The organism is Mycolicibacterium gadium (assembly GCF_010728925.1).
GTDB lineage: Bacteria > Actinomycetota > Actinomycetes > Mycobacteriales > Mycobacteriaceae > Mycobacterium > Mycobacterium gadium.
The window spans coordinates 4731595-4846937 of record NZ_AP022608.1 but is presented as its reverse complement, the minus strand read 5'-3'; the positions used below and the strand labels follow the sequence as shown (position 1 = coordinate 4846937).

105 protein-coding genes, 1 tRNA gene and 2 pseudogenes (2 of these 108 only partly in view) are annotated in these 115343 nt (G+C 65.9%); 55 read left to right on the top strand and 53 right to left on the bottom strand.

The annotated features are described in order from the left end of the window. Positions 1–507, bottom strand: the 5' end (the start) of a protein-coding gene (gene pta, locus G6N36_RS23905) for a phosphate acetyltransferase (RefSeq protein WP_163689262.1). It extends 1566 nt beyond the left edge of the window; only the first 507 of its 2073 coding nucleotides appear in the window; its start codon is at positions 505–507; its stop codon lies off the left edge, out of view. Positions 508–824: 317 nt separating this feature from the next. Between pta and G6N36_RS23900 the strand changes: the two genes are divergently transcribed. From G6N36_RS23900 to G6N36_RS23885, 4 genes are all read left to right on the top strand, one after another. Next, a complete protein-coding gene (locus G6N36_RS23900) occupies positions 825–2288 on the top strand; it encodes a hypothetical protein (RefSeq protein WP_163689261.1) in 1464 nt (487 codons plus the stop codon). A gap of 74 nt (positions 2289–2362) precedes the next feature. Then, positions 2363–3709 (top strand): glycosyltransferase, encoded by a 1347-nt coding sequence (locus G6N36_RS23895; protein WP_163690860.1) that lies wholly within the window; start codon positions 2363–2365, stop codon positions 3707–3709. Next, positions 3709–5646 carry a hypothetical protein gene (locus G6N36_RS23890; RefSeq protein ID WP_163689260.1) on the top strand — a complete coding sequence of 646 codons (1938 nt, stop codon included), beginning with the start codon at positions 3709–3711 and terminating at the stop codon, positions 5644–5646. The genes G6N36_RS23895 and G6N36_RS23890 overlap by 1 nt, the downstream gene beginning before the upstream one ends. Before the next feature lie 7 nt (positions 5647–5653). Further along, entirely contained in the window at positions 5654–7369 is a 1716-nt protein-coding gene (locus G6N36_RS23885; protein ID WP_163689259.1) for a glycosyltransferase family protein, read from the top strand. Here G6N36_RS23885 and G6N36_RS23880 read toward each other — a convergent pair. Further along, complete coding sequence (locus G6N36_RS23880; protein WP_163689258.1) at positions 7366–8340, bottom strand: endonuclease/exonuclease/phosphatase family protein; 975 nt, start codon at positions 8338–8340, stop codon at positions 7366–7368. The genes G6N36_RS23885 and G6N36_RS23880 overlap by 4 nt on opposite strands. Positions 8341–8363: 23 nt before the next feature. Beyond that, a complete protein-coding gene (fgd, locus tag G6N36_RS23875) occupies positions 8364–9374 on the bottom strand; it encodes a glucose-6-phosphate dehydrogenase (coenzyme-F420) (protein ID WP_163689257.1) in 1011 nt (336 codons plus the stop codon). 34 nt (positions 9375–9408) lie between these two features. On the opposite strand from fgd, the gene G6N36_RS23870 reads away from it, so the two are divergent. After that, positions 9409–10149, top strand: a complete 741-nt coding sequence (locus G6N36_RS23870) for an MBL fold metallo-hydrolase (RefSeq protein ID WP_163689256.1) — start codon at positions 9409–9411, stop codon at positions 10147–10149. A gap of 8 nt (positions 10150–10157) precedes the next feature. On the opposite strand, the gene G6N36_RS23865 is transcribed toward G6N36_RS23870, so the two are convergent. Both G6N36_RS23865 and G6N36_RS23860 read right to left on the bottom strand, forming a co-directional pair. Continuing rightward, on the bottom strand, positions 10158–10454 hold the full coding sequence (locus G6N36_RS23865) for a hypothetical protein (RefSeq protein WP_179964964.1): 297 nt from the start codon (positions 10452–10454) through the stop codon (positions 10158–10160). A 135-nt stretch (positions 10455–10589) separates the two neighbouring features. Beyond that, positions 10590–11087, bottom strand: a complete 498-nt coding sequence (locus G6N36_RS23860; RefSeq protein WP_163689255.1) for a GNAT family N-acetyltransferase — start codon at positions 11085–11087, stop codon at positions 10590–10592. A 55-nt stretch (positions 11088–11142) separates the two neighbouring features. Between G6N36_RS23860 and G6N36_RS23855 the strand changes: the two genes are divergently transcribed. Continuing rightward, complete coding sequence (locus G6N36_RS23855) at positions 11143–11991, top strand: SDR family NAD(P)-dependent oxidoreductase (RefSeq protein WP_163689254.1); 849 nt, start codon at positions 11143–11145, stop codon at positions 11989–11991. On the opposite strand, the gene G6N36_RS23850 is transcribed toward G6N36_RS23855, so the two are convergent. Beyond that, positions 11988–13442, bottom strand: a complete 1455-nt coding sequence (locus G6N36_RS23850; protein WP_163689253.1) for an HNH endonuclease signature motif containing protein — start codon at positions 13440–13442, stop codon at positions 11988–11990. The two genes, G6N36_RS23855 and G6N36_RS23850, sit on opposite strands and share 4 nt — an antisense overlap. Before the next feature lie 90 nt (positions 13443–13532). Here G6N36_RS23850 and G6N36_RS23845 point away from each other — a divergent pair, with 90 nt between their 5' ends. Further along, positions 13533–14396 carry an SDR family oxidoreductase gene (locus tag G6N36_RS23845; protein WP_163689252.1) on the top strand — a complete coding sequence of 288 codons (864 nt, stop codon included), beginning with the start codon at positions 13533–13535 and terminating at the stop codon, positions 14394–14396. Here G6N36_RS23845 and G6N36_RS23840 read toward each other — a convergent pair. From G6N36_RS23840 to G6N36_RS23815, 6 genes are read right to left on the bottom strand one after another with little or no spacing between them, the layout of a single operon-like run. After that, positions 14393–14806, bottom strand: coding sequence for a hypothetical protein (locus tag G6N36_RS23840; RefSeq protein ID WP_163689251.1), 414 nt, complete (start codon positions 14804–14806; stop codon positions 14393–14395). The genes G6N36_RS23845 and G6N36_RS23840 overlap by 4 nt on opposite strands. Positions 14807–14814: 8 nt before the next feature. Further along, positions 14815–16029 carry an O-succinylhomoserine sulfhydrylase gene (locus tag G6N36_RS23835; protein WP_163689250.1) on the bottom strand — a complete coding sequence of 405 codons (1215 nt, stop codon included), beginning with the start codon at positions 16027–16029 and terminating at the stop codon, positions 14815–14817. Next, complete coding sequence (locus G6N36_RS23830) at positions 16026–16439, bottom strand: rhodanese-like domain-containing protein (RefSeq protein WP_163689249.1); 414 nt, start codon at positions 16437–16439, stop codon at positions 16026–16028. Before G6N36_RS23830 ends, G6N36_RS23835 begins: the two co-directional genes overlap by 4 nt. Positions 16440–16458: 19 nt before the next feature. Beyond that, positions 16459–16920 (bottom strand): Rv0361 family membrane protein, encoded by a 462-nt coding sequence (locus tag G6N36_RS23825; protein ID WP_163689248.1) that lies wholly within the window; start codon positions 16918–16920, stop codon positions 16459–16461. 2 nt (positions 16921–16922) lie between these two features. Continuing rightward, entirely contained in the window at positions 16923–18191 is a 1269-nt protein-coding gene (gene purT / locus G6N36_RS23820) for a formate-dependent phosphoribosylglycinamide formyltransferase (protein WP_163689247.1), read from the bottom strand. Positions 18192–18236: 45 nt separating this feature from the next. Next, entirely contained in the window at positions 18237–18686 is a 450-nt protein-coding gene (locus tag G6N36_RS23815) for a MarR family winged helix-turn-helix transcriptional regulator (RefSeq protein ID WP_163690858.1), read from the bottom strand. Positions 18687–18779: 93 nt separating this feature from the next. On the opposite strand from G6N36_RS23815, the gene G6N36_RS23810 reads away from it, so the two are divergent. The 4 genes from G6N36_RS23810 to G6N36_RS23795 are packed head-to-tail and all read left to right on the top strand — an operon-like array spanning position 18780 to position 23006. Next, positions 18780–20825 (top strand): MMPL family transporter, encoded by a 2046-nt coding sequence (locus G6N36_RS23810; RefSeq protein WP_163689246.1) that lies wholly within the window; start codon positions 18780–18782, stop codon positions 20823–20825. A 19-nt stretch (positions 20826–20844) separates the two neighbouring features. Further along, a complete protein-coding gene (locus tag G6N36_RS23805; RefSeq protein WP_163690857.1) occupies positions 20845–21579 on the top strand; it encodes an alpha/beta fold hydrolase in 735 nt (244 codons plus the stop codon). 9 nt (positions 21580–21588) lie between these two features. Beyond that, entirely contained in the window at positions 21589–22818 is a 1230-nt protein-coding gene (locus G6N36_RS23800) for a cytochrome P450 (protein WP_163689245.1), read from the top strand. Then, positions 22815–23006, top strand: a complete 192-nt coding sequence (locus G6N36_RS23795) for a ferredoxin (protein WP_163689244.1) — start codon at positions 22815–22817, stop codon at positions 23004–23006. Before G6N36_RS23800 ends, G6N36_RS23795 begins: the two co-directional genes overlap by 4 nt. Here G6N36_RS23795 and G6N36_RS23790 read toward each other — a convergent pair. Genes G6N36_RS23790 through G6N36_RS23780 form a run of 3 tightly spaced genes read right to left on the bottom strand, consistent with a single transcriptional unit; the run spans position 23003 to position 25605 of the window. Continuing rightward, a complete protein-coding gene (locus G6N36_RS23790; protein WP_372512342.1) occupies positions 23003–23659 on the bottom strand; it encodes a hypothetical protein in 657 nt (218 codons plus the stop codon). The genes G6N36_RS23795 and G6N36_RS23790 overlap by 4 nt on opposite strands. A gap of 18 nt (positions 23660–23677) precedes the next feature. Beyond that, a complete protein-coding gene (locus tag G6N36_RS23785) occupies positions 23678–24313 on the bottom strand; it encodes a PaaI family thioesterase (RefSeq protein WP_163689243.1) in 636 nt (211 codons plus the stop codon). Continuing rightward, positions 24310–25605: an adenylosuccinate synthase gene (locus G6N36_RS23780; protein WP_163689242.1), complete on the bottom strand. Its 1296-nt coding sequence runs from the start codon at positions 25603–25605 to the stop codon at positions 24310–24312. The genes G6N36_RS23785 and G6N36_RS23780 overlap by 4 nt, the downstream gene beginning before the upstream one ends. Positions 25606–25732: 127 nt before the next feature. On the opposite strand from G6N36_RS23780, the gene G6N36_RS23775 reads away from it, so the two are divergent. Genes G6N36_RS23775 through G6N36_RS23765 form a run of 3 tightly spaced genes read left to right on the top strand, consistent with a single transcriptional unit; the run spans position 25733 to position 28015 of the window. Then, entirely contained in the window at positions 25733–26278 is a 546-nt protein-coding gene (locus G6N36_RS23775) for a peptidase M50 (protein WP_372512343.1), read from the top strand. A gap of 9 nt (positions 26279–26287) precedes the next feature. Further along, complete coding sequence (locus G6N36_RS23770) at positions 26288–27076, top strand: site-2 protease family protein (protein ID WP_163689240.1); 789 nt, start codon at positions 26288–26290, stop codon at positions 27074–27076. Between the two features lie 45 nt (positions 27077–27121). Further along, positions 27122–28015, top strand: coding sequence for a cation diffusion facilitator family transporter (locus G6N36_RS23765; RefSeq protein WP_163689239.1), 894 nt, complete (start codon positions 27122–27124; stop codon positions 28013–28015). 6 nt (positions 28016–28021) lie between these two features. Here the strand turns inward: G6N36_RS23765 and G6N36_RS23760 are convergent, their stop codons facing one another. Then, on the bottom strand, positions 28022–28438 hold the full coding sequence (locus tag G6N36_RS23760) for a DUF3151 domain-containing protein (RefSeq protein ID WP_163689238.1): 417 nt from the start codon (positions 28436–28438) through the stop codon (positions 28022–28024). A gap of 92 nt (positions 28439–28530) precedes the next feature. Between G6N36_RS23760 and G6N36_RS23755 the strand changes: the two genes are divergently transcribed. Continuing rightward, positions 28531–29319 (top strand): Rv0361 family membrane protein, encoded by a 789-nt coding sequence (locus tag G6N36_RS23755; RefSeq protein ID WP_163689237.1) that lies wholly within the window; start codon positions 28531–28533, stop codon positions 29317–29319. Here G6N36_RS23755 and fbaA read toward each other — a convergent pair. After that, on the bottom strand, positions 29316–30356 hold the full coding sequence (gene fbaA / locus G6N36_RS23750; RefSeq protein WP_163689236.1) for a class II fructose-bisphosphate aldolase: 1041 nt from the start codon (positions 30354–30356) through the stop codon (positions 29316–29318). The genes G6N36_RS23755 and fbaA overlap by 4 nt on opposite strands. Positions 30357–30511: 155 nt before the next feature. On the opposite strand from fbaA, the gene G6N36_RS23745 reads away from it, so the two are divergent. Beyond that, positions 30512–31168 (top strand): VTT domain-containing protein, encoded by a 657-nt coding sequence (locus tag G6N36_RS23745; RefSeq protein WP_163690855.1) that lies wholly within the window; start codon positions 30512–30514, stop codon positions 31166–31168. Between the two features lie 4 nt (positions 31169–31172). Here the strand turns inward: G6N36_RS23745 and nhaA are convergent, their stop codons facing one another. Continuing rightward, a complete protein-coding gene (gene nhaA / locus G6N36_RS23740) occupies positions 31173–32951 on the bottom strand; it encodes a Na+/H+ antiporter NhaA (protein WP_235690149.1) in 1779 nt (592 codons plus the stop codon). A 65-nt stretch (positions 32952–33016) separates the two neighbouring features. Then, positions 33017–34117 carry a glycoside hydrolase family 76 protein gene (locus tag G6N36_RS23735; RefSeq protein WP_163689234.1) on the bottom strand — a complete coding sequence of 367 codons (1101 nt, stop codon included), beginning with the start codon at positions 34115–34117 and terminating at the stop codon, positions 33017–33019. A 103-nt stretch (positions 34118–34220) separates the two neighbouring features. On the opposite strand from G6N36_RS23735, the gene G6N36_RS23730 reads away from it, so the two are divergent. Next, positions 34221–34763 carry a TetR/AcrR family transcriptional regulator gene (locus tag G6N36_RS23730; RefSeq protein ID WP_163689233.1) on the top strand — a complete coding sequence of 181 codons (543 nt, stop codon included), beginning with the start codon at positions 34221–34223 and terminating at the stop codon, positions 34761–34763. Then, positions 34760–36340, top strand: a pseudogene (locus G6N36_RS23725) (MFS transporter); the annotation flags it as partial. The gene G6N36_RS23730 and the pseudogene G6N36_RS23725, both read left to right, overlap by 4 nt. On the opposite strand, the gene G6N36_RS23720 reads toward G6N36_RS23725, so the two are convergent. The 6 genes from G6N36_RS23720 to clpB are packed head-to-tail and all read right to left on the bottom strand — an operon-like array spanning position 36230 to position 43352. Beyond that, positions 36230–36871 carry a TrmH family RNA methyltransferase gene (locus G6N36_RS23720; RefSeq protein WP_163689232.1) on the bottom strand — a complete coding sequence of 214 codons (642 nt, stop codon included), beginning with the start codon at positions 36869–36871 and terminating at the stop codon, positions 36230–36232. The pseudogene G6N36_RS23725 and the gene G6N36_RS23720 sit on opposite strands and share 111 nt — an antisense overlap. After that, positions 36864–37763 (bottom strand): hypothetical protein, encoded by a 900-nt coding sequence (locus G6N36_RS23715; RefSeq protein WP_163689231.1) that lies wholly within the window; start codon positions 37761–37763, stop codon positions 36864–36866. Before G6N36_RS23715 ends, G6N36_RS23720 begins: the two co-directional genes overlap by 8 nt. Before the next feature lie 10 nt (positions 37764–37773). Further along, positions 37774–38550, bottom strand: a complete 777-nt coding sequence (locus G6N36_RS23710; RefSeq protein ID WP_163689230.1) for an SDR family NAD(P)-dependent oxidoreductase — start codon at positions 38548–38550, stop codon at positions 37774–37776. A 25-nt stretch (positions 38551–38575) separates the two neighbouring features. Beyond that, a complete protein-coding gene (gene ttfA, locus G6N36_RS23705) occupies positions 38576–39406 on the bottom strand; it encodes a trehalose monomycolate transport factor TtfA (protein WP_163689229.1) in 831 nt (276 codons plus the stop codon). 49 nt (positions 39407–39455) lie between these two features. Then, positions 39456–40787 carry an alpha/beta hydrolase domain-containing protein gene (locus tag G6N36_RS23700; protein WP_163689228.1) on the bottom strand — a complete coding sequence of 444 codons (1332 nt, stop codon included), beginning with the start codon at positions 40785–40787 and terminating at the stop codon, positions 39456–39458. Positions 40788–40805: 18 nt separating this feature from the next. Beyond that, positions 40806–43352, bottom strand: a complete 2547-nt coding sequence (gene clpB, locus G6N36_RS23695; RefSeq protein ID WP_163689227.1) for an ATP-dependent chaperone ClpB — start codon at positions 43350–43352, stop codon at positions 40806–40808. A 218-nt stretch (positions 43353–43570) separates the two neighbouring features. Here clpB and G6N36_RS23690 point away from each other — a divergent pair, with 218 nt between their 5' ends. The 3 genes from G6N36_RS23690 to G6N36_RS23680 are packed head-to-tail and all read left to right on the top strand — an operon-like array spanning position 43571 to position 48085. Further along, the gene (locus G6N36_RS23690) at positions 43571–44389 is read left to right on the top strand and encodes an FAD binding domain-containing protein (protein WP_163689226.1); all 819 of its coding nucleotides are present in this window, start codon (positions 43571–43573) and stop codon (positions 44387–44389) included. Next, positions 44386–47103, top strand: coding sequence for a molybdopterin-dependent oxidoreductase (locus G6N36_RS23685; protein WP_163689225.1), 2718 nt, complete (start codon positions 44386–44388; stop codon positions 47101–47103). Before G6N36_RS23690 ends, G6N36_RS23685 begins: the two co-directional genes overlap by 4 nt. A gap of 10 nt (positions 47104–47113) precedes the next feature. Continuing rightward, positions 47114–48085: an antibiotic biosynthesis monooxygenase gene (locus tag G6N36_RS23680; protein ID WP_163689224.1), complete on the top strand. Its 972-nt coding sequence runs from the start codon at positions 47114–47116 to the stop codon at positions 48083–48085. Here G6N36_RS23680 and G6N36_RS23675 read toward each other — a convergent pair. After that, a complete protein-coding gene (locus tag G6N36_RS23675; protein WP_163689223.1) occupies positions 48082–51243 on the bottom strand; it encodes a multicopper oxidase family protein in 3162 nt (1053 codons plus the stop codon). The genes G6N36_RS23680 and G6N36_RS23675 overlap by 4 nt on opposite strands. A 114-nt stretch (positions 51244–51357) precedes the next feature. On the opposite strand from G6N36_RS23675, the gene G6N36_RS23670 reads away from it, so the two are divergent. Further along, on the top strand, positions 51358–52035 hold the full coding sequence (locus G6N36_RS23670) for a GAP family protein (protein ID WP_163689222.1): 678 nt from the start codon (positions 51358–51360) through the stop codon (positions 52033–52035). A 3-nt stretch (positions 52036–52038) separates the two neighbouring features. Here G6N36_RS23670 and G6N36_RS23665 read toward each other — a convergent pair whose 3' ends face one another. After that, positions 52039–52671, bottom strand: a complete 633-nt coding sequence (locus G6N36_RS23665; RefSeq protein WP_179964854.1) for a TetR/AcrR family transcriptional regulator — start codon at positions 52669–52671, stop codon at positions 52039–52041. A 99-nt stretch (positions 52672–52770) separates the two neighbouring features. Here G6N36_RS23665 and G6N36_RS23660 point away from each other — a divergent pair, with 99 nt between their 5' ends. The 3 genes from G6N36_RS23660 (at position 52771) to G6N36_RS23650 (ending at position 55949) form a co-directional block, all read left to right on the top strand. Continuing rightward, complete coding sequence (locus tag G6N36_RS23660; RefSeq protein WP_163689221.1) at positions 52771–53784, top strand: ABC transporter permease; 1014 nt, start codon at positions 52771–52773, stop codon at positions 53782–53784. Then, positions 53765–54931, top strand: coding sequence for an FAD-binding oxidoreductase (locus G6N36_RS23655; protein ID WP_163689220.1), 1167 nt, complete (start codon positions 53765–53767; stop codon positions 54929–54931). Before G6N36_RS23660 ends, G6N36_RS23655 begins: the two co-directional genes overlap by 20 nt. Positions 54932–55046: 115 nt before the next feature. Continuing rightward, positions 55047–55949: an aldose 1-epimerase gene (locus G6N36_RS23650; RefSeq protein WP_163689219.1), complete on the top strand. Its 903-nt coding sequence runs from the start codon at positions 55047–55049 to the stop codon at positions 55947–55949. Here G6N36_RS23650 and G6N36_RS23645 read toward each other — a convergent pair. Genes G6N36_RS23645 through dnaK form a run of 4 tightly spaced genes read right to left on the bottom strand, consistent with a single transcriptional unit; the run spans position 55946 to position 59992 of the window. Further along, entirely contained in the window at positions 55946–56311 is a 366-nt protein-coding gene (locus tag G6N36_RS23645) for a heat shock protein transcriptional repressor HspR (protein ID WP_174262290.1), read from the bottom strand. The genes G6N36_RS23650 and G6N36_RS23645 overlap by 4 nt on opposite strands. Then, positions 56311–57492, bottom strand: coding sequence for a molecular chaperone DnaJ (dnaJ, locus tag G6N36_RS23640; protein ID WP_163689217.1), 1182 nt, complete (start codon positions 57490–57492; stop codon positions 56311–56313). Before dnaJ ends, G6N36_RS23645 begins: the two co-directional genes overlap by 1 nt. 23 nt (positions 57493–57515) lie before the next feature. Then, positions 57516–58130, bottom strand: coding sequence for a nucleotide exchange factor GrpE (gene grpE / locus G6N36_RS23635; protein ID WP_163689216.1), 615 nt, complete (start codon positions 58128–58130; stop codon positions 57516–57518). Next, a complete protein-coding gene (gene dnaK, locus G6N36_RS23630; protein WP_163689215.1) occupies positions 58127–59992 on the bottom strand; it encodes a molecular chaperone DnaK in 1866 nt (621 codons plus the stop codon). Before dnaK ends, grpE begins: the two co-directional genes overlap by 4 nt. A gap of 254 nt (positions 59993–60246) precedes the next feature. On the opposite strand from dnaK, the pseudogene G6N36_RS23625 reads away from it, so the two are divergent. Further along, positions 60247–62615 (top strand): annotated as a pseudogene (locus tag G6N36_RS23625) (heavy metal translocating P-type ATPase). Next, positions 62599–64035, top strand: a complete 1437-nt coding sequence (locus G6N36_RS23620; protein ID WP_235690148.1) for a phenylacetate--CoA ligase family protein — start codon at positions 62599–62601, stop codon at positions 64033–64035. The pseudogene G6N36_RS23625 and the gene G6N36_RS23620 overlap by 17 nt, the downstream one beginning before the upstream one ends. On the opposite strand, the gene G6N36_RS23615 is transcribed toward G6N36_RS23620, so the two are convergent. Next, the gene (locus tag G6N36_RS23615) at positions 63981–64682 is read right to left on the bottom strand and encodes a hypothetical protein (RefSeq protein ID WP_163689214.1); all 702 of its coding nucleotides are present in this window, start codon (positions 64680–64682) and stop codon (positions 63981–63983) included. The genes G6N36_RS23620 and G6N36_RS23615 overlap by 55 nt on opposite strands. After that, positions 64679–65173: an immunoglobulin domain-containing protein gene (locus G6N36_RS23610; RefSeq protein WP_197746614.1), complete on the bottom strand. Its 495-nt coding sequence runs from the start codon at positions 65171–65173 to the stop codon at positions 64679–64681. The genes G6N36_RS23615 and G6N36_RS23610 overlap by 4 nt, the downstream gene beginning before the upstream one ends. A gap of 178 nt (positions 65174–65351) precedes the next feature. Here G6N36_RS23610 and G6N36_RS23605 point away from each other — a divergent pair, with 178 nt between their 5' ends. The 7 genes from G6N36_RS23605 (at position 65352) to G6N36_RS23575 (ending at position 69352) form a co-directional block, all read left to right on the top strand. Then, positions 65352–65627, top strand: coding sequence for a hypothetical protein (locus tag G6N36_RS23605; RefSeq protein WP_163689213.1), 276 nt, complete (start codon positions 65352–65354; stop codon positions 65625–65627). A gap of 193 nt (positions 65628–65820) precedes the next feature. Continuing rightward, entirely contained in the window at positions 65821–66183 is a 363-nt protein-coding gene (locus G6N36_RS23600) for a hypothetical protein (RefSeq protein ID WP_163689212.1), read from the top strand. Positions 66184–66244: 61 nt separating this feature from the next. After that, positions 66245–66865: a TIGR03085 family metal-binding protein gene (locus tag G6N36_RS23595; RefSeq protein WP_163689211.1), complete on the top strand. Its 621-nt coding sequence runs from the start codon at positions 66245–66247 to the stop codon at positions 66863–66865. Further along, positions 66862–67413, top strand: coding sequence for a hypothetical protein (locus tag G6N36_RS23590; protein ID WP_163689210.1), 552 nt, complete (start codon positions 66862–66864; stop codon positions 67411–67413). The genes G6N36_RS23595 and G6N36_RS23590 overlap by 4 nt, the downstream gene beginning before the upstream one ends. Positions 67414–67449: 36 nt before the next feature. Then, positions 67450–68382, top strand: a complete 933-nt coding sequence (locus tag G6N36_RS23585; RefSeq protein ID WP_163690851.1) for an LLM class F420-dependent oxidoreductase — start codon at positions 67450–67452, stop codon at positions 68380–68382. Between the two features lie 39 nt (positions 68383–68421). Continuing rightward, positions 68422–68859 carry a hypothetical protein gene (locus G6N36_RS23580; RefSeq protein WP_163689209.1) on the top strand — a complete coding sequence of 146 codons (438 nt, stop codon included), beginning with the start codon at positions 68422–68424 and terminating at the stop codon, positions 68857–68859. Between the two features lie 19 nt (positions 68860–68878). Continuing rightward, positions 68879–69352, top strand: a complete 474-nt coding sequence (locus tag G6N36_RS23575; protein WP_163689208.1) for a hypothetical protein — start codon at positions 68879–68881, stop codon at positions 69350–69352. Here the strand turns inward: G6N36_RS23575 and G6N36_RS23570 are convergent. From G6N36_RS23570 to G6N36_RS23555, 4 genes are all read right to left on the bottom strand, one after another. Continuing rightward, the gene (locus G6N36_RS23570; protein ID WP_163689207.1) at positions 69349–70842 is read right to left on the bottom strand and encodes a dynamin family protein; all 1494 of its coding nucleotides are present in this window, start codon (positions 70840–70842) and stop codon (positions 69349–69351) included. The two genes, G6N36_RS23575 and G6N36_RS23570, sit on opposite strands and share 4 nt — an antisense overlap. A gap of 22 nt (positions 70843–70864) precedes the next feature. Beyond that, the gene (locus tag G6N36_RS23565; RefSeq protein WP_163689206.1) at positions 70865–72706 is read right to left on the bottom strand and encodes a dynamin-like GTPase family protein; all 1842 of its coding nucleotides are present in this window, start codon (positions 72704–72706) and stop codon (positions 70865–70867) included. 101 nt (positions 72707–72807) lie between these two features. Beyond that, positions 72808–73728 carry an IniB N-terminal domain-containing protein gene (locus tag G6N36_RS23560; RefSeq protein ID WP_163689205.1) on the bottom strand — a complete coding sequence of 307 codons (921 nt, stop codon included), beginning with the start codon at positions 73726–73728 and terminating at the stop codon, positions 72808–72810. A 257-nt stretch (positions 73729–73985) separates the two neighbouring features. After that, entirely contained in the window at positions 73986–74531 is a 546-nt protein-coding gene (locus G6N36_RS23555) for an Rv0340 family IniB-related protein (RefSeq protein ID WP_163689204.1), read from the bottom strand. A 231-nt stretch (positions 74532–74762) separates the two neighbouring features. Here G6N36_RS23555 and G6N36_RS23550 point away from each other — a divergent pair, with 231 nt between their 5' ends. The 5 genes from G6N36_RS23550 to G6N36_RS23530 all read left to right on the top strand — a co-directional run bounded on the left by G6N36_RS23550 (position 74763) and on the right by G6N36_RS23530 (position 84943). After that, on the top strand, positions 74763–76574 hold the full coding sequence (locus G6N36_RS23550; RefSeq protein WP_163689203.1) for an Hsp70 family protein: 1812 nt from the start codon (positions 74763–74765) through the stop codon (positions 76572–76574). A gap of 3 nt (positions 76575–76577) precedes the next feature. Then, complete coding sequence (gene iniR, locus G6N36_RS23545) at positions 76578–79115, top strand: isoniazid response ATPase/transcriptional regulator IniR (protein ID WP_163689202.1); 2538 nt, start codon at positions 76578–76580, stop codon at positions 79113–79115. A gap of 215 nt (positions 79116–79330) precedes the next feature. Beyond that, positions 79331–82339 carry a (Fe-S)-binding protein gene (locus G6N36_RS23540; protein ID WP_163689201.1) on the top strand — a complete coding sequence of 1003 codons (3009 nt, stop codon included), beginning with the start codon at positions 79331–79333 and terminating at the stop codon, positions 82337–82339. A 38-nt stretch (positions 82340–82377) separates the two neighbouring features. After that, positions 82378–83652, top strand: a complete 1275-nt coding sequence (locus G6N36_RS23535) for a pyridoxal phosphate-dependent aminotransferase (RefSeq protein ID WP_163690850.1) — start codon at positions 82378–82380, stop codon at positions 83650–83652. A 31-nt stretch (positions 83653–83683) separates the two neighbouring features. Continuing rightward, a complete protein-coding gene (locus tag G6N36_RS23530; RefSeq protein ID WP_179964853.1) occupies positions 83684–84943 on the top strand; it encodes a YibE/F family protein in 1260 nt (419 codons plus the stop codon). Here the strand turns inward: G6N36_RS23530 and rfbA are convergent. Genes rfbA through G6N36_RS23510 form a run of 4 tightly spaced genes read right to left on the bottom strand, consistent with a single transcriptional unit; the run spans position 84897 to position 88203 of the window. Further along, positions 84897–85760: a glucose-1-phosphate thymidylyltransferase RfbA gene (rfbA, locus tag G6N36_RS23525; protein WP_163689199.1), complete on the bottom strand. Its 864-nt coding sequence runs from the start codon at positions 85758–85760 to the stop codon at positions 84897–84899. The two genes, G6N36_RS23530 and rfbA, sit on opposite strands and share 47 nt — an antisense overlap. After that, entirely contained in the window at positions 85760–86107 is a 348-nt protein-coding gene (locus G6N36_RS23520; protein ID WP_163689198.1) for a nuclear transport factor 2 family protein, read from the bottom strand. The genes rfbA and G6N36_RS23520 overlap by 1 nt, the downstream gene beginning before the upstream one ends. Positions 86108–86126: 19 nt before the next feature. Continuing rightward, positions 86127–86876 (bottom strand): maleylpyruvate isomerase family mycothiol-dependent enzyme, encoded by a 750-nt coding sequence (locus tag G6N36_RS23515; RefSeq protein WP_163689197.1) that lies wholly within the window; start codon positions 86874–86876, stop codon positions 86127–86129. Position 86877: 1 nt separating this feature from the next. Continuing rightward, the gene (locus G6N36_RS23510) at positions 86878–88203 is read right to left on the bottom strand and encodes a cytochrome P450 (protein ID WP_163689196.1); all 1326 of its coding nucleotides are present in this window, start codon (positions 88201–88203) and stop codon (positions 86878–86880) included. A gap of 85 nt (positions 88204–88288) precedes the next feature. On the opposite strand from G6N36_RS23510, the gene G6N36_RS23505 reads away from it, so the two are divergent. Further along, positions 88289–88909, top strand: coding sequence for a TetR/AcrR family transcriptional regulator (locus G6N36_RS23505; RefSeq protein ID WP_163689195.1), 621 nt, complete (start codon positions 88289–88291; stop codon positions 88907–88909). Here the strand turns inward: G6N36_RS23505 and G6N36_RS23500 are convergent. The 4 genes from G6N36_RS23500 to dcd all read right to left on the bottom strand — a co-directional run bounded on the left by G6N36_RS23500 (position 88887) and on the right by dcd (position 94158). Then, on the bottom strand, positions 88887–90236 hold the full coding sequence (locus G6N36_RS23500) for a UDP-glucose dehydrogenase family protein (protein WP_163689194.1): 1350 nt from the start codon (positions 90234–90236) through the stop codon (positions 88887–88889). The genes G6N36_RS23505 and G6N36_RS23500 overlap by 23 nt on opposite strands. 89 nt (positions 90237–90325) lie before the next feature. Then, complete coding sequence (locus G6N36_RS23495; protein WP_163689193.1) at positions 90326–91897, bottom strand: DUF7159 family protein; 1572 nt, start codon at positions 91895–91897, stop codon at positions 90326–90328. Between the two features lie 257 nt (positions 91898–92154). After that, positions 92155–93471 carry an ammonium transporter gene (locus G6N36_RS23490; protein ID WP_163689192.1) on the bottom strand — a complete coding sequence of 439 codons (1317 nt, stop codon included), beginning with the start codon at positions 93469–93471 and terminating at the stop codon, positions 92155–92157. 114 nt (positions 93472–93585) lie between these two features. Beyond that, complete coding sequence (gene dcd / locus G6N36_RS23485; RefSeq protein WP_163689191.1) at positions 93586–94158, bottom strand: dCTP deaminase; 573 nt, start codon at positions 94156–94158, stop codon at positions 93586–93588. A 70-nt stretch (positions 94159–94228) separates the two neighbouring features. On the opposite strand from dcd, the gene G6N36_RS23480 reads away from it, so the two are divergent. Both G6N36_RS23480 and G6N36_RS23475 read left to right on the top strand, forming a co-directional pair. Next, positions 94229–94302, top strand: a tRNA-Gly gene (locus G6N36_RS23480). Between the two features lie 145 nt (positions 94303–94447). Continuing rightward, on the top strand, positions 94448–94702 hold the full coding sequence (locus tag G6N36_RS23475; protein WP_163689190.1) for a hypothetical protein: 255 nt from the start codon (positions 94448–94450) through the stop codon (positions 94700–94702). Positions 94703–94714: 12 nt separating this feature from the next. Here G6N36_RS23475 and G6N36_RS23470 read toward each other — a convergent pair whose 3' ends face one another. After that, entirely contained in the window at positions 94715–95710 is a 996-nt protein-coding gene (locus tag G6N36_RS23470; RefSeq protein WP_163689189.1) for a TauD/TfdA family dioxygenase, read from the bottom strand. 129 nt (positions 95711–95839) lie between these two features. On the opposite strand from G6N36_RS23470, the gene G6N36_RS23465 reads away from it, so the two are divergent. Further along, positions 95840–96922, top strand: coding sequence for an AbrB family protein (locus G6N36_RS23465; protein ID WP_163689188.1), 1083 nt, complete (start codon positions 95840–95842; stop codon positions 96920–96922). A 5-nt stretch (positions 96923–96927) separates the two neighbouring features. Then, positions 96928–97347, top strand: a complete 420-nt coding sequence (locus G6N36_RS23460; protein WP_163689187.1) for a hypothetical protein — start codon at positions 96928–96930, stop codon at positions 97345–97347. Positions 97348–97357: 10 nt separating this feature from the next. On the opposite strand, the gene G6N36_RS23455 is transcribed toward G6N36_RS23460, so the two are convergent. Continuing rightward, a complete protein-coding gene (locus G6N36_RS23455; RefSeq protein ID WP_163689186.1) occupies positions 97358–98056 on the bottom strand; it encodes a DUF427 domain-containing protein in 699 nt (232 codons plus the stop codon). 183 nt (positions 98057–98239) lie between these two features. Here G6N36_RS23455 and G6N36_RS23450 point away from each other — a divergent pair, with 183 nt between their 5' ends. Continuing rightward, entirely contained in the window at positions 98240–98572 is a 333-nt protein-coding gene (locus tag G6N36_RS23450; protein WP_163689185.1) for a CD225/dispanin family protein, read from the top strand. Positions 98573–98592: 20 nt separating this feature from the next. Continuing rightward, positions 98593–98997: a DUF2752 domain-containing protein gene (locus tag G6N36_RS23445; RefSeq protein ID WP_372512340.1), complete on the top strand. Its 405-nt coding sequence runs from the start codon at positions 98593–98595 to the stop codon at positions 98995–98997. A gap of 15 nt (positions 98998–99012) precedes the next feature. Here G6N36_RS23445 and G6N36_RS23440 read toward each other — a convergent pair whose 3' ends face one another. Continuing rightward, positions 99013–101049: a serine/threonine-protein kinase gene (locus tag G6N36_RS23440; protein ID WP_163689184.1), complete on the bottom strand. Its 2037-nt coding sequence runs from the start codon at positions 101047–101049 to the stop codon at positions 99013–99015. A gap of 104 nt (positions 101050–101153) precedes the next feature. Here G6N36_RS23440 and G6N36_RS23435 point away from each other — a divergent pair, with 104 nt between their 5' ends. Then, positions 101154–101927, top strand: a complete 774-nt coding sequence (locus G6N36_RS23435; protein WP_163689183.1) for an SDR family NAD(P)-dependent oxidoreductase — start codon at positions 101154–101156, stop codon at positions 101925–101927. Positions 101928–101951: 24 nt separating this feature from the next. On the opposite strand, the gene G6N36_RS23430 is transcribed toward G6N36_RS23435, so the two are convergent. Further along, positions 101952–102614, bottom strand: coding sequence for a VldE C-terminal domain-containing protein (locus G6N36_RS23430; protein ID WP_179964852.1), 663 nt, complete (start codon positions 102612–102614; stop codon positions 101952–101954). 153 nt (positions 102615–102767) lie between these two features. Here G6N36_RS23430 and G6N36_RS23425 point away from each other — a divergent pair, with 153 nt between their 5' ends. The 6 genes from G6N36_RS23425 to G6N36_RS23400 all read left to right on the top strand — a co-directional run bounded on the left by G6N36_RS23425 (position 102768) and on the right by G6N36_RS23400 (position 110878). Then, positions 102768–103553: a FadR/GntR family transcriptional regulator gene (locus tag G6N36_RS23425; protein WP_163689182.1), complete on the top strand. Its 786-nt coding sequence runs from the start codon at positions 102768–102770 to the stop codon at positions 103551–103553. A gap of 30 nt (positions 103554–103583) precedes the next feature. Further along, positions 103584–105173 (top strand): class I adenylate-forming enzyme family protein, encoded by a 1590-nt coding sequence (locus G6N36_RS23420; RefSeq protein ID WP_163689181.1) that lies wholly within the window; start codon positions 103584–103586, stop codon positions 105171–105173. Then, complete coding sequence (locus tag G6N36_RS23415; RefSeq protein ID WP_163689180.1) at positions 105170–105943, top strand: class II aldolase/adducin family protein; 774 nt, start codon at positions 105170–105172, stop codon at positions 105941–105943. Before G6N36_RS23420 ends, G6N36_RS23415 begins: the two co-directional genes overlap by 4 nt. A gap of 34 nt (positions 105944–105977) precedes the next feature. Continuing rightward, positions 105978–107246, top strand: a complete 1269-nt coding sequence (locus G6N36_RS23410) for an amidohydrolase family protein (RefSeq protein WP_163689179.1) — start codon at positions 105978–105980, stop codon at positions 107244–107246. Positions 107247–107434: 188 nt separating this feature from the next. Then, positions 107435–109657 carry a glycoside hydrolase family 183 protein gene (locus G6N36_RS23405; protein WP_163689178.1) on the top strand — a complete coding sequence of 741 codons (2223 nt, stop codon included), beginning with the start codon at positions 107435–107437 and terminating at the stop codon, positions 109655–109657. Positions 109658–109756: 99 nt separating this feature from the next. Next, the gene (locus tag G6N36_RS23400) at positions 109757–110878 is read left to right on the top strand and encodes a DUF7159 family protein (protein ID WP_163689177.1); all 1122 of its coding nucleotides are present in this window, start codon (positions 109757–109759) and stop codon (positions 110876–110878) included. Between the two features lie 3 nt (positions 110879–110881). Here the strand turns inward: G6N36_RS23400 and G6N36_RS23395 are convergent, their stop codons facing one another. Then, positions 110882–112612 carry an Hsp70 family protein gene (locus G6N36_RS23395; protein ID WP_163689176.1) on the bottom strand — a complete coding sequence of 577 codons (1731 nt, stop codon included), beginning with the start codon at positions 112610–112612 and terminating at the stop codon, positions 110882–110884. A 117-nt stretch (positions 112613–112729) separates the two neighbouring features. On the opposite strand from G6N36_RS23395, the gene G6N36_RS23390 reads away from it, so the two are divergent. Beyond that, the gene (locus G6N36_RS23390) at positions 112730–113188 is read left to right on the top strand and encodes a nuclear transport factor 2 family protein (protein WP_170311139.1); all 459 of its coding nucleotides are present in this window, start codon (positions 112730–112732) and stop codon (positions 113186–113188) included. A gap of 3 nt (positions 113189–113191) precedes the next feature. Here G6N36_RS23390 and G6N36_RS23385 read toward each other — a convergent pair whose 3' ends face one another. From G6N36_RS23385 to G6N36_RS23375, 3 genes are read right to left on the bottom strand one after another with little or no spacing between them, the layout of a single operon-like run. Then, complete coding sequence (locus G6N36_RS23385; RefSeq protein WP_163689174.1) at positions 113192–113836, bottom strand: L,D-transpeptidase family protein; 645 nt, start codon at positions 113834–113836, stop codon at positions 113192–113194. 9 nt (positions 113837–113845) lie between these two features. Beyond that, on the bottom strand, positions 113846–114673 hold the full coding sequence (locus G6N36_RS23380) for an SRPBCC family protein (protein ID WP_179964851.1): 828 nt from the start codon (positions 114671–114673) through the stop codon (positions 113846–113848). Beyond that, complete coding sequence (locus G6N36_RS23375) at positions 114673–115260, bottom strand: ArsR/SmtB family transcription factor (RefSeq protein WP_163689173.1); 588 nt, start codon at positions 115258–115260, stop codon at positions 114673–114675. The genes G6N36_RS23380 and G6N36_RS23375 overlap by 1 nt, the downstream gene beginning before the upstream one ends. Before the next feature lie 57 nt (positions 115261–115317). On the opposite strand from G6N36_RS23375, the gene G6N36_RS23370 reads away from it, so the two are divergent. Next, a protein-coding gene (locus G6N36_RS23370) for a bifunctional phosphatase PAP2/diacylglycerol kinase family protein (RefSeq protein WP_163689172.1) crosses the window boundary here: on the top strand, positions 115318–115343 show its beginning. It continues 1465 nt past the right edge of the window; only the first 26 of its 1491 coding nucleotides appear in the window; its start codon is at positions 115318–115320; its stop codon lies off the right edge, out of view.

Sequence of the window (115343 nt, the reverse complement as noted above, 5' to 3'; positions counted from 1 at the left end):
CACCGCAGCGGTGTGTGCGTGCTGGGCGCTGATCTCGGCCAGGCACACGTCGACGATCTGGGCGACCTGTTCGGGACTGCGGTCTTTTGCCTTCACTGCGAGGACGACGGGCGCGCCGAGGTTTGCCGCGATGCGGGCATTCGTGGACAACTCGCTGGGGGCGGCGACGTCGGTGTAGTCACTGCCGACGATCAGCACGGCGTCGCACTGGTCGGCCACCCGGTGATAGCGGTCGACGATGTCGCCGATCGCTGCGTCGGGGTCCTCGTGCAGCTGTTGATAGCTGACACCCACGCAATCCTCATAGGGCAGTCCCGCGGTCGCCTGCGACAGCAACAGCTCGAGGATGTAGTCGCGCTCCTCGCCGAGGCGGGTGATGGGGCGGAAGACGCCAACCTTCGCGACGTTGGTGGCGAGCCGATGAAGGATGCCAAGGGCGATTGTCGACTTGCCCGTGTCGCCTTCCGGTGAAGCGATGTAGATCCCCGAAGTTGGCTCAGCGGGCACGTGGACAAGCCTAGGGCACGGGCGAGGCCGAGTGTGCGGCGTGCGGGCCGAACCGCTATTGACGTGCCCGTCATCAAGATCGCGTACGATTGCGGAGACGACATCGGGGGGCCGGTGATACAGCTCGCACTGCGTGGAGTACCCGCTGTGAGCCTTTGCCAGATATTGACGGCTGTGTGATTTTGTTCATATGTCACACCCAGTTACGGAATTTGCTGATACCGTGCCAAATGGCGCAAACGCGTCATCAGTCCTGTGCTTGCCTTAGCAAATCTCATAACTGCGCGTCCCCTTCCCGGGCGTCATAGAGGTGAATCTTGGAAACGTCGCTCGTCACTCCGGTGCGCCCGCTCTCGCTAGCCGAGGCGCCGTCGCCGGGTTCGATTGCGGTCGCTCGGCGATATTGGCCCCGTCTTGCGGTTTTCGCGATACTGTCCTTTGCCGCTTACGCGTTCGCGATCGCCGACATCCTCGGCGATGCGCTGGCCGGATCCCGCGTCGTCGTCTTGCTCGTCCTGCCGATCCTGATCGGCGTCATCGCCTCGGGCTACCGACAGGCGCCTCGCGGCGTCAGCGATACCGAGTCCGACTGGATCGTCGCCGGCGTCGCGGGCATCGGCGGCTTCACCGGCATCTACCTGTTGCGCAATCGCATGCCGACGTTGGCCGTGCAATGGCAATTGGACCTGTGGGGCGTGCTGCTCTGGATTGCGTGCCTGGTGGCGGTCATGTTCGGGGTCCGGTATGTCGTGCGGATGTGGCAGCTGTGGTTGTTCGCGGTGTGTTGCATCAGCCCACTGCCCTTTCTACTGACGGCCGCCGCGTTCGGGGGTTCGGACACCGTGGTCGCGCTGCTGACCGCCGTTCTCGGCGCGACGGCGGTGTTTCTCGCCGGACGCTGCGCGTCTTGGGGGCGGCGCCTGTCCGCCACCCTCGTGTGCGTGGCGAGCGGGAGCGCGCTGACCGTGTTGGTGGGCGATCACCTGAGTCTCGCCGCCACCGTCCTCCTGGTCGCGGGCATCGTGCCCGTCGTCGTCACCGTGGTCATGCTGCTGCGTGACGCACACTTGGTGAGCACCGCGAGCAGCGCGTGGTCAGACATGTTGCACCGCTCGCCGCTGTCCATGCTGATGTTGATCCTGGTCGCGGTGACGCTGCTGCTGATCAACCCGCCACACGCGCGCAGCCAATATGCCGCCGCGGTCGCGGCAGACTGGGAGCAGCGCGCGGGACTCGTTGCAGACGCTGACTTTCCATTCATCACGAGGTATATCGGCGCCGACGCCACGTTCGTCCGCTATCGCGTGCCCGCCGAAGACGGAATGCCCACGGCAGCCATCGACGTCATCACCACTGAGCGATTGCCCGCGCTCACCGACTTCGACGATTCGATCTGGTACCCAAGCAGTCGGCCGATCGAATACCAGTCGGTCAAACGCGAATCGATGCCCGCCGGAGCCAGGGTCATCCACAGCAATGCCGACGCCACCACCGACGCAGCGGACACCGACTGGTACGCCGTCACCTGGATGTGGAAGTCCGGCGACAATTACCAACGTGTCACCGTGATCGTCAACCAGGCACCCAAGAGCGAGGCACCGCCACCGAATCCCGCGGCACTGTCGTTTCTCGATACTTCGATCAAGCCGGCGCTGTGGCTGGCCCGCCAGCAGCCAAATGCGGCCGGACACGTCGACCCGCTGGTCGTGGCGCGCGCGGACGCATTGGTCAAGCGGCTGATGAACGCTTCAAAAGTCGACCCCGGGGGCGCCGACCGGTGACTGAAACCCGCGAAGCAGTTGTGCTGCCTGCGCACCTGTCGGCGCGCACAATCCTTGGCCGCGCTTCACTGATCATGCTGGCGTGCGCGGTGTTGCTCTTTGCGGGCACCGTTCTTGCGCTGCCGCACCACGTGCCACCACTGATCACCCTGGTGATAGCAATGCTGTATCTGTGGTCGACTATCGACCGAAACTTTCTGGTGCTCAAGGGTTTGAAGTCGTCCGCGCTGATACGCGTGAGTGATGACGAGGCCCTGAGTCTGACCTCCGATGAGCTCCCCGTCTACACAGTGCTGTTGCCCGTCTACGACGAACCTTCCATCGTGTCCAACCTCATCAATGGTGTCGGCAGGCTCGATTACCCGAGCGACAAGCTCGAGATCCTGTTACTTGTGGAGGAAGACGACATCGCCACGCAGAGAGCGCTCTTCGACGCCGACCTGCGGTCCGTGCGGATCGTTCTGGTTCCCCACAGTATGCCCCGCACGAAGCCAAAGGCTTGCAACTACGGCATGTCGCTGCCCGATCTCAAGGGCGAGATGGTGACCATCTATGACGCCGAGGACATTCCAGATCCGCTCCAGCTCCGCCGCGCAGTCGTCGCATTCCGTCGTGTCCCACCTGAAATCGGTTGTCTACAAGCGCGCCTCGCGTACTTCAACGAGCGGCAGAATCTGCTCACCCGGTGGTTCTCGCTGGAATACGACCAGTGGTTCGGCATTGTACTGCCCGCGGTCGACGAGTTGCGAGGCGTCGTTCCGCTGGGCGGCACGTCCAACCATATGAGAACCAGAGTGTGGCGTGAGGTCGGCGGCTGGGACGAGTACAACGTCACCGAAGACGCCGACCTGGGCGTGCGTCTGGCGCGACACGGCTACCGGACACTCATTCTCGACTCGATAACGTTGGAGGAAGCCAACTCTGACGTGGTCAACTGGATTCGGCAACGGTCGCGCTGGTACAAGGGCTACCTGCAGACGATGCTGGTCCACCTTCGTAGCCCGGTTAAGCTGCGCAATACGATCGGCATCAAGTCGACGTTGCGCCTGATCAACATGACCGGCGGCGTGCCGGTGACCGCCGCCATCAACTTGATCTTCTGGTTCACGATGTTGATATGGGTACTCGGTAGACCCGCATTCGTGGCGGAAGTATTCCCTCCGTTGACCTACTACATCTGCTTGGTGCTGTTCATCGTCGGCGCGCCGTTGTCGATCTTCGTGGGACTGGTCGCCACCCAAGCGCTCGGCAAACCCTACCTATGGTGGGCGGCGCTGTTGGCGCCGCTGTACTGGCTCCTGCAGTCAGTCGCCGCATTAAAGGCACTGTACCAGTTGGTATTCCGGCCGTTCTTCTGGGAAAAGACGGTGCACGGACTCACCCACCCCACAGCCCCGACCCCTACCAATGGAGGAAACTAATGCGCGCCATCGCGCGGGCGCTCATCGTGCCACTTGCCGTCATCGGCGTCGCGGCTCAGGCCATGCTGCCTACGAGTCCCGTCGCATCTGCGCAGCCCTACGAAACCGCTGCCGCCGAACCCAACGTGACACCGGCGATCAGCCTGAGGCAGTTGGGACTTCCCGATAAGCTGGAGATAATCGGCTCCAACCAGGCCTTCGATACCTCGATCCCCGTACCCGAAGGCATCGGTCCGTCGATGTTGACCGGACAGATCGGATCGGTGGTCAACGTGATCGATGGCCGTGTCGACGTCCTGGACGCCCGCGGTATCGTGCTCGGCAGCATCGTCGTACCCATGGGAGTCTCGGCTGTGCCGTTCACTGTGGACATCTCAGGCGCGATGGTGAATGAAGGACGAGCACCACTGAGTTTCATTCTGCGAGACCAAAATCCGCCTTCAACCAGCTGCACTGAGCTTCCTTCGCTCAGCTTGAGTCAGCTCATGACCACATTCTCTGGTCCCACCCCCGACCCAACAACAGTCGCGGGTTTCCTTCCTCGTTATCTTGACCAGATCACGATCGGTGTGGGCCCTAACCCGAGTCGTGACCAGCAGCAGGCGGCACTCGCGCTCGTAGCCAAGCTCACCCAACTGAGTCGGCCCATCCCTGTTCGAATCGATGTCGACACTTCCTCGTCACCGGTTTGGCGGAGCGGCGGACCGACGCGGCGATCGATTGAGATCCGCGAAAGCGACAACCCCGGGATTGCCGTCGAGAATCCGGGAACGCAAGGAGCGGTTCTGGCGATCACCGGAAAGGGTGAGGAACTCCTCCGCCAGGTGGATCTCTTCGCCGACCGACGGTACGAACTCGCCCAAACAACCACTGCCTCAGTCAACTCGATGAAGAACTCCGTCCCAACCGCGGCATATACCCGCAGTTTCGGCGAACTCGATATGACCGCCGAGTCAGAGATATTGGGGGTTGAGACGCTCTATATCGGCTTCGATGCTTCAGAATTCGCCGTTGGCTCAATCGACCACGCACAGGTGCATTTGATCTCCAACTACACCCCCGTGACATCTGGGAATGCATCTATCTTGATTCGCTCGGGAAGCACCGTCCTCGCAACTCACAAACTCGACGAGTCAGGTCTCGTCGACTTGTACTTTGATCTTCCTCCCGAAACCATTGCCTCGAATGTCGGACTCTCACTGGAGATTCGGTACAATCCCGAAAGGGATTGTGCGCCGCTCACCGACAGAATCACGTTCGCTGTCGACCCTCGGTCGACCGTCACCGTCACCCCCGGCAGTCACAATCGCGGTGGATTTCCGGTTCTACCAATGGCATTTGCGCCTGAGTTTGATGTCGCGATCGACCAACCGGAGCACATTCGCTATGCCGCGCAGGCAATCAACCTGATGGGGCAGCACTCGGTGGTCGCACTGCGGCCCCGTCTTGCAACCCTCGACGAAGCCGCAGGACGTGGCTCCGGGCTGGTGGTCGTGGCGAGTGGTGAGGAGCTTGCGCGCGCAGGTATGCAGCCTCCGATGCTTACCACTGGCGCGACCGTCGTCGATGTCAACGGTGCTCCGATCACAGACATAGACATACATGGTCCACTTGGCGTGGTCCAGGCGTTCTCACACAACGGACGGATGGTGCTCGCGCTGAACAGCACGGGCGACTGGGGCCTCGTGGACCGAAGTTTCGACTACATCCGGGGACTAGAGAATCGGTGGGCGTCATTGATCGGCGACACCGTTGCCACTGGCCCAGCCGGCGACACCGCGAACATGGCGGTCCGCGCCGGCGATGCAATGACACCGCAACCGGATCTTGCCAACGGTTGGAGATGGTGGGTCTGGGCAACCATCGCAGCGGGCGTCATCGCCGTGCTGGCCGCCATCTCGATCGTCGTCCTTCGAAAGCGACGCGCCAATCCATGAGGCGGCGATGAGCGTCGATGTCGCCGAGAACGTCCAGGCGTCTCCGGAGGAGGTGTCGCCACCGCAGCGACGAATCTCATGGCCGCCGGTCGCGCTGTTCCTCGTTCTGGTAGCGGGGTATGTCGTAATCAACGCGATTCTGATCACTCGCTATAACCTTTTCGACGGAGACGGTCCAAGCCGGGTCGCGCACGCCGGCTTCGCCTTGATGAGCAGAGATCCTCACCTATCCGCGATCGGGTTCGTCTGGAATCCGTTGCCCAGCCTGATCGAAATCCCGCTGCTGCCACTGCACCAATGGTGGCCGGAACTAAAGAAATATGGTCTGGCTGGCGCAATACAAAGCGCAGCATTCATGGCGGGCTCGGCGCTACTGGTCCGGAGGATCGCGTTGGATCGTGGCGTCGGTCGCGTGTGGCGCTACACCGCAGTAGCTGCATTCGCTCTCCACCCAATGGTCGTCACATACGGTGGCTCCGGGTTGAGTGAGGCCGCTGAGATCTTCTTCGTCCTGTGGTGCATCCGTCACCTACTCAAGTGGGTCGAGTCGCTGGCCGTCGGGGATCTCGCCTTGGCCGGAATCGCCTTGGGGTTAGGCTATCTCGCCCGCTATGAGGTCATAGTCGCTGCCGTCGGCGCAGCTGTACTTGTTGCTGGCGTTACTCTGATCCGTTACCGGTCGCAGTCACCCATGTCGTCAGTGGTGCTCAACATGCTGATCGTAATCTTTCCTCTAGGCGTGGCTTTCCTAGCGTGGGCCGCCACAGGATGGATCCTGACCGGTGAGCTGTTCGCAACCCTAACCTCCCAATACGGCAACACCAGCCAGGTTGCGACGTCGCTGGCCCGCGACTCCGGCATGCTCGACGTGCCGCACGAATGGATGCTGCTGGCGATCAGAACACTGGCTATGCAGCCCTTCACAGGGTTCGCGGTAGCCATCGCCGTGGTGGTCATCGTGTCGACCAGGAGAATCGACGGCCTGATACCGATCGTCACGTTCGGATCGATCTTGGCTTTCTCTCTGTGGGGCGCCTACACCGACACGACCTTCGGATGGTTTCGCTATTACATGCCGGCAATTCCGATGGTGATTGTCCTCGCGTTGATTTGGTGGACCCCGACTGACGCGCCGATAAGTCGCTGGCGAATGAACACCATCCCGAGCAGGTTTGGCGCGGCAGTTCTCAGCCTCTCGCTCCTCGTTTGCGTCCCGGTGTCGGCGATTTCGATGCTCGACAAGGACATCGGCAATCACCACCTTCAGTTCGGGCTCAACTCGCTCCTCGATCCCGATACATATCCGCCCCACGAACAGTGGTACCGGCGAGTTGGCGTGGACGACCGCATTCTCGCCGCTTATCTAGATCGACAGAATCTCCCCGACGGGTCGGTGTTGATGGACACCTTCATGAACTGGGGAGTTTGGCTGGCATCCAACGATCCCAAGCAGTTCATTATCGACACCGACTTCGACTACGCCGCAGCCTTGAACCGTCCGTGGGACTTTGGAGTCCGGTACCTGCTCGTCACCAACCCTGAGTACAACGCTGCGCCCGATACCGTCCTCACTCGCTACCCGACGATGTGGGATGACGGCGCAGGAATCGGTGTGCTTGTCCACTCCGCCCAGGGTGCCTTCGGACAGGAGCAATGGCGTCTGTACCGAGTTGTCAAACCAGAGGTGGACGAGGACCTGTTAAAGAACTCATCCCGCCCCTAGACGGGATAACTGGCGGTCGGGTCGACCGGAATCTCGACCGTGGTGGCCAGGCCGCGGTGGTCGGAGCCGGGCAACGGCACCGTCCGCACGGAAGACGCGACGCAGTTGTAGACGAGCACATGATCGATGCCGATCATCGGCTTACGCCACGGCTCGCTCGGATACGTACGGGTCAGGCCCGCGCCGACCTGTTCACCCGCGTCGCGGTAACCCTCGTCCAGGAACTTGCGGAACGGCTGCATATCGATGGTGGAGTTGAGATCGCCGGCGACGATCACCGCACCCGATCCCGCTTCGCCCGCGATGTCGCGCAGGGTCGCCGGGAACCTGGCCATGTCGTCACCGAAGATGTGCAGCGGCTGCACCCACGGTGCGGCGAGGTGCACGGCCAGCAGCGTCGGCGGGAACCGTACGCCCGGAAGCTGGACGCGGGCGCGCAGCATCGGCATCTGGTAGCCCTCGATGTGCCCGGTGTCGACGAGCGGGTACCTGCTCCAGATCCCGATTCCGAATGCCTGCTCTGCGGGATCGAGCATGCGGTGCGGAAACGTCTCGTCCAACCCTTCCAGCCCGGCGGCAGCCTGGGGCGTCAGCTCCTGGATCACCAGCACATCGGCCGATGAGCGCGCCAGGTCCGCGACAGTTCCCGAATCCGCCTGTCCAAAGCCAAGATTGGCGGTGACCACCCGTACTGCGACGCTCGGCACATCCGTGCTCTCGGAGCCGATGAACCGCGGCAGCTGGACACCGATCATCACCACGCACAACAGGGCGGCGGCGATGGTCAGCACCCAACGCCGCGCCAGCGCGAACAGGATCAGAGCGATGAGGGCTGCGGCCGTCAGATACGGCGATGCCGCGGCGACGACGAGGATGGCCTCGTTGGCTATCGGTAGGTAGCGCGACGCCAATCCGACCGCGCCGACCACGAACGCGAGCACGCCGAGTACGGTCGCGAACAGCCGAATCATGCTGTGCTCGTTGCGCTTTCCGCTCAGCCGAGTCGGCGCAGCCGCGGCTCCAGATCTTTTTGGAACAGCTCGAGGAAACGGCGCTGATCGTGGCGGGGATCGTGGAACACCAGGTGGTTCAGACCCCACTTGACGTACTGACCGACCATTTCGACCGCTTCGTCGGGATCCGACGCGACAATCCAGCGCTTGGCGACCTGCTCGATCGGCAGCTCGTCGGCGGCCTTCTCCATCTCCATGGGGTCGTTGATGCTGTGCTTCTGCTCTGCCGTCAGCGACAGCGGAGCCCAGAAGCGGGTGTTCTCCAGCGCCAGCTTCGGATCCGGATCGTAGGAGATCTTGATCTCGATCATCCGGTCGATGCTGTCGGGGTCGCGGTCGGCGGCCTCTGCGCCCTCTTTCACCGCGGGAATCAGCTTGTCCTTGTACAGCTCCTCGCCCTTGCCGGACGTGCAGATGAACCCGTCGCCCGCGCGGCCCGCGTACTTGGCGACCTGGGGTCCGCCCGCGGCGATGTAGATCGGGATGCCGCCCTCTGGAACGTCGTAGATCGACGCGCCCTTGGTCTTGTAATACTCGCCCTCGAAGTCGACGCGGTCGCCGAGCCACAGCTCACGCATGAGCCGGATGGATTCGCGCAGGCGGGCGTAGCGCTCCTTGAATTCGGGCCACTCGCCCTCGTAGCCCGTCGCGATCTCGTTGAGCGCCTCACCGGTGCCGACACCGAGGAAGATGCGGTCCGGGTAGAGGCAGCCCATGGTGGCGAAGGCCTGGGCGATGACGGCGGGGTTGTATCTGAACGTCGGCGTCATCACCGACGTGCCGAGGAACAGGCGCTCGGTGCGCTCACCCACCGCGGTCATCCAGGCCAGCGAGAACGGCGCATGACCACCTTCGTGGCGCCACGGCTGAAAGTGGTCGCTGACGGTGGCGCTGTCCATACCGTGCGCTTCGGCGGCGACGCCGAGCTCGACGAGTTCACGCGGGGCGAATTGCTCCGCCGACGCCTTATATCCGAGTTTCAGTTCAGGCACACTTTCTTTCTACCCTGCTGCCTAAACTCGCTGCATGGCAGCAGCCCTGGACGCCATCACAGACCGCGTCCACTTCGCCTACACCGACCTCGTCAACTGGACTCTGGTCGCCGACGATGCCGGCGTGATCCTGATCGACACCGGCTTCCCGGGCAATCGCGACGACGTGCTGGACTCGCTCCGCCGGCTCGGATTCGGCATCGGGGATCTGCGCGCGATCCTGTTGACGCACGCCCACGTCGACCACTTCGGTTCGGCCATCTGGTTCGCAAGAACCCATGGAACACCGGTGTATTGCCACGCCACGGAGGTCGCCCACTCCAGGCGGGAGTACCTGGAGCAGGCATCGCCCGTCGACATCGTCAAACACATCTGGCAGCCGCGTTACGTGAAGTGGTCCGTGGCGATCGCCCGTAAAGGCGCGTTGACTCGCGACGGCATCCCGACCACCCAGGCGCTGACCGAAGGCGTTGCCGCAGGGCTTCCCGGTGCGCCGGTGGCGATTCCGACGCCGGGGCACACCGGCGGGCACTGTTCCTTCGTGGTCGACGGCGTGCTGGTCTCGGGCGACGCCCTGGTCACCGGCCACCCGCTGGCTTCGCGCACCGGGCCGCAGCTGCTGCCGACGCTGTTCAACCATGACGAGCAGGGCTGTCTGCGCAGCCTGTCCGCGCTCGGGCTGCTGGACACCGAGATACTGCTGCCCGGTCACGGTCCGGTGTGGCGGGGTTCGATCCGGGAGGCGGCGGCTCAGGCTCAGGCCAACGCCGGCTGAGCCGGCAATCAGGCCAACGTGTTGTAGCCGAGCAGGAACAACGCAGTGAGGCAGAGTCCGCAGGCCACCACGACGGTAGGCATCAGGATCATGCTGTCGAGTTCGTCGTCGTCGAGCACGTCGCTGTCGAAGCGGCCGAAAAGCAGCCGGGCGATGCCGGTCTTGCGAAAGGTCCTGACCATGGCCTGTACCGGTTTGGTCCGGCGCCTGCGGCCGATGTAGACACGCGAAGCCAGGCCGAGAATCGCCGTCAGCACGGCCGCGGCGAGGAGCAGAAACCCCACCGCCGGCTGTGTCAAGGCCATCTCCACCTCCGGTGTCACCGCGGCACCTCGGGTCAGCCTATAGGCCGAGATGTTCCGCAGGGTGTGCCCGGGCGACGAAGTCAAGTGTGGCAATCACTTTGGACATGTGGAACGGTTCGGTGTTCAGGTGCCCGGTCATCGCAACCTCTTCTCGAAGGTGATCGGATAGCCCTCGCTCGCGGCGGGCAAGGGCCCGGCAAGCCGGGTGTAGCCGGATGACAGGTAGAGCGCTTCGGCCTCGGGCTGACGGTCGCCGGTCGTGAGGTAGACACCCTGGTAGCCCCGGGCCGCGATCTCGCGCTCGAGTTCGGCGAGCATCGCCTTCGCGTAGCCCCGCTGTCGGTGCTCGCTGTCGGTCCACATGCGCTTGAGTTCAGCCCTGGTGTCGTCGAATCGCCTGAACCCGCCGCCGGTGACGGGAACGCCGTCGAGCAGCCCGACCAGCAGCGCGCCGTCCGGCGGCGTGAAATCTTCCGCGGGGTACTCCTCGAGCAACCACTTCATGACGCGCTGTTCGGTGCCGCCGTACCGGCCGGCGTACTCGACGGCGAGCTCGGCCAGCAGCGGTGCGGCCAACCGGTCATGCTGGCTCACCGCCACGAAGCGAAGTCCGTCGACTGCCCGCACACCCATCACCTAACTGTCCAACGTCTGCCCGGCGTCTGCATTCCGGACCTATCCTTTCGCCATGGCCTCGGGCGTGTCAGGAAAGGTCGCGTTCGTCACGGGCGGCGCGTCGGGCATCGGCGCCGCGCTCACGACCGAGCTGGTGCGCGGAGGCGCTCAGGTCTGGATTGCCGACCGCCAGATCGGCCTGGCCCAGGAGTTGGCTCAGGGCCTGAGCCATGGCGGCGCGAAGGTTCGTGCGATCGAACTCGATGTGCGCGACGCCGCCGCGTTCGAACGTGCGGCGGCAGAGGCGGAGCGGGAGTCGGGTCGGATCGACTATTTGTTCAACAATGCGGGCATCGGGGTCTCCGGCGAGGTCGACACATACACGCTCGCGGACTGGAACGACGTCTTCGACGTGAACCTGCACGGCGTGGTGCATGGCATCCAGGCGGTCTACCCGATCATGATCCGTCAGGGTTCCGGCCACATCGTGAATACGGCGTCCATGGCCGGGCTGACGGCCACGGTGGGCCAGACGAGCTACAGCGCTTCCAAACATGCCGTTGTGGCGATCTCGAGGTCGATGCGGGTGGAGGCCGAGCGTCACAATGTGCGTGTCTCCGCTTTGTGCCCGGGCGTGATTCGCACGCCGATCCTCAGCGGCGGCGAGTACGGACGGATCGGCCACCCGGGCGTCTCCGCCGATGAGTTCCTCGAAGCGTGGGAACGGTTGCGGCCCATGGACGCCGACGAGTTCGCCAAGCGTGCCCTGAAGGCCGTCCTGCGAAATGACGCGATCATCATCGTGCCTGCGTGGTGGAAGACGTTGTGGTACTTGGACCGACTTGCGCCTGCTGTGACGTTGCGCCTGTTGAAAGTGGCGCTCAAGCGCCAACGTGAGATGGAGGCGACCTCCGCCAGCTAGAAGGGTGGCGGGTCTGAGTTGTTTTGTGCGCGTTGGGCTTTGATGCGGGCTTCGCGGTCTTGGGTGCGGGTGCGTTTTCGTCGGGGCATCATCACGGCCCGGTCGGTGTCGAAGGTCTGCGGCTTCAGTGGGGGTGGCAGGTCTCCGGTGTTGGTGTCCCAGTCCGGGAAGTACGCCCGTGATCCCGGGTATGTCGTATAGGTGTGCCCGGTCGGCGATGTCCACACCGCCGCGCCATCGGGCCGCAGTCTCAGCTCCCAATCCCCGGTCCAAAACGTTTTGAGCAAGTGATGTTTTCGGCATAAACACACCAGATTCGACGGATGCGTGGATCCCAGCGGGTAGGGGATCACATGATCGATATCGCAGAACTCCGCCGAAGCAGTGCAGCCGGGGAAGCGGCACGTCAGATCCCGGGCCCTAATGAACCGGGCCAGCTTCGATGACGGCCGATACCCCGGCTCGGGTTCCTCGGCCGGGGTGCACAACGGACGTAGCTTGGCGCCATCACGCAACAGTTCGGCCAACAACGGCGTGGGCATCACCTCGGTCCCCGACAACAACGCCGTGCCCGCCGAGACAGGAGCCGAGGGGGCAGAGGACTCTGACGGGGCTGCTTGCGCTGCGGATCTCTGCACGTTGTCGACGGTCGCTTGGTCGGTGTACACATTGACGACCACCGAGGACTTCGGTGCCGGGTGATTGGCTCGGGCTGGGCAGGACGGGCTCTCACACGCACACGGCAGGTGATCGTTGCCCTGGCTCCACGCCCCCACCGCCGCCGCGCGCCGCTCACCGGCGGTGCGGGGATCGCGCTCACACACCGTGGCCACCATCGCGGCGATCTTCTTCTTCAACACCGCCGCATCCGCCGCCGACAACCGCCCCCACACCGAGGTCGTCCCGTTCTCGTCCTCCAGATCCCCGACCACAAAATCGCGGGCGCGCGCCACAGCCTTGGCCACGATCACCGCCGACTCGTCGAACTCCAACACCAACGCATCGACGGCCGCGACGAGTTTGTCCTCGCCCAGCGGACCCCACCGGCCCGCCCGCTTCGCGATGGCTTGATCGATTTGCGCCCACACCGACGCCTCGGTGATGAACTGGGTCCGCCAGGTGATCGCACCGACCACCCGCGCACTCACCTCGCCTCGGGCGAACATCGCCGCCACCGCCGGCAGATGATCGCGCAACGCCACCGCGATCCGCATCTGCCCCGACGCCCTACGGCCACTGATGTTCATCGCCGCGGCCACCGCCGCGGCCGCGCAATCCCACCAATCGCACGCCCACCGCGCACGCTCGTCATCGTCGAGAACCCGACGACGCGTCAATTCAGCGATCGCCGCCAACCGCCGCGCCGCGCTCGCAGCCTCCGCCCGGGTCAGGTCCGCGATGGCCGCCACGACAGCGGCGTCCTCGACACCCACGAACTCCGACTCGAACATGTGTTCGACACTACATCACCCGGCCGACAAGAAATCTGCGTCCGAAACGCACCTTTTCACCAAAACTTGACACGTGTAAAGTTTGGCCGCATGGACAACATCCACGGCAAGACCATCGCGATCACCGGCGCCGCCCGCGGCATCGGATACGCGACCGCCAAGGCGCTGCTGCAGCGTGGCGCCCGCGTGGTCATCGGCGACCGTGACGTCGCCCTACAGGAGTCGGCAGTCGTGCAGCTCACCAAGCTCGGCCAGGTCTCGGGCTATCCGCTCGACGTCACCGACCGCGAATCCTTCGCGACGTTCCTCGACAAGGCGCGCACCGACGGCGGCGGCCATATCGATGTGCTGATCAACAACGCCGGCGTGATGCCGATCGGCCCGTTCCTCGAACAGTCCGAGCAGGCCATCCGCTCCTCGATCGAGGTCAACTTGTACGGCGTCATCGCCGGCTGCCAGCTGGTGTTGCCCGAGATGGTCGCGCGGCGCAGTGGCCACATCATCAATATCGCCTCCCTTGCCGGGATGCTGGCCGTACCTGGGCAGGTCGTCTACGCAGGCACCAAATTCGGGGTGGTCGGCTTGTCGAGCGGACTGTCGGACGAATTCGCTCCGCAGGGTGTCGAGGTGAGCTGTGTGATGCCTACGTTCACCAACACTGAATTGATCACCGGCACTCACACCTCGGCCGCCCAGAAGCCGGTGGAGCCCGAGGACATCGCGGCCGCCGTGGTCAAGGTGCTGGACAAGCCCATCACGCTGACCTCTGTACCACCGTGGGGCCGGTTCTTCGCCGCGATCACCCCGGTGATGTCAGCGAAACGTCGCCGGTGGCTTTCGCGCAAGATGGGCAACGACACGGTCTTCATGTCCTTTGACACCAAGGCGCGGCAGGCATACGAACAGCGGGCACAGTATGCGCAGGGCGTCATCGAAGGCACCGAGAAGAGCTAACCGAACTGCGGGATCGGGTTCCCCATGCGGTATCCCTCGATCGCGTCCAGGTTCTCGAATAACTCCTCGAGTCCGAACTGGTAGTCATCGGCGGTGCCGACGAACACGACGTGCACGACCTCGACGTCGTCGGACGTCATCGCGATCGTGGTCACGGGCACCACGTCCCCGTCGTCAGGGACCTCCGCCGTCGACGGGATGAAATACCAGAGCGCCGACTCATCATCGGAGAGCTCTTCGTCGAAAACCCAGCCGCGCTCCGTGATTCGCTCGTCGAGCCGCTCCAGCACCGCAGCAACTTCGATGTCGTCGGTGAGCCCTTCGAGCACGGTGTCGGGAATCCATCGCGAGTTCTGGGCCGCCTGCCGCTTCTTGCGGCGAGCCTGTTTCGCTTGGGACTTGCGAGACACCGTTGAACCTACGACAGCGCCTGGTCGAGATCGCCGATGAGGTCCTCGGTTCCCTCCAGCCCCACCGAGATGCGCACCACTCCGTCGCCGAGACCGATCGCGGCGCGACCCTCCGGCCCCATCGAGCGGTGCGTGGTGGTGGCCGGGTGGGTGATCAGCGACTTGGAGTCGCCGAGGTTGTTCGAGATGTCGACAATCCGCAGTTTGTCGAGCACCTCGAACGCTCGTTCCTTATCGCCGCCCTTGAGCTCGAACGTGACAACGGTTCCGCCACCGGTCATCTGGCGCTTCGCCAGGTCGTACTGCGGATGCGACTCCAGGAAGGGGTACCGCACCCAACTGACGGCCGGATGGTTCTCCAGGAACTCGGCGACGCGGTGCGCCGACGCGTTCTGGTGCTCGACGCGCACCGAAAGCGTCTCCAGACCCTTCAGCAGGGTCCACGCGTTGAACGGGCTCAGCGCGGGGCCGGTGTGCCGCATCAGCTTCTGCACGGGCTCGTCGATGTACTGCTTGTCGCCGAGAATCGCGCCGCCGAGCACCCTGCCCTGCCCGTCGATGTGCTTGGTGCCCGAATACACGACTACATCGGCGCCCAGCGGCATGCCCTGCTGCAGAATAGGCGTGGCGAAAACGTTGTCCAGCACCACTTTCGCGCCGACCGCATGGGCCATCTCACATACCGCGGCGATGTCCACGAGCTGCTGCATCGGGTTCGACGGCGTCTCGAAGAACACCGCCTTCGTGGGCACCGACAGCGCCTCCTCCCACTGCGAGAGGTCGTCGCCGTCGACGAACACCGTCTCCACACCCCAGCGCGGCAGGATCTCGCTGCAGACCACGAAGCACGAACCGAAGAGACTGCGCGCGGCGACCAAACGGTCACCCGCGGCGAGCAGCGCACCCAGCGACGTGAACACCGCGGCCATGCCCGTAGCAGTCGCGAAACACGCCGGCGCGCCTTCGATCAGCCGCAGCCGCTCCTCGAACATCGAGATCGTCGGATTTCCGTAGCGCGAGTAGACGTAGCGGTCGATGTCGCCCGTGAACGCCTTCTCCGCCTCTGCCGCAGAGGAATACACGTACCCCGACGTGAGGTACATCGCCTCGGCGGTTTCCTGAAAGCCTGACCGCAGCAGGCCGCCGCGCACTCCGATGGTCGCCTGGCTCACGCCCTCGGGCAGTTCGGCCGGCCGACGGACGGAATCAGGCCCTGGGCTCATGACTGTCTCCACGGCAGGCCGACGGCCTTCCATCCGGTGCGGCCACGGTGCTTATTGTCGTCGAGATCGCCTTCGAACCCGTCGAGGATGTTGTAGGACGGTGCAATGCCCGCTGCGGTCGCGGCCTCGGCGGCGCCGATCGAGCGGTTGCCGGAGCGACACAGGAACACCACCGCCCGGTCACCCGGCGTGACGCCCGCGGTCTTGAGATCGTCGACGAAGTCGTCATTGTGTTTACCGTCGGAACTGTTCCATTCGACGTAGACAACGTCGCGATCGAGGCTCGACAGATCGGCCACCCCGACGAACCGCCACTCGGCCTCGGTTCGACAGTCGACCAACACAGCCTCGGGGTCGTCGACCAGCAGCTTCCATGCCTCCTCGGGCGTGATGTCTCCGGCGTAGCTCACGATCGTGAGTGTCCCACAGCTAGCTGGCGGCCTGTGTACAGACCTTCCATGCCCCGTCCTCGAGCACGAACGTCGTTTCGACGTCGGTGGTGACGTCCGACGACTTGTCGAACTGGTAGGTCACCTTGGCCGTGGCGCGATCGCCGTCGACCACCACGTCGGTGACGTCGGCGATGCGTCGCGTGCCCTGCCTTTCCTTCGAATCGCGTTGTTCGGCAAGCACTTCAGCCTCGGTGCCCTGCTCCGAACGGCACATGTTGCTGCGGAAGTCGGCGTAATTCTCCTTCTGTAGCGCATCGTTCTGCGCCACCGCCGCACGCACGATCTGCTGCTCCGGCGACAACTCGTCACCCTGGAAGAAGTTCACCAGCGCAATTGCGATCACGACGATCGAAATGATTGCCAGCGCACCCAGGAAAGGTGCCGCAGAGGGCCGGTCCGCGCTGGGCTCCGGTTCGGGATCGGACTCGGGCTCGTTCATGGCTACCAGAGTCTGCGCAGCGCCGCGGAAACCCGGCGGGCCCGGTCCCTGGCGATGATGGGGTCCGGGGCGGTCGCGAGCGCCACCCCAAGGCGGCGCCGCCCCTCGGTCTCGTCGGGCCTGCCGAACAGTCGGACATCGCTTTCCGCCACGGCCAGCGCCTCGGTCAGCACCGCGTTCAGCGCAGCGCCACTGCTCTCGGTCGCGTCGGCCCCGGCATAACTGACCTCCGCGGCCGCCGGCGAGATCATGATGGTGTCCACCGACAAGCCGAGGATGGCGCGCGCATGCAGCTCGAACTGCGAAAGTCGTTGCGAGCGAAGCGTCACCAGCCCGCTGTCATACGGTCGCGGCCGCACGTTGTCGAAGTAGACCTCGTCACCGCGCACCAGCACCTCGACACCGAACACCCCGCGGCCACCCAGCGAGTTGACGATCCGGGCCCCGATCGACTTCGCGGCATCCAGCGCGGCGGGTGACAGCTGCTGAGGCTGCCAGGACTCGAGCATGTCGCCGCCGAGCTGCCGGTGCCCGATCGGTTCACAGAAGTGCACCACGGGCCCGGTCGACCCGATAGTGCGGATGGTGAGCAGTGTCACCTCGAAATCGACCTCGACGACGGCCTCGGCCATCACCCGGTTGTGCGGTATCCGGCCCGCGGCGACGGCGCGATGCCACGCCGGCTCGACGTCTTCGGGACGCACCAGCACCGACTCGCCCGCCCCGGGAGCCGCCGCGATCGGCTTGACGACCAGCGGAAAGCCGGCGTGCCGCGCTACCGCGCTCAGTTCCTCCGAAGAACCCGCGAACCAGAACGGCGCGGTCGGCAGGCCGAGTTCGTCGGCGGCGAGCCGCCGCAGCCCCTCGCGATCGAGGGACAGCCGGGTGCTGCGCGGCGTCGGGAACACCTCGATGTCGCCGCGTTCGGCCACCGCGATCAGCGCGTCCGCGGCGACCAGGGCCGCCTCGGCCACGACGTACCTCGGCTGCTCCTTCTCGATCACCGCCGTCACCGCATCGGCGTCGTTCAGCTTGACGACGGCCGATCGGTCGGCGACGCCGTGCGCCGGCGCATCGGCATAGCGGTCCACCGCGATGACGGTGGCGCCGAGCCGCTGAAACGCGAGCGTCAGCTCCCGGCTCAATTCGCCCGATCCGAGCAGCATGACCGTGGTCTGGGGGGCGGGTTCGGGACTGGGCTCGGGCGCCGTCTCGACCTCGTCGGAGTCGATCTGCGCCACTAACTCGTCACTGTCGGTCGTTTCACTCATCGCGGGTCCAGCCTGCCAGATGCGCGGATCACGAGGGGGTGAACCTCAACCGGACGTCGCGTCGAGCTGGTTGCGGAACGCATCCATCGCAGCGATGAGCGCCGTGAAGGTGCGGTGTGCGGCGCGTAGATCGTCGTCGGACACGCCTGCCAGCGCGATGCGGGTCTGCTCGGCCAACGGGGTGAAAAAGCCGCGTGCGACGTGCATTCCGTGGTCGGCGACGCGCAGGATGACCTTACGACGGTCGGTGGGATCGGACTCGCGCAGCAGGTGGTCCGATGCGATCATCCGCTCGACCAGGTACGTGATCGCCGCGCCGGACATGCCCATCCGTTTGCGGAGTTCGCCCGCGGTCAGTGGGGTTCCTGCGGTCTCGGCGACCATGATGTGCAGCAACGCACGAAAGTCGTTGGCCCCGACATCGTGTTGCCCGGCGAAGTGACGGCCGATCTGGTCGGACTCCGCGTTCATAGCCCGCACATCGGCCGCGATCATCGCCTCGAGTGCGTCGCGGTCGTCGTTCACAGGGGAAGCATAAGCCGAAAACTTTCATTTGATTAATATTTAAGTATCTGAAATATTGTAGGCATGTCGCGTCGCTTGTCATGGCTCCTGGCAGTGCTGGTGGTGGTCGTCTCCGGTGCGTTGATGGCGCTTGTCGCCGGTGACGACTCCGCCGAACGTTCCCCGGTCGCGGTACCCGAGGCCGCCGAATCCGCGCGCGCGGACGCGGTCCGCTCACAGTTCCCCGGGGGTGACGAAGTCCCGGTGATCATCGTGATCACGCGCAACGACGGCGCCCGACTGGGCGCTGCCGACCTCGCCGCCATCCAGCAGAAATGGCAGGCCCAGGTGTCCGAAGACGGTGCGGCCGCATTGACCGTCGTGCCGTTGGACGCCGACCTCACCGGATTCGCACTCAGCGACGCGGTCGAGGAGCTTCGGCGATCGGCGGCCGACGGGCTTCCCGGCGATCTGCGGACCGAGGTCACCGGTGGGCCCGCATTCGGCGCCGACATCGCGAACTCCTTCTCGGGGGCCAACTTCACGCTGCTCGCGGTCACCGCGGCGGTCGTGGCGCTGCTGCTCATCGTCACCTACCGATCTCCGGTGCTCTGGCTGGTACCGCTGCTGGTGATCGGCTTCGCCGACCGGGTGGCCGCCGTGGTGGGCACCGCGGTCGCCAGCGGGCTCGGGATGAATCCCGACGGTTCGACATCGGGCATCACCAGTGTGCTGGTATTCGGTGCCGGCACCAACTACGCGCTGCTGCTCATCTCTCGCTATCGAGAGGAGTTGGGCCGCAACAACGATCACCACGGCGCCCTCGATATCGCGGTGCGGCGCGCGGGCCCGGCGATCATCGCGAGCAACGCGACGGTGGTGCTGGCGCTGCTGACGCTGCTGTTCGCGTCGTCTCCGAGCGTGCGCAGCCTGGGCGTACAGGCCGCTGCGGGGCTCGTGGTCGCCGCGGTCTTCGTGCTGCTCGTGCTGCCGCCGCTGCTCGGCCTGTTCGGTAAGCGGTTGTTCTGGCCCTTCATCCCGCAAATCGGGGCGGAACCCCTGACCGACAGCGGAATCTGGCACCGCATCGCCGAAGCGGTGGCCAAGCGGCCCGGCCGGGTCGCGATCGTATCCATCGCGGGCCTTGCGCTGCTGTGTACCGGCTTGCTGACCACACCGGTCGGACTCTCACAGACCGAGCAGTTCCGGGTACAGGCCGAATCCGTCAGCGGCTACCAGACTTTGGCGAACCATTTCCCCAGCGGTCTCACCGATCCCGCGCGCGTCATCGCGCCGACGGACCGGGCCACCGACATCCAGCAGGCGATCGCCGACACCCCCGGCGTGCTGTCTGCCAGCCCGGCCGGACAGAGTCCCGCCGGCCTGTCGCAGTGGTCGGTGGTCATCGATGCCGAGCCTGCGTCGGATCGGGCTTTCGAAACAATTGATGCGCTGCGTGATTCCGTGCATGCGGTCGATGACGACGCATTGGTCGGCGGGTCCGACGCGACGGCACGCGATGCGAGTGCGGCGGCCGGCCGCGACAGACTCGTGGTGATCCCCGCGATTCTCGTCGTCGTGCTCGCGGTGCTCTACGTGCTACTGCGTTCGGCACTCGCGCCGCTGATCCTCGTCGCCGTCACGGTGCTCAGCGCGCTGGCGGCGCTGGGGCTGGGCGGCTGGGCCAGCGTCCACCTGTTCGGCTTCCCGGCGCTCGACAACACTGCACCGCTGTTCGCGTTCCTGTTTCTGGTGGCGCTGGGCGTGGACTACACGATCTTCCTGGTCACCCGCGCCCGCGAAGAAACCCCGACGCACGGCACCCGGGACGGGATCGTCCGCGCCGTCTCCGCGACCGGGGCCGTCATCACCAGTGCAGGCATCGTGCTGGCCGCGGTGTTCTGTGTCCTCGGAGTGCTTCCGCTGATCGTCCTCACCCAGGTCGGCATCATCGTGGGCCTCGGCATCCTGCTGGACACCTTCGTCGTGCGGACCGTGATCATCCCCGCCCTGTTCACGCTCATCGGCCCGGCGATCTGGTGGCCCAGTCTCAGGACCGAGGACTACCGTGCAGCTGGTGGGCGAACAGCGGGTCGACACCGCGCTCGGGAAGGTGTGCATCCGCACTAGCGGAACCGGCGAGGCCATCATGTTCTGGCCGAGCCTGCTGATGACCGGCGACATGTGGTCATCGCAGGCCGACCACTTCGGCTCGACCCGCCAGGTCATCGTCGTCGACCCGCCGGGCCACGGCGGTAGCCAAACGCTTACTGCGCCTTTCACTTTCGACGATTGTACGCAGGTCATCGTCGACATACTCGACAGCCTCGGCGTGCAGCGGACACACTTCGTCGGCAACTCGTGGGGCGGAATGATCGGCGGCACGTTCGCGGCGAGCCATCCCGACCGCATCGGTCGCGCCGTGCTGATGAACTGCACCGCATCGGCCGCGGGCGCACGGCAGAAGCTCGAGTACGGATTCATGTTGCGCTTGGCGAACCTGCTCGGCGGCGTCCGGCCACCCCTGACCCGCTCCGTCCTCAAGGCGTTCCTCGGGCCCACCACGTTTCGGACCCGTCCCGACGTCGTGGAATTCGTGCGGAACACCGTGCAGGCCGTCGACATGCGGTCCGCGGCATGGGCGGTGCGCAGTGTGGTGCCCACCCGGCCGGACCAGCGTTCGCTGTTCGCGAAAATTTCGACGCCGGTGCTGGTGGTCGCCGGCATCGAGGACGCCACCTTCGGAGTGCCGGAGACATCCGCAATGGCCGAGGCCATCCCGGGTGCGCAGCTCGTCGTGCTGGATGGGGTGGCACACCTCGCCGGGCTCGAGAATCCGCGTCTGGTCAACACGTTGATCCAGGACTTCGTGTTTCGCGGGTAGCGTCAAGAGATGACCGGCACCTCCGGAACCCAGGCCCCGCAGCTGCCGCTGCACATGCGGCGCAATGCCTTCGACCCGACACCGGAACTGCGCGAGATCCGCGAGACCACCGGGGTTCGCACCGCGACGAACTCGTTCGGTATGACGGTGTATCTCGTCACCAGATACGACGACGTCAAGGCGGTGCTGTCCGACCACGAGCGGTTCTCCAACAGCCGCCCGCCGGGGTTCTTCATGCCGGGGGCACCGCTGATATCCAACGAGGAGCTGGCCGCTTCGCGGGCGGGCAATCTGCTCGCCATCGACCCACCCGAGCACCAGCGTCTGCGCCGCATGCTCACCCCCGAGTTCACCATCCGCCGGATGAAGCGGCTGGAACCGCGCATCGTCGAGATCGTCGATCAGCACCTCGATGCGATGGAAAATGCCGGTCCCTCAATCGATCTGGTGGAAAGCTTCGCGCTGCCGATCCCGTCGCTGGTGATCTGCGAGCTGCTCGGCGTCCCCTACGAAGATCGTGACGACTTCCAGCAACGCAGCGTCCGCCAGCTGGATCTGTCCATTCCGATCGCCGACCGCATCGACCTGCAACGGCAGGGCCGCGATTACATGCAGTCGCTGGTCGACCGTGCGCGCAGGCATCCCGGCGACGACATCCTCGGGATGCTCGTCCGCGAGCACGGCGACGAGTGCACCGACGCCGAACTCATCGGCATCGCGGGTCTGCTCCTGCTCGCCGGGCACGAGACCACGTCGAACATGCTCGGCCTCGGCACCCTTGCCCTCCTGCGGCATCCCGAACAACTCGCCGCGGTCCGTGACGATCCCGACGCGGTCGGTCCCGCCGTCGAGGAGCTGCTGCGCTGGCTGTCGATCGTCCACAGCGCCATCCCACGGTTCACCACCACTGAGGTAGAGGTAGCCGGCGTCCGGATCCCCAAGGGCGAAATGGTTTTCGTGTCGATGCCGTCCGGCAATCGGGACCCCGACTTCATCGACGACCCAGAGACATTCGACATCGGGCGAGGCGCGATCGGACACTTGGCATTCGGGCACGGAGTGCACCACTGCCTCGGCGCCCCACTCGCGCGCATGGAGATGCGGATCGCGTTCCCCGCGTTGTTGCGCCGGTTCCCGACCCTGGCGCTGGCCGAGGATTTTGACGACGTGCAGTTCAGGTCGTTCCATTTCATCTACGGCCTGAAGTCGCTGGAGGTCACTTGGGAGGTGACGCCGTGAAAGTCGCAGCCGATCGCGATCTGTGTATCAGCGCGGGCAACTGTGTGATGTCGGCACCGGCGGTGTTCGATCAGGACGACGACGGCATCGTGGTCGTCCTGGTCGATGAGGTGCCCGCCGGTGAAGAGGCGCACGTACGCGACGCCGTGCAGCTCTGTCCCGCCGAGGCTTTGCGAATCGTCGACTAGCGTCCGTCGCGGTCGAGGTCGATCACGCCGGCCCTGCTCAACAACAGCAGGCTGACGACCAGCACCCAGGTGGGGAAGGCCAGCGTCAACCACATGGAGATCTCGCTGGCGAGAATGCATCCCACGGCCACCAGGTACGTGACAATGACCAACCAGCGCGGCATCAGTCCCGTCTTCAGCCAGATCGTGGCCAGGGACATCATGAACACCGCGGCCATCCGTAACGCGTAGGTCTTGCTGAGTGTCAGCAGCAGCACGCGCCCGAAATCCGCGGTCTCGCCGGAGCTGTGGGTCAGTGCCGCACCGACTGCCGACGTCACGAAGATCATCGCGAGAAACAGCAATCCGCTGCCGATGAACACCGACGAGAAGAACTTGTCCTCGTAGCCCCCGAAGCCATCACGGACCACGCCGATGAACCACAGAAAGAGGATGCCGGCGAAGGGCATCAGCAACGACGCGATCCGGATGCTGTGATCGCTCTGGGTCCACTGCGTGCCGGGGGCGGCGCCCTCGGGCAGCGAGATGCGGATCAGCACGAGCGACGTCCCGAACAGGAGCGCGAACAACACGCCCGCCGCCGCGGCCGCTCGAGGCGTCGACAGGTTGCGAAAGTGGACGTTGACCGGTGCTTGTCCGGGCTTGCTTGTCACCGGGTCATCGTGGCACTTCTACGGCTGGCCGGGGAGCAATCGGATCATCAGCCCATTCGCCTCCGCGAGGAGCTTCTCGTCCCGGTCGCGCAACTCGGCATTGACGAACGCCTTGCGTCCCTCGACCTCACGCACCCATCCGCGCATCGTCAGCGGCGCATCGATTGGCGTCACTGCGCGGTAGTCGACGTGCAGGAAACCGGTCCGGCTGATCGGCCGGCCGGACGCGTGGATCACCATGCCGAACATCGAATCGAACATCAGCGGCAGCACCCCGCCGTGAACGGCATAGTTGCCGCCGACGTGGTAGCGGCTGAACTGCACGGTCAGCTCGACGCCATCGGCTTCGAACTTCGTCACCCGGTACGGCGGCATCAGCAGGCTGCCCGACCCGGGCAGGGACGGGACACGGTTGGCCGGACCGACGCCTTCGGCCGCTTCGAACGGGTCCAGCAGCTTGACCAGTTCCTCGGCGCGGTCGGCGGCCTGTTCCCAGGTCCCGGTGTCCGGATCGGCGGACACGGCAAGGTCCTGCGCCCGGCGCATCGCGGAGAGGAAGCGACCGAATCCCGGACCGGGCTCGGCCACCTGAAAATTGGGGAAGCCGCCGTGCTTGTCGTAGTCGGGATCTAGTAGATGCGGATCGTCGGTCACGTAGCCGCCAGAATGTCGCGGCGCACGATCGTCTGCTCGCGCCCGGGGCCCACGCCGATGCACGAAACATGCGCGCCGGCAAGCTCTTCCAGACGCAACACATAGTCGCGGGCCTTGGCGGGCAGGTCTTCAAACTCGCGCGCGTCGGAGATGTCCTCCCACCAGCCGGGCAGTTCCTCGTAGATCGGTTCGGCGCGGTGCAGGTCGGACTGGGTCATCGGCATGTCATCGACCCGCTTCCCGTCGACGGTGTAGCCGACGCACACCGGCACGGTCTCCAGGCTCGACAACACATCGAGTTTGGTGAGGAAGTAGTCGGTGATGCCGTTGACCCGGGTCGCGTACCGGGCGATGACGGCGTCGAACCAGCCGCAGCGGCGCCGACGTCCGGTCGTCACCCCGACCTCGCCGCCCGTCTTTGACAGGTACTCACCGAACTCGTCGAACAGCTCGGTGGGGAACGGTCCCGAGCCGACGCGGGTGGTGTAGGCCTTGAGGATCCCGAGCACCGTCGTGATGCGCGTCGGACCGATACCGGAACCGACCGCCGCGCCGCCGGCCGTCGGATTCGACGATGTGACAAAGGGATACGTTCCGTGGTCGACGTCGAGCAGCGTGCCCTGCGAACCTTCGAGCAGCACCGTTTCGCCCTTTTCCAGCGCGGTGTTCAGCAGGTAGCGGGCATCGGCGATGCGGTGCTTGAAACCCTCGGCCTGCGCCAGCAGGTTGTCGACCACCTCCGCGGGCTCGAGCGCTTTGCGGTTGTAGATCTTGACCAGCACCTGGTTCTTGAAATCGAGTGCGCCCTCGATCTTTTCGGCCAGCTGGCCCTCGTCGAGCACATCGGCGACCCGGATCCCGATACGGGCGATCTTGTCCTGGTAGCACGGACCGATGCCGCGGCCGGTGGTGCCGATCTTCTTGCTGCCCGCGTACCGCTCGACGACCTTGTCGATCGCCACGTGATACGGCATCAGCAGATGCGCGTCGGCCGAGATCAGCAGGCGCTCGGTGTCCACGCCGCGGTCCTCGAGACCCTTGAGCTCGTTGAGGAGGACTCCCGGATCGACCACGACGCCGTTGCCGATGACGTTGGTGACGCCGGGGGTCAGGATGCCCGACGGGATCAGATGAAGGGCGAAGTTCTCGCCCGTTGGCAGCACCACCGTGTGGCCGGCATTGTTGCCGCCCTGGTAGCGCACCACCCACTGCACTCGGCCACCGAGTAGATCGGTGGCCTTTCCTTTGCCCTCGTCGCCCCACTGTGCGCCGATGAGCACGATTGCCGGCATCGCGTACTCTCCCGCTTGATCTGCCCAAAGTCTGGGTCCAGCCGGTGACCCACCCTATCCCAGCCGACGCCGAGGAGCCCCTTTGACAGCCGCTGACGTTGCGGTGTTGCTGGTCGGCGGCAGAAGGATGCCCCGGTCGCTGCGGGGGCTGGCCACGATCAGCGAGGATGCCGTCACCGAATCTCGGCGCGTCATCGTTGTGGGTTCGCGGGCCGACCTGGCCGCCGTTCTGAGCCGGTTGCTGAAGGCCGACCGCCTCGATGTGGAGGTCGCGCACGTGCGGTGGCCGTGGCAGGCCAGGAGTGCCCGTACCGGCACCGCCACCCGAATCCCGCTGATCAGGGACGAAACGGGGAAGGTGATCGTCGGGGCCGCGCACTGGCTGGCGCCGGACGACAGCGCCGCCACGCTCCGCGGCGAGGCCACTGTCGACGACGTCGTGCTGTTCCACGGCGACGTGACCGGGGTGCGCATCGAACCGACCACGGCCATGCCCGGGCTACGTGCCGCCGCGCTGTCGCCGCGCATGCGCCCGAAGCGCTGGGTCGCGGGCCGCGCCGCCCAGCTGGGTACCGAAGGCGCGCTCGTCGTCCGCGACGGGGTGGCCGGACAGCGGCCGGTGCGCCGGTCGACGTTCTATCGGCACACCGAGGGCTGGCTGTCGGTTCGGTAGCGTCAAACCGTGAACGTCCGTCCGCTGTACCCCCGGGCCTCGGTCCGCCCGAGCCCGGTTTTTCTGGCGATCGTCGCGCTGACGGCCGTGGGCGGTTGGCTGGCCTGGATATCGACCGCCGAGTATCGCGCACCGCTGGCCTACGCGGGCGTGTTCGTCTTCGTCATCGCCGGTTGGGTCGTGTCGCTGAGCCTGCACGAATTCGGGCACGCGTTCACCGCGTGGCGGTTCGGCGACCATGACATCGCGGTGCGCGGCTATCTGACGCTGAACCCGTTCAAATACGCCAATCCCCTGCTGTCGCTCGGATTGCCGGTGCTGATCACGCTGTTGGGTGGAATCGGCCTGCCCGGCGGCGCGGTGTGGGTGCGGACGTCGTTCATGACCGTTCGGCAGAAGACGATCGTCAGCCTTGCCGGACCCATGATGAACGTGGTGCTCGCGGCGATCCTGTTGGTGGCCGCCCGGCTGTTCTACGACCCGCAGCACGTGGTGTTCTGGGCGGGCGTGGCATTTTTGGGCTTCCTGCAGATCACCGGCGCGGTGCTGAACCTGCTGCCGATTCCCGGACTGGACGGCTACGGCGCAATGGAACCGCACCTGAGCCCCGAAACGCAGCGCGCGCTCGAGCCGGCCAAGCCGTGGGCGTTTTTCGTCTTCCTCCTGCTGTTGATCGCGACGCCGCTCAACCAGTACTTCTTCGCGGTCGTCGGCTGGTTCTTCGACCTGTCCGGCGTGAACAGCGAATTGATCGGTGCCGGGTTCGGCCTGACACGATTCTGGTCCGCCTGGTTCTGAGCGAGCCTCTTGCGACATATGCATGTTTACGCATAAGTTGTCGGCATGGGCGCTGGGCACGACCACGGAACGCGCGATGCACGGGTGAGCCGGATGCTGATCGCCGCGGCGATCCTGACGGCGTTCTTCGTGATAGAGCTCGTGACCGCGCTGTGGATCAATTCGATCGCGCTGCTGGCCGACGCCGGCCACATGCTCACGGACCTCGTCGCGATGTTCATGGGCCTGACTGCGGTCCTGCTCGCCCGACGCGGCAGCACATCACCGGCGCGTACCTACGGCTGGCATCGGGCCGAGGTGTTCACCGCCGTCGCCAACGCGGTGCTGCTCCTCGGTGTCGCCGCATTCATCCTCTACGAGGCCTTCGAACGTCTCGGTGACGCGCCCGAGATCCCCGGCGTTCCGATGATCGTCGTCGCCATCGCCGGCCTGGTCGCCAACGCCATCGTCGTACTGCTCTTGCGGTCACACTCCGAGAGCAGCCTCGCCGTCAAGGGTGCCTACATGGAGGTCGTCGCCGACACCGTCGGCAGCGTCGGTGTGCTGATCGCGGGAATCGTGACGGTGACGACGCGCTGGCCCTACGCCGACGTCGTGGTCGCGGTGTTCGTCGCGCTGTGGGTGTTGCCGCGCGCCATCGCGCTGGCCCGCGCGGCGCTAAGGATCCTGTCGGAGACGTCACCCGCCCATATCGACGTCGACGAACTACGCCAGGCGCTGTGCGACGTGGACGGCGTCACCGAGGTACACGACCTGCACGTCTGGACGCTGGTTCCGGGCAAGGACATGGTGACCGCGCACCTGACCAGCACGCGGGATGCCGCCCTGGTGCTCGACGACGCGCGCGCCGTGCTCGCTGAACACGGCCTCGACCACGCCACGGTTCAGGTGGAACCGCCCGAGGGCGCCGCAGACTGCAAGTGCGAGGCGGATACGTAAGAGAAATCAAGCCAGCCCGAGCGCCGGCCTGGCCTCCGGATCGCAGTCGTCGAGCAGGTCCACGCAACGCTGATACTCGTCGGTTTCGCCGATCTGTCCCGCGGCCTGCGCCAACGCCGCTACGCAACGCAGGAATCCGCGGTTGGGCGCGTGACCGTACGGAACCGGTCCGAAGCCCTTCCACCCGTTGCGGCGCAACTGGTCGAGTCCGCGGTGATAGCCGGTCCGCGCGTAGGCGTAGGCCGTCACGGCCTGGTCGGCGGCGAGCGCCTGTTCGGCGAGTGTGGCCCAGGCGACCGATGCCGATGGATGTGCGGCGGCCACGATGGCCGGGTTTTCGGCGGCGGCCAGTTCGGCCTCTGCCGCCGGGTCGCCGGGAAGCAGGACCGGATCCGGCCCGAGAAGGTCACCCATCCGTGTCATGTGGCCCATTGTGCCGTGCGGCTCCCGGCGGTCGTCCCGCCGGATGGTTAAGCTTTGCGGCCGAAGCGTTGTAACGGAGGGCTGCAGCACCGATGTCGAATCCACAGGGGCCGGACCAGCCGGATGAGGTCACCGACCAGGGGGCCGACGATTCTGCGCCTGCCACCGAGGTGATGGGGCCCGCCGAATCCGAGCACGAAGCGGCAACGGAGGTGATCTCGACCGAGACCTTGTCTCAAGAGCCCGCCGCGCCGGAAGAACCCGAGCGCCGGTTCACCGCACCCTCCGGTTTCGACGCCGGGGTGACGACGAGGATCGACAGACCGTCCGAACCCGCAACCGAGGTCATGGCCACGGCCGCCGCACCTGCGGCCAAACCCGTTTCACCACAAGTTATTCCGCCGCGCGGCGAAGTGCCCAAGCCGCCGCCGTCGAAAAACCGCCGCTGGGGCTGGGTGATCGCGGTCGTGCTGGTGATCGCTGCGCTGGTCGCCGTCGCGGTGCTGGGCACCCTGCTGCTGACCCGCGGTTCGGAGCCCACGGTGTCCCAGGAGGAGCGGGTTCGCTCCGCCATCGAGAACTACGACGCCGCGATCGCGAAAGGCGACCTGGCCACGCTGCGCACCATCACCTGCGGCAAGGCGCGCGACGACTACGTCACCTACAACGACAAGGTGTGGTCCGACACCCACTCGCGGATCGCGGCCGCCAAGCGGTATCCCGTGATCGCCAGCATCGACCAGGTGGTGGTCAACGGCGATCACGCGGAGGCCAACGTCACGACGTTCATGGCCTACGCGCCGCAGACCCGCTCGACGCGAAGCCTGGATCTCGAGTTCCGCGACGACCAGTGGAAGATCTGCCAGGCACCGTCCAGCTAGCCGGCGGCTGTCACTGAGCGACCCGCGCTGTGCAGGTCGCGGCACGCCTCTATGACGCGTTCGGTCATCGACGCCTCGGCCTTCTTCAGATAGCTGCGCGGGTCGTAGGCCTTCTTGTTGCCGACTTCGCCGTCGACCTTGAGCACGCCGTCGTAGTTGGAGAACATGTGTGCCGCGATGGGCCGGGTGAACGCGTACTGAGTGTCGGTGTCGACGTTCATCTTCACGACGCCGTAGCGCAGCGAATCCTCGATCTCGGATTTCAGCGAGCCAGACCCACCATGGAAGACGAAGTCGAAAGGCTTTGCGTCCTCGGATAATCCGAGTTTTGCCGCCGCCACCTTCTGGCCCTCGGCGAGAATGTCGGGCCGCAACTTAACGTTGCCCGGCTTGTAGACGCCGTGCACATTGCCGAACGTCGCGGCCAGCAGGTACCTGCCGTGCTCACCGGCGCCGAGCGCTTCGATGGTCTTCTCGAAATCCTCCGGGCTCGTGTAGAGCTTGTCGTTGATCTCGTGGGCCACCCCGTCTTCTTCGCCGCCGACCACACCGATCTCGATCTCGAGGACGATCTTGGCGGCCGCGGCCTCCTTGAGCAGCTCGCGCGCGATGTCCAGGTTCTCGTCGATCGGCACCGCCGAACCGTCCCACATATGCGACTGGAACAGCGGGTTACTCCCACCGGCGACCCGCTGTTGCGAGATCGCGAGCAACGGCCTGACGTAGGTCTCCAACTTGTCCTTCGGACAGTGGTCGGTGTGCAGGGCGACGGTGATCGGATACCTGTCGGCGATGACGTGGGCGAACTCGGCGAGCGCCACGGCGCCGGTCACCATGTCCTTGACGCCCAGTCCGGAGGCGAACTCGGCCCCGCCGGTCGAGAACTGGATGATGCCGTCACTACCGGCGTCCGCGAAACCCTTGATGGCCGCGTTGACCGACTCCGAGCCGACGCAGTTGATAGCGGGAAACGCGAAGGAATGTTCTTTGGCCCGGCTCAGCATCTCCGCGTAGACCTCGGGCGTTGCGATGGGCATATGCGTTCCTCTCGGCGATCAGTACGTACAGCGATTCTCGCAGGGGTGGGGCCACCGCACACGGTCAAGCCGAATCGACATTTCGGCGGCAACCGCTCAGACCGGTATCTTGGGGCCTTGTGACGACCTCCGCCGCGGCCGACCAGCTGGCACTCATGCCGGACTTCCTCGACCCGATGACGTTGCTCGGGTACTTCGGTACGTGGGCCCTGGTCGGACTGCTGGTGGTCATCTTCGTCGAGTCCGGCGTGCTCTTTCCGATCCTTCCGGGTGACTCGCTGCTGTTCGTGGCGGGCATGCTGGCCGCAGGCACCCAGGCGCTGCAGGCCGACGGCGGCGAGGTGATCAACTTCCAGCTCTGGCAGCTGCTGGTGTTCATCCCCATCGCCGCGGTACTCGGCGGGCAGGTCGGGTATTGGATCGGACGCAACGTCGGCACGGCGATGTTCAAGCCCGACGCCAGAATTCTCAAGCAGCGTTACCTTGACGAGGCGCACGCGTTCTTCGAACAGCGGGGCCCGTTCGCGATCGTGATCGCGCGATTCGTGCCGATCGTGCGAACGCTCGCGCCGCTCACCGCAGGCGCCGCCAGGATGAGCTACCCGGTGTTCACGTTCTTCAACGTCCTCGGTGCGGTCGTGTGGGGCGTCGGGCTGACACTGCTCGGATACTGGCTCGGCCGGTTCCAGATGATCCAGGACCTCCTCGAGCCCATCGTGATCGGCATCGTCGTGGTGTCGGTCCTGCCGATGGTGTTCGAGTGGTACAAGCGGCGCAAGGCCGCCAAGCGCGCAGCGGGCGAAGCCGCCTAGCCGCTCACCGGCGGCCTTGCTCCAGTGCCCGGATCAGGCTGGCCGAATCCCACGGGCCCTTGTGTCGCTTACCGTTGACGAAGAACGTCGGCGTCGAGTTCAGATCCATCGCCTCGGCGTCCTGCGCGTCGTCCTGCACGCGGTGTAACACCTTCGACGGATGAACCCGGACGTCCTGATCGAACTGTTCGAGATCGAGCCCGACCGCGTTGGCGTAGCGGTAGATGTCCACCCACTCCAGGTCGTCCTGGTGTGCAAACAACTCCGCACCCATCTCGAAGTACTTGCCCTGCAACCCGGCAGCCTCGGCGGCGCGTGCCGCGTCGAAGGCCCGCGGGTGGACACGCTCGAGTGGCAGGTGTCGCCACACGTAGAGCAGGTCGTCACCGAAGTGAGCCCGCACCTCGTCGATAGCCCCCGTCGCGCGGCTGCAGAACGGGCATTCGTAGTCGCCGTACTCCACCAGCGTGAGCGGAGCGTCGGGATTGCCGCGGACGTGGTCGCGCGCGGAGTCGACGGGTCGAATCAGCTTGAGGCCGATGGGTTCCGGCGGACTGACCAGGTCGGTGATGTGGAAGATGGCCCAGCCGAGGACCAATGCGATGAGCGACGCGGCGATGACTCCGATGCGTGCCTGATCCTGCCGCGCGGGTTCGCTGATCGCGATGTCGACGATGAAAAGTGAGATGGTGAAACCGATTCCGGACAGCGCGGCACCACCGGTAACCCGGCGCAGCCGCAGCCCGGGAGCCAGCTGACCGAGCCCCGTTCGGCGCATCAGCCACGTCGCACCGGTGATGCCGATCAACTTCCCCAGCACCAGGCCGGCGACGATGCCCCACGTCAACGGTGAGCGCGCCGCGGCGGACAGGCTCTCCGCGTCGAGCCTGACCCCGGCGTTGACCAACGCGAACAGCGGCAGCACCAGGAATGACACGTACGGACCGATGTCGGTCTGCAATCGTTCGTTGATGGAAATAGATTGCCGCAGACGGCGGGTGGCCGCGCGGGCGTACTGAGAGTTCGGTGACTGCCGGAACGCGCGGATCACCTCGACGGCGTCCTCGACCTGTCTGCGCTCGGGGGCGAATACGGGAATGAGTAACGCGAGCGCGACACCGGCGAGGGTCGGATGGATTCCCGCCAGGTACAGCCCGACCCACAATGCGAAGCCCAGCAGCGCATACGCGGGGCCGCGGGCGGCCGGCAGAAATCGCACCAGCGCGATCGCGATGAGCAGTAGCGCCGAGACCACCAGCGGTACCACCTGGATCGAATCCGAATAGAACACCGCGATCACGATCAGCGCACCGACGTCGTCGACGACGGCCAGGGTGAGCAGGAAGATCCGCAGTCGCCCAGGGAATTTCGGCTTGATGATGGCAAGCGCACCCACCAGGAACGCGGTGTCGGTGGAGATCACCACACCCCAGGCGTGGGCGTTCTCGCCGGAGGGATTGAGCACCAGGAAGATGACGGCGGGCGCGACCAGACCCGCGATCGCCGCGACGACGGGTACCGCGGCCCTAGCTCTGTCGGTGAGCTCGCCGATGGCGAACTCGCGTGTCACTTCGAGGCCCACGATGAAGAAGAAGAACGCCATGAGCGCGTCGTTGACCAGATGCTTGACGCTCATGTCGAAGTGGTGCTCGCCGAACGAAACACCGACGTGGGTGTCCAGCAGGGTCCAATAGCTTTCCGCCCACGGCGAATTCGCCCAGATGATGGCGATGACGGTGGACAGCAGCAGCAGGCCCGCGGCGGCGTTTTCCCCAGGCTTCATGGATTTGAGGTCGCGGCCGAACCGCGTGGGAAAAGAATGAACGACGCGCGAAGCCGGTTCAGACGTCACGTGTCGGATACCGCGTGGGCCGCTTCCATGAGCATCCACCCTGCCAGCTGAACGGACAGATCGCGCTCTGGAACCTGCGACGCGTTGACAGCACCCTCGACGAACTGGGCCTCCTCACCTGCCGCAGTGGGTATCTCGGCGGTGCGCTCCCAGAACGCCGCGAACAGCGGCAGGCCCTCGACGGTCTGCCGGTTGTCCCACGCCGCCTCCGCCGACGTCAGTACCAGCTTGGTCGCGGTGTCCCTGGCAGCCGCGTCGTCGTCGTCGTGCTGCGGCAGCGAGGTGGCCACCAGCGCCAGATAGCGCGCGAGGATCCCGTTGAACAGACCGCCGTCACCGCCACCCGCACCCCGGATGATGCCCTCGGAAGCCATGTTGTCGCGTACCGCGGCGACCAGTCGGTGCACCCGCTTGGCGTGGTCGGCGTCCTCGGTGCGCATCGCGAGTTCGGTTTCCAGGCCGAGCACCACTCCCTGGCAGTAGGTGTACTGCGCGCGCACCATCGACCCGCCCTTGATCCCGTCGAACACCAGGTGGGTCTCCGGATCGATCAGCGTCTCGTCGAGCCAGTCCGACATCTGCTGAGCCCGGCGCAGCCGGTCGTGGCGGGCAAGGAAGATCGCCGCCGGACCGTTGGCCGGGGCGTTGAAGAACTGGTCTTGTTTGCGCCATGGAATTCCGCCGCCGTCCTCGGGCACCCACGAGTTGAGAAACTGCTCGGACAGTGTGTCCAGCGCCCTGGGGCGCTCGACACCTGTGAGGCGCCCCGCCCGTTCGAGCGCGATTGCCAGCCACGCCATGTCGTCGTAATAGTCGTTGGTCCAGCGCAGGTTGTTGCGTAGCCGGTGGCCCCTGATCTGCCTGGCGATCTTCTGCTGGCGTTCGGGCTGCGGGTCGCGCACTTGCGCGTCGACCAGGCAGTCCAGTAGATGGGCCTGCCACCAGTAGTGCCAGGTACCGAACAGCCGGTACTTGCGCGTCGCCGGCCAGGCGACGACGCCCAGCTGTGTTCCCGGTATGGCCCACAGCTTTTTCAGATGCCGCTTTGCGATCGCGGCCTCTGCGCTGGCTGCGCGGTTGGCCCATAGCTGATCCATGGCTTCGATCCTGCCCTACCCGGCCTGCGAAATGTGCTCGGCTGAGAGGCCCGCCCCTATTCTCTATGAGACGTATTTGTCTCACCTGAGCTATCATCGTCTCATGCCATCTGATCGCGAAACACTGCTGCGCGCCGCGGCCGACTTCCTCGGTCGCAGGCCCAATGCGACGCAGGACGAGATCGCGGCCGCGGTCGGGGTGAGCCGAGCCACACTGCATCGCCATTTCGCGGGGAAGCCGGCGCTGCTGGCCGCTTTGGACGAGCTCGCGATCAGCGAGATGGCACGTGCCCTCGACGTTGCGCGCTTGCACGATGATTCGGCCGTCGAGGCGTTGCGCAGGCTGATCGCCGCATGCCAACCGGTATCGCCCTACCTCGCACTGCTCTATAGCCAGACCCAGGAATTCGACGTCGACAAGTCGCTGGAGGGCTGGGCGGACATCGACGCCGCCATCACCGCGCTCTTCCAACGCGGCCAGCGCGACGGCGATCTCCGTCCCGACCTCACCGCGGCATGGCTGACCGAGGCGCTCTACTCACTGGTGGCAGGAGCGGCGTGGGCCGTTCAGGTCGGACGCGTCGCAGGACGCGAGTTCGACCACATGATCACCGAACTGCTATTGCACGGAGTACTGACATCATGATTCGCCGCTGGTCCGCGCTCGGCGTCCTGACGCTCGCGGTTCTGCTCATCGGCATCGACGGCACGGTCCTGGCGCTGGCTACGCCGTTCATCAGCCGGGACCTCGATGCCACCGGAATCCAGATCCTGTGGATCGGCGACATCTACTCCTTCGTGCTCGCCAGCCTCCTGATCACGATGGGTGGCCTCGGTGACCGGATCGGTCACAAGAAGATGTTGCTCTGGGGTGCGACGGCCTTCGCGGTGATCTCCGCCGCAACGGCGTATGCGCCGTCGGCGGAGCTGTTGATCGCGGCGCGGGCACTGCAGGGCATTGCGGGTGCGACCCTGGCGCCTGCGACTCTGGCCCTCATCCGCGGCATTTTCGCCGATCCCAGGGAACGCACACTGGCCGTGGGCATTTGGGCGTCGGCGTTCTCGGCCGGCGCCGCATTCGGCCCGATTCTCGGCGGGATACTCCTCGAGCATTTCTGGTGGGGCTCGGTGTTCTTGATCAACGTGCCGGTGATGGTGGTCCTCGTGATCGGAGGCATCGCACTGGTACCCGAGCACCGCAACCCCGCCCCCGGCCCGTGGGATCTGCTCAGCGTCGTGTTCTCGATGGCGGGCATCCTCGGCGCCGTGTACGCGATCAAAGAGGTTGCTGCGCAGGGATTTCACCTCGATGTCGCCATCGCAGCCCTGCTCGGGGCCGGTGCGCTGACACTGTTCGTCCGCCGCCAACTCAGGCTGTCACACCCGCTGATCGACGTTCGGCTGTTCGGCAACCGCGCATTCACCGGCGTGGTGAGCGCCAACCTGCTGTCCGTGCTCGGACTATCCGGTCTGGTCTTCTTCCTGTCGCAGTACTTCCAACTCGTCCAAGGCTTCAGCCCGTTGAAGGCCGGGTTGGCCGAACTGCCCGCGGCAGTCACGGCGACGGTGTTCGGTGTGCTGGCGGGAGTCGCGGTGCGCTACTGGTCCCGGCGCGCGGTACTGACCTCGGGTCTGGCGATGGTGGGAGCCGCCATGGCGACATTGACGGTGCTCACACCCGGCACCTCCTACCCGCAACTCGGCGTGACGCTGTTCGTCGTCGGTGTCGGACTCGGCCTGGCGTTCACGGTGGCGAGCGACGTCCTCCTGGCCAGCGTTCCCAAGGAACGCGCCGGTGCGGCGGCCGCGGTTTCGGAGACCGCGTACGAGCTCGGAATGGCGCTGGGCATTGCCACACTGGGCTCGATCGTTACCGGGGTATATCGCAATTTCACTGCGCCCGAGGGCATTCCCGCGGCGGCGGTCGCTGAATCGCGGGACTCCCTAGCCGCTGCGGTCGAGGCCGCGCAGACACTGCCCGCCGACCAGGGGGCCGCCCTGCTCGTGGCGACGAAGCACGCGTTCACGTCGGGGCTCGCGATCGCGTCGGGCGTCGGTGCGGCGCTGATGCTGGTCTCGGCGGTCGCGGTGTGGTTGTTGCTGCGCGAGCGGCTACCAGGCCCGGTCGAGGTCGGCGTGCGTTCGGATCCAGCTGTGCATGGCGATGCCCGCGGCGACTCCGGCGTTGATGCTGCGGGTGGAGCCGAATTGTGCGATCGACACCGTCAATTCGGCACCGGCACTGGCCTGAAAGGTGATGCCCGGACCTTCCTGCCCGAACACCAGCAGGCATGCCCGCGGTAACTCGACGTCCTCCAGCCGCGCGGCACCCGGCACGTTGTCGACGGCGACAACGGTCAGCCCCGCATCGACGGCGAAGGCCAGCAGTGCTTCGGTGGTGTCGTGATGGCACAGCCGCTGGTAACGATCGGTCACCATTGCTCCGCGCCGATTCCACCGGCGGCGACCCACGATGTGCACGGTGTCCACCGCGAACGCGTTGGCCGTTCGGACCACCGCACCGATGTTGGCGTCGTTACCGAAGTTCTCGATCGCGATGTGCAGGGGATGCCTACGGGTGTCGATATCGGCGATGATCGCTTCGCGCGTCCAATACCGATATGCATCAACGACATTGCGGGTGTCGCCGTCCCGCAGCAGCGCGGGGTCGTAACGGGGATCGTCGGGCAGCGGACCTTGCCACGGGCCTACCCCGGGACTCTCGCCCCACTCGGTCGGACCCGCCTCACTCACCCTTGGTCCACATCGCGGCGTGCGTGCCGACCACCGACAGCGTCGGATACAGCAGCGCTTCGTTCATCTCTCCCTGGGTGCACAACGTCACGCGGGTGAAAACCGCGTCGCGCGTGCTGTCGGGTAGTAAGAGAGTCGACGCGCCGTAGACGTCACAGGCGTGGCTCAGTCCGGGCGGAGGCAGCGTTGGAGCCATCACCACCATCGTCGGTCCGCCGCGGCGTTTCGACTCCTCACGGTATTGCGTTGACTCACCGGAGATCTCGAGGCCGAGCAGCATGTACCCGTTACCGGTGAACTCGTTGGGATCTCCGAGCGCGGCCTGGTCGAGCATGGAGCCGTCCGCACGGAACGCGTCCACGCTGGTCGTCTTGAGCGTCAGTCCGGTGGCCTCGTCCTCGACCGCGGGCAGCCCGACGGGAAATGCGACACCGTGCGCCATCGTGGTTCCGGGCGTGCGGTCACGGGTCGAATAGACGTAGACCCCGCGCACCTGGAGTTGGTCTCGCTGTGGCCCCACACACACCGTTCCCGTCAGCCGGTCCGGCGTCTGGACCGACAACGGCTGCACGTCTAGGTCTGTCACGTCACGGCACCCGCCGATGGCGGGGGCCTCGAGCGGGTGTGCCAACGCGCCGTAAAGCCCGAACCTCAGGTCCTTCGGGTCGGCGCGCGGACCGTCACCCGATGGCGCCGCGTCGATGTCGATCAGGACGTTTTCGCCCTCGAAACGCAGATTCGACACCGACATGTTCCAGCCCAGGAACGCCAGTGACTCGCCGATGGTCGCGGTCTGGGCGGAATAGGTGTCGATCTTTGCGTCATCGCTGGAACAGGCCGAGGCGACCAGGAGCACCGCGGTGAGGACGGCGAAAACTGAACGAGCGGACACTGAGCGCGACTCAGGTTCTATCCCGGCCCCGGCCAACGACTTTCGTCACCGCCCGCACCACGTTTCGCGGCACCATGCGGCCGCCGGTGGTCAGTGCCTTGTACTGCAAGCCGGGCACGATCACCACCTTGCCCCGTGCGACATCGGCCATCGTCTCGCGGACCACGTCGTCCACCTCCAGCCACAGGAACGACGGCGTGTTCGCCATGTCGATGCCCGCTCGCTCATGGAATTCGGTGTGCACGAAACCGGGGCACAGCGCATGCACGCCGACGCCGGTGCCACCCAGGCCGTTGGCAAGGCCCTCGGAGAATGCGACCACCCAGGCTTTGGAGGCCGAGTACGTCGAACCCCGCCCAGGCAGCAGTCCGGCCACGCTGGCCACGTTGATCACGGTGCCTTCGCCGGCCGCCAGCATCGGCGGCATCGCCGCGTGCGTCAGATGCATGACCGCCGTGACGTTGACATCCAGTTGGGACTGCAGCACCGCGAGGTCTGCGGTCCAGAATTCGCCGGAGGTTCCGAAACCCGCGTTGTTGACCAGAACGCGCACACCGGCGGCGAGCCGGTCGGCCACCTTCGACCGATCGGCGGCCTGCGCCAGATCGGCGACCAGCACCTCGATGTTCGCGCCTGCCTCGTCGTGCAGTTCGGCGGCCAGCGCGTCGAGACGCTTCGCATCGCGCGCGACGAGCACGAGGTCGTAGCCGTCCACGGCATATCTATGGGCGAACCCTGCGCCCAACCCCGACGTAGGTCCGGTGATCAGGGCGACGGGGCGTGACATGGCGACAGCTTAGTCACCGCGTCGGTTACCGCTGATAGTGCGGGGACTGCCGTCCGTTGCGCGACTGCGGTGGCTGCGGGGGCGACGCGGGCCGACGAGCCTGTTCGGGTCGCGGGGGCGCCTGGGCATACCTGCCGCCTGGAGTCTCGGCCCTGCCTGCAGGCACCTCGGAGCGTGCGGGCGCCGGCTTGAGCGGACGGCTCGGCGACCCGCTGCGGCGCGTCACGGACTGACCGACGGTGGCCTGCGACGTCGGTGGCAGCACGCGCAGCAGGTCGTTGAACTGGCGCACGGTGCGCAGGCCCTCATCCCACTGGGCCCGCGTGCTGGTCACCGGCATCGAGACCAGCGTCCAGTGCTCCTCGTTCCACATGATCTCCGCACAATCCGGCGCGGTGTGGGCGAACGTCACCATGCGGCGGTCGCAGGCGCGGCGGGCCGCGTCGAGGTTGGTCGAATAGACCATCCGCGGACCGATCGCGCCGAGCAGCCAGATGTCGTTTTCCCGCGGCTCTTTGATTCCCTTGAGCCGCAGATCGACGACGACGTTGGTGCCGACCTTGCGGTGCAGGGCGATGACGGTCGCGACGTCTTCGAGGTCGAAGATGAACACCGCTTCGCCACGGATCTGCCCGAGGACGACGTTCTTGGCGTTGATGTCGCCGACGGTCGACATCACACCGCGCTTCCAGCGCTTCAGGATGTCGCTCGACTCGTGTTCATAGTCGAAACCGTGCGACTTCGCCCACGACTTGCGGCGACGACCCAGCCCACGTCGACGGTCGATGTCGACGTACAGAAGTACTGCCGCACCCACGAAACAGAGCGCGGACAGCGTGAACCAGAGCGGGACCATTAGGTCGTAGCTTACTTGCAGGTAGCCCTCAAGTCCGAACTCGAGCAGATCACAGGCTCGTCACATCCGGAAAAGACGCCTCGGCGAGCGCGATGATCTCGCTCCGGTCAGCCGCCACGAGGAATCCCGCCTCGATCGCGCGATCCAGCGCGTCGCTGAAACGCGCCAGGTAGTCGGCGGCGCCGCCGGGGTAGAGCGCGCGCACCGTGCCGTCGTCGAACACCTCCCCGGTACCGAACAGGAACGACATGGGGCTCTCGTCGGGCGCGAGGCCCGATGTCCGCGCAATCGGCACGTCGACCCACGGCGTACGGACTCCACCGACGGCCAGTCCGTGATCGTCGAGCACCAGCGCCGGGATGTCCCCGTCGGTGAGGGCCAGCGGCTGCGCTGTGGCGGCAGCCGCGCCGGTTCGAACCCAGTCGTTCAGGGCCGCGATCGCGGCCTGCAGTACGTAGTGATGCTGGGGCGCGAAGTTGATGTAGTACGACAGGTTCGTCCCCATCAACTCCTTCGTGGGTGCGTAGGCCGCGACCAGGCCCTCCAACGGCATCGAGCCGTCGTCGATGAAGCCGACCCGAATCGTGTAGTTGTCGGCGTGCGCAGTGCCGGGTATCTCCCACACCCGCAACCTGTCGTCGTCGGGTCTGCGGGCGTGGTGGTAACCGAGCAGATGGCCGTCGACCAGATCGGTTTCGGTGATGACCGACAGCACCGGGACCCGCAGATCGTCCCGGAACGGCGCGGGCCGTGACTCTTCCAGCGCACTACCGCCCCCTAGCGGAGCGGCGGGACCGAAGCGCGAGTGCACGAGGAAGCCATCAAAAACTTCAGCGACCGCATCCACCTCGTTCACATAGGTGGTCAGAAACATCGCCGACTGCGATTCCCCCACCGCGAGAACCGCTTCCGGCTGCAAACTGTCGATGCGACCCTCACTGACCACCCGGCCGACCTGGGAGTAGATGTCATAGGCGAACTGGTCACCCGGATGGTTGAGCTGCGAATAGCGTTCGCGGTCCTGGGCTTTCAGCGACATGTCGATGCCCATCAGGTTGTCACCGCCCTCGACGCCGACGTACTGGGCGGACACCGCGACGTAGGCGTAGCCCGCGCGCGCGATCTCGCGATGCGCCATCAGCCAGACCGCGGGTGCGTCGACGCCGCCGCTGACGTTGAGCCATTCGACTACGGCGGTGCCGTTGAACGCGCCGTTCGGGCGGCACACCACGACGCGGGTGGTGTAGTCCGCCGTCTCGTCGGTGGCATACGAGCGTGCGGTCCCCGAGATGACGAACTCCTCGGCGCCGTAACCCAGTGTGGCCAGGTCGTAGGCGCCGAGGAGCAGGCTGGGTCTACCGGGAAGGGATGTGATGCGCATCCCTCATCGATATCAGGCTCAGCCCAGTACCAGCGAATCGCCGTCCGGGCTGACGTTCACCGGCACCACGTCGCCGTCATGCACCTCACCGGCAAGCAGCATCTTGGCGAGCTGGTCGCCGATGGACTGCTGGATCAACCTCCGCAGCGGACGCGCGCCATAGAGCGGATCGAAACCGCGCTGCGCCAACCACTGCTTGGCGGGCAGCGACACCTCGAGCGTCAGCCTGCGTTGCGCCAGCCGCTTCGACAGCTGCTGCAGTTGGATGTCGACGATCGCCACCAGCTCACCGGGCTCGAGCGCGTCGAAGACGATGACGTCGTCGAGCCGGTTGATGAACTCGGGCTTGAACGCCGAGCGCACCGCGGCCATCACCTGTTCCTCGGTCCCGCCGGCACCGAGGTTGGACGTGAGGATCAGGATCGTGTTGCGGAAGTCGACCGTCCGGCCCTGACCGTCGGTCAGCCTGCCCTCGTCGAGCACGGCCAACAGCACGTCGAACACGTCCGGGTGAGCCTTCTCGATCTCGTCGAACAGGATCACCGTGTACGGACGCCGCCGCACCGCTTCGGTCAGCTGACCGCCCTGGTCATAACCGATGTAGCCGGGAGGCGCACCGACGAGGCGGGCCACCGAGTGTTTCTCGCCGTACTCGCTCATGTCGATGCGGACCATGGCACGTTCGTCGTCGAACAGGAACTCCGCCAACGCTTTCGCGAGTTCCGTCTTACCGACACCGGTCGGGCCGAGGAACATGAACGATCCCGTCGGCCGGTTCGGGTCGGCGACACCGGCACGGCTGCGCCGCACCGCGTCGGCCACGGCCTGTACGGCCTTGCGCTGCCCGACGACGCGCTTGCCCAGCTCGTCCTCCATGCGCAGCAGCTTGGCGGTCTCGCCTTCGAGCATGCGGCCCGCGGGAATGCCGGTCCATGCCGACACCACATCGGCGATGTCGTCGGGTCCGACCTCCTCCTTGAGCATGACGTTCTCGCGGGCTTCGGCATGGGGCACCGCCGCATCGAGCTTCTTCTCGATTTCGGGGATGCGGCCGTACCGAAGTTCGGACGCCTTGGCCAGATCGCCGTCGCGCTCGGCCCGGTCGGCCTCCCCACGCAGCGTCTCGAGCTGCTCCTTGAGCTCACGCACCACGTCGATGGCGCTCTTCTCGTTCTGCCACCTCGACGTCAGCTGGGCCAGCTCTTCCTTCTTGTCGGCAAGCTCGGCGCGCAACTTCTCGAGGCGGTCCTTGCTGGCGTCGTCCTCCTCTTTGGCCAGCGCCATCTCCTCGATCTCCAGCCGGCGCACCAGGCGCTCGACCTCATCGATCTCGACGGGCCGGGAGTCGATCTCCATTCGCAGCCGGGACGCGGCCTCGTCGACGAGGTCGATGGCCTTGTCCGGTAGGAAGCGGCTGGTGATGTAGCGGTCGGACAGCGTCGCCGCCGAAACCAGTGCCGAGTCGGTGATCCGCACACCGTGGTGGACCTCGTAGCGGTCCTTGAGACCGCGCAGGATGCCGACGGTGTCCTCCACGGACGGTTCGCCGACGAACACCTGCTGAAAACGGCGTTCGAGCGCGGCGTCCTTCTCGATGTACTTGCGGTACTCGTCGAGGGTGGTCGCGCCGACCAGTCGCAGCTCGCCACGCGCCAGCATCGGCTTGATCATGTTGCCCGCGTCCATCGCCGATTCGCCGGTCGCGCCGGCACCGACGATGGTGTGCAGCTCGTCGATGAACGTGATGATCTGGCCGGCCGAGTTCTTGATGTCGTCGAGGACGGCCTTGAGCCGCTCCTCGAACTCGCCCCGGTACTTCGCACCGGCGACCATCGAGCCGAGATCCAGTGAGACGACGGTCTTGTCGCGCAGGCTCTCCGGTACGTCGCCTGCGACGATGCGCTGGGCCAGGCCCTCGACGATCGCGGTCTTGCCGACGCCGGGCTCACCGATCAGCACCGGGTTGTTCTTGGTGCGACGTGAGAGCACCTGGACGACCCGGCGAATCTCGTTGTCGCGCCCGATAACCGGATCCAGCTTGCCCTCTTTGGCACGCGCGGTCAGGTCGGTGGAGTACTTCTCCAGCGCCTGGTACGTGGCCTCCGGGTCTGGGTTGGTGACGCGCGCGCTGCCGCGCACGTTTCCGAACGCGTCGCGCAGCACCTGCGGGGACGCGCCGTGGCCGCTGAGCAGCTTGGCGACGTCGGAGTCACCGGTGGCCAGGCCGACGAGCAGATGCTCGGTGGAGACGTATTCATCGTCCATCTCGGTGGCCAGGTGGGTGGCCGTGGTGATCGCAGCGATCGACTGGGGTGCCAGCTGCGGCTGCGAACTCGACCCCGATGCGCTGGGCAGCCGATCGAGAATTCGTTGCGTCTCTGCGCGGATTGTCGCGGGTTCGACGCCGACGGCCTCCAACAAGGGTGCGGCAATGCCATCGTTCTGGGTGAGCAGTGCCATCAACAAATGGGCGGGCGTGATCTGTGGGTTGCCGGCGGCGGTAGCCGCTTGCAGCGCCGAAGTAAGGGCCGCCTGGGTTTTGGTCGTCGGATTGAACGAGTCCACGACGCCTCCATTTCTATGTACTTCAGGGCCGCGCAAAGGCCCCTTGGAATGCTTGTCGCGTTGTACAACGCCGTCAAGGTTGAGTCTGTTCCGCTCAACTTTAACTTTTTTGCCAGCGCAGCGCCAGCGCGTACCGAGCCGTTGATCCAGCAACCACCCACCACGTCCCTCTACGATGGCGGAATCCAACTCGGGCAAAGCCGCATGGGGGAAGACGTTTGGACCTCAACACCGTCACCGATGTGGTCCGCCACCCGCACGATCCGCCCGGGGCGCACTGGCGCGACGGGGATGCCTTCCTCGCGGGCGGCACCTGGCTGTTCTCGGATCAGCAACCACACCTGCGGCGGCTGATCGATCTGGCACCGCTGGGCTGGGACGCCCTCACGGTCGAGCAGACCGGGCTGGAGATCGGCGCGATGTGCACGATCCGCGACCTGTACGCGCTCACGGCGCCGAGCGACTGGCCCGCCGCATCGCTGCTGAAGACGAGCTGTGAGGCGTTCCTGGCTTCGTTCAAAGTGTGGAACAGCGCGACGGTCGGCGGGAACATCTGCATGTCGCTGCCCGCCGGCCCGATGATCACGATGACAGTGGCGCTGGAGGCCACCTACACCCTGCGCGCGCCCGACGGGTCCGAGCGCACCGTCGACGCGGCCGACTTCGTCACCGGGAACAACGCCAACATCCTCGCGCCCGGCGAGGTGTTGCGGAAGGTCGACATTCCGGCGAGCGCCCTGCGGAAGCGGCACACCCACCGACGGTTCACCCTGACCAAGCTCGGCCGATCGACAATCTTCATCGTCGCGACGCAACACCAGCACGACCTGCTGTTGACCATCACCGCGGGCACCATCCACCCGGTACGCATGAGATTCGATTCGATGCCGGACGCCGACGCGCTCGCGCAACGTATCGACGAACTGCCCGAAGAGCTTTGGTTCGACGACCCCAACGGCAGCCCGGACCACCGGCGTCACCTCGCCGCGCACTACGCCGAGGACATCCGCGCCGAGTTCTCGCGGGCGGCTTCGTGACCTACACCGTGAACGGCGCGGACTTCGACGAGCAGCCCAGACCCGGCCAGTGTCTGCGTACCTTCGTCCGCTCGCTGGGCTGCCTCGGTGTCAAAAAAGGTTGTGACGCAGGTGATTGCGGAGCCTGCACGGTGTGGCTTGACGGCGATCCGGTGCACAGCTGCATCACCCCCGCCTTCCGCGCGGAGGGGCGGGAAGTCACCACCATCGAGGGCCTTGGCACACCGGACAACCTGCATCCCATGCAACGGCGATTTCTCGACGGGCCGGGATTCCAGTGTGGTTTCTGCACCGCGGGGATGATCATGACGTCGGCCACCTTCACCGACGAGCAGAAGAGCGACCTACCGCGCGCGCTGAAGGGAAACCTGTGTCGCTGCACCGGGTATCGCGCCATCGAGGACGCAATCAACGGTGTCAAGGGAATCGAGGACGCGGCACCCGGTGAAGCGGTCGGCGCCAACGTCGTCGCGCCGGCGGCCACCGGAGTCGTCACCGGGACGGTCGAGTTCACCATGGACACCGCGATGCCGGAAATGCTTCACCTCAAGGTGCTGCACTCGCCGCACGCCCATGCACGCGTCGTCTCCATAGACGCGTCCGCCGCGCTCGAGGTTCCCGGCGTGCAGCGCGTATACACGTGGCGGGACGTCCCCCGTAAGCGATTCAGCACGGCGATCCACACCGACCACCTCGTCGACCCCGACGACACCTACATACTCGACAACGTCATGCGGTTCGTGGGCCAGCGCGTCGTGGCGGTGGTCGCCGAGTCCGTCGGCGCCGCCGAAGAGGGTTGCCGCAGGGTCGCCGTGGAGTACGAGGTGCTGCCCGCGGTCTTCGACCCCGAGGAAGCAATGGCCGACGGCGCGCCCCAATTACACAGCTATGACGACCCGTTCGCACACGACAAGCTGCGCAACATCCTGCTCGAACTGCATGGCGAGGTCGGCGACGTCGAGGCCGGATTCGCCGCAGCCGACGTGATGCACGAGGGCACGTACTTCACGCCCCGCGTCCAGCACGCCCACCTCGAAACGCATGGTTCGATCGCCTGGATGGAGGAGGGGCGGTTGCATGTGCGCACGAGTTCGCAGTCGCCGTCGGTCGCGAAACTCAAACTCTCCCATCTGTTCAACCTCCGCCCCGACGAGCTGAGGGTTTTCTGCAAGAGGGTCGGCGGCGGGTTCGGTGGCAAGCAGGAAGTGATCTCCGAGGACCTGGTCGCCCTGGCGGCTCTGGACACCGGCCGACCCGTCTGCTGGGAGTACACCCGGGAAGAGGCGTTCACCACGGCCTCACCGCGACACCCGATGAAGATCACCGTGAAACTCGGCGCGAAGGCCGACGGCACGCTGACCGCGTTCCAATTCCGGAACGTCTCCAACACCGGGGCATACGGTAACCACGGCGGCGAGACGCTGTTCGCCGGCGGTGCCGCCGTGATGCAGTACCGATGCCCCAACAAGAGATTCGACGGCTACTCGGTGTACACGAACACCGTGCCCAGCGGTGCGCTGCGCGGGTACGGGATGACCCAGCCGTCGTTCGCGGTCGAGTCCGCGATGACCGAGTTGGCGCTGGCGCTCGGTATGGATCCGCTGGAGTTGCGCCGTCGCAACGTGGTTGTGCCCGGCGATGCGCTGGTGGCGCTCGGTGAGCACCCCGAAGATGTGACTTTCACCGAGGACGGGCTCACCGCCTGCATCGACCTGGTGGACGACGCGTTGCGCCGCATGCCGCCCGAGCCGAATCTGGGACCGGATTGGCTGGTCGGCACCGGCACCGCGAGCTCCATCCACGAGACCGCCCCGCCGACCGACCATGTTTCCAACGCATGGGCGACCCTGCGAGACGATGCCGTCTACGAGATCGCGGTAGGAACAGTTGAATTCGGTGAAGGCACCTCGACGGCGCATGTGCAGATCGCGGCGAGCGTGCTCGGCACCACGACGTCTCGAATCCACCTCGTGCAGGCCGACACCGACAGGACGGGTTTCGACACCGGCGCGTTCGCGAGCGCGGGCCTGTTCGTCTCGGGCAACGCCGTCCAGAAGGCGACGACTGCTCTGCGTGACAGCATTCTGCACTTCGCCGCCGGACACGTCGGCGTCGATGTCAGTGCATGCGTCATGGACGACGACGGGGTGTTGTGCGCCGACACCAGAATGACGCTGGCCGAGGTGTTGGCGGCCGCCCGCGAGCGCGGTAGGCGGTTCACCGTGGCGCGCAAGGCCTATGGTTCGCCGCGCAGCGTGACGTCCAATGCGCACGGATTCCGCGTCGGCGTCCACCGGATCACCGGCGAAACCCGAATTCTCTACAGCGTGCACGCCGCCGATCCCGGCGTCGTGATCAATCCGCAGCAGGTCCGCGGACAGATCGAAGGCGGGGTCGCACAGGCCATCGGCTTCGCGCTCACCGAGAACTTCCGCGTCGACCGCAACGGAGTGATGGTCAATCCCAACTTGCGCAACTATCGCATCCCCACCTACGCCGATGTGCCGCGCACCGAAGTCCTTCTCGTCGAGACCCAGGACTCGGTGGGACCCATGAAGGCGAAAGGCATCGCCGAGTCGAACGTCAACCCGGTGGCACCGGCACTGGCCAACGCACTGCACGACGCCACGGGCATCCGGTATCGCGAGCTGCCGTTCACCCCCGAGCGTATCTATCGACGCCTCATCGAGCAGCGCCTCTCTCCCGCAACCTGATTGGCAGGACATGGACACGACAGGCGCCACCGACACCACCGCGACGGTGATCATCAGTCAGCGCGTTCGGCCCGGTCAGGAGCAGGCGTTCGAGGCGTGGCAGCTCAACATGAACCGCGAAGCCGGCAAGTACCCCGGCTTCATCGCCGCCGAGATCAACCAGCCCACCGCGGTCCAAAGCGATTGGGTGATCGTCTATCGCTTCGACTCGGTCGCGCACGTCCAGACATGGCTCAACAGCGCGACGCGTCAGGAGATGCTACTCAAGGCCGAGCAGTACTTCGAAGGACCGGGCACCCAGCAGGTCATCGGCGGCGGTGGCCGAAAGTCGGATCCATTGGTGACCGTGATGGTGACACACCGGGTCGATCCGGCCGATGTCGACGAGTTCCTCGCCTGGCAGGAGCGACTTCGACTGGCGGAGAGTGCCTTTCCGGGATTCCGCGGAACCGAGCTATTCCGTCCGGTGGAGGGTGTTCAGGAGGAGTGGACCGCGCTGTACCGCTACAGCACCGCCGACGACCTCGATCGCTGGCTGGTTTCGCGCGAACGCAGCCAGCTGCTCGCCGAGGGCGCGAAGTTCAGGGACTACCACTCCAGGACGGTCGACAACTCCTTCGGCAACTGGTTCGCCTTCGACGACACGGGCGCCGAAGCTCCACCGCCGTCGAACTTCAAGACCTCCCTCGCGGTGTGGGTCGGCGTCTACCCCACCGTCGTGCTGATCGCGTTGGCGCTGTGGCCGCTGAAGTTGCACCTGTGGCTGAACCTGCTGATCGGAAACCTGTTGTCCAGCTTGGCACTCAGTTATTTCGTGATGCCGTACTTCGTCAACAAGCTACTCAAGAACTGGCTGCGGCCGCCGCCCGACGTCTCCGTCACCAAGACCAACTGGCGTGGGTTCGCCATCATCTTCGTCATCATGACGATCTTCAGTGCGATCTTCTACCTCGTCACAATCTCGTTCTTACACATGCCCTAGCGGCCGCCGAGCGGCGTCGGTCCCGTCGACACCTTCGGCAGGGTGGTGAGCAGCTTCGGTGCCAACGTTGTCGCATCCGGGGCTGGACGCTGCAGGGTGTACTTGCGGACCTCCTGGCCACCGGGAGTGCGTCCCGCCACGACGAGATCGGCTCCGTAGACGGTGCTGCTCGTTGCAACGGTCGCCCCGCCGGGGAACGGTGCGAACGAGGCGATCTCGGTGTACTCGATGTTCTCCTCATGGTGATTGGGGCTGTCGAGGTACATGCCGGGCTGGCCGTCGAGCTTTGAGCCCGTCGACCACACCCGCACGGTGCCCGGCCCGGCGAGTTGGCTGGTGATGATGCTCATGGCGCCACCTTCCCCACCAGCCACCCATCCGGTCGACAGCGCGACCCCGTTCCTGTAGTCCTCGTCGTAGGCGAGGAAATTCGACGTCATCCTGGGCTCATTGGGCTTGGCGGCGTGCTCGGTCGCCGTGCCGTTGGCCTGCGCCCGCGCGGTCGGCCTGTAGAGGTCCCACCGGAACGACTTGACGAGCGGCGCATCGCCGGGACCCGGCGCGGTCACGATGCTCTCACGACCCGAACCGAATTCGACCATTCCGGTGGCCAGCGTGACCCCGGACTGCGATCCGGGATAGGGCGTGAACGCGGAGAACACGTCGGGCTCCTTACCCGACTCGGACGGCAGATCCGAGGAGTACACCTTCACCTGCGACTCTGTTCCCGGACCGGTGCCGACGATGATGTTGTCGGCCAACGAGTTTCCATCGATGTCCGCCCCGGCGACGGTCACACCGCCGGTGAAGCCGGAGTCGAACGGGCCGAACCGGGTGATCTCGGTCTTGAACAGGCCAAGGTCGGTGTCGTTGCCGTCGTACGCGACGACCTCCGGCGTGGCCCCCTTACCGGTTCCGACGAGGAGATCGAGAATCATGTCGCCGTTCACGTCGGCCATCGCCACCGACGGCGTGCCCTCGAAGTCCGGGAACGGGACGACGGTCTGCAGCACCTTGTCACCATTGCCATCCCGAACCTGGACCGAGGCCGGCTTACCGTCGGAGCCGGGATTCGCCACGGCGTACGTCGACACCTCGGGGATGACGTTGATGGTGGCCATCAGTCCGTTGTCCTCGTGGTTGAGGCGGTGGCAGTGGATCACGTATGTGCCCGCGAACTCCGAGAACTCCTGACGCATGGTCAGGCTCGCGGGCGTGCTCACGACGTGCATGTCGTTGAATATCGGTGCGGGCACGTTGACGTTGTCGAGCCCCCATGGCTGCACACCGGTCTTGCCCCGGTGGGGATCGTCGATGGCCATCACTTGAAAGTCGTTGACGTGGATGTGCATTGGATGCGCGTCGTTGTTCTGATTGATGATCGTCCACTCCTCAACGGAGTTGAGCCGCGGCTGGATCAGCGAGACATTCGGGAACCCGGCGGGTTCGAACTGGTAGATGACGGCCTTGGGATCGTTGTTGCTGGCGATGTTGCCACCGATGGTGTCGGTGATCGTCATGGTCCGTTTGACGGCAGGGGTCATCACCGACGTGTCCACGAACGACGTGTAGGCGTCGAGGTTCTGTCCGGGTTCGAACGCGGTGCTCTCTCCTGCTCCACTGGTGTCGGGCGTGGCACGGATCAGGGTCTGCGTCGGGAACACGAAGAAACCGTCGGCGAACGCCATGTACTTGGGATCGACCGTGAGAGTGCCCAGCACCGCCGGTGTGTTCTTGGTTCCGTTGTTCGTATAGAGCACACCGGGATTCACGAGCGGCTTGGCATCGGGATCCGGTGGGAATTCCAGGACCAGGTCACCCTCCTTGGGCATCGTCACCGCAATCGCGTACCTCGACCCCGGCGGCACGCTGAGCGTCGTTCCGTCCCCGTAGACCGGGCGGCCGACCTGCGTATAGGGGTTACCGTCCTGCCCGACGATCGAGAACTTCGGATGGTCTCCGGTGGCGGTCTCGGTCAATCGCAGTGTCATATAGGCGATGTCGCTGATATTGGCCACCGCCCAGATCTCCGTCTGGCCCGGCTTGATCTTCAGTTCCGGCTGGAACTGGCCGTTCACCGTGAACTGCACATCGCGCTGATTGTCAGGCAGGCCCGGGTTCTCGGCGACCTTCGTCGTCGGACTGTCGAAGCTCATCAGATTCGAGGGGATGAACTGAGTTTGACCGCGATTGTTGCGCGGTGACAGCGGCCCCGCCCACCACGGCGTCAGATATTGGGCGCCGACGGTGGTGTCGGCGATGTTCAGCGGCGCCAGGCTCGGCTGATAGGTGCCGTCGGCGAGTTGCGACCCCTCGGGCGGCTTGAGCGTGCTCGCCCACTGCGGCCAGCTGTAGTTGTTGAGCTGGTGGCCATTGCCCTTGCGATCGAACACGTAGTTGTACTGAATCGCCATGTTGCGGATGGGAATATCGTTCTGGGTGACCAATGGCAGATTGCCGTCCGGCCTGCCGATCTCCAGCAGGCCCGCCAAACCGGCATACGTCTGCTGCGCCGTCATCGTGTGCCGGTGGCTGTGATACCAGTACAACCCGTTGGGCATGTTCTCGGGCACGTCGTAGGTGAAGGTGTTGCCCATGCCGGGCGGTATGGACAGCAGGACGTTGTCGGCGTTGCCCGACGGGCTGATATGCAGGCCGTGGGTGTGCAGATTCAGCGGCGACTCGGTGAGAGGGGGTGGGTACAACGGCACCTCGCCGCCCTTGGGTGTCATCGCGGGGTCGTAGAAGTCGGGGATCGTCAGATTCTGAAGATCGTTGTCGTAGTGGACGATCAGCTTCTCGCCGGGTTCCACCCGCAGCGTGGGCGCGGGATAGACGTTGTCGCCCTTCGTCGATCCGTCCGAGCTCGTGCCTTTGACAAGATCGTAGGAGAAGATCAAGAAATTGGTGACCGGGTCCTTGACCGTGTCGAGGTTGACGCTGCCCTGGTGCGCCGACAGTCGCACCTCGAGTACGCCGTCCTTGCTCGAGAGTCGCACGGGCTCCCTGAACGGGGCGGGCCTGCCGTCGGGCCCGGCATTGACTCCGGCCTGCGGGGCGGGGGCTTCTTTGTCACGCGAGCATGCCGTCATCGACGCGATCAACGTGATGACCAACATCAGGGTGGTCACTACTACACGTGAACCGGGCCGCCGCATGCGCAGATGCTATCGGCAAACTTGCTGGATATCGGGCCATCGCGGCATACGAACAGTCCCGGGCGTCAATGATTGCTAGGTTGCGTATCGAATGTTGCGACGAAGGGGCGAGCATTGTCCGGTGATTGGGGATCGGTGCTGATCGAGCTCATACCGCTCGCACTGGTCGTGGCACTGTCGCCGTTGTCGATCATCCCGGCGGTGCTGGTGTTGCAAACGCCCCGGCCACGGCCGGCGGGCCTGGCTTTCCTGGCGGGCTGGCTGATCGGCCTGGCAGCGTTGACGAGCATCTTCCTCGCAGTGTCCGGCCTCATCGGCGGACTCGGTGGCAAGCCGCCCGGCTGGGCATCCTGGTTGCGCGTCGTGGTCGGTGCGGCACTGATCGTGTTCGGCATCTACCGATGGCTCACCCGCAAGAAGGCTGCGCACGTTCCCAAGTGGCTGCAGAGCATGTCGAAGCTCACACCCGCTCGTGCGGGCGTGACAGGCCTTGTCCTCACCGCAGTCAATCCCAAGGTGCTATTCATCTGTGCCGCAGCGGGTTTGGCCATCGGCACGACGGGGATGGCCGGCGCCCGAGTGTGGCTGGCGGAGCTCTGGTTCGTCGCGGTCGCCGGCTCGACGGTCGCGCTGCCGATCCTGGCCTTCGCCGTCTCGGGTGATCGCCTCGTCGAGCCGTTACAACGGCTGCGGGACTGGATGGAGCGCCAGCATGCCGTGCTCGTTGCGGGCATTCTCGTCGTGATCGGTCTTCTGGTGCTGTACAAGGGTATTCACGGCCTCGCCCTTTGAGGATCAGGGGAGCCCGAGCTCGCTGGCGTCTGCCGTCAGATAGCGCGTCACCGTCGGTGCGAGCAGCCGCACCATTTCGTCGCCGGACAATGTCGCGAGCGGCGCTACCTTCATGACGTAGCGCAGCACCGCCGCCCCGACGAGCTGGCTCGCGGCGAGCATGGAACGAAGTCTGGCCTGCTCCCCACCACCGAGCACATCGGACACCGCCGTCAGGACGTAGTTCTGCATGAAAGCGCGGAAGGCGTCGTGGGCGTCGGAGTTGGACGTCGCCGACTGCAGCATCGCCACCATGCTCGGACCCGTGTCGGGCGACTCCCAGATCCGCAGGTAGGTGCGCACCATGCGAGTGCCGATATCGGGTTCGTCGTCGGCACCCCCGGTGAGCGCCGCAACAAGCGCGGCTGGGTCGATGATGAGCCGCAGCGCCTCTCTGAACAGGTCGGCCTTCGAGCCGAACAGGTACAGCACCATCGACGGATCCACGTTGGCGTCGTCCGCGATCGACCGCAGCGTGGTCTTCTCGTAACCCTCTGCCGCAAAGCGCGCCTTCGCTGCCGCCAGAACGGCCTCCCTCGACACCGGATCTCCCTGGCGTCGGCCGCGCCGCTTCGTCGTTTTCGCTGGTGACGGCATCTATCGACACTATCATTTCACTGACTGTTGAAATGATGCCCGAGACGCGATACGCTCGCGCTGAAATTAATTCAACGGCGAATGAAAAGAGGTCGGCTGATGGTAACGGATACCGCGCCCCGGCACACTCACGCGATACCCGCGTCCGAACCCCCCGCGGCGGTCCGGGCGGCCGGCATCATCGCGGTACTCACCGTCGCGCTCGCCCTCGTGGCAATCGCATTCGCGCTGCCCGCCGCGCGCACCGCGCCGCGCGACGTGCCCATCGGCGTGGCCGGCCCGCAGGCGGCGAGCGGACAAGTCGCCGCGACCCTCGAGGAGCAGGCGCCGGGTGCCTTCGCCATCACCTACTACCCCGGCGAGGCCGCACTTCGCGACGCAATCCGCCAGCGCGATGTCTACGGTGGCATCTCATTCGGCCCCGACGGGCAACGCATGTTGATCGCGACCGGCGGAAGTCCGATGATCGCGCAGATGCTGACGCAGATCGGCAATGGCATCGCCCAGCACACTGGGGTGCCGATCGCCACCGAGGACCTGGCCCCGCCGACCGCGGATGATCCGCGCGGCGTCGGGCTCGGCGCGTCCGCGCTGCCGATCACACTGGCCGGACTGCTACCGGCGATCGCATTGATGTTCGCACTCAAGCATGAGGTGTGGACCCGGTTCATCGCGACGGTGGTGTTCGCCGGCGTGGCGAGCGTGTCGGTGGCCGCACTGCTGAAGTACGTGTTTGGTTCGATCGACGCGAACTTCTGGGGTGTGGCCGGTGGTTTGACGCTGGGCGTGCTGGCCATGGCCTTGTTCGTCCTCGGGCTCGGATCACTGTTCGGTCGGACCGGGCTGATGGGCGGGGCGGTGGTGGCGATGCTGCTGGGTAATCCGCTGTCGGGCCTCAACAGCGCACCGGAGATGCTGCCCAGCGGCTGGGGTCAACTGGGGCAATGGCTGCCGCAGGGTGCAAACGCCACATTGCTGCGGTCGACGGCGTTCTTCGACGGAGCCGGTGGAACGCTGCCGGTCGTGGTGCTGATCTGCTGGTCGCTGCTCGGTCTGGCACTGATCGTCGCGGCGGCGCTTACTATCGAACGGCGTGGGACTCGACGATCGTGACGCGCTGCGCATACTGCGCGACACCGTCGACCCCGCGTTCGGCTCCGACGAACTGATCCGTCGCTTCTACACTCGCTGGTTCGCCATCGACATGTCGGTCCGCGACCTGTTCCCCCCGGACATGACGGCTCAACGAAAGGCCTTTGCCAAAGCGTTGACCTGGCTGTTCGGCGAACTCGTCGACCAGCGGGCCCAGGAGCCGGTGGCCTTCCTGGCGCAGCTGGGCCGTGACCATCGCAAATATGGTGTGACACAACGGCATTACGACAGCCTGCAGGACGCGCTGCTGACGACGCTTCGCACCCAGCTGATCGAAGAGTGGGACGACAGGCTCGCCGAGGCCACCCACGACGCGGTCGCACTGCTCGTCGGGGTGATGCGAGGGGCCGCGGACGCCGAGAAGGGCCCGCCCTTCTGCGACGGCACGGTGATCGAACTGATCCGCGCCACCCGGGACGTCTCGGTGATCCGGTTGCACCTGGACCGGCCGCTCTATTACCACCCCGGCCAGTACGTCACCGTCCAGGTCCCGCAGTGGCCGCGGCGGTGGCGTTACCTGAGTCCGTCCATCCCCGCCGACCGCGGCGGGGGCATCGAGTTCCACGTCCGTTCCGTGCCCGGCGGCATGGTGAGCCCGGCGATCGTCACCGAGACGAGGCCGGGCGACCGGTGGCGGGTGTCGAACCCGCACGGCGGGATGCACATCGACCGCGACGGCGGCGACGTGTTGATGGTCGCTGGCGGCACCGGTCTGGCGCCGCTGCGGACGCTGATCATGGATCTCACCCGCAAGGCCGTCAACCCGCGTGTGCACCTGTTCTTCGGCGCCCGCTATCCGTGCGAGCTCTACGACCTGCAGACGCTGTGGCAGGTCGCCTCGCACAACCCCTGGCTGTCCGTGACGCCGGTGTCGGAGTACAACAGCGATCCGCCGTGGGCGGCCGACTTCCCCGACGTGCAGCCGCCGCGCGGCCTGCACGTCCGGCAGACCGGCACGCTGCCGGCGGTCGTCACGCGGTACGGCAGTTGGAGCGACCGGCAGATCCTGATCTGCGGAAGCCCGGAGATGGTCGAGGCCACGAAGGCCGCATTGCTCGCCAAAGGCGCTCCGGCCGAACGTATCCAGCACGATCCGTTGACGGGCTGAACCGGTTGTCTGCTCTCGAATGTGAAACCATTGCGACTTCAAGCTCCGATTTTCGCAGTGAGTTCACACTCGCGGTGACCGTCTGCGATGCTAAGCCGTGGCAGGATCATGAGCCATGGCCGACCTCGAGCCCGTCACGCTGACAGACCCGTCGTCATCGATGACGGCCACCTTCGTGCCGACCGCAGGCATGATCGGGACGTCGCTCGCCGACGGCGATGAGGAGTTTCTCGGCCAGCGCCGCGGGCTGGACGCGTATGTGACCGCAGGTAAGACGATGGGCATCCCGATCCTGTATCCGTGGGCGAATCGGTTGAGCGCCAGCGACTATCAGAGTAACGGCGCCGCCGTCTCCCTGACTCCCGGTCAGGGCGGCGTCCGCGCCGACGAACACGGTCTGCCCATCCACGGCGTACTCGCCGCCTATCCGGGCTGGCAGGTCACCGCACAGTCGGAGAACACGCTGACCGCAACCGTCGATTTCGGGGCGATGCCGGAGTTGCTCGCGGCGTTCCCCTTTCCCCACGTGCTCACGCAACACGTCGTGCTGGCCGGCCGCACGCTCACGATCGAGACCACTGTGACGCCGACGGCGTCGGCCCCGGTCCCACTGTGCTTCGGGTATCACCCGTATTTCACGATTCCCGGAGTGCCGCGCGACGAATGCCAGCTCACGACACCGACAATGCGGCATCTGCCGGTGGACGAGCGCGGCATTCCGACCGGAGAGCACGACGACTGGGAGGGCGGCACCCAGTCCTTGCAGTCCGTGACGTACGACGATGGCTTCGACCAAGTACCCGAGGGTGCGGTGTTCTCACTGGCCGGTGGCGACCATCGTGTCGACGTCGTGTTCGAGACCGGTTACCCGGCGGCACAATTGTTCGCCCCCGGTACGGACGGTCTCATCGCCATCGAGCCGATGGCCGCACCGACCGACGCGCTGCGCCGCGGAGACTACCGCAGCGCGATGCCCGGACAGCCTTCCACGGCACGCTTTTCGATCACGGTGACCTAGCGTTTGTTGCGCGGCTGCCAGACCACCAGCGCTGTGCTCTTGGACCTGGGTTGTGAACGCAGTTCCTCGATCTCGCGCGCCATCTCCTGCAGGCGGCTCTGCAGCGCCTCGACCTGATTGGTCAACTCGATGATCCGCTTGATACCCGCGAGGTTGACGCCCTCGTCCTGCGACAGCCGCTGCACCTCACGGAGCAGATCGACGTCGTGCTGCGAGTAGCGCCGGCCACCACCGGACGTCCGCTGCGGGCTGACCAGCCCGAGCCGGTCGTACGTGCGCAGTGTCTGCGCGTGCATACCGGCCAACTCCGCGGCGACCGAAATCAGAAAGGTCCGCGCTTCGTCATTGGCTCGCTTGGGCATCATGCACCGGCCCAGTTCGCTCTCGGGTCGAAACCGCTGGCCCGCTCGGCTTTCGCGTAGGCCTCCAACGCTTCGGCGGCCTCACCCTCGACGTCCGGCGGCACCGCCACCTTGACGGTGACGAGCAGATCGCCATGTCCGCCGGAACGTTTCGGCACGCCTCGGCCACGGACCCGCAGGATCCGGCCGTCGGAGGTACCCTTCGGCACCCGCACACCGACCTTTCCTTCCAGCGTGGGCACCGAAAGCGTTGTCCCGAGGGCCAACTCGTGGAAGCTGACCGGCACGCTCACCGTGAGGTCGTCGCCGTTGCGGCCGAAGACCTTGTCCGGCTTGACGTGTACGGTCACATACAGGTCGCCTGACGGTGCGCCACGCAGCCCGGCTTCACCCTGGCCTGCCAGCCTGATGCGCTGGCCGTCCTCGACACCCGGCGGGATCCGCACGTTGATCGTGCGTGTCCTCGTGCTCACGCCGGTGCCCTTACATTCGTCGCACGGGTGCTCGATGATCGAACCGCTGCCCCGGCATTCAGTGCACGGCTCGGAGAACCCGAACGCGCCCTGGTTGCGGTTGATGACACCGGATCCATTGCAGCTGGGACACACCTTCGGGCTGGTGCCCGGCCGTGCGCCACTGCCGTGGCAGTTCGTGCACGGTGCGGGGCTGGTGAGCCGCAACGGCATCATCACGCCCTTGGTGGCCTCCAGGAACGACAACTCCGTCTCGGTCTCGAGGTCATTGCCGCGCCGTGGCCGACTGGCCCTCGGCTGTTGCGCTCCACGCCCGAACAATCCGCCGAACAGATCGCCGATGTTGGCTCCGCCGGTCTGGCCGGCCGCATCGAACAGATCGTTCAGATTGAACTCGCCGCCGTCGGAACTGAAACCGCCGAAATTCCCGCCGCCTCCGCCGCCGAAACGACCACGACCGAACCCGCCGTTCGCGAAAAGCCTTCGCGTTTCGTCGTATTCCTTGCGCTTGGCCGGATCCGAGAGCACTTCCTTGGCTTCCGACACGGCTTTGTACCGGTCTTCGGCCGCCTGGTTTCCGGGGTTGCGGTCGGGATGGTTCTCCGCGAGCAGCTTTCGGGCCGCCCGCTTGATCTCCTGTTCGCTGGCATCGGAGGCGACGCCGAGCTCCTTGTAGAAGTCCTTTTCGACCCATTCACGCTGGGCCATAACGCGTCACCTCCTTACGGTGTCTAGTTGTCGTCTGATTCTGGGGCCTCTGGCGAGACGAGGTTGGGGTTATCGGCATCGGGCACGGTGTCGACGACGCCCACCAGGGCGTGTCGCACGACAAGGTCGCCGACCTTGTATCCGCGACGCATGACGGTTCCCACTACTGGGTGGGTGCCGTCGCCCTCGTGCTGCACGGCCTCGTGCAGGGCGGGGTCGAAATCGTCGCCTTCGTCACCGAAACCCGATAGACCAAGTCCCTCAAGGGCGGTCGCGAGCTTGTCGGCGACCGACTTCAGCGGACCGGACTCCAGGTCCCCGTGGTTGCGGGCGCGGTCGAGATCATCGAGTACGGGCAACAGTTGGGTGATCACTGACGCCTTGGCCCGGTCTGCCGTGAGCTGCTGGTCGCGGAGGGCGCGCTTGCGATAATTGGCGAAGTCGGCCTGCACCCGTTGCAGATCACTGAGCAGTTCGGCGGCTTTTCCAGCCTCCTCGGGGCTCTCGCCCGCGAACTCCCCCGGCGCCGGCCCACCTGGGGCCGGGCCGGAGGATTGTTCACGGATTTCGCCGGTGTCAGGATCGATGCGCCGCTTGTCGGTGACTGTCACCGGCTCGTGCGAATCGTTCTGGCTCACTTGCGCTCCTGGTCATCCTCATCGACCACCTCGGCGTCCACGACGTTGTCGTCGGCCGGTCCGGCCGCCGACTCGCCGCCGCCGGGACCCGAGGCCTGCTCGGCCTGGGTGGCCTCGTAGAGCGCCTGACCCAGACCCTGGGCCTCGACGCCGAGCTTTTCCATCGCCGCCTTGATGGCCGCGATGTCGCTGCCCTCGAGCGTCGACTTGGCTTCGGCGACCGCGGAATCGACCTTGTCCAGCGTCTCCGCAGGGATCTTCGATCCGCCTTCGGCTTCGCGCTGTTCCTTGACGATCTTCTCCGTCTGGTAGACCAGCGACTCCGCCTGGTTGCGGACGTCGGCCTCCTCGCGACGCTTACGGTCCTCCTCGGCATGCGCCTCGGCGTCCTTGATCATCTGGTCGATCTCGTCCTTGGAAAGGCCGGAGCCCTCCTGGATTCGGATCGTGTTCTCCTTGCCGGTGCCCTTGTCCTTGGCGGTCACGTGCACGATGCCGTTGGCGTCGATGTCGAACGTGACCTCGATCTGGGGCACACCGCGCGGGGCCGGCGGGATGCCGGTCAGCTCGAAGCTGCCGAGCAGCTTGTTGTGCGCGGCGATTTCGCGCTCACCCTGGAAGACCTGGATCTGCACCGACGGCTGATTGTCGTCGGCCGTGGTGAAGGTCTCCGACCGCTTGGTCGGGATGGTGGTGTTGCGCTCGATCAGCTTGGTCATCACGCCGCCCTTGGTTTCGATACCGAGGGACAGCGGCGTGACGTCAAGCAGCAGAACGTCTTTCACCTCACCCTTGAGCACGCCGGCCTGCAGCGCAGCGCCAACGGCGACAACCTCGTCCGGGTTGACACCCTTGTTGGGCTCCTTGCCGCCGGTCATTTCCTTGACCAGCTCGGACACCGCGGGCATACGGGTGGAGCCGCCGACCAGAACCACGTGGTCGATGTCGGCCACCGAGATGCCGGCGTCGGCGATCACCGACTGGAACGGCTTGCGGGTGCGATCCAGCAGATCCTGTGTGATCCGCTGGAACTCCGAACGCGTCAGCTGCTCGTCGAGGAACAGCGGGTTCTTGTCCGAGTCCACGGTTATGTACGGCAGGTTGATCGAGGTGCTCTGCGAACTCGAGAGCTCGATCTTGGCCTTCTCGGCGGCTTCACGCAGCCGCTGCATGGCCATCTTGTCCTTCGTCAGATCGATGCCCGACGTGCCCTTGAACTTGTCGACGAGCCATTCGACGATCCGGTCGTCCCAGTCGTCACCACCGAGGTGGTTGTCGCCGGAGGTGGCACGGACCTCGACCACACCCTCGCCGATCTCCAGCAGTGACACGTCGAAGGTGCCGCCACCGAGGTCGAAGACCAGAATGGTCTGTTCCTTCTCGCCCTTGTCCAGCCCATAGGCCAGCGCCGCGGCGGTCGGCTCATTGACGATACGCAGCACGTTGAGGCCCGCGATCTGGCCGGACTCCTTGGTGGCTTGGCGCTGGGCGTCGTTGAAGTACGCGGGCACGGTGATCACCGCATCGGTGATGTCCTCGCCCAGATAGCTCTCGGCGTCACGCTTGAGCTTCATCAGCACGCGAGCGCTGATCTCCTGGGGGGTGTATTTCTTGCCGTCGATCTCGACGGACCAGTCGGTGCCCATTTCACGCTTGACCGAACGGATGGTCCGGTCGACGTTGGTCACCGCTTGGTTCTTGGCGGGCTGACCGACCAGCACCTCGCCGTTGCGAGCGAACGCAACGACGGACGGCGTGGTGCGGGAGCCTTCGGAGTTGGCTACGACGACGGGGTCGCCACCCTCCAGTACCGCGACGACGGAGTTGGTGGTCCCGAGGTCGATTCCGACCGCACGAGCCATGGTTGTTCCTCCTGAATTAGTCAATCTTTGGGTCTGAGTGCACCGCACTCAAGACTGCTCCGGCCAACCTTATCTTGTCAACCCAGACTTGAGTCAAGCACGCTCAACTGTCGATGGGTCCAACGGGAGGATGTCCGAGTTTGTTCCCGCGACGGCTGGTAGGGCCTTTCGCCCTGTCCGTCGAGGACCTTCACCGAGCGGAAAGTGGCCCAAGCCGCTACCCCGTCGACGTCGACGCGAGGACAGTTCCCGGTGTGGAGCAGACACGTGTGGTCGACGCACGCTGGCGATCGCTGCGCGAGCCCGTCCTGGTGGTGGTGACCGTCTGCGCGTTGGCCGTCGGCGGCATCCTCTGGCTGATCGGTCTGCGCGAGGCGGCCGATGTCTGCTGGATCGTCGGGACGGCGGTCGCACTGGTACCTGCTCTGTGGTGGGTGATCTCGACGTTGCGCCAGGGACGCCTCGGCGTCGACGTCATCGCGGTGCTGGCGCTGGTCGGCACTCTGCTCGTCAGCGAGTATCTGGCCGGCGCCCTGATCGCGGTGATGCTCGCCGGTGGGCGCGCTCTCGAAGCGGCCGCCGAGCGTCGAGCCACTCACGACCTGCGCGCCTTGCTCGAACATGCGCCGCGATTCGCTCGCCGGCGATTCGGTACGGAGGTCCGGGTCGTTCCGATCGCCGACGTCGTGGTCGACGACCTGTTGATCGTCGGCCCGGGCGAGACCGTGCCGGTCGACGGACGCGTCGCCGACGCGTTGGCCGTGTTGGACGAATCCGTACTGACCGGTGAGTCCGAGCAGGTGGAGCGGCGTGCCGGTGAACCGGTCCGCAGCGGCGTGGTGAACGCCGGCGGCCCATTCGAGCTTCGTGCCACCGCCATCGCCAAGGACAGCACCTACGCCGGCATCGTGCGGCTGGCTGAGGCCGCGGGTGCGGAGACTGCGCCGATCGTCCGGCTGGCCGACCGCTACGCGGCCTGGTTCCTGCCGTTGACGCTCGTCATCGCCGGTGGGGCCTGGCTCGCGACCGGATCAGCGGTACGAGCTATCGCCGTCTTGGTGGTGGCCACGCCCTGCCCGCTGCTACTCGCGGCACCGGTGGCGATCGTGTCCGGCCTGTCGCGCGCGTCACGCCACGGCGTGGTGATCCGCAGCGGCGGCGCGCTGGAGTCTCTGGGAAGTGCGACGACCTTGGTGATGGACAAAACCGGGACGCTGACGATGGGCCGCCCGATGGTTGTGGGTGTGCTCACCGCGCCGGGCCGAGACGCCGCAGAGGTCCTGCGGTGGGCGGCGTCCGTGGACCAGATGTCGCCGCACGTGCTCGCCGAGGCGATCGTCACCGAAGCGTTGGCCCGTGGCCTGCAACCGTCACTGCCCACTGAAGTCGGCGAGCAGGCCGGCCGCGGTGTCACCGGCACTGTCGACGGTCGCCACATTGAAGTCGGGAAGCTGACCAGCGACGGCGGCGAAGCGGATTGGGCGCGCGCCGCGGTAAACCGCGCACGCCTGGATTCCGCCGCGGTCGCGTGGGTGCGCGTGGATCAGGACCTGGCCGGTGCCGTGCTATTGCGAGATCCGTTGCGTCGAGACGCCCCTCGCACGGTTCGCCGGTTGCGAGCGGCTGGCCTCAACCGGCTGGTCATGTTGACCGGCGACCGCGCAGAACCCGCCCGCGAAGTCGCCACTGTGCTGGACTCGACGAGGTCTACGCCCAGCAGACCCCGGAAGACAAGGTGGCCGCGGTCCGAGCGGAGAAACAGCGGGCCGGGACCGTGATGGTGGGCGACGGCGTCAACGACGCGCCCGCGCTCGCAGCGGCGACGGTGGGCGTCGCGATGGGGGCGCGCGGCGCGACCGCGTCCTCGGAAGCCGCCGACATCGTGTTGACGACGGATCGCCTGGACCGCCTCGCCGATGCGATGGACATTGCCAGGTGGTCACGGCGAATCGCCGTGCAGAGCGCGGTGGTCGGCATGGCACTGTCATTGGCGGCCATGGTGATCGCGGCCCTGGGCTGGCTACCTCCCGCCGCCGGCGCGCTACTGCAGGAGGGCATCGATGTGGCCGTCATCCTCAACGCGCTTCGCGCCCTGCGCGGCAACCCCGAGGTCGAGGTGGATCTGCCAGCCGAAACGGAGAACATGTTGCGGCGCTTCGCAACCGAGCACGATGAACTACGCGACACCGTCGATCTCCTGCGCGACGCAGCCGACCGCTTGGTCACCGGCGCCGACCGGGGCGCACTGGAATCGGTGATCCGCGCGAACACCTTTCTCGAGGAGCGGATCCTGCCGCACGAGCAGGCCGAGGAGTCTGGGCTGTACCCGGCGCTGGCCCGTCCGCTCGGAAGCGGTGAAGCGACGGCCACCATGAGCAGGACGCACGCCGAAATCCGCCGTTTGTCCGACCGCATCGCGGCCCACGTCGAACTCGCCCGAGCCAGCAACGGCATCCCACCCGACCAAGTCGATGACCTACTCGCGTGTCTGTACGGGCTGCACGCGGTGTTGCGACTGCACTTCCTGCAAGAGGAGGAGAACTACTTCACCCTCGCAGACGACGCGTCGGCGACCGGTCTTGACACCCATGATGGCAAAGATCACCGTGCACAGAACAATTGACGCCATCCCGCTACATCTTTCTGCGGGCTGGCAGACCTACCGGGCCGGCCGGCAGGGACGAGCCGACATCGCGCGGCGCCAACAGCAGCGATTGCGCGACCTTGTCGCCTACGCGCGCACGCATTCGACATACTTCGCCGAGCGATACCGCGACGTGCCGCAGGCACTGACGGATATCACCCAACTGCCCACGCTCACGAAGACCGACTTGATGAGCCGCTTCGACGAGTGGATGACCGACCCGGCGGTGCACCGCAGCGAAGTCGAGGCGTTCATCGCCGATCCCACCATGATCGGCCACGACTACCTCGGCCGCTACGTCGTGTGCACCACCTCCGGTTCGACGGGAACGCCGACCATACTCATGCACGACCACCGCGCTCTGGCGGTCTACAACGCGCTCGGCTATGTCCGCTCAATGCCGGATGCGCTGTTGCGGTGGGACGTCCTGTCGGCACTGATTCGAGGCCACGGCCGGCTCGCCGCGGTCTTCGTGACCGACGGCCACTTCCTGGGTAACACAATGATGGCCCGCCGCATTCGCGCCAAGCCGTGGCGAGCAAGAATGCAGAAGATCTTCTCCGCGCTCGCCCCGGTGAAGGAGATTGTGGCCCAGCTCAACGCCTTTCAGCCCGTCGTCCTCGGCGGATACCCCAGCGCGCTGGAGGCGCTCGCCTCAGAGCAGTGCGCCGGCCGGCTCCACATCTCGCCCGTGTTGGTCAACGCGGCGGGCGAAACGTTGACCCAAGAGGCACGACGGCGGATCGCGTCGGCGTTCGGCTGCCGCGTGGGCAATTACTACGGGACTTCCGAGGCGGTCGGTTTGACATTTGAGTGTCCGGCTCAGCGTCTCCACGTGAACAGTGACTGGTACATCCTGGAACCCGTCGACGAGCACGACCGACCCGTATCACCGGGACAGCTGTCACACGGCGCTCTGGTGACGAACCTCGCGAACCGCGTTCAACCCATCATTCGGTACCAGATCGGCGACCAAATCGCACTCAGTGCCGAAACATGTTCTTGTGGAAGTCCGTTCCCGACGATCGACGTGATCGGCCGCACGGATGACACGCTGGTGTTCGCGATCGAGGGTCGCGAACCCGTCCGGGTTCTGCCGTTGGCGATCGCGACGGTCGCCGAGGAGACCACGGGTGTAGCGGCCTGTCAGATCATCCAGCGTGGCCCGTCGAGACTCCGAGTGCGATTCTGTGCCTCCGCCGCCGAGGAGGAGCCCACGGTGTGGGACGTACTGCGACGGCACCTCGGCGACTACCTGGCCGCTCAGGGCGCGATCGGTGTGTCGATCGAAAGAGACGACATGCCACCGCAATTGCATCCTCGAAGCGGTAAGTTCCGACAGGTCTACGCGGATTTCCGACCCAGCGATCGCGGCGCCGGCGACGTCAGGACGGTCTGACGTCGGCCACGCAACTCGGCGGCGAGGTCGTGTTCGAAGGCAGGTAGGGTCAGGCCGCGGCGCCTCAACCGCCGGTCGAGTGCATCGATGAACAGACCGTCGCCGGGGCGGCGGCATCCCAGGACGACCTGTTCGTTCATCACGTCGCGCGTCAACGCCGCGGCGGGGCACGCGGCCACCACCTCGAGCGACGCCCGCAGGTCCAGCGTCGTCAGTACTCCGCAGGACGGCGAGGCGCCGATGCCGACGACCTCGACGCCCGAGCGTTGGTAATCGGTGACATCGCGGACCACCTGGCGGGCCAGGCTCGAGTACACGAGACGCGTCCACCAGACGAAGGCGCGCAACAGCACACCTCGGAAGGCGTACCGTAACTTGCCTTTCGAGTCATACAGCCACAGGCTGTGACGCTTGAGCACACCGCCCCAGGCCAGCCGCTCCGGGCACGACAGCTGATGGATCCCGTAACCGGCGTCGACCAGCTCGTCGACGAGTTCGCTGACCGCGCCCCGACGGGTCGCGCCACCGGCGTACCGGGTGTTCTGGTTCAGCAGACAATGTGAGACCAGCACGACGCGGCGAGCGCGCTCGTCGCTCAGCCGGCTCCCCAGGACCCGATCCCGCGGGACGGCGGCGTCGTCCGTCACGGCGCCTCGGCCCGCTCGCGGTGCAGCAGGTCCCGCAGCAACGGGAACTCCGTATGCACATGGCGGTCCATGGCGCCCGCGAACCCCGGGGAGAGGTACAGCCGCCATAGCGGGTCGAGCACCCGCGCCGGCCCTGCCCATCCCGCGGCGATCGTGTGGCGCAGATGAACTCCGCGTTCCTGCGGCCATAGGGTCAGGGTCAACCTGACGGGCAGCGGGAGCCGACCCCAACCCAGACGCCACACGATCTGCTCGCCCGGCACGGCGGTCTCCACCTCACCGACCATCCGCAGATGCCGGGATCCGACGTATTCGTCCATCAGCACCACGTCTCCGACGTGATCGCGCCCCCCGTGCTCGAGCACATGCAGTTCGAGGTGCGTGCCCGGCCACCACGCCCGATACCTGTCGTCGTCACACTCGAGCAGGAAGTCGGTGATCTCGCGTCCGGTCACACCCTCAACGGTCATCTCTGATTCCAGGGTCAGCATCGTCCGCCCCTTCGCGGTCGTCGGGTATCCCCTGACAGCCCACGCCTCGGCAGCCCTGTCTGATAGGGCACCATGTCACTTCGTCCGGCAGAGTGGACTATCGGCCCTACGCTCCAACGTCGCAGAAGCGCATCCTGAGGCACAGCCGCAACAAGCCGGTTGAGGAGGCGGTAGTGAAATGACCGATCCATCCGAAATGGTGCCCGAGCGGACCGCCACTGCCGCACAGCATCGTCCTGTGAACCAGATCCTGGCGTGGACCGGGATCGCCGCCGGGGTGGTGTTCATCGTTGCGGTGGTGTTCTTCTCCGGGTTCTTCATCGGCCGCAGCACCGATCGCGACTATCACCGCGACCGGTGGAACGAGATGCCGGGTCCAGTCATGGTTGGCCCGGGCATGATGGGCCCAGGCATGGGCCCGCAGCCCGGCCAGATGGATCCTCCGGGCCGGTAGGTCCCCGACACCCGCTTCATCCTCCCACTTGTTTGCTCATGCAAAGACGTGCCGCCGCCGTCCGGGGCAGTAGTCGATCGTCGACATTGAAGTAGTGCACTACGCACGACTACCCGGCGCTGCCGTTCTTACGCTGCACTCGTCAGCAAACCATCGCGCAGCAGTTAGCTGCGGGGGAGCGAAGGAGAGAAACATGGCACAACATCTCGCAAAGTCAGGGCGCGCATTGCGTGTACGCACGGCCGTCGGTGGAGCATTGACCGCCGGCGCTCTACTGGCAGCACCTGTCGCGGTGCCCGCATTCACCGGAGTCGCCCACGCGGAGCCCGCTCCCGATCCGAGCGACGTGGCGGGTGCCATAAGTGCCGCCGTGAATGAAGCCACCGCCGCTCATAATCAGCGGGTCGCCAAGGCGCAGAACAAGATCAAGAACGGAATTCTGGCCCAGAACCCCGCGAAGGTGAAAACCGGCGTCGGCCAAATCCGGGAGTCCAACAAGACGTACGTGGTGCAGGTTCAGGGCATTCTGCGCGGCAGCCTCGCTCCCGCGGAGTAGCGGACCATCGATTCCTCGCGCCGGGCTGTAGTCAAACCTGGGTGTCGTCCTAGGGTTAGGCATGACTGCAGCCCGGCGCGAGCGCGCCGCCCTGGTGGCGACCATGAGCGAGATCGGGCCTGACGCGCCCACCTTGTGTGAGGGATGGACCACCCGCGATCTCGCGGCGCATCTGGTGGTCCGCGAGCGCAGGCTCGATGCCGCGCCCGGTATCGCGATCCCGTTCCTCGCCGGCTACACCGACAAGGTGCAGCGGCAGACCGCATCGTCCACCGACTGGGATGAGTTGGTGGACAAGATCTCGTCGGGACCACCGCTGTTGTCGCCCTTCAAGCTTCTCGATTCGGTCGCCAACATGGATGAGATGTTCATCCATCACGAAGACGTCCGCAGGGCTCGACCCGGTTGGGAGCCACGGTCTCTCGACGCCGAGACAATCGCGGCGCTCCGGCGCCCCGTCGGCATGATGGCCAGGCTGACCATGGGGAAAGTGCCCGCCCGGGTCACTCTGAGGACGCCTGAAGGCGAAACAGTCGCCGTCGTCGGCAGCGGTCCCGGCTTGACTGTCACCGGAGACATCGGTGAGCTCACGCTTTTCGTCGCCGGTCGCGATGAAGCCCGGCTCACCTTCTCCGATGCCCAAGCCGCTCAAGCCGTGCGCGCCGCACGACGAGGCCTGTGAAAGGCGGCCTCGCCGCCGGGCTCCTGCTGTCGGCGGCCGTCCTGGCCGCCGGTTGCTCCACAACCGTCGAGGGCAATCCGGTCGCGTCCAGTGCCTCACCGACCGAACCGAGCTTTCCAACATCCAGGCCGACGCGAACGCCGTCGCCGAGCAGCACACCGCCGTCCCCACCGCCGTCCACGTCGCCGCCGACGGGGCTGCCCGGCGCGACGACACTGCCACCGGATGAGTCCGGTTACGTGTTCATCGAGACCAAATCCGGTCTGACGCGCTGCCAGATCTCCGAGGCCGAGGTCGGCTGCGAATCGCAGTTCACCAACTCCGTCGAAGTGAATGGCATGCCCGCCAACGGGGTGAACGTCACCGCCGACGGCAGCATGCGCTGGGTCGTCGGCAACCTCGGCGCCATCCCGGCCGTCACCCTGGACTACCAGACCTACCGTGCGCTCGGCTGGACGATCGCCGCGACCACCGACGGCACCCGGTTCACCAACGACGGCACCGGTCACGGCATGTTCGTCAGCACCTCGGGCGTCGAGGTCTTCTGATCACGTCCCATTAGGCTGGAACGCGTGGATTCACCACTGGACTTCCGGGTCTTCGTCGAACCTCAACAGGGCGCCACCTACAACGACCAACTCGCGGTCGCCCGCACGGCCGAAGCCGCCGGCTACTCGGCGTTCTTCCGCTCCGACCACTTCACCGCCATGAGCGGTGACGGTCTACCGGGACCCACCGACTCCTGGGTCACGCTGGGCGGCATCGCGCGCGAAACCACCTCGATACGGCTCGGCACTTTGGTCACCTCGGCCACGTTCCGCTATCCGGGCCCCCTGGCGGTCGCTGTCGCACAGGTCGACGAAATGAGCGGCGGCCGTGTGGAATTGGGCATCGGCGCAGGCTGGTTCGAAGCCGAGCACAAGGCCTACGCCATCCCGTTCCCTCCGCTTGGTGAACGCTTCGACCGGCTCACCGAACAGCTGCACATCATCACGGGCCTCTGGACGACCCCGAGCGGGGAGACGTTCGATTACGCCGGCGCCCACTACGCCGTCACGGAATCTCCCGCCCTACCCAAACCGGTCCAGTCGCCGCATCCGCCGATCATCATCGGTGGCGCCGGCGCGAAGCGGACACCGGCGCTCGCCGCGCAGTTCGCCGCCGAGTTCAACATTCCGTTCGCGCCGCTCGAAACGGCTCAGACTCAGTTCGAGCGGGTCGCCTCGGCGGTGGCCGATGCCGGACGCGCAGCCGAGTCGATGACGTACTCCGCGGCCTTCGTGATCTGCGCGGGTCGAAATGAGCAGGAGATCTCCCGGCGGGCCGCCGCGATCGGTCGCGAGGTCGACGAACTGCGCAGCAACTCTCCACTGGTGGGGACCCCCACCGAGATCGCCGACAAGCTCGGCGCCTACCTGACGATCGGCGTGCAGCGGATTTACCTGCAGGTTCTCGATATGTCAGATCTCGACCACGTGGACTTCTTCGCCGCAGAGGTCATCCCGCAGCTCCGCTGAACAGGCGCTCACCTGCATGTCGCCACTACTATCAGCGCCGTGGCCCGCCGGCAGTTCGACGACGACGACGGGCAGCCCTGGCACAATCGCACGTCCACGCTCCTCGGGGCCAGCGTTCTCGCGATCCTGGTGATCGGCATATTGATCGTCGCGGCGACCGCGCTGGCCCGCCAATTCGGCGAAACCGAGGAAGCCCCTCTCGACTTCGTCACGCCGTCGTTCTCGGCAACGGCGTCAATGTCAACGGACACGACCACCACTCAGACGATTACGAGCACGAGTCCGCCGGAGACCACCGACATCGACGGCCCTTCGACATCGCCGACGTCATCGTCAGAGACGACGTCCAGCAGCGAGAGTTCGACCAGACGGCCGACGACCCGCAACGATGACGACGAGGACGAAGGCCCCACCACCCGAACGACACGGCGCACGCCACGCACCAACATCACGCGTACGCTCAATCCCTACCCCTGAGCGCCTACTATCGGTCCCCGTGGCGCGATACGGATCTCCTGACGACCCGAACCATCCGGACGACGACCCGACTGCCTACCTCAACTACGGCGACGGCGGATACGGCGGGCCGCCTGGCCCACCGCCCGGTGACGAGGTCCCGTGGTTCCGTAAGCCGGGCGCGCTCGTCGGGTTCGGGGCTCTGGGCGCGGTGATCGTCGCGTTGATCGTGTTCGGCCTGGCCAAGCTCATCACCGGTGGTGACGCGCCGTCCGAGCAGACGACGTTGACTCCGCTCACCACCACCTCGCGGTCAGTCACGCCGACGACCACGGCGGCGCCCGAAACCGTGACAGAGACCGTCACGCCGACGACGACCACCGAGTCCCCGACGACCACCACGACCACCACGACACCGCCGACCACGACCACCACGACACCGAGCGTCAGCACCAGCATCAGCACGAGCACGGAAACCAGCACGGTTACCGAAACGGTGACGCCGGCTCCCTAGCGGCCTCTGGCGGCGTACTCGGCGACCAGCGCCTCGGCGCTACGCACGGCGGCCCGGCAGGCGCGCGTCGTGAACGGATCGTTGAGCGGGTGTTCGGCGCGACGGCGCCAGCGCTGAGCGGCGGCGAACGCGGACCGGGGCCCGTCGTAGGGGGCATCGGGTTGCAGGCCGAGTCTGCTGGCGGCGTCGGTGCCGGAACCGCCGATGATGCGCCGCAGCGACGCCATCTCGTCCTCGTTCAACGTGGTTGGCCGCGAACGTAATTGGCTGAGCAGCCGCAACTCCTCGAACGCGTGGGTATCGGCCAGCAGCGGATCGATGTCGGCGATGATGGCGCGGCTCGCGAAGATCGGGTTGTTCTCCACGAAGCGCCGCAGCGACAGCAGCGCGGTATGCGCCTTGAGCAGATCCGACCGCTGCGCGAACTGCTGGTCGATCACGTCGCGCAGGGCGATCAGCCCGCTGCGCTCGAGCAGTTCGTCGGCCAGGGCCACCGAATCGGTGACGCCGGCACGCAGCACCGCGATCGAGATCCTGATCCCGAACATGCCGAACCGGTCGAGCAGCGCGGCCCGGGTGGCGGCGTCGACCGGCAACGAACTGTCCTCGCGCACGAATCGGTCCACCGACAGCATCGCCTTGGTCAGCTCCACCGCGTCGACCCCGGCCAGCTTCTCCAGCGCGACGAACTCGCTCTGTCGCAGGGTGCGCGCGGTGAGCGCCAGCAGCCCCGATACCGGCACCACTGCCTGGCAGATGCCGGTCTTGTCCATCTCGCTGGTGAACCGGGCCGCCACGTCCTTGGCGGACAACATCGCGTCGATCCGGCCGGCACCGATCTCGTCGGCCCGCGACGCGACACCGATGACTCCAAGCGCCCCCGCCGATCCCCCGACCAGCTCGCCGATCTGCATGAGCAGCGCGATGTCGGCGGCGTTGAGGGTGCGCAGCAGGAACACCACCGCGTCGATGCGTGGAACGCCGTCGTCGGGGACCAGCAGTCGTAATGTGCGTTCGGAGACGTCCCTGGACAGCGACGACGTGCCGGGCGTATCGATGATCGTGGTGTCGATCAGTTCGGATGCGGGCCACTCGACGTCGAGGTCGACGACGTCCTCGGGATCGAGGGTGGCGAAGTCGAAGGTGAGACCACCCTCGACGGCGTCGCGGCCGATCGGCACGTTGGAGCGTCGTCCACCTCGATGGTTGGCGGTGACCTTCGGTGTCGGACCGTGCCGGAACCAGGTGACGATGCGGGTGGCCTCGGTGGCGTCGGTGGGCGCAATGTCCTCGCCCACAAGCGCATTCACCAGGGTGGACTTGCCAGCCTTGAGCGTTCCCGCCAGCGCGATGCGGATGGGCTGGTTGAGCCGGCGGCCGATGCGGTCCAGTTCGTTGTGCACGTCGGGACGCTGTGCGTAGGCGGGATCGGAGCGGTAGGCCTGGATGGTTCCGCCCAGGATCGCGCGCACCTGGTCACTCGTGCTCATCGACAGACCAGCTTAGGGCCTGTCAGCTGGGCGCCGACTGAGCCTCCGACAGCAGCTTGTCCGCGTGGTCGGTCACCTGTTTGAGGATGCTGAGCTGGCGCTCGAGTTCCTTGACGCGCGTGTTGCGTTCGTTCTCCTCGAGTTTGGCCGCGGCGATCGTCGCCTGCAGCGATTCGTTCAGCGACCGCGTCGTCTGGTTGGCGATGCCGCGGTAGTGGTCACGCAGTTGGCGCTGAACACCCTTGAGCCGGTCCCGCGACTCCTTGTTCACGACGAAAGAAACGTCGTCGATGAACCGGCGCGTATTCAACTTCGCCTCGTTACGCACCCGCATCATGCGGTTGTCCATGTTCTCCCGGTACGCGCTACGCCCCATCAGCAGACCGGCACCGAGGGATAGCGGATTGAACATGCCCAGACCTGCGAACGACGTCAGCATGCCGAACATCAGGACACCGCCGTACGAGCCCTGCATACCGATCCCGACCTTGCGTGCCTTGCCGACCGGTTTGGCTTCGAGATTGGCCAGCGACTTGATCTCGCCGAGGCTGGCGCCCATCTCGCGCGCATCGATCTGCGGCATCTTGACGGCATCCAGGCCGGCCTCGGTGAAGGTGCGGGCCACCTCTTCGGCCAACACCGTCGCACGCTGATACGCCCAGACGAAGTTGTCCCCTACCGCGGTGGCGATCGCGTTCTCCAGCTCGGTCCCGATCTCGGCCCAGTGCTGCGTCGGGTCGCAGTTGTCGATCTCCTTCTCGATGTGCTGGCCGATGATCCGGAAGCGGCCGCGCAGATCGTGGTCGATATCGGCTGTCAGATCGGCGATTCCGTCGTTGAGCACCTGCTGCCACAGCGCTGTCTGCTGCAGCGCCTCCTGCGCTTCCTCCTTGCGCCGCTCCAGATCCTCGGTGATCCGGTCCCGCACATCGGCATCGTTGAGCGACGCCAGCTCGGTGCTGACCTTGAGCGTGAGATGCTCAGCAGCCGAACGTATCTCGGCAACCACCTGTTCCCGGATGTGATCCCGCTGCCGCGACAGCACCTGCTCGGTGAGGAACTTCACGATGGCCGGGAAGTTCGACTCCGCGTTGAGTTCCTTGTCGTTGAGCTGGATGGCGTGACTACGCAACAGCGACGACGCCGGAATCATCGGGATCGACAGGCCCGCCCGGTCGAGATGCGCCTTGTTCGCCTCGACGATGGCGCGCCAGTGGGGATACAGGTCTGTCTTGGTGGCAATGATCGTCGAGACCGGGCAGATGCCGAAAGCCTGCCGCATGAATGTCATTTCGGGTTCGGTGAACTCCTGGCTGGTGTCACTGCACATCAACACCGCGTCGGCGTCGGGCAACAACCCCAACGTCGCCGACAGGTGCGGCTGGCCGTGCCCACCGACGCCGGGCGTGTCCACGAACGCCAACCCGTTCTTCAACAGCGGGCCCGTCGCGGTGACCTCGACCCGCAACACCTCGCGGCCGCCGGCCTGCGGAGCGCGGCGCAGATCGGTCTTGATGTCGGCCATTTCGATCTCGATCGCTTCCGGCTCCGCACCATCGGGGCGTGCGACGATCAGCCTGGCCGAGGTGTTCTCGCCGTAGGACACCACCGTCGGCAGCACGGTGCTCTCGTCGTCGCCGACGCGCGCGACCGGAGCGTTGAGTAGCGAGTTGAGCAGCAGGCTCTTGCCCTGCTTGAGCTGTCCGGCCACGACCACCCGGATCTGCGGATCGGTGATCCGCGCCTTGGCCCTGGCCAGGCGTTCGACCAAGTCGCCGCGCTCGTTGGCGTCGGCGATCTTGTTGGTGTGGTCGATCAACTCGACGATGACCTTGGTATTGCGGGGGTCACTCGGTTGCGTCATGAAGTCCTTCTGGTGCCCGGAGACGGCTCAGCACTAACGGTAGATGCGCGAACTGGCGGGGATCGGCTTTCGATCCCCGCCAGTGGCGTTGGTGCTCGTCGTCAGAACAGACCGGCGTCGACCGTGTTGTCCACATCGACGCTGGTGTCGATGCTGCTGTTGACCTGACCCGAGTTGTCGACGGAGCTGTCCACCGAGTTGTCCTGGCCCGAGTTGTCCACCGAGTCGTCGACCGTGGTCTGGTTTCCGCCGACGGTGGTCGTGTCGTTGTCGACGATCACGATGCCGCCGCCGGAACCACCGGCCCCGCCGGACGCGCTGCCGCCGTCGTTACCGATGCCGATCAGGCCACCGCCACCGTCGCCGCCTGCCGCGCCACCGCCGCTGCCACCGCTCATGTCGTTGTCGTTGATGACGGGTCCCTCGTTGTCGGAGATGATGTCCCCGCCGGCGGTCTGGTCGCCACTGTCGTCGATGTCGTTGTCCTCGCCGATGTTGACGTTGGAGTCGTCGATGTCGCCGGTGCTGACGTTCTCGTTGTCGTCACCGACCACATTGCCGTCGCCGTCGACATGGGTCGCGTCGATGTCGCCCGCGGTGCCGGTGTTCACCACACCACCATTGGTGGCAGTGTTGCTGGTCTTGTCGCCGAGGGTGATATCACCGAATTCCAGGTCGAAGTTGCCGACGCCCTGTTGCGAGTCCGCACCCGTCGTGTTGGACATGTTGGTCTCGGGGCTCATGAAACTGGTGTCGTTGTTCGACCACATCTCGGTCTGGCGCTGCGGGGCGAAGGCGATGCCGTGGGTCTGGGCAACGGCCTGCTGCAGCCCGAAGACGGGATCGCCGCCGCCGTGCAGGACGGCGGCCGGCGCCACCGTGGCGGCAACCGCCTGCACCTGAGCGGCGGTCACACTGGACACGTTGGCCGCGGCCATCGAGCGGGCCGGGTCCACGATGAATTCCTGGGCCCGGATCGGATCACGGAAGAGGTCCAGGAGCCAGTCGATTACGTTCGTCATTTCTGTCGTCCTTCGGTCGTGTTGTCGGAAGCTGGTCACACCGGGCTGTCCGGCGAACTGATGACCACGTTAGGGACCAGCCGACTGCCCTGAAACGGGGTCGAAACCCCTGCCTGCCATGAGGCACCTCGGGATGGGTCATGACCCTCCGTTAGGGGATTAGGGGGTTGTTAGGGGGTTGCGCTCACAGCGGGGCGGAAAACAATACTGCGCGGCCGCTTGCGGCCGCGCAGTCGTGGTGGTGAGGGGGTCAGAAGTCAGAAGATGTCGTATCCCGACGGGTCGGAATCCATGTCGGCGACCTCGATGACGGTCTCGCTGAGATGACCGTCGGCCGGCAGGTCGAACACCGGCAGGTCGTCGATGATCGGCTGGTCGAATTGCAGTGACCCGTCACCGGCGCCGACCACCCCGGGGACGTTCGAATCCTCCAGCGCATCCAGTCCGGAGTCCAGCACGTCATCCGAAGAATCGACATAGTCGGTGATGGTCGTCTGCATATCGTCGAAGGCCTGAACAGGCACTTGGGCGTCGAACGCGTCGAACGCCGCCGTCGCGGCGCTGCTCGCCCACACGTTGTCGGCCATGTCGACAGCCATGTCACCAAAGCCCTCGGCCCCCGTGCTGGGCACCGCCGCGCCCAGCGACTCGGTGACAACCGGAATCAGGTTGCTGACGTCGGCAGTGGTCACGTTGGTGAGGTTGGCGTCGAGAATGGCTTGGTCCGGGTTTTCTGCGTAGCGCGCGGCGGCATCGGGATCTCGCACCAGGGACATCACGAAGTCGAGCAGCGAATTGGCCATGAAACACCCTCCTTCCCAATACAGATATAGATGACAGACAGATGGCACGAGCCAGATGGCTTGTCACGATGCTATCCACCGCTGACGCCGCAGAGATCGGTGCGAAACCCACCTCTACACCTGGGGCATTAGGGGCCCCGACATTAGGGGCTTTCGCGCCATAGGGGGATGTGCCGGGTTTCGGGCTGCAGAGCCGCTATCGTGATGTTCGGCCGAAACGCAGAGGAAAAGATGAGCGACTCTCTCGGGTTGTCGATTGGGATGACCAATTTGGTGGCGGCTCGCATGGGCCGTCCCCCGGTGATGCGACGTTCCATGCTCACGGTGTTCGAGGACCGAGCAGCCGAAGTCGGCGTGCCGTCCGAATATTCAGGCGACCCTTCGATCCAGCCGTCGGGAATGGTGCTGACGGGATTCGTCGAGCGCGTGGGCGATCCGGTGCCGTTGGTCGCGGCCGACGGTTCGGCCCACCGCGGTGAGCAGGTACTCGTCGAAGCCCTCGACGCAATGGCACGGACCGTCGGCGGCGGTGCGCCCATCGCGATCGCGGTGCCCGCACACTGGGGTGCCGCGACGGTCGGCGCACTGCGCGGCGCGTTGCGAGGCGCCCCGAGCCTGGCTCCCAACGGTGTCGCGCCGGCGCTGGTCCCGGATTCGGTCGCCGCACTTTCGGCGTTGCAGTCGGCGCCCGGGCTGCCGTCCCGCGGCGTCGTGGTGCTGTGCGATTTCGGCGGCAGCGGTACCAGCGTCACACTGGCCGACGCGGGCGCCAACTACGACACCATCGGTGAGACGGTGCGGTACGCCGACTTCTCCGGCGATCAGATCGATCAGGCGCTGCTGAGCCACGTCGTCGCCGGCATCGCGGAGGCCAGCGACGCCGATCCGGCGAACACGGCGGCCGTCGGTTCACTGGCCCGGCTGCGCAACGACTGCAGGCTGGCCAAGGAGCGGTTGTCCGCCGAGACGGCCACAGCCGTGCATGCCGCATTGCCCGGCTTCGCGTCCGATGTTCGCGTGACACGCACCGAGTTGGAACAACTCATCGCCGAACCGCTCACCGGCCTCCTACGCACGGTTGAAGACACGTTGCAGCGCAACAACATTGCGGTGTCAGACATCTCGGCGGTCGCGACGGTCGGCGGCGGTGCGAACATCCCGCTGGTGACTCAGCAGCTCTCGACGCGGCTACGCGCGCCCGTCGTCACGACGCCGCAATCGCAGCTGAACGTGGCCGCAGGCGCCGCCGTGCTGGCCGAAGGTGCCGACGCCGCAACGGGAATGGCCACCGCAGCGGATGCGCCTACGGGGATGGCCCCGACCGCGGGATGGGTCGCAGGCGCGGCCGGCTTGGGCGCCGCTGGTGCGGCCGCAGCGGGCATGGCCGGCGACGCCGGGGACTCCTCGATGGATTCCTCGACCTTTCGTGCGCTCGCATGGTCGCAGGACGACGTCCCTGCCGGCGGCGGCGAGCCCGTGCCGTACACCGGCGAGGACTACACCTTCGACCCAGCTGCCACCGGGTCGGCGGCCAGGCCGCCGATGGAGTTCAGCCACGAAGAAGAAGGCTTCACCCCCGAGCCGGAACCACTGCCGTGGTACAAGCGTCCGACGATCCTGTTCGGAGCCGCCGCCGCGGCTGTGCTGTTGGCCATTGGCGGTCTCGCGGTCACGTTGACCGGCACGTCCAGCAACACCGGTCCGGTTACCGAGACGGCGACGACCTTCGAGACCGGCCCGTCGCCCGCGGGACCACCCACCTCGCAGACCATCACCGTCACGGGATCCGACGGCCAGCCGAGCACCACCGTTGTGCCGCCTCCCTCGACGACGACCACGACGACAACCACCCCGTCGACGACCTCGTCGACGACCACGACGACAACCACCACCACCACAACCACCACCACGACGACCACACAGCCGACGACGACGCAGCCGACGACCACCCAACCCCCTACCACGACCCAACCGCCGACTACGACCGACGAGCCGATCATCACCACGACACCTGACGTGGTGGTTCCCGACGACGGCACGTGATCCATGCCCAAACCGGCGCCGGAGCACGTCACCGAGATCCCGCCGCCCGCGCGTGACACGATCGCGGCGCTGACGGCAGCGCCGGGCGAACCGGTGAAGCTCCTGGTGGCCGGCGGCATCGGCAGCGGTAAGACGTCGATCCTCGCCGCCGTGCGAAACACATTGCGTACGGCCGGGATTCCGTTACTCACGCGGCCGCCGCGCAGCGGTGACGATCCCGCAGCGGCCATCGTGATCGACGACGCGCATCTGCTCGACGATGTCGAACTCGAACAGCTCGTCGACCGCGTGGCCGATCCCGCTTCGACGGTCGTCGTCGCGACGGAACCCCTCGCGCATCGGCCCGCGCTGCGCGCCTTGGCCACCGCGATCGAACGCGAGAACCCCGTCGTGATGATAGGCGCATTGAGTCCACCTGACGTGACGCGTGCCGCGGCCGAAATACTCAGCGCCACACCGACACCCGAGTTCATTCGTGCGCTCATGGTGTCCACGGCCGGGCTGCCGTTCCTGTTGGGTCCGGCGATCACCGCCGCCTCATCCCTCGAGGGCGAGACGCCGACGTCGGCGATCGCGCAGGCGGCGAGCTTCGCGCTGATCGAACGGCTACGCCGACTCGACGAGCCGGTGCTGGACACCCTGCTGGTCACCTCGCTGAGTCCCGGCCTGGGCCCCGACGACGTCGCGGCGACGCTGCGCATCGGACCCCAGGACGCCCAATTCCTTGTCGACCGCGCCCGCGCGACCGGATTGATCGAGCCGTCGCACAGTCACACCTTCCTGCGTTCCGTGCACCACTGCATCGCACAGATCATCGGTACCGCACGCCACCATGACACCGAGATCGCATTGCTCGTCTCTCAGATCGAATCATCCACGCTGTCAGCCGATCTCGCGTTGCGGCTGGCCGAGCACGGGCTTCGCGACGATCAGCTGGCGAGCGCTCTGGCCAAACTCGCGGCCGAGTGCCAGGGCCAACCCGCAAGGGCGGCAAGACTTTATCGCGCGGCAGCCGACGCAGGGGCGACGAAGCTCAACGCGAGATTGGCGGACGCGCTCGCCCTGACGGGCGACTGTGCGACCGCGGGGCGGATAGCAGACGAGCTGCTCGGGTCCGACGACGCGGCCGAGCGCGCGGCCGCGGTCCGCATCGCGGCCAGCATCGCTGCGCACGATGGCAGCTCCGCGCAGGCCGCCGACATCTTCCGCTGGCTCGGCCCCTATCCGGACGCGTTCGTCGGTTCGGCGGGCGCCATCGTGTCGCTCGCGGTTGGGGATCTGCCCGCAGCCCGGGCGGCGCTCAGCGCCGAGAGCGCGGGCCCGCCGACGTCGACCTCGCGCGCCGCCCGCAGCCTCGCGGAGGGACTCCTGATGTCCCTCGATGCTCCTTACCCTTCGGCGGTCGCACGGCTGGGCCAGTCGATCACCGCCGATCAGGCGCCGACGGGCGTCGCACCCGACACCCCCGCGGCGCTGGTGACGCTCGCCGCCCTGCACGGCGGCGATCCCGTACGGGCCCGCAGCGTGATCGGCCGTGCCGTGCGGACGTCAATGGACGAAAGCCCCGAGAACACAACCTTCGCCGCACGCAGACACCGCCTGTTGTTGGGCTGGGTGCGGATGCTCGACGGCCACCTACAGGCCGCGACGGCCGACGCCGCCGCCGTTGCCGCGAATGCCGATGCGCTGCATCGCCGCGACGCGCTGTGGGCGTCGGCGCTGCAGACGGCGATCGCGCGCCGTAGCGGCGACAGCGGCGCGGTACAGAAGCATTGGTATGCGGCGGCCGAGGTGCTCGCCGAATACTCGATGGACCTGTTCTCCCTGCTGCCGTTGGGCGAGCTATGGGTGGCCGCGGCCCGGCTGCGTCAGATCGACCGGCTGCAGCACACCCTCGACGAGGCGTTCGGCCTGCTGGACTCGCTCGGCAACCCGCTGTTGTGGTCGGTGCCGTTGCGCTGGGCCGGTGTGCACGCGGGGATCCTCGCCAATTCACCGGAGGCGGTGGCGCCGCACGGTCAGGCGTTGACCGCCGCCGCCGCACACAGCCCGTTCGCCAAGGCATTGGCCACCGCGGGCCGCACGTGGCTGCGGGTCCTCGCCAACCATGTAGACACCGACGACGTCGGCGCGGCGGCGCGCGGGCTGTCACAGTTCGGGCTCACCTGGGATGCCACCCGGTTGGCGGGGCAGGCCGCGTTGCACACGCCCGACGGCCGCGTCTCGGGTGCGATGCTGCAGCTGGCTCGCGACCTGAAACAGACCACCGCACTGGATGCTGCGCCGGGCCTCGACACGTCGGCGGCCGTCGACAGCCACCCCGGTCCCACCCGCCCGGCGGCGACGAAACTGTCGGACCGCGAGCGCGAAGTCGCCGAACTCCTGTTGCTCGGCATGCCGTACCGCGACATCGGCACCCAGCTGTTCATCTCAGCGAAGACCGTCGAGCATCACGTCGCCCGAATCCGGCGACGGTTGGGAGCCGAATCGCGTTCGGAGATGTTGTCGATGTTGCGCGCGATGGTCGCACCTCAGGGTTGATCACCTGTGATTCCTGCCACCGATGTCGGCGGCGGTCACGGCGGAAACCGGCAGCCCCGACAGCCATCCGGTGAGTGTGGCGAACCGTAGTTAGGTCAGCCTGCGTAGACCTGAATCCAGCTGTGGTGTAACTATGAGCAGGCATGCAGCGAAAGTTACTGGCGGGTAACATCGGATAAGTTACCCTTGAGTAACTTAAGGACGGGAGGCGCGCGGTGGAAACGCAGATGCTGATCAGGATCATCTCCGTGGTCCTGATGCTCGCCCTCGTCGGTGTCTTCGCATTCAAGCGCGTGCTCTTCCTGACGAATTTGATCCGGTCCGGCGCGAAGACGAGCGTCGAGAACAACCGCAAGGACAACCTCAAGAAGCGCATCACCACGCAGTTCGAGGAGGTCTTCGGGCAAACCCGGCTGCTGAAGTGGTCGATTCCCGGCATGGCCCACTTCTTCACCATGTGGGGTTTCTTCATCCTCGCCACGGTCTACGTCGAGGCGTTCGGACAGGTCGTCGACCACGACTTCCACATCCCGTTCGTTGGCCGTTGGGACGCTCTCGGCTTCCTGCAGGACTTCTTCGCCGTCGCCGTGCTGCTCGGCATCATCACGTTCGCGATCATCCGTATCGTCCGCGAGCCCAAGAAGCACGGGCGCGACTCGCGTTTCTACGGTTCGCACACCGGCGGCGCCTGGCTGATCCTGTTCATGATCTTCAACGTCATCTGGACCTACGCGCTGGTCCGTGGCGCCGGCGCCAACACCGGAGCCCTGCCCTACGGCAACGGCGCGTTCTTCTCACAGTTCATGGGCTGGATCCTGCATCCGCTCGGCGAATCCGCCAACGAGTGGATCGAGACGCTGGCGCTGATCGGGCACATCGCGGTCATGCTGGTCTTCCTGCTGATCGTCCTGCACTCCAAGCACCTCCACATCGGCCTGGCGCCGGTCAACGTCACGTTCAAGCGGATGCCCAACGGGTTGGGTCCGCTGCTGCCCGTCGAGTACGACGGCGAGCGGGTCGACTTCGAGGATCCCGCCGAGGACGCCATCCTGGGGCGCGGCAAGATCGAGGACTTCACGTGGAAGGCCTACCTCGATATGACCACGTGCACCGAGTGTGGACGCTGTCAGTCGCAGTGCCCCGCGTGGAACACCGGCAAGCCGCTGTCCCCCAAGCTCGTGATCATGAACCTTCGCGATCACCTGTTCGCGAAAGCGCCGTACATCCTCGGCGACAAGGAGTCGCCGCTGGAGAACACCTCCGAGGGTGGCGTCGGTGAGGACCTCGGCGGCGAGAAACACGACGAAGAGCACCACGTTCCGGAATCGGGCTTCGAACGAATCATGGGTTCGGGTCCCGAGCAGGCCACCCGGCCACTGGTCGGCACACTCGAACAGGGCGGCGTGATCGACCCCGACGTGTTGTGGTCGTGCACCACGTGCGGCGCCTGCGTCGAGCAGTGCCCGGTCGACATCGAGCACATCGACCACATCGTCGATATGCGCCGGTACCAGGTGATGATGGAGTCCGAGTTCCCCGGCGAACTCGGCGTGCTGTTCAAAAACCTTGAGAACAAAGGCAATCCGTGGGGCCAGAACTCCAAGGACCGCACCAACTGGATCGACGAGGTCGACTTCGATGTGCCCGTCTACGGCAAGGACGTCGAGTCCTTCGAGGGCTACGAGTACTTGTTCTGGGTCGGTTGCGCGGGCGCATACGAGGATCGCGCCAAGAAGACCACCAAGGCGGTCGCCGAACTGCTCGCGACCGCGGGCGTGAAGTACCTGGTGCTCGGCGAGGGCGAGACGTGCAACGGCGACTCGGCCCGGCGCTCGGGTAACGAGTTCCTGTTCCAGCAGCTGGCCGCGCAGAACGTCGAGACGCTCAACGAGCTCTTCACCGGTGTCGAGCGGGTGGACCGCAAGGTCGTCGTGACATGCCCGCACTGCTTCAACACGCTGGGCCGCGAGTATCCGCAAGTGGGCGGTAATTACACCGTGCTGCACCACACCCAGCTGCTGAACCGGCTGATCCGTGACAAGAAACTGGTCCCGGTGAAGCCCGCCGACGGTGGGGTCGATGTCACCTACCACGACCCCTGCTACCTCGGCAGGCACAACAAGGTCTACGAGGCGCCGCGCGAGCTCATCGGGGCGTCCGGCGCCAAGCTCACCGAGATGCCGCGGCACGCCGACCGTGGCCTGTGCTGCGGCGCGGGCGGTGCCCGGATGTGGATGGAAGAGCACATCGGCAAGCGCGTCAACGTGGAACGCACCGAAGAGGCGATGGATACCGCGTCGACGATCGCGACCGGTTGCCCGTTCTGCCGCGTGATGATCACCGACGGTGTGGACGACGTCGCCGCGACCAGGGATGTCCCCAAGGCCGAAGTGAAGGACGTGGCACAGCTGCTGCTGGAGTCGCTGGACACGAGCGCGGTGACGCTGCCGGAGAAGGGCACCGCGGCCAGAGAAGCAGAAAAAGCAGCCGAGCAGCGCGCCGCGCAGGTCGAGGCCGAGGCGACCGAAGTCGAGGAAGAGACCGAAGCAGAGGTCGAGGAAGCGGCTCCGACCGAGGCCAAGGCGTCCAGCGCGACTGCGGACACCAAGCCCGTCACGGGACTGGGTATCGCCGGGGGCGCCAAGCGTCCCGGTGCCAAGAAGGCGGCTGCCGCTCCCGCCGGCGACAAGCCCGCCGAAGACAAGCCCGCCGCGTCAGCACCGGTCAAGGGCCTGGGCATCGCCGGGGGCGCCAAACGTCCCGGCGCCAAGAAGACCGCCGCGGCTGCCCCTGCGGAAGCCCCCGCGGCCGAAGCCGAAGCACCGGCGAAGCCTGAACCCGAGGTCAAGGGCCTGGGCATCGCCGCCGGTGCGCGCCGCCCGGGAGCCAAGAAAACCGCGGCCCCCGCAAATGCTGAAGCGGCGCCGCAGGCCGAAGGTGCGCCACCTGCCCAAGCCCAGGCACCCACCGAAGCCGAAGCACCGGCGAAGCCTGAACCCGAGGTCAAGGGCCTGGGCATCGCCGCCGGTGCGCGCCGCCCCGGCGCAAAGAAGGCAGCACCCGCGGCTCCTGCGAAACCTGCTGCGCCACAGCCGGATAAAGCGGCCAACGGCGAATCCAGCGCTGCGCCCGAGCCTTCTGCGGACGACAACGGCGAAGCGCCTGCCGCGCCGGTGAAGGGTCTGGGTATCGCGAAGGGTGCGCGTCCGCCCGGCAAGCGCTGACCAGCGTTTTTCGATATTCGCTGGACGGCAATGAGAGCATTAAGGACGTGACCACGCACCACGTGCCGTTTCATGCCGCCGGGCAGCATCCGCGGCCGCGCATGTTCACGCAGTCATCCAAGCTGCAGGACGTGCTGTACGAGATCCGTGGCCCCGTGCACGAACACGCGTCACGGCTGGAGGCCGAGGGTCACCGCATCCTCAAACTCAACATCGGCAACCCGGCCCCGTTCGGCTTCGAGGCGCCCGACGTGATCATGCGCGACATGATCCAGGCGCTGCCGTACGCGCAGGGGTACTCCGACTCGAAGGGCATCCAGGCGGCCCGCCGCGCGGTGTTCACCCGCTACGAATTGGTGGAGGGATTCCCCCGATTCGACGTCGACGACGTCTACCTCGGCAACGGGGTTTCCGAACTGATCACGATGACGCTTCAGGCGCTGCTGGACAACGGCGACCAGGTGCTCATACCCGCGCCGGACTATCCCCTGTGGACCGCGTCGACCTCGCTGGCCGGTGGCACGCCGGTGCACTACCTGTGCGACGAGACCCAGGGCTGGCAGCCCGACATCGCCGATCTCGAAGCGAAGATCACCGACCGCACCAAAGCGCTCGTCGTGATCAACCCGAACAACCCCACCGGTGCGGTGTACGGCACCGAGATCCTCGAGCAGATGGTCGAATTGGCGCGCAAGCATCAACTGCTGCTGCTCGCCGACGAGATCTACGACAAGATCCTCTACGACGATGCCGAGCACATCAGCCTCGCGACGCTGGCGCCGGATCTGCTGACACTGACGTTCAACGGTTTGTCCAAGGCCTACCGAGTTGCCGGTTATCGCTCCGGCTGGCTGGTGATCACCGGGCCCAAAGAACACGCGAGCAGCTTCCTGGAGGGCATCAGCCTGCTGGCCAATATGCGGCTGTGCCCGAATGTGCCCGCGCAGTACGCGATTCAGGTCGCGCTGGGCGGACATCAGAGCATCGAGGATCTGGTGCTGCCCGGCGGGCGGCTACTGGAGCAGCGCGACATCGCGTGGACGAAGCTCAACGAGATCCCCGGGGTGTCGTGCGTGAAACCGCAAGGCGCGCTGTACGCCTTCCCGCGGTTGGATCCAGAGGTGTACGACATCGTCGACGACGAGCAACTGGTCCTCGATCTGCTGCTGCAGGAGAAGATTCTGGTCACCCAGGGCACCGGCTTCAATTGGCCGACACCCGACCACCTGCGCATCGTGACGCTGCCCTGGGCCCGCGATCTGGCCAACGCCATCGAGCGGCTGGGCAACTTCCTCGTCAGCTACCGGCAATAACGATCTCGAAACAACCTCTACCCTGTTGCGGGTGACGCACTCGCACGCCCATTCACATTCCCTGAGCGGACCCTCGCCGCTGGGGCCGCTGGCCGCCAGGGTCGTCGTCGGACTGCTGATCGCGATCGGCGTCGTGACGCTGGCCGGGGCCGCCTGGCTCTGGCCGAGCCAGCAGAAGGTCGACATCCCGCTGCCGTTCCAGAACGCCGAGGGCGGCGCCGTCACCACCGAGGCCGGCCATGTGGTGTCCAGCACCGAGGCCACCTGCGGCTACCAGGCGGTGGGTGGCGTGCTGACGGCCCCGCCGCCGCCGGCCGACGGCGGGGGCGCCCGCTGCGTGCGGGCGTTCATCGCGATCGACTCGGGACCGAACGCGGGCGCCAACACCTTGCTCGAGTTCGGCGGCGGGGCCGGCCAGCCACAGCTCGCGGTCGGCGACCAGATTCGGATCACCCGCCAGGTCGACCCGACCGGCGTCACGACCTACTCGTTCTACGACTACGAGCGGTCATGGCCGTTGCTCGGGCTGGCCGTCGCGTTCGCGGTGGTGGTCGTCGCGGTCGCCCGCTGGCGCGGACTACGCGCGCTGATCGGCATCGTCGTGGCGTTCCTGGTGCTGGTCGCTTTCATGCTGCCCGCCCTGCGCGACGGGGCCGCCGCCATCCCAGTCGCGTTAGTGGCGTCGTCGGTGATCCTCTACGCGGTGATCTACCTGGCGCATGGCGTCAGCCTTCGCACCAGCGCGGCTCTGCTCGGCACCCTGGCGTCGCTGTTGGTGGCCGCCGTATTATCCTGGGCCGCAATCGAGTTGACTCATCTGACCGGGCTCTCCGAAGAGGAGAACAACGCGGTCGCGACATACCTGGGCAACGTGTCGATCACCGGGCTGTTGCTGGCCGGATTCATCGTCGGTTCGCTCGGCGTGCTCAACGACGTCACCGTCACACAGGCGTCGACGGCGTTCGAGTTGGCTGCGCTGGAGGGCACTTCACGCCGGGCGGTGTTCGTCGGCGCCATGCGGGTGGGACGTGACCACATCGCCAGCACCGTCTACACACTGGTGCTGGCCTACGCGGGTAGCGCGCTGCCGCTGCTGCTGTTGTTCAGCGTCGCGAACCGCTCGTTGGGTGACGTGCTGACCAGCGAGAGCGTGGCCATCGAGATCGCACGGTCCGCGGTAGGTGGCATCGCTCTGGCACTGTCGGTGCCGCTGACTACGGCGATCGCCGCGGTACTCGCGACGCCTAGCGCTCCAACAGCCCCAGCAGGTACCGGCCATAGCCGGACTTGAGCAGAGTTTTTGCGCGCGTGGCCAACTGCTCGTCGTCGATGAAGCCGACCTGCCAGGCGACTTCCTCGGGGACGCTGATCTTCAACCCCTGCCTGCGCTCGATCGTGCGCACGTAGTCGCTGGCATCGAGCAGCGAGTCGAAGGTCCCGGTGTCCAGCCACGCGGTACCTCGGGCAAGCACCTCGACCGACAGCCGGCCCTGGTTCAGGTACGTCTGGTTGATGTCGGTGACCTCGTATTCGCCTCGCGCCGAAGGCTTCAGCCCGCGCGCGATCTCGATGACGTCGTTGTCATAGAAGTACAACCCCGGCACCGCGTAATGCGACTTCGGCGTCTCGGGCTTCTCCTCCAACGAAAGCGCAAGGCCGTCGTCGCTGAACTCGACCACGCCGTATGCGGACGGGTTGGCGACCCAGTACGCGAAAATCGCACCGCCGCTGACCTCCTGGAATCGGCTGAGGCTGGTGCCCAGGCGCGGTCCGTAGAAGATGTTGTCCCCCAGCACCAGTGCCACCGAATCATTTCCGATGTGGCCGGCGCCGATCACGAACGCCTGCGCCAGGCCGTCGGGCTTCTCCTGCACGGCGTAGGTGAGGTTGATGCCGAATTGTGAACCGTCACCGAGCAATCGGTGAAATGCCGGTGCGTCATCGGCGGTGGTGATGATCTGGATGTCGCGGATGCCCGCCATCATCAAGGTGGACAGCGGGTAGTAGATCATCGGCTTGTCGTACACCGGCACCAGCTGCTTGCTCACACCCATCGTGATCGGGTACAGCCGCGTCCCCGACCCTCCAGCCAGAATGATCCCCCGCATCAGCCCGCCAGATCCCGTTCGCTCAGCTCGGTGGCGGCCAGCGCCGACGCAAGATCGTCGTGCCGGAACACCGACGTGACGTGGTCGTGCACGACACGGAACGCCGCCGCCCTTCCGTCTTCCTCCTCGGCGACGACGACACCGTCGCGGACGTACATCCGGCCGGGAACGGCCGCCGAGGTGGCCAGGGAACTCGCCCACTCGCGCAGCGCGGCGTGTCCCTGTCCCGCGCCGCTCGCGTCGCCGAACTCGATGTCGTCGCTGGAAACCTGGATGAGGGTGTCGAGGTCCTGCTCGTTGAGCGCGTCATGCCAAGCAAGGACGGTCGCGATCTCCGAAGTGGTCATGGTCGTGAAAATACGCCAATCAGAACGGTGTGCGTTGCAGCCATGCGTCCCACATCGCCTCGTCCCCGAAAACCTCGATGTCGAGCTCCGGCGCCTGGCGTCGCCGCATGATCGCCAGCAGCAGGTCTCTGACCGGGCCGCGCAGCGCGACGTCGCCCTTGCCGTGATCGTGGGACCAGGACAAACCGTGCTCGTCGTTGCCGATCGTCCACTCACCCGTCGGCCCGAGGTCCGACTCGGTGGCGTGCAGATGCAGCGTGCGCCCTCGGTCGACCGGTGGTGCGTGTTTGTCGGCTTGTACGACCGTGAGCTCGATCCATTCGCTGATCGCGTCGGCCGCCAGCTCCGGTGCCGGGTCGAAGTCGGCGCCTGACGCGAGCGCGGCGTCGGCGAAATGCACGAGGACCTCGTGCAGCCGCCTGCGGATCCAGAACCCGGCGGGCCGCGGGCCAAGAAACGTCCATACGCGGGCATCGGAGCCGACCTGGTCGACGGCGGTGAGGAGCTGTTGCACACCGCCGTTGAGCCAGTCGATGGCGGCGTCCGGATCCTCGGGCGGTCGACCGTCGCGTACATCGCGCGGGTTCAGCGGCTGGCTGCGGCGCTCGGCGACGATCTGCGCGGCCCAACGATTTCCGCGCCCGACGTGGCGGAACAACTGGTTGAGTGTCCAGTCCGGACACGTCGGTACTGGTGTTGAAGGGTCTGCGTCGCGAATCAGTTCGCCGAATGCCTGGGTCTGATCGAGCAGGGCGGCTCGGAAGTCCACGTCACGAACTTACAGCGGTGCGCGCCTCACCAAGCGAGATCGGGAGCGACGACCATCCGCGCAGTACGCGCGTCTGCCGACGGCTGCCCTCACCGGCCAGCCGCGCATCCGGGAACCGCTCGAAGAAGGTCTTCAGCCCGACCTCACCTTCGGCGCGCGCCAGCGCCGCACCGAGACAGAAGTGCCGCCCGCCGGAGAACGACAGGTGCTTCCCCGCGTTGTCGCGTTCGATGTCGAACCGATGCGGATCGTCGAAGACGTTGGGATCCCGATTGGCGCCGGCGAGGTACAGGATCACGCCCTCGTTGCGCTTCACCAGGGCGCCCTCGACCTCGATGTCCCTCATCGCGATCCGGGCACTGAGTTGCACCGGCGAATCCAGCCGCAGCACCTCCTCGACCGCCGTCGGCCACAGCTCGGGACGCTCGGCCAACGTGTCGAGATGCTGCGGACTGTCCACCAGCATCCGAATTCCGTTGCCCAGCAGGTTGACCGTCGTCTCGAAGCCTGCCGCGAGCACCAGCCCCGCGGTCGCGAGCAACTCCTGATGGGTCAGCGGTCCGCCTTCGGCGTCCTGGGACGCCACGATGATCTGGCTCATCAGGTCGTCGCCGGGGTTTCGGCTCAACTCGCGCAGATGATTGGACAGCCAGTCGTTGAAGCCCCTGATACCGCGGTAGACCGTCTTGTACTGGGTCCACGTCAGACCGATGTCGAGGCTCGGCGCACCGAGTTCACCGAACTCGAGGATGCGGGGCCTGGCGTCGTCGGGCACCCCGAGGATGTCGCCGATCACCGTGACGGGGAGTTGCGAGCAGTATCGATCGACGATGTCGACGGTGCCCGCGTCGGTGAGGTCGTCGAGTAGGGCGTTCGCCGACTCCTGAACGCGGTCGCGCAATGCCGCGACCGCGCGGACGGTGAAGACCGATGACACGAGCTTGCGGTAACGCGTGTGCTGCGGCGGCTCCACCGACAGCATCGACGGCGGCTGAATCGGATGCAGCAGATCGGATCTCGTGCGGTCGGCGACCCACTGCATCGGTTTGGGCAGATTCGACCCCAGGGCGAAGACGTGGAAGTCGTCGGAGCGCAGTAGGTCGTTGACGACCTTGTGGTCGACGGTCATGTAGAGCCCGCGACACCGAACGAGCGGGCCACGCGCGCGCAGCTCCTCGATGAATCCGATCGGGTTCGACCGCACCGTGGGATCGGCGAGTAGCCGTCCGCGCGGATCACCCCGACGGGCGACGACCTTGGCGAAGCCCCGGATCAGGCCGTGTACCGAGAGCCAGTGAATCCACTGCTTGATCGTGGTCTGAGCCATGAGCCTCCGCTCCGTCGACCGCCCACACGGTTTACCGAATTGTGGTTCGGTTATGGAACCGGAGCCTACCGAATTATCATTCGGTATGGCAAGGAAGCGGATACCCGCCGAAGAACGCCGGGCCCGCATCCTCGACGCGGCCGTCGAGGTCTTCGCCGAGCACGGGTATACGGCCGCCAAGATGTCGGACATCGCCGCGCGGGCAGGCGTCGTTCCGTCCGTGCTCTACGACCACTTCGGCTCGAAACGCGACCTGCACGTGACGCTCCTGCTGGCGCACGCCGAGCAGCTGCGGGAGCGGTCACTGCGTCGCCTCGAAGGCGCGACGGTCGAAGAGCTGGTGCGCGCCAGCATCGCGAACTACTTCGCGTTCGTCGAGGAGGATCCGTTCATCTGGCGCGTCTTCCATCAGGATGTGCCCGCCGACCCCGAGATCGCCGAAGTGCGGCAGGAGTTGGCCGACCTCGGCACCGCCGGTATCGCCGATCTGATCCGATTCGGAGCGGGCGATTCAAAACCGGTGAAGGGCATCACCGTTGACGAGGCGGCGTGGATACTGGCCAGGGCCACCCAAGCGGCATGTCACGGAGTCGCCAGCTGGTGGTACGAGAATCGCGACGTGCCGCGCGAGCGGGTCGTGGAACTCGTGTTCATGCTGTTGTGGCAGGGCTTCGACGGAATGCTCAAACAAGCGACGGCGGAGTGACCGCGCGCGGGCTCTTACCCAGGCAGTACACGTGCCAGCCCGCGGCCGACCACCGCTCGGCATCGAGGCAATTGCGCCCGTCCACAACGACTTTGGCTCGTACGGTATCGGCTAACTCGGCGGGATCGAGATCGACGAACTCGCGCCACTCGGTCAACACCAGCACGGCGTCGGCGCGTTCACATGCCTCTACCACCGACGTGGAGTAGTTCAGTGTCGGAAACAGACGCTGCGAGTTCTCGATCGCCTTGGGGTCGTACACATTGACGGTGGCGCCGTTGAGTTGCAGCATTCCCGCGACGTTCAGTGCCGGTGAGTCGCGCACGTCATCGGACTCGGGCTTGAACGCCGCGCCGAGCACCGCGACGTTCGCGCCGAGTAGTGAACCACCACACGCGGTTGTCGCCAGCTCCACCATCCTGGTCCGACGGCGCATGTTGATGCTGTCCACCTCCCGAAGGAACGTCAGCGCGTGATTGGCCCCGAGCTCACCGGCGCGGGCCATGAACGCGCGGATGTCCTTGGGCAGGCAGCCGCCGCCGAATCCGAGACCCGCGTTGAGGAATCGGCGCCCGATCCGGGAGTCGTGACCCAGCGCGTCGGCCAGCACCGTGACGTCGGCATCGACCGCCTCACACACCTCCGAGATCGCATTGATGAAGGAGATCTTCGTGGCGAGGAACGCGTTTGCCGACACCTTGACCAGCTCTGCGGTCTGCAGGTCGGTGACCAGGAACGGCACGTCCCCGTCCAGCAGCGGCGCATACAGTTCACGCACGGCGGATTCGGCGCTGACCGAATTCTTCGGCACGCCAAGGACAATCCGGCCGGGATGCAGCGTGTCGTGCACGGCGAAGCCTTCACGGAGGAATTCAGGATTCCACGCCACCTCGACGTCGATGCCCGCCGGCGCCAATGCCCGCGCCCGTTCGGCGAGCTCAGCGGCGGTGCCTACTGGGACCGTGGACTTACCGACGATGACCGCTGATCTAGTCAGGCGCGGCACGAGCGTGTCGATGACGGCGTGCACATGCCGTAGATCCGCGCCGTATTCGCCCTTCTTCTGCGGAGTCCCGACGCCGAGGAAGTGGACGTCGGCGAAGTCAGCGGCAGCGTCGTAGTCGGTGGTGAAGCGCAATCGACCCGCAGCGATGTTGGCGGCCAACATGTTTCGCAGGCCGGGTTCGTAGAACGGAATGTCGCCGGAGGCGAGCTTGGCGATCTTCCCGGGGTCGATGTCGACACCGATCACGTCGTGCCCGATTTCGGCCATGCCGGCGGCGTGAGTCGCTCCGAGATAGCCCGTGCCGAATACTGCGCATCGCATACCACCTCTTTAGGCAGCCCCGATGAGCTAACTGCTACGCGACACTTAGCAACACACCAACGCTGGGTTACGAGTGAACGCGGCCGGCCTCAGCTGCAGAAGATCAGGAAGCAGTTGTTTCCGCCACCACCGCCGCCACGGCCGGACGAACCCGATCCCGGGTATTGAGATCCCGGGTATTGAGAACCACCGCGCGAATTGGAGCCGTTATCCGAGCCGCTCCGTGACGGCGACTGCGGGTACTGCTGCTGCGGGTACTGCGACTCCTGCGGGTACTGCTGCTGCGGCGGCGTCTCGGGCTCGTCGTTGTCCCACTGCGGGCTCCAAGGCGGAGTCCACGGCTTCGGCTGCACATACGTCGGGCGCCACGGCGGCGTCCACGGCCGGTAGTACGGCGGTGGGTTGTAGACCGGCGGCGGCGTGTAGACCGGCGCCGGCGCCGGCGCGGGAACCGGAGCCGCGGGCGCCGGAGGCGGTGCCGCAGGTGCCGGGGGCGGTGCCGCGGGTGCCGGCGCCTCGACGTACACGGTCCGCGGAGGTGCCTGCGGCACCTGCTGCGCCACGGGCACCGGAGGCTTGATGGTTTGCGCCGCCGGCGGCGGCGGCGGGGGCGCCTCGACCGGCTTCGCCACCGGAGGGGGCGCGGGAGCCGGTGCGGCGGGTACGACCGTGGTCGGAACCAGCGCGTTCTGACCGGGACTCGGCCGCTGGTCGGCCGTCGGACGGATGCTCACCGCCAAGGAAATGACCAGCGCCACAACGCCGACGACGAAGATGGACGTCAGCGCACTGCCGACCAGCAGGAACGGCTTGCGCTCGGGCTCGGCCAGCTGCATGTCGGTCTGGGGGTCATAGTCATCAAGGGCCGCCCCATCGGAGCCGACCGCCCGCAGCTGCGTCTCCGCATTGGCGAGGCCGGCGAGGACCGAGCCTGCGGTGGTGCCGTCGGGGTCCAGCGAGTAGGCCAGGCCGACGGTGGAGGATTCCATGGCCGGCGCGTTGGCGGCGGCCAGGGCCGCACCGCGAGCGAGGGCGAGTTCGGGTTCGTCCGGCGCGCTGACCGGGAGGCTGACCAGGTGCCGGAGGTGTTCCTTGACCGAGGAGACGTCGACGCCGGAGCCGACGACGAACATGCCCTGCGGTGGCGAATCCTGCGCGTCGACGGCGGCAGCCATCTCGGACAGCACTCCCATCGCGTCCTCGCTGTGCAGACTGCTGCTCAGCACCTTCACGACCGAGCCATCGTCGGTCTGGACGACCGACAGCGTGGCGCTGTCACGGTCGATGAACAGCAGTGCGGTGGTCGCGTATCCAACGGCGCGGCCCGCGGCCTGCGCCAGCGACGCCGCGGCGTGGCTCGCGGACACCAGCATCACGTCGTCCAGGCCCTTGGCGGCCAGCGCATCGCGCAGTGCCGCGCCCTCGCTGTGGTCGCTCCAGGTCACACCGATCGCCTTGAGGTGGTGGCCGCCGGTTGCCGCGCTCTCCTGGGTGCCCAGCACCGCTTCGACGACCTGATCGGCCGCCGAGTTAGCCGAGCCTTCCTCAGAAGCGACGTCGAACGAGTCGTGGTCGACGGTTACACCGTCGCCCTTTTCCCCTTCGACCAGCACCATGCGGACCGTCGTAGGTGTCGTCGACACACCCAATACGATGTCCACTTACTCCTCCAAATAAGTTTGCTATCCGTAAAGTTCTCTGATTGGCCCCGCATTCCGCACGTGCCGACCACTAGTACTTCATCGACTTGATCTGCAGGTGCGTTACATCCCGAAACGCATTTGCTGACAGCGATCGAGTCGTGGCCGGATCCATGGCAGCTCCGGCGCCCCGACGACGCCGGTATCACGACCCTACTCGGGTCAACGGCCGGATGCGCTAGGCCGTTCAATCGGTAAGAAAGATGTCTTGGGATACGTCAGTCCGCGCTGTCGTCCGCGGTCTCGGTGCGCTGTCCCAAAACGCCAGGACCGCCTGGGGTCGGCCGGCGCCCCGGCTGGTGCCCATGCACGCCCTCGGCATACGCGGTCTCGGCGTGCTGGGTGAAGTCGACGCCCGTCGTCTCGTCCTCGGGGCTGACGCGGAACCCGAGGATGCGATCGATGATCTTGGCCAGCGCGTACGAGACGGTGAATGCATAGAGGGTCACCACCAGGGCGGCGAGGGCCTGCTTGCCCAGCTGGGTGATTCCGCCGCCGTAGAACAGGCCCTCGGGGCCGGCGGTCATCACCTCTGCGGCCAGGAAGCCGATCAGCAGCACACCGACGAGTCCGCCGACGTAGTGCACCCCGACGACGTCGAGCGAGTCGTCGTAGCCCAACCGGAACTTCAGGCCGACCGCATACGAGCAGATGATGCCCGCGGCCAGACCCACGACGATGGCACCGAGCGTGTTGACCGTCCCGCACGACGGTGTGATCGCGACCAGGCCGGCGACCACACCCGAGGCGGCGCCGAAGGTCGTCGGCTTACCGTCGCGGAACCGCTCGACCGTGATCCAGCCGAGCATGCCGAGGCAGCCCGCGACCAACGTGTTGAGGAAGACCGCCGCCGCGGTGCCGTTGGCCGCCAGTGCCGAGCCGGCGTTGAACCCGAACCAGCCGAACCACAGCAGGCCCGCACCGAGCAGGACGAAGGGCAGGTTGTGCGGGCGCATCGCGTCCTTTTTGAAGCCGATGCGGGGTCCCAGTACCAGTGCCAGCGCCAACGCCGAAGCACCGGAGACGATTTCGACGACCAGACCGCCGGCGTAGTCGAGTACGCCGAGGTTGAAGAGCCAGCCGTCGGGGCCCCAGACCCAATGCGCCACCACGGCGTACACGGCGACGGTCCACAGCGGAACGAAGACCACCCACGCCGAGAACCGGGCACGGTCGGCGATGGCGCCGCTGACGAGGGCTGCGGTGACGATCGCGAAGGTGAGTTGGAAAGTGGCGAAAAGGAGTTCGGGCACCGACCCGCGGACGGTCGTCGGATCGATACCGAGCATGCCGAAGTGCGAGAGGTTTCCGATCAGCCCGCCGCCCGCGTCCTCGGAGAACGCGACCGTGTAGCCCAGCAGCAGCCAGGCGACCGTGCACGCCGGGATCGAGATGAAGCACATCATGATCATGTTGAGCACGCCGGTGGTGCGGACCATGCCGCCGTAGAAGATGGCCAGGCCAGGGGTCATCAGCAGGACCATCGCGGTGGCGGCCAGCAGCCATGCGGTGGCGGCGGGATCGATCTCGGACACGTCAGCTCCTTCGGCGAAGTTCGGAGAAGCATTTCGGCCCTAAGTTTCAGCCGCGCGGCAAAAGTGTTTCCGGCATGTTTCGTGTTTCGCCGCAGTTACCGAAAGCTCACCGGCTCAGGTGGACTTGATGAAGTTCTGATAGGAGCGTGACGGGGTCGGGCCGCGCTGCCCCTGATACTTGGAGCCGGCCTGCGAGCTGCCGTAGGGATGCTCGGCGGGGCTGGTCAGCCGCAGCAGGCAGAGCTGGCCGATCTTCATGCCGGTCCACAGGGTGATCGGCAGGTTCGCGACGTTGGACAGTTCCAGCGTGATGTGGCCGGTGAAGCCGGGGTCGATGAACCCGGCCGTCGAGTGGGTCAGCAGTCCGAGGCGACCGAGCGAGGATTTGCCTTCCAGGCGGCCGGCGAGGTCGTCGGGCAGGGAGCAGCGCTCGAGCGTCGAGCCGAGGACGAACTCGCCGGGATGCAGTACGAACGGCTCGCCCTCCTTCGGTTCGACCAGGGTGGTGAGATCGTCCTGGCGGATCGCCGGGTCGATGTGGGTGTAGCGGGTGTTGTTGAACACCCGGAACAGGTTGTCCAACCGGACGTCGACGCTCGACGGCTGAATCAGGCTTTCCTCGAAGGGGTCGATGCCCAACCGTCCGGCGGCGATTTCGGCCCTGATGTCGCGATCGGAGAGCAGCACGCGACGAGCGTAGCGGCTCGAGTGTTAGCCTTCGTGATCACTGGCAGAGCTAGCCAAGCCAGCCAGACAAGCCGATGTAGTTCAATGGCAGAACATCAGCTTCCCAAGCTGAATACGCGGGTTCGATTCCCGTCATCGGCTCCATTGTTGGGCAGGGCTATTTTTCCCATGCGTCAATTTCTGCTCCACGGCTCCGCCAACGGAGATAGGGTCGACTCAGCCTCGCGGGTGGAGCACATCAACCCATGCCGGCGCTCTTCCTGCCGAGACTCTGGACAGGAGGTGGGAAATGTTCGATCCGGAAAGGCTTGCCCGAAGACTTGTCGGCGCAGCCGTCCTCGGTGTTGCGTTCGCCGCCGCACCCGTAATGGCAGCACTGACCAATACTCCGGCGCAGGTGGTCGCCGAACCCTCATGTGTCGGAAGCGAATCCATCGTTGACGGCACGCCAACCTGCGTGCCCGCGCCCGTACCGCCGGAGGCGCCCACGGCTGGGCCCGGCGCCCCAGTGGACACCCAGCGCGACGACGGCGGACATCACTGAGTCCGATACTCGTCATCGGCTCCACATGTATTTGGCCGAACCCGCGGCGAGCCAGAGCCGCACCAGGCACCGCCGGTTCTCGACCTCGGTTGCGTCGGTGAAAGCGTTGCGGTTGTGGAGCACGGTGTTGTTGTCGGCGAAGAAGACGTCGCCGGGCTCCATCGTGAAATCGATCGCGTTCGCCGGATCGTTCAGGATCGCATCGAATGCATCGAGCGCCTCCCGCTGTAGCGCGGTGAGCGGAGTGCCCGAAAGATGGTGTCCCAGTTCGATGTGCAAGCGGTTGTAGCGGACGGCCACACCGTCTTCGGTGTCGGTGAACACCGGTCCGCGCGACACCGGGTCCTCGCCCTCCGCCGTGTCCTTCGACCGGTCGAAGAGGAACTCTCCGTAAAGCACCTCCACCAGATCCGGGCGCGTGGCCAGCAGGATGTTGTAGGCGGTGTGACCGCTGACCATCAGCGACTCACCGCCGGACAGGGCCTTCCGCAGACACATCAGCGCGAGGATGTCGGGACGGCTGCCGACGAAGGCAGCCGCCGAGTCGGTGTGGTAGATCATCCCGAGATTTGTCTTCGAGCCGCGCGCCTCCATCAGCGTCGCGCCGGTGTCCTGAACCAGGTAGACGCGATCGCCAGCCCGGTTCTGCGGCAGCGGCCGGCCCAGGTAGGTACCGATGCCCCAATAGAGCATCGACGCTTCCTCGTCGGTCCAGCCGCCTGACGGCAGCCCGCGCAGCAGGACGAAGCCGGCGACGGAGTGCACGTGCTTGCTGATGACCTGGGCCAACTCAGAGAGCCCGGGGTGAACGAAGTCGGCGGGCTCGACGGTGCCGATCCGCTTGCCGCGTCGCCGCAGCTCGGAAACGATCTGCCGGCAGGCCTCGGCCTGGTGTGGCTCGACCGTGACCGTGTAGGACTCGTCGTCGAAAGTCGCGCGATCCCACACCGTGGACCCGATCATCGGCCTGCGGCTACGGAATCCTTCTTCTGTCGCCAGCGTGTGCATCTGCGGTCTCCTTTCGTGTATCGCCGGGATGCGTGACACGAGATTGGCGGCCAATTCTTTGAAGTTTCTTGGAGCCGTGCACACCGTCGCTTTTAGGAATCACCAAGAACGTCGTCAGAACCTGAGCCCGTGAACACCATCGAGCTCGTCGCAGTGGCCCTGGTCTGCGGAATCCTGGCCTGGACCCTGTCACGCCACGCACCGCGGGCGGTGCCGGCGTCGACCCTGGCGGTCCAGGGTGTGCTCGGGGTGGCCACCGGACTTCTGGTTCGCGACGTCTCGTTCTCCTCGCTCGAAGCTGCGGAGTGGGTGGCGCTGTTGGCCGTCGCCGTCGGGACACTGGCCATCTGTATCGCCGGCGGCGCGCTGCTGAGCATGCACCGCGGCATCAGCCCGCTGACGGGTGCGCTCGCGCTCGTCGCAGGTGGTTCGTCCGGCGTGGTGTCCATCGCCCGTGAGTTGGGCGCCGACGATCGTGTCGTCGCTGCGGTGCAGTATCTACGCGTCGCTCTGATCACCGCGGCCATGCCTTTAGTCGTCGCGGTCATCTACGGCGGGTCCGGTTCGGGCGCATCGCATTCCGATGCCGTGGACATCCTGCCGAAGTTCTTCAACCTGCCGCTGATCGCGGTGCTTGTGGTCGTCGGCGCGGCGGCCGGCCGTGCGGTACGGCTGCCCGGTGCCGGGCTGCTCGGCCCGATGGCGATCACCATTGCGCTGGAATTCAGCGGATTGATCAGAGGTCTCGACGTTCCTGTGATGCTGGTCCAGGCTGCGGCGCTGCTCTTCGTGTGGCAGACCGTGCTGGAGTTCGACCGTGAATCACTTCGCGCGATCCGCCGGATCCTGCCCACTGCACTGGCATTGATCGCGGTCCTCAACCTGATCGTGGCAGGCTTCGGCATGGTGCTGGCGGACGTCGCCGGACTCAGCCGACTCGACGGCTATCTGGCGACCAGCCCCGGCGGCATCTACGCGGTGCTCGGGTACACCATCGGATCCGACTGCGACGTGCAGTTCGTGATGGCGTCCCAGGTGATCCGTGTGGTGCTCATGCTGTTCGCCGCACCCTTGGTTGCACGAATGTTCCTGCGGTTCAGGCTATTGGCGAACACAGCGCCGGCGATTTCGATTCGGCCTCATCATGGGCACAAAACGGGGATCATTGCCGCGCCGACAGCGTGCGGGCTGAGAGCACCGTTAAATTCCTGATCATTATGACGAAGGTTCTGCGCACAGTGGCTGCCACTCTCGCCGCCCCGGCGATTGCGGGCGTCGCATTCGCCGGCGCGGCGGCTGCCGATCCCCCACTACTCAACGGCACCTACGGCTCATCGGACGGTGACCCTTACAACGTGTGGACCTTCGTGACGGGTTGTGCCCCTGCCGGTTGCACCGGGACGGTCACCAGCAACCAGGGCTGGTCCACTCCGACCACGCTGAGCGGTGGCCGCTGGAACTTCACCGTCTCGAAGCCAGGTGGCTTGACCTGCGCTGACGGGCATTACGAACCGGCCGTGGTATCGATGTCGGTCGACCCGGCCACGCTGGCCGGTGTGCTGTCGTCGGACTCCAATTACGGCTGCGCAGGCGGCGTGGTGACGCAGAGCCCGTTCCAGCTGCAAAAGGTCGGCTGAGCGCCGCTCGCTAACTGAAATGGGTTGCGGGACGGGGTAGTTCGACACCATCGACTGTGATGTCGACCTTTTCGTTGTAGAACGCGACCATGTTCGCGATCGACGCCACGGCAGGCAGCGGCGTCTCGTAGGACCATGCCAGGTCGGCCACAAGCGTGTTCGCGATACGCACCGACCAGTACCTCGAGGTGACGCCTTTGTAGGGACACAGGGTCTGCGTGGTCGACGGTTCGAGGCATTCGAAGTCCACAGCGGTACGGTCGATGTAGTACCGGGTGGGTAGCCCGGTCTCGAAAAGCAATACCGGGCAGCGGGTCTCGGCCAGCGTCTCCCCGTTCAATGCGACCTGCACGTGACGATGCGACCGCAGCGCATCCACCCGCACGTACGGATTCCGTGGATGACCGTAGATCGGCTCGTCCTCCTCGAACCAATTCAAAGTGTCCCACCGAAACCGGACCAGTCCGGCGAAGTCGCCGTCGTCGAACACCCGCATACCCGGAAGACCTTCGCGCAGAACGTCGGCGCGGACATCGGAAAGCGGCACGAAATACTGCGGGTAGTACGGCACCTCCCACACATAGCGCGCCGAGGTCGTGTCGAAAATCAGCTCGGCGCCACGGAACCCGCGGACGCGCCTTGGTGCCGGTTCGACGCGGCCACGAGCCGCAGCCATCTGCGGATAATCCGGACGTGATGGCGTGCTCATGCGCCCAGACTAGGCGCGGGCCCCCTTGCGAACTCTTGCCTACGCAAAAATTGCAGGTGAGCGACGTATCTGGACGTGGTTCCGCAACACGATATTGTCTTGATTTTTCCGGCTTTTGGGACACTGCTCAGGTACATTTAGCACCGCTTTTCCGTCCTAACGGCCTTGCAAAGGAAGACGACGATGACACAACCACCGCCACCGCCCCCGCCTGGCAACTACCCGCCTCCGCAACCTCAGGGCACGGCGCCGAGCTCGCACCTGGTGCTCGCCATTCTGGTGACACTGTTCTGCTGTCTCCCGTTCGGCATCGTCTCGATCGTCAAAGCGAGCCAAGTGAACGGACTCTGGGCGCAGGGCCAGTACGACGCAGCGCAGGCGTCGTCCGCTGCCGCCAAGAAGTGGGCCATATGGGCCATCATCGCCGGCGTCATCGTGGCCATCATCTACGCCATCCTCATGGTCGCGGGCGTGTTGACCTTCGACGGTGACGTCTCTACAACGACCGAATACTGATCACGCCACCTCGGCACAGCGTGCCGGTCCGCCTCGGCGGCCCACTCCTGGTGGGCGCCTTGGCGGTTGGTGCGTGTGCGGTGGTCTGGATCGGAGATCCGACCACACCTGGCGGGTTCCTTCCCGTGTGTCCGACGAAAGCCCTTCTGGGCATTGACTGCCCTGGCTGCGGCACACTCCGGATGATCTACTCGCTCCTGCACGGAGACTTCCTGTCCGCGGTGCGGTTCAACGCCCTCGCCGTCGTCGCGGTGGGCTTGCTGATCGTCGCCTACCTCGTGTGGACGTACGGTCGAGTCGTCGGCCGCAAGATCGCCGGCTGGCAGCACCACCGCTGGGCCGCCACGGTGACGATGGTTGTCGTCACCATCTGGTTCGTGGTGCGCAACCTACCTTTTGAGCCGTTTACCGCGTTGCGCGTGTGACCGCCGAGCGTCATATCAGGGGTTGCGCACACAGTCGTAGGTCAAGGGGACATCCGGTCCGAGTTCGACGACCTCGAACGCCTCGGGTGTGATCGCGCTGAACGTATCCGAGGCGATGCCCAAGTCCGCCCACTTGGCGGTGCTGGATCTGTCGTCGGAGAATGTGAGGGGCACCTGGCCACCGTCGGCCAGTAGCATCCCGTGCGTCTTCAGCGCCTTGATCACCACCTTCTGCGGATCGGTGTAACCCGACTCGTCGAAGTCTGCCTTCAGCCGCAACCTCACCCCAAAGGGTGGCGCGTTGGGGTCTGTGCTTTCGGGGCCGCCGGCGTGGCTCGCCGGATGCACGTAGACGCCCGCTCTGATCCGGTCGTTCGGCAAGATGAACCGGATCGCGTGATCGATTGAGCCCGAGGCGACTTGGTCGGCGGTGGGTGTCATGGCGGCGATCGGGAAGCCGCCCGCATCCGCGCTTGTGCACTGGTCGCCGCGCAGATTGTCCGGGTACTGCTTGTTCAGGTCCCAGATGAAGAAGCCGCGGGCCTCGAGCGTGTCTCCGCCTTTCGTGGACTGATAGGTCTCGTACAGCTTCTGGCCCTCCCGGTCGACGACGAGCAGTTGACAGTCTCCCTGGCCCTCGGTGTTTCCTGACGGATCGCACTGCAGATCCGGTGAGCCACCGATGTTGGCGTTCTCCGGGACCGGCATCTCGGCGGGCACCGCGTCGCAGGCCGGACCTCCGAAGCAGTAGTCCTCGGTGCCGACCACCTGCATGCGTGGCGTGCTGCCGTCGGCGAAGAAGACCGCGTTAGAGAAGTCGATCTGCAGCCTGTTCTCGGTGCCCCAACCGCCCGCTGCGGTCAACGCACCGATGATCGCGTCACTGCGTTCGGACTTTGGTGCGCCGGACACGTCGAGGGTCCATGGCTGAGCGCCATTGAACATGGCACTGTTCGGCGCAGGTGGTGGTTCGGACGGCTGCCCCGGGGACGACGCCGTGTTGTTCGACGGCGAGTCGGAGCCGCCGGTGAACATGATCACCGCGACGACGGCGACGATCACCACGAGGAGTGCGGCGGCCGACGCCAGCAGAATGTTCCTGCGGCCTGTCGATGACGGATCAGCCGACGGCATCGGCGTGCGGTACTGCGTCGCTGCGGGTGTGTTGATCTGCTGCGTCGGCGGCACAGGCGCGGCCGCCATCGTGCGGTCTTGGTGCGCGGCGACCGTGCGATCCTGCTCCCTGCCGATGGCGGCGCGGGCGGCGCTCGCCAGATCCTTGGTCGAGGCGTACCGCTGTTCGGGTTCCTTGGCCATGCCGGTGCTGATGACCCGGTCCATCGCCGGAGGGATTTGCGGTAGCAGCGCCGAGGGCTTCGGCGGTGGTTGCAGCATGTGCGCGGTGGCGATCTGTTCGAGAGTTCTTCCCGGAAAAGGAGATTGGCCGGTCAGCGCTTCGTAGAGCACGCACGTCAGCGCGTAGACGTCGGCGCGTGCGTCGGCCGAGCCGCTCGAGAATCGTTCGGGCGCCATGTACGCCCAGGTGCCGACCGCGGCGTTGGTGTCGGTGAGCCCCGCTTCGCCTTCGGCTCGCGCGATACCGAAGTCGATCAGATAGGCGAAATCGTCCTCGGTGACGAGGATGTTCGACGGCTTGACGTCGCGGTGCACCAACCCGATTCGGTGTGCGGCGAACAGTGCGAGCGCGATCTGCCCGACGATCCTGATGGCACGCTGCGGAGCCAGCGGACCGGCAGCGAGTAGCGTGCCGAGATCCTCCCCCTCGATGAGCCGCATGTCCACGAACAGACGTCCGTCGATCTCGCCGAAGTCGTGGATCGGCACCACGTGAGGATTGTTGAGCCCCGCCGCTGCCCGAGCCTCCCGACGAAACCGTTCCTGGAATGTCTGATCGCTGGCCAGATGCGCGGGCAGGACCTTCACCGCGACCACGCGGTCGGTCACCGTGTCGTAGGCGCGCCAGACGTCACCCATGCCGCCCCGGCCGAGTAGCTCGACCAACGTGTAGCGTCCGAACGGCGTGCCCTCCAAGTCGACCTCCCGCGATCGCAGTTTGCTGAAACGATAAGCCGCAACGGTCACCTTAAGCGCGGAAAGCAGTGGCCACATTCGCAACGGGGGAACGCTCGGGCAATATGTCAGTCGTGTCGGGACTGCTGGAGAACAAGGTCGTCATCGTCGCCGGATTGGGCGGTATCGGAAACGGCTTGGCGCGTCGGTACGCCGATGAGGGCGCGCGCCTCGTCATCGGCGACCTCGATCCGGAGACGGTGTCGCGCGCCGTCGCCGATCTCGACCCGGACCGGGTGCGCGCCGTCCCGCTCGACGGAGCCGACGAAGAGTCGGTCATCGCCATCATCAAGTTGGCGGTGGACACGTTCGGACGACTCGACGGCATACATGTCAACTTCACCAACGCGGCCGACGCCTACCTACCCGGCGGCGTCGTCGATTTGCCGCTCGAAGCCTTCGACGAGGTGATGCGGGTCAACACAAGGGGTTTCGTAATCTGCGCCAAGCATGCGATCCCTCCGATGATCGAGTCCGGCGGCGGATCGATAGTGTTCACCGCGTCGATCGAGGCTTACAACGGCGGGGGCACGCGGGTTTCCTACGCGATGAGCAAGGCGGCCGAGCTTGCGCTGATGCGTCACATCGCCCGCAAGTACGGTCCGAAGGGGATTCGTGCCAATGCCATTGCGCCAGGCCTGATCTGGCACTACAAGTTCGACGAGCAGTGGATGCCAGAAGGCGTCGTGGAGCAGACGCGGGCGCGTCAGATGATCAAGTCGCGCTTCGGCAATCCGGACGACGTCGCCGCTCTGGGGGCTCTGCTGCTCTCCGACGACGGTAGCTTCATCACGGCTCAGACGATCAGTGTCGACGGCGGAGTGACGTTCCGACCCTGATCAAGCCAGCTCGGTCAATCCGGCTCAGCGGTAATAGTTCTCGTTGCCGGTGGGATAGCCACCACCGGTGGTGGTGATGTGAACGTGGTCGTAGTGGCCGTATCCGCCACCTCGTTGCGCACCGTTGGGGGTGTAGTAAGCGCCGCGCCAGATGGCGTCCTGCATGCCGAACCTGGACGCGTTGCGCAGCACGTAGTCGACGATCTCATTGCCGAGCGCGATGCCCTCCGCTGTGCCGGCGTTCGGGATCATCACGTCGAGGGCGAGACCGTTCGGATGCCATCTCAGTGCATCGGGGCGAGTCCCGCCGATGCTCTGGATCTCGGGGAAGGCCGCGGTGATCGCGCGCGACGCCAGGATCGTCTTCACCTGAAGGCCGCGCTCCGGCGCGAGTCCGACCGGCAGCGTGCGGTCGACGGTGCGATACCTCGACGCCGCGATCACGGTGTCGGGACCGGAGCTCAAGCTGACCTGGCCGACGATGGGCGCGGGGAACGAGTTCATCGGAGCGGCGGCCACGATCTCGACGTCCCACGGGGCCACCTCGTCGACCGAGGCGCTCTTGACTGCATCCTTGCTGGGTTGCATGTCGGAGCCGACCGCGAAGAACACGGCGGCGGGGCCGAGTACAGATGCCAGGACAACAGGTGACTTGCGTCGCTTTTTGGCTAATGAGTGCCGCCCCACGCAGAGCACAATAACCGCAATTGGGCCCGAACACAGCAAGGGTCCGACCTGCAGCGATGTTTTCGCTGGTCACCGGCCTGAGATAATTTTGTTATCTCTCCGTTATCGGCGTCCAATGGCCGGTTCGGCGTTTGATGCGTGGAGAATCGATTCGTGGCAGAGCCGACCATTCAGTTTCGCCGTCTCGCCGAGCAGGTGGCCGACGAGCTTCGGCGCCGCATTCTGCGCGGTGAGCTGGCCGACGGCAGCATCCTGCCCAAGGAGGATGAGCTCCTCCTGCAGTTCCCGGTGAGCAAGCCGTCGCTGCGCGAGGCGATGCGCATTCTCGAGGCCGAAGGGCTGCTGCGCGTGCGGCGCGGGAAGCTCGGCGGAGCGGTCGTACGGCGACCCAATGCCGCCAACGTCGCGTACACCGTCGGCCTGGTGCTCGGATCCCAGGAGGTGGGCCTGTCCGACGTCGGAAACGCCCTGCTGCAGGTCGAGCCGGCGTGCGCTGGGCTGTGCGCCCAGCGCGCCGACCGCGGCACTGCCGTGGTCCCACAGCTGCGACGGGTGCACGCCGAAGCAGTCGAGGCCGTGGAGGACCTGCGGCTCGTGACGTCGGCGAGCCGGCGGTTCCACGAGTCCCTCGTCGCGCTGTGCGGCAACCAGACCATGATCATCCTGGCCGGGGCGCTGGAAATGCTGTGGTCGGCGCACGAGACGAGCTGGTCGAGCCGGGTGGCGGACGGCAGCATCGTGCCGATCGACGAACGACTGGCCGTGCTGGAGGACCACCGACAGGTGATCGACGCGATCGACGCGGGCGACGCGCGTCGCGCCGCTGACCTGGCGGCGGCCCATCTTCTCGACGCGCAGCACTATCCGGGATCGTCGGGGGTCGTCGACCCTTCGATGCTGCGCGGCTGGGCGACGGCGCCGGTCGAAACCGACCGTTGACCACCGCGCTTATTTTCATATGATTTGGTGATGAGCGTCGACGGGGCCGCGGTGGCCAGCGCCGATGCGGCGCAGTACCGGGCCGCGGGCTGGTGGACGGACGTCACGCTGTCCGACTGCGTGCGCCGCAACGCCGCCTCCGCGCCCGACAAACCCGCCTACATCGACTTCACCCTGGATGCTGTGCTCGATTCAAGGGCGCCTCAGCTCAGCTGGGCCGAGTTCGACACCGCCGCCACCAACCTGGCGCACGGGTTGCGCGATCTGGGTGTCGCGCCGGGTGACCGCGTCGGCCTGTGGCACAAGGACACCGCCGCGATCCACGTCGCGCTGGTGGCCGTCGAGCGGTGCGGCGCCGCCGTCGTCGGTCTCGGCTCCCGCGTCGGTCTGCGCGAGGCCGAGCACATTCTTCGCGTCACGCAGCCCACGCTGCTGATCGCCGACGCCGAACGGCACGGTCTAGCCATCGAGGCTGCTGGTTCATCGGCGCGCGTCGTGGCGCTCGGCTCCGAACTCAGGATCGACCCTCGCCAGTGTCCGCAGTCGGCGCTGCCGCAGGCCGGTGCGGATGACGTCTTTCTGATCAACTCCACATCGGGCACCACCGGTATGCCGAAGTGCGTGGTGCACACCCAAAACCGTTGGCACTACTTTCATCTCAAGGCGGTTGCCAACGGCGGCCTCACCGCCGACGATGTCTTCCTCCCGATCATCCCCACGCCCTACGGCTTCGGGATCTGGACCTCGCACACCACCCCCATCCACCTGGGCGCGACCACCGTCCGCATCGAGCGCTTCGATCCGGCCGCGACGTGCGCGGCGATCGAACGGCATCGCGCATCGGTGTTGTGTTGTGTCAGTACGCAACTGGCGATGATCCTCGCCGACTCGGCGTCTGGGGATCACGACCTGAGCAGTCTGCGCGTCGTCTTCACCGGTGGCGAACCGCTGCCGTACACACAAGCGGCGCGGTTCGAGGAACTGACCGGGGCGACGATCCTGCAGTTCTACGGCTCCAACGAGACCGGCATGTTGAGTGCCACGACGCTCTTGGATTCGCTGGATCACCGACTGCGCACCGCTGGCCGGATCGTGCCGGAGATGAACGTTCGCCTGTTCGACGGCGACCGCGACGTAACCGAATCCGGTCGCGGACAGCCGGCGTGCCGAGGTCCTGCGCTGTCCCTGGGCTATCTCGGTGGCACCGACCACGACCAGTTGTACACCCAGGACGGCTGGATGCGGATGGGTGACATCTGCGAACTCGACGCCGACGGCTATCTCACCCTGACCGGCAGAACATCGGACTTCATCCTGCGCGGCGGCAAGAACATCAGCGCGGTTCAGGTCGAGGAGGCCGTCACGACACATCCCGCCGTTGCCGTCGCCGCGGCCGTCGCGATGCCCGACCCGGTCTTCGGCGAACGAGTATGCGTATACGTCGAACTCAGGCAAGGGGGCGCGCTGGATCTGCCTGCCCTGGTGAAACACCTTCTGGCGCAAGGCGTCTCGAAGGAACTGCTACCCGAGCGGCTCGAGATCCTCGACGAGTTGCCCCGATCGTCCGGTGGCAAGGTCGCCAAAGGTCAACTTCGCGAACGAATCCGGGAGAGATCATGACCACAGAGGAAATTCGCCGCGGTGGCCTCGACGTCTGGTCGCCGTCGAAAACACCACCGATCGGTACCGACCTCACCGACGAACAGCTGATGGCCGTCGCGTTCCGGCACCTGGCCGACATCGGCTTCGCCGAGAACATGGCCGGGCACATCACCTGGCAACCCGACGGCCAACACGACATGTTCGTCAACCCCTGGGGGCTGTGGTGGCAGGAGTTGACCGCGTCCGACATCTGCGTGGTCGACGAGGACGCTCACGTCGTGCGCGGCCGCTGGGACGTCACACCCGCCATCCATCTGCACACCGAACTGCACCGGATCCGTTCCGACGCCCGTGTGATCATCCACAACCATCCGTACTACGTCAGCCTGATCGCGGCACTGGTGACGCTGCCCGAGCTCGTACATCAGACCGGCGCCCTGTTCCTCGACGACATGTATCTCGTCGAGAACTACGACGGCGAGATCGACGCCCCCTGGCGGGCAAGTGAACTGGCGCAGCAGATCGGCTCGGCCAACCTGATCGTGCTCGCCAATCACGGTGTCATCGCCGCCGGACGCAATCTGGCCGAGGCGGTTTATCGCGCGGTATCCATTGAACGGGTCTGCCGACTGGCCTATGACGTGATGCTCACCGGGCGGACCCCGTCGAAGATGAGCCGCGGCGACATGGTCGGCATGCAGCAGTCACTGATCGAACGCGCCGCCGACGTCTACTGGGCGGGCGCCGCCCGGATGACGATCAAGGCCGACCCCGACGTTCTGAACTGACAGCCCAACCGATGACACGAATCGAGGATCGCCCATGACTTCCATCGACGACATGGCGGCCAATCTCAACTTCACCACGGCCAAGACGGGCGCCGACCGCACCGTCACGTTTCTGCCCGAACCCGAACGGGCAGAACGGCGTTACACCGTGATTTCCGTCGACGACCACATCGTCGAACCGCCCGACACCTTCGAGGGCCGGGTGCCGCGCAAGTTCGCCGACCGCGCCCCACGGGTCGTCGACACCGATGACGGCGGTCAGACCTGGATGTACGACGGCAACTCACTGCCGAACGTGGGCTTCAACGCGGTGGTCGGGCGACCGGTTTCCGAGTACGGGTTCGAGCCTGCCCGGTTCGACGAAATGCGCCGCGGCGCATGGGATATCCATGCTCGCGTCAAAGACATGGATCTCAACGGCGTCTACGCGTCGTTGAACTTTCCCTCGTTCCTGCCCGGGTTCGCGGGCCAGCGACTGCAGCAGGTCACCACTGACCGCGACCTCGCGATGGCGTCGGTGCGGGCATGGAACGACTGGCACATCGAGGCATGGGCGGGCGCCTATCCCGACCGGATCATCCCGTGTCAGTTGCCGTGGCTACTCGATCCCGAGGTCGGCGCGAAGATGATCTACGAGAATGCCGAGCGCGGATATCACGCGGTGTCGTTCAGCGAGAACCCGGCGATGCTCGGACTCCCGACGATCCACTCGGGTTACTGGGAGCCGCTGATGGCGGCGTGCGCAGACACTCAGACGGTGGTGAATCTGCATATCGGTTCGTCGGGCACGTCTCCGTCGACCACCGCCGACGCACCACCTGATGTACAGGGGGTGCTGTTCTTCGCGTATGCGATCTCGGCGGCGGTCGACTGGCTGTACTCCGGCATGTGTACTCGGTACCCCGATCTGAAGATCTGCCTCTCCGAAGGCGGCATCGGATGGGTGGCGGGCCTGCTCGACCGGCTCGACCACATGCTGAGCTATCACGAGATGTACGGGACGTGGAAGACGCTCGGCGAGACACTGACGCCCACGGAGGTCTTCAAGCGCAACTTCTGGTTCTGCGCCGTCGAAGATCAGTCGTCGTTCGTCCAGCACGAGCGGATCGGCGAGGACAACATCCTGCTCGAGGCGGACTACCCACACTGCGACTCCACGTGGCCGCACACCCAACAGACGATTCACGAGCAGATCAGCGGTTTACCCGACGCGATCATCAGGAAAGTGACGTGGGAGAACGCCGCCCGGCTCTATCAGCATCCGGTTCCCGTATCCGTTCAGAACGATCCCAACGCCTTCTGAAAATTTGCCGACGCAAATATCTGGCAACGCCATCGACCGACGGCAATCACGAGTGCGTGCTGGATATTTGAGGATTTCGCGGATCGTTCGGAACCCAGCAACGCAAATTGGGTGAATCTGCGTCAATTAGTGGGACAGATGTGACATTCTTCTCCCAAGTCGGGGATGCATCAATCGAGGGAAAAGTAATGGGTGCATCTGCACATATTGGCCGCGTCGGCGGATTGGCTGTAGCTCTGGGGGTCGGAGCGGCCGTCGCGACGGGGCATGGGGTGGCGTGGGCCGATGACGAGTCGGGTTCGTCGACATCGGAGTCTTCGTCGACATCGGAGTCATCGACGTCCACGGGCGTGAATTCCGGTCCAACGGGGATCTCGCCGAATTCGCCGTCGCCTGACTCGCCCACTCCAGGTGCGCCGTCACCAGGAGTGACACCGGGAGCTTCGCTGGGAACATCGCCGGCCACTTCGGTCAACGGCGTCGCCACCAACGCCGACGAGACCGAACTCGACGACACCGAACTCGACGACACCGAACTCGACGACATCAAGCTCGACGACATCAAGCTCGACGACGTCAAGCTCGACGAGAACCCGCCGATCGTCCCCGGACCGGAAGCCGCGCCCAAACCGGAGCCCGCGCCCCCGGCCGAGGAGACGACGCCGCAGCCGACGAACAACGAACGGACCGTCACGGGCGGCAACCGCTCCGCGGCAGAGCAGCAGGCGCGCTTCAATGAGACCGCGGCGGTGACGGCGACCAACCTCACGGCCCGCACGCTCAACGTCACCGACACGACCGCTCTGAACGTCGGGGAATCGAACACTGTCGAAGGCGCGGTCGAACGAAGCACCGTCGACGAGAACTCCGTCTTCACCTCGTTCACCCTGAACGCCGAGCCCACCGAGAATCTCGCCGCCGTGACGATGGCGTCGCCGGTCACCGCCACTTTTGAACAGCCGCTACTGCAACGCGTGGTGGTCAACCTGTTGTCCAGCCTCGGAATCGGGGCATTGGCATCCGGTGCACCCAGCACTCCGCTGTGGTCTCCGTTCGCGATGGCGCTGCTCGCTCTGGGGTCGCGTCGCGAGTTCACCCAGCCGGTCACGGCCCAGACCAAGACCGTTGGCACGTCATCGGTTGCCACGTTGACGGCGCCGGAGATGGCCACGGCCGCTGTGGCGCCGACCTACCCGGGGACCACCAGGACACCGGTAGCCGTGAGCGGCAACACGGATTTCATCGAGTTCGTGACCGGTGCGGGCAACCTGAACAACACCATCAACCGCTTCGGTATCGGCGGCACCGACCTCGGCATCATGTGGGACAACGGAATCGAGGATGATCCGACGACCGCAGTCGACGAACACCAGATCCTCATCGCGTTCGGCGACACCTTCAGCAGTGCCAACCCGGTACGTACCGGTGTGTGGCGGTTCAACACGCTGTTCCGCAGTGCGGACGATGTGCTGAACAACGGTTTGTACGTGCCCAATGGCACGCCGTACGACATCTTCAGCGGCTCACCGATGGAGAATCCGAACTGGTCTGACCCGATCCTGCCCAGCCCCGGCCAGCCGGTGCATCCGCCGTATGCCAAAGGGCCCGAGGTCACGATCATCCCGACCGCGGGGGTGTCGGTTCCGTACGACAACGCCTACGGCGCACGCCAGTACATGAGTTTCATGTCCGTCCGGTCGTGGGACAGCCCCGGCCGGTGGACGACGAACTACTCGGGGATCGCGTACTCCGACGACAACGGCCAGACGTGGCGAATCGCGCCGACGAGCATCCGCACGGCGGCCTGGTTCCGGGCGACGGTGCCCTACGTTTCCGGCAACGAGAATTTCCAGCAGATGGCGTTCGTCAAGCCGCCCGAGGGTTCGCCGGAGGCCGAGCAGGGCTGGGTCTACGCGTACGGAACCCCGTCCGGGCGCGGGGGCACGATCTACCTGTCGCGCGTCCAGGAGACGCAGATCGCCGATACGACGAAGTACGAGTACTGGGACGGGACGAAGTGGGTCGCCAACAAGCCCTCGGCCGCCAAGCCGATCCTGCCCGGCAAGACGACCAGCTTCTTCGGATTCTTCAAGAGGACGACGTACCCGACCGCGAGTGAGATGTCGGTGCAGTACAACCCCTACCTCGACAAATACGTGATGCTTTACGGCGATTCGAGCAACAACATCGTGATGCGTACTGCGGACTCGCCGCAGGGCACGTGGTCGGAGCCCACTGTCCTGGTAACGGCACAAAGAGTGCCGAGCCTCTATGCGCCGTACATCCACCCATGGTCGGGCACGGAGAACCTGCCCGAATCCGAGGAGCACTACCTCTACTGGAATCTGTCGACCTACAACGACTACCAGGTGAGGTTGATGCGGACGGACCTGACGAAGATCCAGGTCTGATCCGGTCGATCCTGGGCGGTCCGACCACCACATTTTCCGCGCAGCGGTACCCTCGACATCGAGTTCAAGCTAGATCGAGGGCCCAGATCGGGGGTGGCCATGGACCTCGTGCTCGGCGTTTCGATGACATCGGCGGCCGTGCGCTGGGTGCTCGCCGAGGGCACGACAGGCGAAGGCGCGACGATCAGCCGCGGCGCGTTCGACCTGGACGACGCTGTCGATCCGGATGATCTGCTGGATGTGCTGCTGGTCGATGAGGCCGACAATCGGATGCACGCCATCGGCCTCACCTGGACCAACGAAGCAGAGGACGCGGCATCCGGGGTGCTGGAAGCGCTGCGGGCCAGGGGCCGCGAGAACGTCATCGCGGTTTCGGAACTCGAGGCGGGCGACGTTCTGGCCGCCGGTATCGCAGGCATCACCGAGTACGACGACGTCGCTGTCTGCATCGTCGAACCCGATGCGGCGGTCGTCGCGATCGTCGACGCCGACGGCGTGACCGTCGACCGTCTCGGCCGACCGCCGGACGGTTCCGATGTGGTGGAGCTGCCGAGTTCGGTGATGACGATGCTGGAGCTCGACGACTGGCATCCCGATGCGATTTTCGTAGTGGGCTCGGCCGACGACCTCGACCTCATCAAGTCGACGCTCGAGGACGTCACCGACGCACCGGTCTTCTCGGCAACCGAGGCCGATCTCGCGCTCGCTCGAGGTGCCGCGCTGGCATCCGCGCGCGCCGTGAACGGCCTGGAGATGGTCGGATCGCACGCGCCGCCGCGGGTCCGCGCCTTGACCGCGGTACTCGTCGCGGCCGCCGTCACGTTCGTCGTATCGCTGTCCGTCGCGCTCGGGCTGAGCCTCACACCGTCGGCACCCGAACAGTCGGCCGCCGCCAACCCCGAGCCCACGGCCGAGGTGCCGCCGCCACCGGGTACCCAACCCGCGAACAAAGTCTCCAAGCTCACCGCATCTCTACAAGCGGCCCGCCCCGTGGTGGCACAGACCATCGTGGTGGCCGCCCCGCCGGTTCCGGAATTCGTGCCGCCGGCCGCGCCCGCATACGTGCCCCCGCCGGCACAGGCACCCATACCGACCTATGCGCCGCCGCCGGTGTATGTACCGCCCGTGGCTCCGCAGCCGCGGCTGCGGGATCGGATCATCGAGCGCATTCCGATCATCAACCGGTTCCACGAACCGCAGTACCAGTATCCGACGCGCTGACTCCTAGGGTGCGGGCGGCTGAAACGGGTTGTTCGGCACCTGAATTGGAATCGGCACCGGTACGAACGGCACCGTTATGTGGGTTGTCGTCATCGCGGGTGTCGTGGTGGTGGTCGTCGTAGTCGTCGGCGACGTCGTCGTGGTGGTCGTCGTGGTTGTCGTCGTGGTGGTTGTCGTCGTGGTCGTGGGCGGCGTTGTCGTCGGCGGCGGTGTGGTGGTCACGTACGTCGTGACCGTCTCCTGCGTGGGCGGCGGAGACTCGGGAGCGACGGTGACGGTTTCCGGTGGCGGCGGCGCTAAGCTGGCCGGTTGCTCGGCGGTCGCCGGCGGCGGCGGTTCGGCGTTCGTAGGTTTCGGCGGGCTGGCGGTGCTGGGCGGATCGGTCTTGCTGCTGCTGTCGGTCACGCTCGTCAACGCGATCGCCACGCCACCGACGGCGATCAACGCCACCGCGGCTGCCAGTCCGATCACCAACTGCGGCAACCGCTGCCACGTGCGCGGTTTGTCGATCGGGCCGGTCGATGGCACGTACTGCACGGGTTGGCGCATCGAGAGGGCGTCCGCCTCGTACGGGCTCTCGTAGCGGTTTTCGCCGGTGTACGGGACGGGCTCGTCGCCGATGTCGTCATCCTGCGACCACGCCAACGCATTCGCGGTTTCCGTTGCGGGCGCGTCGATGCTGGACGCGGCGGGCGCCAAACCCGTTGGTGCGTCTGCGATCACCGGGGCCATACCGGTCTGGGCCCCGGCTGCGGAGCCATAGGCCGCGAACAGGGCCGCTCCCACCGCCGCGTCGAGAGCCGGCTGCCGTGTCGTGATCAATTGGGTGTCTGTGAGCTGCGAAAGGCGTTGTGCAATAAGAGGAATGCTCGCACCGCCACCCACCGTGACGACGGCGGCGATGCTGGGCCAGCCAATGCCGTTGCGTTCCAACGTATTTTCCAGCTCAGCGAGCATGCTGTCGAGCGGGGCCGCGATCAGCGACTCCAACTCATTGCGGGTCAATGCGATTGTCGACCGATAATTGGGAAGTTCGGCGACGATCTCCGTCGTTGCATCCGTCGACAGCCGTTCCTTGGCGCTGCGGCATTCCTCCCGCAGCCGACTCAGCGAGCCCACCGCGGCCGTGGCGGCCGGATCGATACCGCCGTTGCCCGCAATGCCGTTGACGATGTGGCTCAGCAGAACCTGATCGATCTGGTCACCTGCGAAATCGGTGTACCTGGTGGTCTCGTCGATTGGCTCGAATGATGCGGCCGCGTCCGCCAACGTGATGCTCGTTCCGCTGCCCCCGAAGTCGAGCAGCGCAATGATGCCCTGCGCCGGCAGTCCCGGATTGGTCTGCAGCGCCGTCAGGGCCGTGATCGCATCGGACACCAGCCGCGCGGGCATGCCGTTCGGTGACAGGTTCGGATCGGCGCGCAGCGCGTTGCGCAGACTGCGCAGCGTGGCCATCCCCCAGTGGGCAGGTACGGCGACCGCCACGTCGGACGACGGTTGCCCGCCGGTCGCGCGGACCATATTGCCCAGCGCCTGAACCAAGAGCTGTTCGGCCCGATGCGTCGAACCGTCCTGGGCGACCAACGGGACCGGGTCGCCTACCCGCTCGACGAATCCGTCCAGCACGGAGCCGTCGCCGAGGGTCACCGCGGCACGGTGTGTCACAGGTTGATTGCCGACGCGCACTGCGACCAAGTTCGTCGTCCCGATCGACAACCCCAACGGGTCGCTCATAACGGACCACACCCTAGCGTCCCCACCTGCTGATATCCGTTAGACACTCCGTACCAACGGCGTTCCACCGACACGGTTTTGGTGCGCAGTGTTGGCCGGTGTGCTGCAATGTCGGCCATGGGTGACATCGACGACATCAAGCAAGTCAAATACCGGTACCTTCGCGCGCTCGACACCAAGCACTGGGACGAGTTCGCCGATATGCTCACCGAGGACGTGATCGGCCGGTACGGCGAATCGATCGGCGAGGAGCACCACTTCACCAATCGCGACGAGTTGGTCACGTTCATGCGCAACTCTCTCGGGCCCGAGATCATCACCGAGCACCGCGTCAACCATCCGGAGATCGTCGTGGACGGCGACGAGGCGACGGCCACGTGGTACCTGCAGGACCGAGTGATCGCACCGGATTTCAATTTCATGTTGATCGGCGCGGGGTTCTATCACGACAAGTACCGGCGAACCGGCGACGGCTGGCGTATCAGCGAGACCGGATACGACCGGACCTACGATGCCTCGATGTCGACGGAGAATCTCAACTTCAAGGTGAAAGCCGGTCGGGCAATCAACCTTTGAGCGTCACTGCGAGATGGCGATCAGCGCACCCGGCTTGAGCCACCGCATGATTTCCACCAGTTTGGCGTCGTCGATTGCGATGCAACCCGCGGTCGGGCCCCCGTCGGTGGCGTGAAGGAAGAAAGCGCTGCCGTTGCCGGGGACACGTTCGTCGTTGACGCCCATCACCACGGCGTGGACGTACTGCGGGATCTCGAGGTTTTCCGTCGGGGGATCCGTGCTGAACGGGCACTGAGCCTTCTCACACATCTGCATGGTGTTGTAAGTCGGGCTGTTCACATCGCCGTCCCACCAGTGATTCGGGCCGACCTGGACGTATTGCAGGCCGCCGCCGGGGTTGGGCGCGGTCCCGAACGCGTAGTCGAGGGTGAAGAAACCCATCGGCGTCTTCATCTCGCCCTCGCGAGTCGTCGGCGCCATACCCCTGCTTCCGACGAACGCCGGGATACCGGCGGCGACGGGCTGCCAGCCTGCCGCCGTCCGCTGGTAGACGTCCATTTTGGCTGACGAACCGCCCACTCCGACAACGGAAATCACCTGGGTGGCGTCGCCGACGTAGTGCGCGAACCACGGTGCGGCCTGAGCCTGGCTGGTTGCGCCGGCGAGTGGCAGCAATGCCACGCAGAGCAGTATCAGCAGTCGACGCACCCGCTCATGCTAGGTGCTCACGGGGTCACCTTGGAGGAGGCCACGCAGCCAAGCTGTCCATTTCGGCTGTTCGGCTGCCGCCACGTCCGTGGCGTCGGGTCCGTACAGATAGATGCTGGCCATGGCGCGGCCCTCGTCCCCGACCGTGCATGCGCCGACAACCGCGATCCCCTGCGACGGTTGGTCGATCCGCATCATCACCTCACGCGAGTTCCCGTCCTGGTGGATGCGCTCGATACGGCCCGCCAACCGGGGTGCGTCACCGGATATTTCGACACGATCGCCGACATCTGCGGCCCCGAGGTTCAGCGCGGTGGTCATCTTCGACCACGCCTGCCTTTCGCCGCCGTGGTGTGTGGCCGATGCCCGAATGGTCGCAGCCTGCGCTCCAGCGAAGTTCGCGAGATAGATCTTGAGGATCTCGAAGAAGCCGGGCCATCCGGTTTCGAAGCTCTCGATGTCATCGTCCCAGTCGTCCCTGTCGGTGACCATGGTGTGCACCATGCGGACGACGCACTGGTCGCCGGACCGAGCGGTGACGGTCACCTCGGTCGCAACCGGCGGGGCGTCGCCGTTCCATCCGTATTCCTCGTATTCGAGGCGCACCGGGGGATCCCAGGTCGTGACCTTGCCCGACGAGACGTCCGCGCCGCAGTTCTCGTCGCCGAAATCGAAGCTGATGGCGCCGCCGACACGCTCCTCGATCTGTGTCGTCGTGAACCACGCACTCATGCCGGGTCCGGTTGCGATGGCCTGCCACACCTGTTCGGGCGTGCCGGGTACGAGGAACTCCATCTCGACCCATCGGCGTCCGGAATCGTCTCTCTTCAAAGGCATTACGCATCCTCCTTCGGCTTCGGATAGGCCGCGACCACCAGCCGGTAGCTGCGTCCGTCGGAATCTGATTCGTCGTGATAGCGGGCCGCCAGCGCCGTCACCGCGTCGGACAGATCTTTGGTGAAGGCGGTCCGGTCGGCGGGAGAGCGGAACCGGATCACTGCGTCGATCGATAGCGTCGGGAGACGCTTGTTGCTGGTGCGCGCCGTACGCCAGAGATCGCCGACCTCGCGCACGACACGCGCCGACAGCGCGATCAGGTAGCTCGCCGACAGCCGGTCGTCCGACCGGCCCGGATCGGAGGCGACCGGCCCGAGCGCGCCGGGCGACACCACGTAGGAGGCCGCCGTCGCGACGAGCAGACGTTCTCTGAGCCCGCCCCACTGTCGTTCGCCCGCTTCGGTGACCAGGTGGTGGTCTTCGAGGGCGCGCAGGTGGTAGTTGACCTTCTGCCGCGCCATGCCCATGCGCGACGCGAGCGTGGCCGCCGATGCCGGTTCGGTCAGGGCGGCGAGCAGTCGGCCCCTGATCGGATCGAGTGCGCTGACCGCCGCGGCGGGGTCGGCGATCACCTCGACGTCGAGCATGGGGCCATCCTTGTCCTTGACAAAATAATTTGTCAAGGCCGTGGATAGATTAGCGGCATGGAACTCCTCCCCATTCGTCGTCA

Excerpts from the sequence above, each read along its gene's own strand:
- G6N36_RS23520 (WP_163689198.1), bottom strand. The coding sequence starts at position 86,107 with ATGACCACTTCGGAGATCGCGACCGTCCTTGCTTGGCATGACGCGCTC.
- G6N36_RS23605 (WP_163689213.1), top strand. The coding sequence starts at position 65,352 with ATGACCGATCCATCCGAAATGGTGCCCGAGCGGACCGCCACTGCCGCA.
- G6N36_RS23650 (WP_163689219.1), top strand. The coding sequence starts at position 55,047 with ATGGCCGACCTCGAGCCCGTCACGCTGACAGACCCGTCGTCATCGATG.
- G6N36_RS23760 (WP_163689238.1), bottom strand. The coding sequence starts at position 28,438 with ATGACACGGATGGGTGACCTTCTCGGGCCGGATCCGGTCCTGCTTCCC.
- G6N36_RS23405 (WP_163689178.1), top strand. The coding sequence starts at position 107,435 with ATGGGTGCATCTGCACATATTGGCCGCGTCGGCGGATTGGCTGTAGCT.
- G6N36_RS23825 (WP_163689248.1), bottom strand. The coding sequence starts at position 16,920 with ATGAACGAGCCCGAGTCCGATCCCGAACCGGAGCCCAGCGCGGACCGG.
- G6N36_RS23415 (WP_163689180.1), top strand. The coding sequence starts at position 105,170 with ATGACCACAGAGGAAATTCGCCGCGGTGGCCTCGACGTCTGGTCGCCG.
- G6N36_RS23850 (WP_163689253.1), bottom strand. The coding sequence starts at position 13,442 with ATGTTCGAGTCGGAGTTCGTGGGTGTCGAGGACGCCGCTGTCGTGGCG.
- G6N36_RS23745 (WP_163690855.1), top strand. The coding sequence starts at position 30,512 with ATGCCGGACTTCCTCGACCCGATGACGTTGCTCGGGTACTTCGGTACG.
- purT (WP_163689247.1), bottom strand. The coding sequence starts at position 18,191 with ATGAGTGAAACGACCGACAGTGACGAGTTAGTGGCGCAGATCGACTCC.
- G6N36_RS23835 (WP_163689250.1), bottom strand. The coding sequence starts at position 16,029 with ATGAGCCCAGGGCCTGATTCCGTCCGTCGGCCGGCCGAACTGCCCGAG.
- G6N36_RS23870 (WP_163689256.1), top strand. The coding sequence starts at position 9,409 with ATGGCAGCAGCCCTGGACGCCATCACAGACCGCGTCCACTTCGCCTAC.
- G6N36_RS23550 (WP_163689203.1), top strand. The coding sequence starts at position 74,763 with ATGAGCGACTCTCTCGGGTTGTCGATTGGGATGACCAATTTGGTGGCG.
- G6N36_RS23595 (WP_163689211.1), top strand. The coding sequence starts at position 66,245 with ATGACTGCAGCCCGGCGCGAGCGCGCCGCCCTGGTGGCGACCATGAGC.
- G6N36_RS23375 (WP_163689173.1), bottom strand. The coding sequence starts at position 115,260 with ATGCTCGACGTCGAGGTGATCGCCGACCCCGCCGCGGCGGTCAGCGCA.
- G6N36_RS23470 (WP_163689189.1), bottom strand. The coding sequence starts at position 95,710 with ATGCACACGCTGGCGACAGAAGAAGGATTCCGTAGCCGCAGGCCGATG.
- G6N36_RS23815 (WP_163690858.1), bottom strand. The coding sequence starts at position 18,686 with ATGATCGCGGCCGATGTGCGGGCTATGAACGCGGAGTCCGACCAGATC.
- G6N36_RS23700 (WP_163689228.1), bottom strand. The coding sequence starts at position 40,787 with ATGCGCATCACATCCCTTCCCGGTAGACCCAGCCTGCTCCTCGGCGCC.
- G6N36_RS23565 (WP_163689206.1), bottom strand. The coding sequence starts at position 72,706 with ATGACGCAACCGAGTGACCCCCGCAATACCAAGGTCATCGTCGAGTTG.
- G6N36_RS23730 (WP_163689233.1), top strand. The coding sequence starts at position 34,221 with ATGCCATCTGATCGCGAAACACTGCTGCGCGCCGCGGCCGACTTCCTC.
- G6N36_RS23455 (WP_163689186.1), bottom strand. The coding sequence starts at position 98,056 with ATGAGCACGCCATCACGTCCGGATTATCCGCAGATGGCTGCGGCTCGT.
- G6N36_RS23390 (WP_170311139.1), top strand. The coding sequence starts at position 112,730 with ATGGGTGACATCGACGACATCAAGCAAGTCAAATACCGGTACCTTCGC.
- G6N36_RS23680 (WP_163689224.1), top strand. The coding sequence starts at position 47,114 with ATGGACACGACAGGCGCCACCGACACCACCGCGACGGTGATCATCAGT.
- G6N36_RS23895 (WP_163690860.1), top strand. The coding sequence starts at position 2,363 with ATGCTGGCGTGCGCGGTGTTGCTCTTTGCGGGCACCGTTCTTGCGCTG.
- G6N36_RS23645 (WP_174262290.1), bottom strand. The coding sequence starts at position 56,311 with ATGCCCAAGCGAGCCAATGACGAAGCGCGGACCTTTCTGATTTCGGTC.
- G6N36_RS23710 (WP_163689230.1), bottom strand. The coding sequence starts at position 38,550 with ATGTCACGCCCCGTCGCCCTGATCACCGGACCTACGTCGGGGTTGGGC.
- G6N36_RS23845 (WP_163689252.1), top strand. The coding sequence starts at position 13,533 with ATGGACAACATCCACGGCAAGACCATCGCGATCACCGGCGCCGCCCGC.
- G6N36_RS23460 (WP_163689187.1), top strand. The coding sequence starts at position 96,928 with ATGACGAAGGTTCTGCGCACAGTGGCTGCCACTCTCGCCGCCCCGGCG.
- G6N36_RS23810 (WP_163689246.1), top strand. The coding sequence starts at position 18,780 with ATGTCGCGTCGCTTGTCATGGCTCCTGGCAGTGCTGGTGGTGGTCGTC.
- G6N36_RS23505 (WP_163689195.1), top strand. The coding sequence starts at position 88,289 with ATGGCAAGGAAGCGGATACCCGCCGAAGAACGCCGGGCCCGCATCCTC.
- G6N36_RS23855 (WP_163689254.1), top strand. The coding sequence starts at position 11,143 with ATGGCCTCGGGCGTGTCAGGAAAGGTCGCGTTCGTCACGGGCGGCGCG.
- G6N36_RS23500 (WP_163689194.1), bottom strand. The coding sequence starts at position 90,236 with ATGCGATGCGCAGTATTCGGCACGGGCTATCTCGGAGCGACTCACGCC.
- G6N36_RS23860 (WP_163689255.1), bottom strand. The coding sequence starts at position 11,087 with ATGGGTGTGCGGGCAGTCGACGGACTTCGCTTCGTGGCGGTGAGCCAG.
- ttfA (WP_163689229.1), bottom strand. The coding sequence starts at position 39,406 with ATGGTCCCGCTCTGGTTCACGCTGTCCGCGCTCTGTTTCGTGGGTGCG.
- G6N36_RS23805 (WP_163690857.1), top strand. The coding sequence starts at position 20,845 with ATGTTCTGGCCGAGCCTGCTGATGACCGGCGACATGTGGTCATCGCAG.
- G6N36_RS23475 (WP_163689190.1), top strand. The coding sequence starts at position 94,448 with ATGTTCGATCCGGAAAGGCTTGCCCGAAGACTTGTCGGCGCAGCCGTC.
- G6N36_RS23660 (WP_163689221.1), top strand. The coding sequence starts at position 52,771 with ATGGTAACGGATACCGCGCCCCGGCACACTCACGCGATACCCGCGTCC.
- iniR (WP_163689202.1), top strand. The coding sequence starts at position 76,578 with ATGCCCAAACCGGCGCCGGAGCACGTCACCGAGATCCCGCCGCCCGCG.
- G6N36_RS23610 (WP_197746614.1), bottom strand. The coding sequence starts at position 65,173 with ATGCTGACCCTGGAATCAGAGATGACCGTTGAGGGTGTGACCGGACGC.
- G6N36_RS23555 (WP_163689204.1), bottom strand. The coding sequence starts at position 74,531 with ATGGCCAATTCGCTGCTCGACTTCGTGATGTCCCTGGTGCGAGATCCC.
- dnaJ (WP_163689217.1), bottom strand. The coding sequence starts at position 57,492 with ATGGCCCAGCGTGAATGGGTCGAAAAGGACTTCTACAAGGAGCTCGGC.
- G6N36_RS23410 (WP_163689179.1), top strand. The coding sequence starts at position 105,978 with ATGACTTCCATCGACGACATGGCGGCCAATCTCAACTTCACCACGGCC.
- G6N36_RS23420 (WP_163689181.1), top strand. The coding sequence starts at position 103,584 with ATGAGCGTCGACGGGGCCGCGGTGGCCAGCGCCGATGCGGCGCAGTAC.
- G6N36_RS23665 (WP_179964854.1), bottom strand. The coding sequence starts at position 52,671 with ATGCCGTCACCAGCGAAAACGACGAAGCGGCGCGGCCGACGCCAGGGA.
- fbaA (WP_163689236.1), bottom strand. The coding sequence starts at position 30,356 with ATGCCCATCGCAACGCCCGAGGTCTACGCGGAGATGCTGAGCCGGGCC.
- G6N36_RS23510 (WP_163689196.1), bottom strand. The coding sequence starts at position 88,203 with ATGGCTCAGACCACGATCAAGCAGTGGATTCACTGGCTCTCGGTACAC.
- G6N36_RS23380 (WP_179964851.1), bottom strand. The coding sequence starts at position 114,673 with ATGCCTTTGAAGAGAGACGATTCCGGACGCCGATGGGTCGAGATGGAG.
- G6N36_RS23780 (WP_163689242.1), bottom strand. The coding sequence starts at position 25,605 with ATGCCGGCAATCGTGCTCATCGGCGCACAGTGGGGCGACGAGGGCAAA.
- G6N36_RS23450 (WP_163689185.1), top strand. The coding sequence starts at position 98,240 with ATGACACAACCACCGCCACCGCCCCCGCCTGGCAACTACCCGCCTCCG.
- G6N36_RS23560 (WP_163689205.1), bottom strand. The coding sequence starts at position 73,728 with ATGACGAACGTAATCGACTGGCTCCTGGACCTCTTCCGTGATCCGATC.
- rfbA (WP_163689199.1), bottom strand. The coding sequence starts at position 85,760 with ATGCGGGGGATCATTCTGGCTGGAGGGTCGGGGACGCGGCTGTACCCG.
- dnaK (WP_163689215.1), bottom strand. The coding sequence starts at position 59,992 with ATGGCTCGTGCGGTCGGAATCGACCTCGGGACCACCAACTCCGTCGTC.
- G6N36_RS23395 (WP_163689176.1), bottom strand. The coding sequence starts at position 112,612 with ATGAGCGACCCGTTGGGGTTGTCGATCGGGACGACGAACTTGGTCGCA.
- G6N36_RS23735 (WP_163689234.1), bottom strand. The coding sequence starts at position 34,117 with ATGGATCAGCTATGGGCCAACCGCGCAGCCAGCGCAGAGGCCGCGATC.
- nhaA (WP_235690149.1), bottom strand. The coding sequence starts at position 32,951 with ATGAAGCCTGGGGAAAACGCCGCCGCGGGCCTGCTGCTGCTGTCCACC.
- G6N36_RS23400 (WP_163689177.1), top strand. The coding sequence starts at position 109,757 with ATGGACCTCGTGCTCGGCGTTTCGATGACATCGGCGGCCGTGCGCTGG.
- G6N36_RS23890 (WP_163689260.1), top strand. The coding sequence starts at position 3,709 with ATGCGCGCCATCGCGCGGGCGCTCATCGTGCCACTTGCCGTCATCGGC.
- G6N36_RS23570 (WP_163689207.1), bottom strand. The coding sequence starts at position 70,842 with ATGAGCACGAGTGACCAGGTGCGCGCGATCCTGGGCGGAACCATCCAG.
- G6N36_RS23800 (WP_163689245.1), top strand. The coding sequence starts at position 21,589 with ATGACCGGCACCTCCGGAACCCAGGCCCCGCAGCTGCCGCTGCACATG.
- G6N36_RS23885 (WP_163689259.1), top strand. The coding sequence starts at position 5,654 with ATGAGCGTCGATGTCGCCGAGAACGTCCAGGCGTCTCCGGAGGAGGTG.
- G6N36_RS23775 (WP_372512343.1), top strand. The coding sequence starts at position 25,733 with ATGCCCCGGTCGCTGCGGGGGCTGGCCACGATCAGCGAGGATGCCGTC.
- G6N36_RS23600 (WP_163689212.1), top strand. The coding sequence starts at position 65,821 with ATGGCACAACATCTCGCAAAGTCAGGGCGCGCATTGCGTGTACGCACG.
- G6N36_RS23865 (WP_179964964.1), bottom strand. The coding sequence starts at position 10,454 with ATGGCCTTGACACAGCCGGCGGTGGGGTTTCTGCTCCTCGCCGCGGCC.
- G6N36_RS23755 (WP_163689237.1), top strand. The coding sequence starts at position 28,531 with ATGTCGAATCCACAGGGGCCGGACCAGCCGGATGAGGTCACCGACCAG.
- G6N36_RS23880 (WP_163689258.1), bottom strand. The coding sequence starts at position 8,340 with ATGATTCGGCTGTTCGCGACCGTACTCGGCGTGCTCGCGTTCGTGGTC.
- G6N36_RS23675 (WP_163689223.1), bottom strand. The coding sequence starts at position 51,243 with ATGCGGCGGCCCGGTTCACGTGTAGTAGTGACCACCCTGATGTTGGTC.
- G6N36_RS23765 (WP_163689239.1), top strand. The coding sequence starts at position 27,122 with ATGGGCGCTGGGCACGACCACGGAACGCGCGATGCACGGGTGAGCCGG.
- G6N36_RS23435 (WP_163689183.1), top strand. The coding sequence starts at position 101,154 with ATGTCAGTCGTGTCGGGACTGCTGGAGAACAAGGTCGTCATCGTCGCC.